This window comes from Paracoccus yibinensis, from assembly GCF_030846195.1.
Classification (GTDB): Bacteria; Pseudomonadota; Alphaproteobacteria; order Rhodobacterales; family Rhodobacteraceae; genus Paracoccus; species Paracoccus yibinensis.
Window position 1 is genome coordinate 112078 of the sequence record NZ_JAVCWH010000005.1, and the last position, 114390, is coordinate 226467.

Here is a 114390-nt window from a genome sequence, read left to right on the forward strand (position 1 = left end):
TCGACGCATCGTCACCAATGCCGTCTTGGCGCCGCGCCTGGCCGAAGCCGCCGCTGCCTCAAGACCTGCGTGACCGGCCCCAACAACAATCACGTCATATTGTTTCACGTGAAACACTCACTTTCCGATGCAGAAGGATGTGAAGATTACATCCAGATAGTCCTCTGCTCCGATTCTGCCAAGGAGGCGATCCAAAGACGAAGCAGTTCTCCGAATAGCTTCTGCGACAAGTTCTGGTGGTAGGTTATCAACCTCTGCAAGACCCTCGTACGCCTCCGACAAGGCTGTAAGTTGGCGCTGATGGCTGATCAAGGCCGCACTGGCTGCTCTGACGCTTAGGGTGTCAAAAACTTGATTGATTAATAGATCCAGCCCCTCAGAGGTCAAGGACGAGACTGGAAGACCTGCTGCCCGTTTATGCAAGTCCGATTTGGTGGCGACCAGTATATCCCCCTCCTGCCAAAGACTGTCGTCCTTTTTTCCTTCCGGGGAAAGGTGAAGACGCAGGTCAGCTCCGGCAGCCCGAGTTCGAGCGCGGTCTATTCCCAAGTTTTCGACAACGTCTTCCGAGGTACGAAGACCTGCGGTGTCCAGCAACGTGACAGCCAATCCCCGGATGTCCAAACGCAGTTCGATGATATCTCGAGTCGTTCCGGCAATATCTGATACCAAAGCCACTTCGCGACGCGCAATGCGGTTTATCAGACTCGATTTTCCTGCATTTGGGGGGCCAATGACTGCAACTTCAAATCCGTTGCGAATACGTTCGGCCGCAGCGTAACCGGCTATCTGTTCTTTCAGATCACGTCGCAGTTCTGCCAACAGTTCGAATACTTCACCCGGAACATCCTCTGGAACATCCTCATCCGCAAAGTCGACGCTGCTTTCCACAAGTGCGCCGGCGCGGATCAGAAGCGACCGCCAGTGGTCCGCTTTGCGAGCAAGTTCGCCGCTGCTCACTCGCAGGGCCAGACGCCGCTGTGCTTCCGTTTCGGCAGCCAGAAGATCGCCCAGGCCTTCGACTTCAGACAAGTCCATTCGCCCATTCAGGAAGGCACGACGGGTAAACTCTCCCGCTTCTGCAAGACGCAGGCTGCGGCTGGTCAATATCTGCCCCAAGCGGCGGACGATGACGGGGGCACCATGCAGATGGATTTCGGCCAGTTCCTCGCCGGTGAAGCTGTGGCCTTCTTCAAACCACATGACCAGGGCACGATCCAGTATTTCGTCCGTATCTCGGATTTCCCGAAGATAGGCATGGCGAGGCCGAGGCAATGCCCCTGCCAGATGCTCGGCCAGACGCCGCGCTCCTGCGCCGCTTATCCTGATAATGGAAACGCCACCCCGCCCGGGCGGGGTGGCTTCGGCATAGATCAAGTCCATTGCTGCCTCGTCAGGCGTTCATCGAATCGAAGAATTCGGAATTCGACTTGGTCTGTTTCAATTTCGAAATCAAGAATTCGATGGCATCGGTCGTGCCCATCGGGTTCAGGATACGACGCAACAGATAGGTCTTTTGCAGGTCCTTGGAGTCCACCAGCAATTCTTCCTTCCGCGTTCCCGACTTCAGAATGTCCATGGCCGGGAAGACGCGCTTGTCCGCCACCTTGCGGTCAAGCACGATCTCGCTGTTGCCGGTGCCCTTGAATTCCTCGAAAATCACCTCGTCCATACGCGAACCGGTATCAATCAAGGCGGTGGCGATGATGGTCAGCGATCCGCCTTCCTCGATATTCCGAGCCGCCCCAAAGAACCGTTTGGGCCGCTGCAAGGCGTTGGCATCGACGCCGCCGGTCAGCACCTTGCCTGAACTGGGTACAACAGTATTGAAAGCTCTACCAAGTCTTGTGATAGAATCCAGAAGAATCACAACATCTCGTTTGTGTTCCACCAGCCGTTTCGCTTTTTCGATAACCATTTCAGACACCGCGACGTGCCGGCTAGCCGGTTCGTCGAAGGTCGAGGAGATGACCTCGCCCTTGACCGACCGCTGCATGTCCGTCACTTCCTCGGGGCGTTCGTCGATCAGCAGAACGATCAGATAGCATTCCGGGTGATTGCGTTCGATCGAATGGGCGATGTTCTGCAACAGCACGGTCTTGCCCGTGCGCGGAGGCGCCACGATCAGCGACCGCTGACCCTTGCCGATCGGCGCCACCAGGTCGATGATCCTGGCAGAACGGTCCCGGATGGTCGGGTCCTCAATTTCCATCTTCAGCCGTTCATTCGGATAAAGTGGCGTCAGGTTGTCGAAGGCGACCTTGTGCCGGGCCTTTTCCGGGTCTTCGAAATTGATCCGCTCGACCTTGGTCAGCGCGAAATAGCGTTCGTTTTCACCCGGTGCGCGGATGACGCCTTCGACCGTGTCACCGGTGCGCAGAGAATGCTGCCGAATCATGTCAGGGCTGACATAGATGTCGTCAGGACCGGGCAGATAGTTGGCGGCGGTGGACCGCAGGAAGCCGAAGCCGTCCTGCACCACCTCCAGCACGCCATCGCCGCCGATGTCGAAGCCTTCCTCCGCATGTTCCTTGAGGATCGAGAACATCATTTCGCCCTTGCGCATGGTCGAGGCGTTCTCGATCTCCCACTCCTCGGCCAGGGACAGCAGTTCCGCCGGGCTCTTGGCCTTGAGTTCGGAGAGGTTCAGACGTTCTTCGGACATGATATCACCGCAATCGCGCGCAGCATCGCCGCGCGGTGGTCAAATTATGAATCGGGAATCCCCGTACCGGATGGCCGGGCTTGTCCGCGACATAGAGGGCAAAGCCCCCCGAGTCAATCTTTGCCCTAGAACTTGACGATCACCGACAGCACGATGACGATCATCAGCAGCGTCGGCACCTCGTTCATCATGCGATACCGCCGACCGGTCTGGCCCTGCCCCGCCAGCAGCCCGCGCCGCTGACCCGCGCACCACATGTGAAACCAGCTCATCCCCAGCACGGCCGCGGCCTTGGTCCAGGGCCACACCATCGACCAATCCACGATCCCCGGCGTCAGCACCAGGCAAACCCCGCTGATCCAGGTGGCAATCATCGCCGGATTCATGATCAGCCGCAGCAGCTTGTCCTCCATGATGACGAAGCTGCCGCCAGGCTCGGGCGCCTGCCCGCGTTCGGCGTGATAAACGAACAGCCGGGGGAGATAGAACAGGCCCGCCATCCAGGAAATCACGGCCATGACGTGAAACGCCTTGGCATAGGGATAGATCACAGAAAGCCCGTCCAGCATCGGCGTTTCTTCTTCTTAATATAGAAAGAAAGATAAAGGATGATGTTGATGTAGGGCCTGTGGACAGCAGGATAAAGCGGAAATCCCGTGATTTGCCCCCGGATCCTCCACCTGTGGATAAATCCGGGATGAAGGCCCCCTAGGGAAAAACAAATAAGCGAAATCAGAGGTATGTCATGTGGATAAGTCTGTGGAGATGCTTGGCGCGAAGCACTTCTCCACAGATCGGCCGGGAGCGATCGGGCAGTTGTCCACTTGGGGATGCAACGCCCTCGGGCCTGCCCCGTTCCTTGCCGGTTTTGGCGCATGGGCGCAAACCTATCGCCTGCCCCCATGATTCGACCCGATTCCCCCCGGTTCTTATCCACAAGCAGTCCTGCCACAGGGATCATGCCCTTACGGAATCGCGCTTTTTTTCGCTCTGCCCCCGGCTTAGGGTTGAAGCCCAAGCCAAGGGATGCCTGTGATGACCGACGACCAGCCAAGCCGCCCTGCCTTTGTTCCGCTTGCCGGGGTGATCGGGATGCCGATCGCCCATTCCCGATCCCCGCGTCTGCATGGCCATTGGCTGCGCCGATACGGCATTGCGGGCCATTACATCCCGATGCCCGTCATGCCAGAACACCTGGCCGAGGTGCTGCGCGCCCTGCCCCGGCTGGGCTTCGTGGGCATCAACGTGACCATTCCGCACAAGGAAGCGGCACTGACCCTGGCCGACGCCGTGACCGACCGCGCGGCGCTGATCGGGGCGGCGAATACGCTGATCTTCCGGTCCGACGGCAAGATCCACGCCGACAACACGGACGGTTACGGCTTCATTGCCAACCTGCGTCAGAACGCGCCCGATTGGCATCCCGATGACGGTCCCGCCGCGGTGATCGGCGCGGGCGGCGCGGCGCGGGCGGTGGTGGCCTCGCTTCTGGAGAGCGGCGTCAAGGAACTGCGTATCACCAACCGCACCCGGATCCGGTCCGAACAGATCAAGGCGGAATTCGGCGCCCGACTGATCGTCTATGACTGGGCGCAGGCCGGCAACATGCTGGACGGCGCGACCACCGTGGTCAATGCGACCTCCCTGGGGATGGAGGGCAAGCAGCCCTTGCGGGTGCCGCTGGATGCGCTGTCGCCCGCTGCCTTGGTCACGGATCTGGTCTATACGCCGCTGATGACGCCCTTCCTGCTGGACGCGCAGTCCCGCGGCTGCCGGGTGGTCGATGGGTTGGGGATGCTGCTGCATCAGGCGGCGCCGGGTTTCGAACGCTGGTTCGGTCGCCGCCCCGAGGTGGACGAGGAAACCCGCAGGGTCGTGCTGGAATGACCTTCCGGCTGGGCCTGACCGGCAGCATCGGCATGGGCAAGTCCACCACGGCGCAGATGTTTCGCGACATGGGCCATCCGGTCTGGGACGCCGACGAGGCCGTTCACCGTCTTTATGCGCCCGGCGGCGCGGCGGTGGATCCGGTGGCGGCGGTCTTTCCCGGTGCCTTGCGCGACGGCGGCATCGACCGTGACGCCTTGAAGGCCGCGATTGCCGGTGATCCCGCCGCCCTTGACCGGTTGTCGGCCATCGTCCATCCCATCGTGGCGGCCGACCGCGAGGCCTGTATCACCCGCCATCCCGATGCCCCGCTTGTCGTCCTGGATATTCCGCTGCTTTACGAAAACGGATATGAAACCCAGATGGACGGGGTGGCGGTCGTGTCGGCCGACGCGGAAACCCAGCGGCAGCGTGTCATGGCGCGGCCGGGCATGACTGCGGATCTGCTGGCCCTGATCCTGTCGCGCCAGATGCCCGATGCCCAGAAACGGGCGCGGGCGGACTGGATCATTCCGACGGACAGCATGGATGCCGCCCGCCGGGCCGTCGAAAACATCGTGAAGGAGATCGAAGCCCGTGCGTGAGATCGTGATGGACACCGAAACCACCGGCTTTGACGCGGACAAGGACGACCGCATCGTCGAGATCGGCGGGATCGAGCTGGTGAACCACCTGCCCACCGGGCGGACCTTTCATGTCTATATCAACCCCGAACGCCCCATGCCTAAGGATGCCTTCGAGGTGCATGGCCTGGGCGACGACTTCCTGCGCGACAAACCGAAATTCGCCGACATCGTCCAGGGCTTCGTCGATTTCATCGGCGACGATGCCCGGCTGGTGATCCACAACGCCAGCTTCGACATGAAATTCCTCAACGCGGAACTGCGCCGCCTGGGCCGTCCCGTCCTGCCCTGGTCGCGTGCCCTGGACACCCTGACCTTGGCGCGCGAGAAATTCCCCGGCGCCCCCGCATCGCTGGATGCGCTGTGCCGCCGCTTCGGCATCGACAATTCCAGCCGCCAAAGGCACGGGGCGCTGCTGGACAGCGAACTTCTGGCCGAAGTGTATCTGGAACTGATCGGCGGCAGGCAGCCCGACCTGGTGCTGGACCAGCCCGGGCGGGGCGGCGGCCCCGTGGCCGGTTCTCGGGACAGCGGCCCTCGTGCCCCGCGCCCCGCGCCCCTGCCGCCCCGCCTGACGCCGGAGGAAGCAGCCGCCCATGCCGAATTTGTCGCACGTCTGGGGGAAAGCGCGATCTGGGCGCGCTATGGCGGTTGACAGATTCCCTTGCCGGTGACGCCATGATCGGGGGCAGACCACAGGGGCAAAGGTGCCGATGCTGACCATGCTGCGCGAGATCTGGGCCTTCATGGCGGCGGTCATGGAGCGCATGGACAAGATTCACATGGGCCTGATCGCCGCGGGCGTGGCCTTCTACGCCATGTTCGCAGTCTTTCCGGGCCTTGCCGCCATCATCGCGCTGTGGAGCCTGTGGTTCGATCCGGGTGTCATCAACACCTATCTGGATGTGGCGCATGAATTCCTGCCCGACGGCGCGGCGGACCTGATCGACGCGCAGATCCTGTCGCTGACCGCGGCCGGCAAGACATCGGTCGGCTGGGCGTCCTTCGTGTCCTTTCTGGTGGCCACCATTGCCGCCCGCGCGGGGGTCGAGGCGGTGGTAGGTGGCCTGAACGCCGCCTATGGCGTGCGGTCCCATTCGACCGTCTTCAGCTTCATGCTGGCTTATGCACTGACGCTGGCCATCGTGGGAATTTCCCTGGCCGGTCTTGCCACCATCGTGCTGGTGCCGATCCTGCTGAATTTCCAGGTCTTCGAACAGGTGCGCGGCTGGCTGGTCGCAGGCCTGCCCTGGGGGGCGATGTTCATGCTGGTGATCCTGGGGATCGGGATCCTGTATCGCTATGGACCGAACGTGAAGACGCCGCGCACCCCGATCTTTACCTGGGGCGCGGTCTTTGCGGCCTTTCTGTGGGCGGCGGCGTCGGTGGCGTTCTCGGCCTATCTCAGCAGCTTCAACAGCTATAACCGCATCTACGGATCCATCGGCACGGTGGTGGCGCTGCTGATGTGGTTCTATCTGGCCGGGTTTTCCGTGCTGCTGGGCGCCCTGATCAATGTCGAGATCGCGCGCCGCCGCCGCGTCCGCGCCGCGCGCGAGGCCCGCGCGTCCCTGGTGGCGGATGTGAAAAAGGCGGCGGAATGACCCGCCGCCCCCAGGTTGCGCGGACGCCGCCTCAGGCCGCGTCCAATCCTTCGGTCGATGAGAAGAACATCGCCTGGCTGACGGCGGACCGGACCTGTTCCTCGGTATAGGGCTTGGAGATCAGGAAGGCGGGTTCGGGCCGCTCTCCGGTCAGAAGGCGTTCGGGGAAGGCGGTGATGAAGATCACTGGGATATCGCCCAGATCGCGCAGCAGTTCGTTCACCGCGTCGATGCCCGACGATCCGTCGGCCAGCTGGATATCGGCCAGGATCAGGTCGGGGCGGTTCTGGCCCGCCAGTTCGATGGCAGCCGTGTGGGTGCGGGCCACGCCCGTCACGTCATGGCCCATGGCCTGGACGATGCCCTTCAGGTCCATGGCGATGATCATCTCGTCCTCGATCACCATGACCTTGCCGCGCAGCGACGCGCTCATCTCGGAGAGGGCGATCTGGACCAGTTCCTCGGCCTCGGCCTGGTCGATCTGCATGACGCGGGCGATCTGGTCGGGGCGCAGTTCCTCGATCGTGCGCAGCAGCAGCGCCTCGCGCGAATTGGCGGTCAGGCCGCGCAGATGATCCTGCGCACGCGATTCACGCGCGGTGCGCTCTCCCTCGTCGATGGGCTGGCCCGAACTTTGCCAGATCGCATGGAAGGTACGGAACAGCCCGATGCGGATATCGTCTTCCCCGTCCAGGACGGACCGGTCTGACAGGATGGCCTCCAGCGTGGCTGCGGCATAATTGTCACCGGCACGCTGGCTTCCGGTCAGTGCACGCGCATAGCGCCGCAGATAGGGCAGCTCGCGTCCGATGGACTGGGCAAGATCGGCAGACGACATATTTCAAATCCTCGAATTCGGATATTGCGCGGAACCTATCCTAACCCCTACAGGTTGGATACCGTGCGCACAAGATTTCCGGGACTAACAAAGTAATGACATCGAAGCGAGATGATCGTCGCAAGGCGGCAGTCGAGAAACAGATCGACGAAAATCTTCGTCGCGCCTTTGAGCAGGATGCAACAGAGCAGGTTCCTGACCGCTTTCTTGCCCTTCTCGAACAACTGCGCGAGCAGAAGTGAGTTCCTTGCAATACGCGACGATATGCGACGGTGGACGGTGACAGAATGAAAACTCCCGCTGCGGGCGACCCGCGCGACCAACTGGTTGACCACCTGCCTGCCCTGCGCGCCTTTGCCTTGTCCTTGACGCGCGAAGGGGCTGCCGCGGACGATCTGGTCCAGGACACCATCGTCAAGGCCTGGACCAACATGGACAAGTTCCAGGCCGGCACCAATCTGCGGGCATGGCTGTTCACCATCCTGCGCAACACCTTCTATTCGGCCCGCCGCAAGACCAAACGCGAGGTCAGCGACACCGACGGCATCCACGCAGCGCGTCAGGCCACGCGGCCCGATCACGACGGGCGGCTGGCGCTGAAGGATTTCCGCATTGCGTTCCAGCAACTGCCGGACGAACAGCGCGAAGCGCTGATCCTGGTCGGCGCGTCGGGCTTTTCCTATGAGGAAGCGGCCGAGATGACGGGCGTGGCCATCGGCACCGTCAAGTCGCGGGCCAATCGCGGGCGGCGAAAGCTGGCGGAGCTGCTGCACATGGAAAGCGGTGAGGATCTGGACATGACCGATCAGGCAACACTGGCCGTGATGGCATCCAGCCACACCATCGCCCGATAGGGCGGGCCGGTGCTCCGGCGGATCAGCGACCGGCTGGATTTCACGCGCAAGCTGGGCTTCCGGCTGGGCGCCCTTCTGTCGGTGGCGATCCTTCCGCTGGGCCTGATCTCGCTAATCCAGAACTTCAACCTGGTCCGAGAGGCCGAGCGCGGGGTCGAACTGGCGCTGCTGGGCCGCACGTCCTCGGCCGCCGCAGGGGAACGGGCGTTGTTGCAAAGCGCGCTGGGTTCAGCCGACGCGCTTGGCCCTGCGGTGCTGGAATCGCTGGACCGTCCCCAGGTTTGCGCCGATCTGATGCGCAATTTCATCCAGCGCAGCGCGACCTATGTCTTTGCGGGCTTCGTGCCGCTGGACGGGCAGAGCACATGCAATTCGTCCGGGCAGGACGGACCGGTGGATTTCACCTCGTCCGAAGGCTTCCAGCGTTTCATGGCGGAACCGGGCACCTTGGTCACATCTGTCCAGAGGGGAGTCATCAACCGCCGGCCCCTGGTCTTGGTCATGCAGCCTCTGTATCGCGACAGTCAGATGCTGGGCTATATCGGCCTGTCGCTGACCACCGAATTGCTGCGGTCCACCCATAACATCACCTTCGGCACCGAAGGCGCACGCATCGTGACCTTCAACCATCGCGGGCAGATTCTGACATCGGATACGGATGCGCAGACCTCGACCCAGGACATCCTGCCGCAGAACGTCGATCTGATCAGCCTGCTCTCGCGGACGGAGACCAACTTCAAGGCGCGTGCCGGAAACGGGCAGATGCGCATGTTCACCGTGGTTCCCGCCGTTCCTGGCCTTGTCTATGCCTTGGGCAGCTGGTCGCCCAAGACCGCCAATGTCGGGATGTTCCAGTTGTCCCGGCTGGGGGCGGTCACGATCCCCATGGCCTTGTGGCTGGTGTCGCTGGCCGTGGCTTATTTCGCGGTCTTTCGCATGGTTCTGCGCCACATCACCGTGCTGCGCGGCCAGATGCGCCGTTTCGCCATCGGCAACCGCAGCGAACCGCCCCCCGTCCTGACCGACGCGCCGACCGAAATCTGCGACGTCAGCCAGACCTTTCACAACATGGCCCGCATCCTGATCCGGGACGAGGAACAGATGGAGGAAGCGGTTGCCGAAAAGACCGTCCTGCTGAAAGAGGTTCATCATCGGGTCAAGAACAACCTGCAACTGATCGCGTCCATCATCAACATGCAAAGCCGGGTGATCGACGATCCCGACGCCAAGCGCGTGCTGCGATCGGTCCAGGACCGCGTGGCCGCACTGGCGACGATCTATCGCAACCTGTATCAGGCCGAACACCTGGACGCGGTCGAGGCGGGGCGGCTGATCTGCGACATCGTCAACCAGATGGTCAGCGCCTCGGTCGGGCCGGGCAGCAACCTGCATGTAGAAACCCATATCGAAACGCTTGTCCTGCTGCCGGACCAGGCGGTTCCCCTGTCCCTGCTGGCAACCGAAGCCTTCACCAATGCCTTGAAATACGCAGGCGCGGCACCGGGTCGGGGAACGCCCTGGGTCAGGATCAGCCTGACGACGCCCAAGCCGGGGCTGGGCGTGCTGGAGATCGCCAATTCCATCGACGAAACCGACAAGTCGGGCGGCACCGGCCTGGGCAGCCAGCTGATCGAGGCTTTCACGACCCAGCTGGAAGGCCAGGCGACGTCCGGGTTGCAGGACGGCAGCTTTGTCCTGCGGCTGGAATTCGACGTCCAGACGGGCAATGTCACGCCCGAGGGGCGCAACGTGGTGCTGACCTCGGCCGCTCGGGCCGGGGCGCAGCACTGAATGCTTGCACGGGCAGGGCGGAAGATTATCTTGTCAGGCATGGATGCGCAGGACAGCTTCGATCTGACCACCGGCAGGGGATTGATGGCCTGTCCCCGCTGCGATGCCCTCCATGTGGAAGACGAACTGCAACCCGGCGAAACGGTGAACTGCATCCGCTGCGGCGGCGTGCTGGCCAAGCCGCGCGGCGGGGCCTTCACGCAACTGATCGCCCTGTCCTTCACCACGGTCGTCCTGATGATGGGGGCGATCTTCTTTCCGTTTCTGGAAATCTCGCGCATGGGGTTCGGAAACGCGACCTCGCTTTTCGGGGTGGGCATGGCCTTTGCCGATGGGGTGCTGCTGCCCCTGGTCCTGGCGGTGATGATGATGATCGTGGGTCTGCCGGTGCTGCGGGCCTTTCTGCTGGTCTATACGCTGGCGCCGCTGGCGCAGGGCCGCGCGCCCTATCGCCACGCGGCGCGGGCCTTTCGATGGTCCGAACTGTTGCGCCCCTGGTCGATGGCCGAGATCTTCGTGATCGGCACCGCCGTGGCCCTGGTCAAGGTGGCGGGACTTGCGACTGTCCATCTTGGCCCCGCCTTCTGGGCCTTCTGCGCCCTGATCCTGGTCAACCTCGCCTCGCGCGGCTTCATGTGCCAGACGACCATCTGGGACGCGATCGAGGATGCGGGCCTGCATACCGACGGGCGCGAGATGGTCCCGGGTCGCCTGTCGTGACCGAAGACGGTGCGCCCATCCTGACCGCGCATCGCGCAGGCCTGCTGGGCTGCCGGTCCTGCGGCCGCGTCTGGCCCGAGGATCAGGAAACCTGCGACCGTTGCGGCGCCGATCTGGTGCCGCCCGACCGGCGCGGCTTGCAGAAGGTCTGGGCATGGTGGGCCGCCGGGCTGATCATGTATGTCCCCGCGAACCTGTTCCCCATGATGCGCACCCAGACCTTTGCCGGGCTGCAGGGCAGTTCCGAGGCGACGATCCTGGAAGGCGTGGTCGAATTGATGCATTACGGCAATTACGACATCGCCATCATCGTCTTTGTCGCCTCGGTGATCGTGCCGGTCGCCAAGTTCCTGGCGATCGCCTGGCTTGCCACCGTGGCCGGCCGGCCTGCGACGGTGGAACAGGCCCATACCCGGCTGAAGATCTACGAGGTGGTGGAATTCATTGGCCGCTGGTCGATGATCGACGTCTTCGTGGTGGCGATCCTGTCGGCGCTTGTGCAGCTGGGCTTCGTCGCCTCGATCCATCCCGGCCCCGCCGCGGTGTCCTTCGCGCTGTCTGTTGCCTTCACCATGCTTTCCGCGCAAAGCTTTGATCCAAGACTGATCTGGCGCGGATTGCCGTTGCGAAGCCGGACAGGCACCGAGGGGCAGGACTGACACCGCAATGACCGACACGCCGCCGCCGCTGAAACCGGCAAGCCCCGTGCGCAAGACTGCCGCGCGCGCTGCCCAGGCCGGGATCAACGTGATCTGGCTTGTGCCCATCATTGCCCTGGTGGTGACCTTGGGCATCGCCTGGAACGCCTATTCCACCCGCGGCTCCGTGATCGAGGTCGAGTTCGCCGACGCAACCGGCGTCACGCCCGGCGAAACCACCCTGCGCTTCCGCGAGATCACCGTGGGCCAGGTGGAATCCGTCAGCTTCACCCCGGATCTGTCCCGCGTGGTGGTGGAAATCCGGGTGGACAAGGACATCGCCCCCTATATCGACAGCGATGCGTCCTTCTGGATCGTCCGTCCGCAGGTGACGGCCCAGGGCGTGACGCGCCTGGACACGGTCCTGACCGGTTCCTTCATCGAGGGATATTGGGACGCCAATGTCACGGAACCCCAGAACCATTTCGTCGGCCAGGACCGCCCGCCCCTGGTCCGCGAGGATGTTCCCGGCACGCTGGTCACACTGGCCATGGAAAACGCCGACGGCATCAGCGAAGGCGCGCCGGTCCTGTATCGCGGCGTCCAGGTGGGCCGGATGGAGAATATCCGCCTGGCCGATACCGAGGATCAGGTCATCGCCGACGCCTTCATCGAGGCGCCGCATGACAAGCGGCTGACGACCTCGACCGTGTTCTGGGACACCTCGGGCTTTTCGCTGTCGCTGGGCGCGTCGGGGGTCTCGTTCAACGTGAATTCCTTGTCCTCGGTCCTGCAGGGGGGCGTGGCCTTCGACACGCTGATCAGCGGCGGACGGCCCGTGGAGCCGGGCCATGTCTATGCCCTGCAGCCGGACGAGGATACCGCCCGAAACGACATCCTGGCCAGCGACAGCGGCGAACCGCTGCGCCTTGCCATGCTGATCGACGATTCCCTGCAAGGGTTGGCCAAGGGGGCCGATGTGCAGTTCCAGGGCCTGCGCGTGGGCCAGGTCACGGATCTGGCGGTGACGCAGGATGAACCGCGCGGGGAAATCCGGCAGGTCGTGACGATGGCGATTTCCCCGTCCCGGCTGGGGCTGCCCCAGGACGCCACGTCCGAAGACGCCCTTGCCTTCCTGGAACAGGCCGTGTCCCAAGGGCTTCGCGCGCGCGTGGCCAGTGCCGGGTTCCTGGGCACGTCGCTGATGGTGGAATTGGTGGAAATCCCCGGCGCCGAACCGGCCAGCATCAACACAAGCGCCCAGCCCAATCCCATCATCCCGTCCGTCCCTGGCGATCTGGACGACTTCAGCGCCAGTGCCCAGGGCTTCCTGTCCCGGATCGGCAACCTGCCGCTGGAAGAAGTGCTGCAATCGGCGACCGACATGATGAACAGCATCACCGCCATCGCCAGCTCGGAAGATACCCGCGCCATCCCCGAAAGCCTGCGGGAAACGCTGGACCAGACCCGCAGTGCGGCCACCGACATCGGCGGCATGGCCCGCGACCTGCGCGACAGCGGCACGGCCGAGAACCTCGCCCGCCTGGTCGATGAAGCCGCCGCCGCCGCCGAGGCCGTCAAGCTGGCCGCCGCCGACGTGCCGGACATGGTGGACCAGATCGACGCCGCCGCCACTGCGGTCGAGGAATTCGAATTCGCCGAGATCAGCGCCCAGGCCGAAGGGATCCTGGCCGACCTGCGCGCGATGCTGGGCAGCGAGGATGCCGAAGAACTGCCGCGCAACCTGTCCAATACGCTGGAGGCCGCGTCGGGCCTGTTGAACGACCTGCGTGACGGCGATGCGGCTGGCAGCCTGAACGACGCGCTCGACAGCGCCAGCACCGCGGCGGAGGAGATCGCCACCTCGGTCGAGCGCCTGCCGCAGCTGATCCAGCGGCTGGAAGCAACGGCGGCACGTGCGGATTCGGTCCTGGCGTCCTATGGCAGCCGTTCCGCCTTCAACACCGAGGCTGTCAACATGCTGCGCGAACTGCGCCGCGCGACCGAGGCATTCGGGTCCTTGGCCCGGATGATCGAACGCAACCCCCGCGCCTTCATTCTGGGACGATGACATGACCCTGCGCCTGCCCGTGACCCTTGCCTGCCTTGGCCTTCTGGGGCTGTCGGCCTGTTCCGACCCGGAAGATACCGCGCGCTACATCATCGACCCGCCGGTGACAGGCGAACAGGTGCCCAACCGGCTGGGCAGCGCGGAACTGAAGGATGTGTCCCTGCCCGAATACGCGTCCGGGCAAGAGGTCGCCTTCCAGACGGAAGACGGCGCCGTGCGGTCAAGCCCCGACAACCTGTGGGCCGACAATCCGCAGCGCGCCTTTACCCTGTCGCTGGCGCGCGCGATTTCGGACGCATCGGGCGCGACCGTGATCGGGGAGCCCTGGCCCCTGGCCGAACCTCCGCAGCGCGTGCTGGAGGTGCGGGTGGAACGCGCCCTGCCGCAGGCCAATGGCATCTATCGGCTGTCGGGGCGTTACTTCGTGGCGGATGAGGGCAGCGGGGCTGCAAATCATGCCCGCAGTTTCGACATCGCCGTGCCCCTGGGCGGGACCGGGCCGGGGGCCTCGGCTGCGGCGGCATCGTCGGCCATTGCGATCCTGGCCCGGCAGATCGCCACGCTGTCGGGACCCGGGCGCACCATCGCCACGACGGCGCCCGCCGATCCTTTCGCGCTGGATCCGCTGTTCTGAACCAAATTTGGCGGATGGACAAAAAACCATCCGCCAAACCACCCGCGACAGAAAACAGGGAACTGTCAAACAGAGGAACTTTGCGGGTTGTCCCGATCCCGGTAATCGCCAGGACGGGTGGCAGGATCGTCATGCAGGTTTGCCCGTCCCATGACGCGGACGATGACCGGCAGGACGAAGTGATCGAAACATCCACGATCGGGGGCGAAGGCACCGGGACGACCGACGCCTCCGCAATCCTCGCAATCCTCGATGCTGCCCCAGCAATTTGGGCAGGCACCCAGGGCGCAGGCCAGCATCTCGGCATGATCGACAAGAAGCTGGTTTTCCTGCTCGAGCCGGCGAAACGCGGCCCAGGTCGGACGGTCGGGTTCAGCGAGAGGAGCACTGAACCCTGACCGTCCCTGCATCTCCGCCAACAGGCTTTCGGGCGATTGGGCCGGCATATTCTGCACACCCCCCAGTCCATTGCCCAAGAGCTGAAGCGCGGCGATGACATTGCTGAAATTCGGAATTGTGTCACCCGGCATGTCCGTTTTCCCTCCTGCTGCTGCCAAGCGAGGCGTCACCCCGTGCGACCGATGAACGGTAACAATGGACTCACTCTCCACCGCGGGCGTGAAACGGGCGTGAATCGTTCAGGGGAAAACCGCGCGGAAAGCGTGAAATATGCCCGGGCGACGCCTAGAATTCGGGAAATCGCGTTGGGAAATCCAATACGGGCGTCGGCGCGGGGCGGGCGGACTGGTTTTCGGCCAGCTGGCGAATCGCCGCGCGGCTGCCCGGCCGCTGCCCGTCCGACAGTTGCCGGGCCAGCCAGCGGGCCAGTTGCGGGGCGGCCATCGACGTGCCCGAGGATATCTCGAAACTGCCGCTGTCGCGGCCCCGCAGGATCATGCCGGGGCTGTTGATCGCCCGATCGACAGGCACCAGGCAATCGCCCGGCTGGCCGTCGTTCAGCAGCGCGCTATAGGGTGTGGTGGTGCCCTCGTGCCGATGGATCGCCCCGCCCCGCAGCGGACGTTCGCCCGTGGCATAGGCGTTGACCGTGTCGGTGCGGATCACCGATGGATCGCCGCCGTTCTGCGCGTCGGTCAGGATCGGAAAGCCCGAGGGTTCATGGCTGCGATAGCCCGGGTCGTGGAACCAGCTTTGCCGGGCGCCCCGGCGGAATCCGCGGATCACCTCGTCGCGCTGCGCCGCCAGGTCATAGATCCCGCCGGGCGAGGCATCCGCGATCCGCACCCGCCATTCGCCCGGCGGGGCAAAAGCCTCTCCCAGGCGTTCGGGACAGGTCGGGACGGCGATCACGGTGATGCCGTCGCGCCACTGCCCGGCGCGCGTCTGATGCGGGGTGTAATAGGCCCGCGCCAAGGGCCGTCCGTCGGGACCGGACAGGACCGAATACTGCCAGGGCAGGGTAAAGGCGGTGGTGGCGGGGGCCAGTCCCGGCACCGTCAGAGTGATCTGCAGATCGCCGCGCGGGAAATGGGCGTGCGGCGGACCCCAGATTTCGATAGCGTTGATGGTGCTGTCGTCTGGCGGCAGGCGCCAGGCGACATCCTGGCCCGGTTTCAGCCGGGCGCGCAGCCGGTCCTGGCGATGATTGCCGACAGGCAGCACGAAGTGGATCGGACCCAGATCCGGGGCCGGGAAATCCGACACCGCGTCCATGAAGCGTTCCAGCGGGGTGGAACCGTCCCGCGGACCGGCGGTCAGGCCCAGGCTGATGTTGATGACGACCGGCAGGCGGACCGACCCCGGCGTCAGGTCGTGCCGCCTTTCGATGAAACGGCACAACCGCCGTGCCCGGTTGATGATGAACAGGATCCCCGCAAGGATCGGCACCGGCGCCAGAACGCCCATGGAATCCGCCGTGATCCGGGGCGGCAGGCAGACCGCGATCAGCGGATGGTTCCTGGCCCTGGGATCAGCTGGATCGAAACCCGCCGCCAAGGGCGCCACCGCCGCGCCATGCCCCGCCTCGAACGCGCCCGACGGGGTGGAGGACCGGGTCAGATCGACCGCGCCGGTCATGCGATAGATCGTCTCCTCGCCCGCGATGTCGCCTGATGCGGCGCGGGCCAGCAGGTCCGACAGTTCCGCCCCCCGCCATTCCGCCCCGGTCGGCAGGTCGTCCCCCGTTTCCGGCCGGAACCGCGCATCCTGCAGCCAGACCGAGGCCATGCGCGACAGGTTCCCCGGCAGGGTGAACCGCTGGTGGACGAAGGGGATGGCGTCGTCGATCACCCCGATGATGCAACCGGTCGCAGGATCGGGCAGGGCACCGTCCGACAGATAGGCAAGCGAGGGATCGTCCAGATCCCTGTTGTCTTCCTTGTCCCGAGGATCGGGGTTCCGGGCATCGGCCGACAGGACCCCAGCCGGATCCTCGAGGAAATCCTGGAAGGACGACAGGATGGCGAATGCCATGGCCATCATTCGAAGGTCCGCCGGACCAGATCGCGCAGCGCCCGTTCAAGCTGGCCCGGCAGGTCGGCGCCATCGTCGGGCCCATGGGGTTCGCGGGGCGGCGCGTCGCCCCGTTCGGCCCGCAGGTCATAGTAGTAATGCAGATAGGGCGACAGGCCGGCACGGAAGGTGTCATGCGCCGCCCGAGGTTCGGACCACCGGGCAGGGGGCGGATCGTCCTTCAGCTCCATCGGTTGCCCCATTCCTGTTGCGCGCGCTCGCACAGCGATCGCCACAACGGCGCCGGACGCGGCGCGGTCGCATCGTTCTTGAAGTCCGTCGCGGAATCCTGCCCTGTCACCATCCGGTCCAGAATGGCATAGTGGAAATCGCGCGGACCCGCCGCGTCGCGGAACTGGCGGCCATCGAATTCCGCCGATCCCACGTCCGTCTTCAGGCCCCGCGCCATCAGGTAACGCCCCAACTGGATGCCCAGCACCGCCCCGGCTGCGCTGTCCGCCGGGAAATGCACCCCTGCGACCGTCCGGTTGATGGCGATCCGGCAAGCCAGGCGATAGATCTGGCTGTCGGCCTTCACCGTTGCGGCGGGATTTTCCAGCAAGGCCAGCATGGTCGCCAGCGTGAAGATCTGGGTCGCGTGACCGCTGGGCAGGGACGGATGGGCCGGTTCGGGGATGATCGGCTGGATGCGGTCGCTGAACTGGTTGGGCCGAGGGCAGCCAAGCGCCAGCTTGACGCGCATCACCACGGGCGTGACCAGATCCAGCCCGACCTCCAGCATCTCGGCCAGGGCAGGGTTGCGGACGGGGTCGATGGGCAGGATGCTGGCCAGGAAGGGGATCAGGTATTGCTGCTGGACGGTGATTTCCGCCAACCGGTCGCCGCGCAATTCGGCATAGGCCGCCACCAGCGGGGCGGCCTGGCTGAAATCCGCGACATCGGGGCGCGCGATCCGGACCAGGGGCAGGTATTCCAGCGCCGCCCCCGTCTTGCGCCGCGACACGGTCATGGCCCGCGCCGTCTTTCCCGGCGGGTTGTCGTCCTCGGCCACGAAGGCCAGATCCTCCAGCAGTTCGGAGATCAGGACGGCGTTGCGGTATTCCCGCGCCAGGCGCGGCAGACGAGCCGCAAGATCCAGATGGCCCGCATGTGCAGGCGGTGGGTTGATCATTTCCGTGCCGACGATGGCATCGCGGGTCCGCATCAGGGCCGCGGACATCAAGGCGGCAGAACCCGGACCGCGGGTGCTTTCACCGTGTTCCCCATGTTCCCCGTGTTCGCCATGTTCGCCGTGCTGCAAGGACATGGTTCGACCTCGTTAACCCGAATGAATCCAAAACAATGTATCTTTGCCCTAGGGGAAAGCGTAACAACGAGTCAGGATTTCGCCTATAGCTTTTCTGTCCATGCTGCCGCTTACGCTTCGCCTGATGGGACCGGTCGAGCTGATCGGGCCGGGAAACCTGCGCCTGACTCCGCGCGGGATGCGGGCGCGTGGCGCGCTTGCGGTGATGGGAAGCGCGACATCCATGCGGATCCTGCGCGCGCGCTTGCAGGATCTGCTGTTCAGCACCCGAGAGCCGGAAAACGCCAATGCCAGCCTGCGCCAGGTGCTGCGAGAGATCCGCATCAGCCTGGGCGATGCGCGTGACGCCCTGCTCAGCGGGCCGGGCTGGGTTGGTCTGGACGGCGGGATCATCCGGCTGGACATGACTGCCCGGCCCGGTCCCGATGGGCAGATGCCGGAATTCGCGGCGGACCTGGATATTCCCGATCCCGAATTCGAAGACTGGCTGCGCGATGCGCGGATGCACGCGGAACAGGCGGTGACGCCCTCGGCCCTAAAGCCCTCTCTGCTGCCGGTTCTGCTCACGGCGGAACCAGTGGCAGGCAATACCGAAACCGGAGTGATCGCGGCGATAATCCTGGGCGAGGCCGCCGGCCGGGTCTGCGATCTGGTGCCCATGGTCGCCATGCCCGACCGCGCCGATCCGGGGCAATCGGCCATCGTCCTCTCTGCGGTGGCGAATCGTGTTGGCCAGGGGGTTCATCTGCTGGTCAAATTGACCCATCGACCCAGCAGCCGACTGTTTTGGTCGCACAAGTTCGTCCTGGACGCGGACAACCTGGCCGCCGCCATGAGCGATTGCACTGCCCAGGTTTGCGTCGGCGTGATGCGGGTCCTGGAGGCCGTACGCACCATCGACGCGGCGCTTGGCGTGTCCTTCGGCGATGTGTTCAGCTTCAACCATGCCCGGCTGGCCCGGGCCGAACAGGCTCTGGCGGGCATGGATGATGGGGTCAACGCATCCCTGACCATGGCGCTGCGGGCTTGGGTGCGCACCACGCAAGTCTTTGAACGCCTGGTCCCCGACCCCCAGGGCATCATCCAGGAGGCGCAGGAATTCGCCACCAGGGCGCGAGAAGCTGATCCTTACAGCGCCACTGCCCTGGGCGTGGCTTCCGTGGTCGAGGGGTATATGAAACACGGACAGGTCAGTTTTTGGCTGGCGCAGCAGGCAGTGCAAGCGGATGCGAAAAATCCCTTGGCCCGATATGCCTATTCGCGGGCGCTAACGGATCTTGGCCGCCACGAGGAAGCATATCGAGAGGCGCAGGCGGGCCTGGCCGAAGCACTGTCGGTCCTCAATCCAGCAACCTGGCAGATGCGCATGGGCATCGCCCTCACCCGCCTTGGCCGCTATGAAGAGGCCGAGCAGCGGTTCGACGCGGTCCAGCAATTCGCGCCGGAAAACCGCCCCTCGCTGCGGTTTCTGGCCGCGCTGCGCTATCACCGCCGGGACGAGGCTGGCGCCCTGTCCGCCCTGCAGGCCCTGCGCCGGGTCGAGCCGGGCTTTACGCTGGAGGCGATGCGCAGCGACGGCTATCCGGTCGCCACCCTGCGGCAGGGCGGGCTTCTGGGGGTCACGCGGTCGGGGCTGATCTAGGACCCCGGTCCTTCCTCGGCCAGGATCCTTTCCGCTTCCTCGACCATCGGATTCCAGTCGAAGCGGGCGACGATGATGCCGTGGTCGTTGTATCCCAGCCGTTTCCGCTGGCTTTCCGTCGCGGTCAGGTGGTCGTTCAGCACGCGCATCTCCCGAAACGACCAGGACCGGATCGACGAGTGGTCATAAAAGGAATCCGACACCATGATGTGATCCAGCGACTCCATCTGGTTCTGGAAGATATAGGTGTAATAGACGTGCCGGAAGGATCGAAGCTGTTGCAGCTTCTCGACCGTGTACAGCCCTGCATCCGACTTGCTGCCCGCCGTGCTTTTGGCAAAGAAGCGATAGCCCGGGTTGCCCGTCAGCAATTCCGTCGAGACCGAGGTGGTGGCGTCGTTCAGATCGCCCAGGACCACCACGGGCTTGTCGTTGCGGCGCATGGTGTCGTTCAGGATGGCGCGAAAGGCCCCGGCCTCGACCATGCGCCGGACATGCGACACCACGGTCTGCGCAATGAATTTGTGACGACGAAGCACCGGGTTGTCGTCGTCGCCCTGCAGCGCGGTCGGCCCCTTGGATTTCAGGTGGGCGACAAAGACGGTGATGTCGGGGGTTCCATCGGCCTTGTTCACCAGCACGCGCAGCAGCGGGCGCGAAAACCTGCGGATGGTGACGCTGACCGATTCCTCGGCATCGCGAGCCTCCTCCAGGTCGATGAAGCGGGCATCATCGGGCAAATCCGCGATCCATTCGGGCGGGCCTTGCAGCATCCCCTTGCGCACCGCAAGCGCCACCTGGATGCCCGGCGGATCGGTGGTGCGGGCCACCAGGTCATAGCGGCCGCGCAGCGCGGGGCGGTCGAAGATCTCGGCCAGGGCATCGGCGTTCCAGCATTCCTGAAAGCCGATGATGTCGGCGTCGATGTCGTCCAGGATGCGTTCGCTGAATGCGATTTTGGCGTCGTACTGGTCTTGGGTCCAGCCCGCGTCGTCATAGATTGGCTGGCCGGGCAGGTTGAGGTTCAACAGGTTGAAGTTGGCGATGCTGACGTCTTTGCGGGCCATCGGGATGCCTGTGAAAGCGAAGCCATGCCCGATCCTATCACGGAACCCGGATCATTCCCGCCGCTATCTGGGCATGCAGGCGCGGACCGGCCACGATCATCCCGTCCACCATGGCGCGCGCGCTGTTGAAGCGCATGGGACCGCCGTGGCGGTCGGTCGCCATCGCGCCCGCGCGCTGGGCGATCAGGCTGCCCGCGGCGATGTCCCATTCCCAGACATGGCGCACCGACAGGGCGGCATCGAAGCGCCCCTCGGCCACCAGGCACAGCCGCCAGGCCAGAGATGGGCGGAATTCGCGGCGAAAGGGCGGAGCCTTGCCATCCTTCCAATGCTCGGGCTCGGTCGCGGACTTGTAGGTCAGCACGCGCGCGCCCTGGATGCCTGCCTTGCTGGGTCGGATCGGCCGGCCGTTCAGCAGCGCCGGGCCGTCGGCATGGGCGGTGAAGGTCAGATCCATCGCGGGCAGATGGACCACTGCGGCCACGATCCGGTCCCCTTCGGCAATCGCCAGCGAATGCGCAAAGCCCGCCTGACCGGCGATAAAGGCGCGGGTGCCGTCGATGGGGTCGATGATGAAGCAATGCCGCGCATCCAGGCGGGATGCGTCGGCCTCGCTTTCCTCGGACAGCCAGCCATAGTCGGGCCGCGCCGTGGTCAGCATCTCGCGCAGGGTGTCGTTGACGGCCAGATCCGCCTCGGTCACGGGACCGGCGTCGCCGGGCTTGTCCCAGGCCTTAGGCTCGGCCTTCCAGAAGGACAGGGCGATCGGTCCTGCGGCCTGCGCGGCCTGCGCAAGCAGCGCCAGATCGTCCTCAGGCCCCGGCAACGGTCATCCCCCGGACCAGAATGCTGCCTGCCTCGATCCCCCGCCAGGGCAGGGCGTCATTCGCCGCCTCGATCGTCATCAGCATGTCGCGCAGATTGCCCGCGATGGTGCATTCGTTGACCGGCCAGGCGATGCGGCCCCCTTCCACCCAGAAGCCTGCGGCGCCCCGCGAATAATTCCCGGTGGTGCCATTGATCGAGGCACCCAGCATGGACGTGACGATCAGGCCCGTCCCCATATCCGCGATCAGGTCTTCGGGCGTGGCGGTGCCCGGCGTCAGGATCACGTTGCTGTTCGTGGGCGAGGGTGCCGACGACAGGCCCCGCGCAGCCGATGCCGTGCTGTCCATCCCCAGCTTGCGGGCGGTCGCCAGATCCAGTGTCCAGCCTTGCAGGACGCCGCCCTCCACGATTTTGCGGGCGCGGGTCGGCAAGCCCTCGGCGTCGAAGGGCCGGGACGAGGGATAGCGCGGGCGCAGCGGATCTTCGGTGAGGTCGAAACCTTCGGGCAACACCGGCTGGCCCAGATCCTTGCGCAGCCAGCTTGCGCCGCGCGCGACCGCCGTGCCGTTCACCGCAGACAGAAGATGGCCGATCAGCGACGAGGCGACGCGCCGGTCATAAAGGATCGGAAAGGCGCCGGTGGGCGGCTTCCTGGACCCTGCGCGGGCCAGCGTGCGTTCCGCCGCCAGGTGGCCGATGTCTTCGGGGGCGGGCAGATCCTCGGCCCAGACGCGCGATTCGCCGGCATAGTCGCGTTCCATCCCCAGCCCCTCGCCGGTGATGGCCACAGTGGATATCGCATGGGTCGTGCGACCATAGCCCCCCGAAAACCCGTTCGAGGCCGCAAGCCACAGGAATCGGCGGCTGAAGGATGCATTGGCCGATTCCACCTGGGAAATGCCCGGCATGTCGCGCGCCGCGGCTTCGGCCCGCAGGGCCAGGTCCTGCAGGTGGTCGGGCGAGGGATCCGGCCGGTCGTCGGCGATCTGCAATCCGGCCGCGTCGCGATGGCGGGCAAGCTGGTCGGGGTCGGCCAGGCCAAGGTTGTCATCGACCGGCGCCTCGCGCGCCATGGCGACGGCGCGTTCGGCCATCTCGGCGATGGTGGCCGGGCTGTGGCTTGATGCGGACACGCTGGCCTGCCGTCCGCCGATCAGAACGCGAAGGCCGATTTCCACGCCTTCCGCCCGGTCGGCATGTTCCAGGGCGCCGCCGCGCATGTCGATGCTGATGGACTGTCCGCTGGCGGTCAGCGCGTCGGCCTGGTCGGCCCCCGCCCGCCGCGCCGCATCCACCAGAGATTCAGCCAGCGACTGCAAATCCACGGGTGACATCGCGCCTCTCCTGTCCTGCGCATGGAAAAGGCCGGGACCATGGCCCCGGCCCCCGGCCCCGGGGCCTGCGTTTACTTGACCTGCTGGCCGTTGGCGAAGATCTGTCCGCCCTCGCGGAACTCGATCTCGGACGTCAGCCGGTCGGGATTGCCCTCGGCGGGCTTGGCGAACATTGCCAGCATCATGCGCATCCCCATCATCTGTTCCTGGGGCACAAGGCCCATGGCGACCAGCTTGTCCATCAATCCGTTGACGCCTTCGAAACTGCCGGTCAACTGGCCCACCGGTTCATTCGGATTGTCGCCGAATTCCAGGCTGCCGGTGATGTCGGCCGTGGCGCCCACGGCATCCAGGGCGATCCGGTTGACGTTCAGGGTCTTGGGCATGAACGGAGCCTCTGGCACCGCGTCGGTCTGGGGTTGCGCCTGGGCGGGATCGAACAGATCCTGCGACACCACCGCATCGCCCGACAGATCGACGGTCAGGCTGGCGGGGTCGCGGGGCAGCTGGCTGGTCGGGTCGAACAGGTTCCAGATCGCATCCCCGAAGGTCAGGTCTTCCAGGGCATAGACGAACTTGAAGGGCTGCGCGGCCTCTGCCTGCGACACTGGGATCAGCATTTCCGCACCGATGCGTTCGACGCCGTAGCTGATCGGGAAGGGCAGGGTGGCAAGGGTCATCTCGGCCGCCGCATCGGCGGTCGCCGCCTTGTAGCCCAGGCCCTGTTCCGACATCTGGAAGGCGATATCGGTGGCCCCGGTGGAAAAGCTGCCCTTGCCGGACTGGTCCTGCCCGTTTTCGTCCTTGCCCGTGACGTCGAAGCTGCCTTGCAGGGTTTCATAGGTCAGGGTCGTTTCCAGCACCAGCCCGGCGGCCAGGGCCTCGGCCAGCTGGGTGCCCAGGTCGAAGGACTGACCGGGGGTCTTTCCCGTGCCCTGGCTGGTCAGGTCGGTCAGCGCCACCTGGAAATCCACCGTGCCGCCGCCCACGCCGGCGTCGTCGGCAGGCATCTGGGCCTCGATCTGCATCGCCGCCTTGGCGGCCTTCATGTCGAAGGTCGTGTTCATGCCGCCATCCGCCGCCGCGACATTGCGCTGCGACCCGGCAAGGTCGGTGACGCTGCCGGTGACGGGGATCGTCACATCCTGTCCCGGCTCGGTCGGCAGGTCGAAATCGAATTCCAGCGTGGGATAGGTGAATTCGTACAGCATATCCTCGGGCATGCCGGACACGACCATTTCATTGCCCGGCATCCTGATCGTGCCGGTCATGGTCATCTCGACCATCTCGGGCGCCTCATCGGGTGCCGCGGGGTCGGCAGGGGCGTCGGCGCCCGCGTCGGGCGCGGCTTCGGTCGTTTCCTCTTCCTGGGGAACGGGCGCCATGAAGCTGCTGTCCACCGCTACATCGCCGTCGATCACAACGCGGACCCGCGCGTCGCCGGTTTCCTGGAAGGTCATCTTCGGAAGCGTGATCGTGCTGTTTCCGGTTTCGCCCGGCATCGAGAAGACGGCATCGGTGACGGTCAGCGTGTTGCCCGCGTCCTCGACGTCGCCGGTGACCTGATATCCGTATTCTGTGCCGTATTCCTGCAGGTTTTCCCAGACCTGCGCGGGTGTGACATCCGCCAGGACGGGTGCGGCGCCAAGGATCAGCGCAAGGGTGGAGGTTGCGGTGAAGCGGAACATGCCAAAGACCTTTCGGAGAACCTGAGCTTGTGGGATTTGTGGCACAGCGGCCCGTCCGCGCCAAGGGAGCAATCGCGTGATCCGTTTCGTGAACCAGGATGGCCTGGCCATCGTCACCCTCGACCGGCCCGGCAAGGCCAATTCGCTGACCGCAGGAATGCTGGCCGATCTGGTTGCGGCGTTCGACCGGATCGCGGCGGCCGGCGATGTCCGCGCCGTGGTGCTGACCGGGGCGGGCAAGATCTTTTCCGCCGGCGCCGATCTGGACGAGGCAAGGGCCGGGCTTGCGACATCGCCCGAATGGGAACGGGTGTCGGGACGTATCAGTGCCCTGCCCTGCCTGACGATCGCCGCGTTGAACGGCACGCTGGCGGGCGGGGCCTTCGGCATGGCGCTGGCCTGCGACCTGCGCATCGCCGTGCCGGACGCGCGGTTCTTCTATCCGGTGATGCGGCTGGGCTTCCTGCCCCAGCCGTCCGATCCCCTGCGTCTTGCGCGTCTGGTCGGGCCGGCGCGGGCCAAGATGATCCTGATGGCTGGCCAGCGGATCGGCGCGCCCGAGGCGCTGGCCTGGGGCCTGATCGACCGCATCGCGGAACCCGGCGCCCTGATGGACGCGGCCCGCGCCCTGGCCGCCGACGCCCTGGGCGCAGCGCCCGGCCATGTCGCGGCCATCAAGGCGATGATCTGACCTGAAGCGCCGCCGGGCCGTGACGGAACATTGTCCCGGCCTGCCCGTTTCCCCCGCGTCCCTTGTCCCAAGGCTGCGCTGCAGCCGCCTATCCTGTCCCTTTTTGCTGGCCGGGGCTTGCGGCCCGCCATCGCCCGGCGCATCTCAAGACCAAGTAGAATAAGGAGTTTTCGCCATGCGCAACCTGATCCTGACCGCCGCCCTGGCCCTGACGACCGCCCTGCCCGCCACGGCCGAGACGATCCGCGTCGGCATGTCGGGGGGCTATTTCCCCTTTACTTTCACCCGTGCCGACGAATTGCAGGGCTTCGAGGTGGATCTGATGAACGCCATCGGCGAGATCACCGGCGACGACATCGAATTCGTCACCATGTCCTTTTCCGGGCTGATCGGCGCGCTGGAATCGGGGCGCATCGACACGGTGGCCAACCAGATCACCATCACCCCCGAGCGCGAGGCGAAGTTCGCCTTTACCCAGCCCTATGTCTATGATGGCGCGCAGGTCGTGGTGAAGGCGGGCAACGAAGACGCCATCACCGGGCCGGAAAGCCTGTCGGGCAAGTCGGTGGCCGTGAACCTGGGATCGAATTTCGAGGAACTGCTGCGTGGCCTGCCCAATGCGTCGGAAATCGACATCCGCACCTATGAATCCAACATCGAACAGGATACCGCCCTTGGCCGGGTCGATGCCTTCGTGATGGACCGCGTGTCCTCGGCCCAGGTGATCAAGGAAAGTCCCCTGCCCCTGGCCCTTGCCGGTCAGCCCTTCAGCGAGATCCGCAACGCCCTGCCCTTCCGCAACGACGAAGCCGGACAGGCCCTGCGCGACAAGGTCGATGCGGCGATCACCACGCTGAAGGAAAACGGCCGACTGGCCGAGATTTCGCAGAAATGGCTGGACGCCGATGTCACGAAGCCCCTGGCCGACCCTGCTGAATGAGGCCGCTTGACACCGCCTACATGTGGGATCTGGTGCCGATCATCCTCGGCTATGTTCCCCTGACGCTGGGAATGGCGCTTGTCGCGATGGCGGCGGCGCTGGTGCTGGCAGCCGTCCTGGCGATCGTGCGCGTGCTGCGCATCCCGGTCGCCGACAGCCTTGTGGCAGTGTTCATCAGCTTCTTTCGTGGCACGCCTTTGCTGGTGCAGTTGTTCCTGTTCTATTACGGGCTGCCGCAATTGCTGCCTGCCCTGACCAATATCGACGGGATCACGGCAGCGGTGATCGGCCTGACGCTGCATTTCTCGGCCTATATGGCCGAAAGCATCCGCGGCGCGATTCTGGGCGTGGACCGCAGCCAGTGGGAGGCAGCAGCCTCGATCGGCATGACCCAAGGCCAGCTTCTGCGGCGGATCGTCCTGCCGCAGGCATCGCGCGTCGCGGCGCCCACGCTGATGAACTACTTCATCGACCTGATCAAAAGCACGTCCCTGGCCTTCACCCTGGGCGTGACCGAGATGATGGGCGCGGCGCAGAAGGAGGCGGCCGGCAGCTTTTTGTATCTGGAAGCCTTCCTGGTCGTCGCCGTGATCTACTGGATCATGGTCGAGGTCCTGTCGGTGGGTCAACGCTGGATGGAACGCCATCTGGGAAAGGCGGTGGCGCGGTGAAATGCGAGATCGACATTGCCGGGCTGACGAAGCGGTTCGGAACGAACACCGTTCTGGACGGCATCGACCTGTGCCTGAAACCGGGCGAGCGGGTGGCGATCATCGGCCCTTCGGGCACCGGCAAATCGACGCTGCTGCGATGCCTGAACTGGCTGGATGCGCCCGATGCCGGCCGGATCACGGTGGGCGATCTGTCGGTGGACGCGGCCCATGCCACGCGTGCGCAGATCCTGGCGCTGCGGCGGCGGACGGGGTTCGTGTTCCAGAACTATGCCCTGTTCGCCAACAAGACCGCCCGGCAGAACATCACCGAAGGGCTGACGACCGTGCGCGGCTGGTCCCAGGCCAAGGCCGCTGCCCGCGCGGACGAGATCCTGGCCCAGATCGGGCTGGCCGACCGGGGCGACAGCTATCCTTCGGCCATGTCGGGTGGGCAGCAACAGCGCGTGGGAATCGGCCGCGCGATGGCGCTGGATGCCGATCTTCTGCTGTTCGACGAACCGACCAGTGCGCTGGATCCCGAATGGGTGGGCGAAGTGCTGGATCTGATCCGCAGCATCGCCGATGGGCGCCAGACCATGCTGATCGTCACGCACGAAATGCAATTTGCCCGGGAAATCGCCGATAGAATCGTCTTCATGGATGGCGGGCGGATCGTCGAACAAGGCCCGCCCGCCCGGATTTTCGGCGATCCCCAGGATGATCGCACCCGCGCTTTCCTGCGCCGGGTCGGCTGAGAGAAGAAACATCTCTATTCGCCGAAGTATTTGAAAGCGTAAAACACGACTTTTGTGATAGATTATTGACAGTAGTCGTGGAGACCCGGTGATGGACGGATTTGCCCCCTGCATCGATCATGTCCGTGGACGGCGCAGCACTGGCCTTGCCCCGGTCGAGACAGCCTTGCGGCCCGCCCAGGCCAAGCAGGTCCTGGTCAAGCGATCGTTTCGTTCCCTGCCGTCTATCTGCGAGGACGAAGGAGTCAATCTTGGAAGCCTGGTGATCCCGGTCGTCCTGGCCTCCAACCTTGTCGTCTGGATCGCGGTTCTTGCGATGCTTTTCTAGCCTGGGCAGTCAGCGCAGCCCGGCGGTCTGATAATAGACATCCACGTCGCGCGCCGTGTCATAGCCGATGCCCGAGGCGATGATGCAGCTTGTATCGTCCCTGCGCGGCACGACCAGGGTCCAGGTGCCCATCTGATCGGACGCCCAAAGCTCGGTCGCGGCATGGCCGTCGCCCGGCACCGGGGCTTCGTTGAAATCCTGCTGCAAGGTCTGGTGGATTTCGGAATCGGTGGCGCAATAGGGCTGATCGCCCACGGCCATGTCGGACACGGGCAGATCCTGCGCCTGCTCCAGAAGGGTGGCGGTATCGACACCCGCCATGGCGGGCCAGGCCTGCACGGGCTGGTCCGGGCGCGTTGCAGAGGCGGCAGGCATGGCCAGAAGGGCCGCGACGCTGCCGGCCATCCCGAAGCGGGCGATGCGGATTGCGATGCGGGTCATGGTCGGGGCCTTTCATCCAGTGCGTGCTACAGGAAAACACGCCATCGGCGCCCGGGGTTCCCCCACCGGCCGCGACGCGGCGTTGCGCCGCCTTCGGAAACCGGGCAATTCTGGGGCGACTTGAAAGGCCAAGGCAATAGGAAGGACGAACCCCGAATGGCGACGCTTCTGGGCGATGTGGGGGGCACGAATGCCCGATTGGCGATTGCGCGGAATGGCAGCATCGACCGGGAAACGGTGACACGCTTTCGCGGCGACGATTATGCAAGCTTCGACGACGTGGTGCGCCAGTTCCTGCAGGAACAGGACCAGCCGCGCATCAGCGCCGTCTGCATTGCCGTGGCGGGTCCGGTCAGCAATGGCCACGCGCGGCTGACCAACCGGCCCTGGGACTTTTCCGAGGATCGGCTGGCACGGTTGACCGATGCGGATCAGGTTCGGCTGATCAACGACCTGACGGCGATGGGCTATGCCACGCCCGTCCTGTCGGGGGATGGCCTGGCCACCTTGCGCAGCGCGCCCGCCGGCCGGCCCCGCAACGGCCAGTCGCTGGTCGTGAACCTGGGCACCGGCTTCAACGTCTGCGCGGTTCGCAGCCTGCCCGGCGGCGCCATCGCCGCGCTCGAGGCCGAGGAAGGCCATACCAGCCTGCCCGCCAACATCTACCTTCGCCTGCTGGACGCCGTCGGCCCCGAGGCGATCAAGGGCTTCATCTCGACCGAGGAAGCCTTTGCGGGGCGCGGCCTGTCGCGCCTTCATGCCGCGCTGACAAACACAGCGCCCGTGCCGGGGGAACAGATCGACCGGGCGGCCGATGCGGGCGATCCGGTCGCCAATGCGACCTATGACCTGTTCACCGACTTGGTTGGCCTGCTGTGCCGGGAACTGGCGCTGCGCTTCATGCCGCTGGAAGGGATGTTCCTGGCGGGCAGCGTCGGGCGCAGCATCTCGGACCGGATGGATCGGTTCGAAACCTCGTTCCTGGCCGAGCCCTATATGCGCCATATCCCCGAAAACACGCCGATCTTCCTGATCCGCGACGACATGGCCGCGCTGCACGGCTGCCTGGCGGCGCTGGCCTGACGGCAACAGGCGGCAGAAACCCGTCCGCCGTCCCGGTTTCGGCCGATGAATCGCTTGGCTTCATCCGGCCGTCCTGTTCATATGGTCCAAAACCAAGAACAGGCAGGGCGCGGGACGATGCGGGCATATCTTCGGGCAGCATTGGTGGCATCCACGGTGATGGGCCTTGGCGGAATGGCCTGGGCGCAATCCGCGTCCTCGCCCTTTTCCGGCCTGTTCGGCGGGCGCGCCGACGAAGGCCCGGTCGATCTGCAATTCCGCGTTCAGGGGGCGGATGACCTGGACCGGCCGTTGCGCAACGCCTCGCTGATCGCGGGCGCGCTGTCCGAAGGCCGCACCACCGGGCAGGACGTCCTGGCCGCCGCGCGGGGCGATTATGCGCGGATCCTGGGCAATCTGTATGACCGGGGTTATTATTCGGCCATCATCAACATCACCCTGGACGGGGTCGAGGCGGCCGAGATCGCGCCCCTGGACGCGCCCGACATCGTGCGCCAGGTGGTCGTCAGCGTCCAGACCGGGCCCCGCTTCCGCTTTTCCCGCGCCGCCATCGCCCCGCTGGCGCCCCGCACCGACCTGCCCAAAGGATATCGCCAGGGCGAATTCGCGGGCACCGGCACGATCCGGGGCGCGGCCCGGGCGGGTGTCGAAGGCTGGCGCAACGTGGGCCATGCCAAGGCCGAGGTCGCGGGTCAGGAGATCACCGCCGACCACATCAATACCGTGGTGGACAGCCGGATCGGCCTTGCGCCCGGTCCCCGCGTCACCTTCGGCCAGTTGAACATGCGCGGCTATGACCGCATGGATCCGCGCCGGCTGCGCAAGATCGCGGGCCTGCCCGAAGGCGCGCGCTTCGATCCCGACACGGTCGAGGATGTCCGCAAGCGCCTGCGCAGGTCCGGTGTCTTTTCCGCCATCACCCTGGAAGAGGCCGAGACGCTGAACCCCGACGGCAGCATGGACATCAACCTGACCGTGGTGGAGCAAAAGCCCCGCCGCATCGGCGCGGGCTTCGAGATTTCCTCGACCGACGGGGCGATGGTGTCCGCCTACTGGATGCACCGCAACCTGCTGGGCGGCGGCGAACGGCTGCGGATCGAGGGCGAGGTCAAGGACATCGGATCCGACACCAGCGGCAAGGACGAACGGATCACCCTGCGCATCGACCGTCCGGCGACGATCACGCCCGATACCACCGCCTATGTCCTGACCAGCCTGGCGCGGATGCGAGAGGAGGATTACGACGAGGACACCGGCATCATCGGCCTTGGCTTCAACCAGATCTTCAGCGACCGCTTCACCTTCGACACGGCGATCCAGTATCAGTTCTCGCGCGTCTATGACGATCTGGGCGAGACGGACTTCAAGGTCCTGGCCCTGCCCACCAGTGTCATGTGGGACGCGCGCGACAACGAAAACAATGCCAAGCGCGGCTATTACCTGCACGGCGACGCCACGCCCTTCAAGGGTTTCGACGGCACAGACAGCGGCATCCGCCTGCTGGGCGAGGGTCGCGCCTTCTATTCCCTGGGGGCCGAGGATCGCGTGACCCTGGCAGGGCGCGCGCGCCTGGGCAGCGTGCTGGGCAGCGACATCGAGAACACGCCGCGCAACTATCTGTTCTTCTCGGGCGGGGGCGGCACCGTGCGGGGCCAGCCCTATCAGTCCTTGGGCGTCGAGGAGATCACAGGCCCCAACGGTCCCATCAAGACCGGCGGCATGAGCGTGGCGAACCTGTCGGCCGAACTGCGCTGGCAGGTCCGCGACCGCATCGGCGTCGTGGCATTCGCCGATTACGGCGAGGTCTGGGCGGAAGACGGCTGGAACGGCGACAGCGAATGGCACTCGGGCGCAGGGATCGGCGTTCGGTACGACACGCCCATCGGGCCGCTGCGTTTCGACGTGGCCGGACCGACCGGGGGGGACACCGGAGAGGGCGTGCAACTGTATCTTGGACTGGGGCAGGCTTTCTGATGCGCAAACTCTGGCTGATCGTCTTCGCGATCCTTTTCCCGCTGTCGGTGATGGCGCAAAGCGCGGCCGAGATTTCCCGGCAGGAAAGCGACGACAGGGGGTTCCTGACCCGGCTTCTGGAACGCAACCTGTCAAGCGCCGGCCGCGAGGTGGTGATCGACGGCTTTCAGGGCGCCCTGTCGTCCCGCGCGACCTTCGATCGCATCACCATCGCCGACGCCGAGGGCGTCTGGCTGACGCTGAACGACGGCGCGATCCAGTGGAACCGATCCGCCCTGCTGCGCGGCCGGATCGAGATCGCCGAACTGTCGGCCCGAGAGATCCTGCTGCCCCGCCTTCCCCAGGGCGAACAGCAGGCCGGGACCGTCACCGCCGAGGCGCGGGAATTTGAATTTGCCCTGCCCGAATTGCCCGTGGCCATCAACATCGAGCAGATTCGCGCCGAACGCGTCGAACTGGGCGAACCCGTGATCGGTCTTGCCGCCGCGGTTTCCGTGCAGGGCGGCCTCAGCCTGGAAGGGGGCGAAGGCCAGGCCAGGTTGACCATCCAGCGGTTGGACGGTCCGCGCGGCAACTTCAACCTGGACGCCGCCTTTTCGAACCAGACCCAGATCCTGCGCGTCGATCTGACCCTTGACGAGGCCGAGGACGGGCTGCTGGTCAACCTGATCGACCTTTACGACAAGCCCTCGGTCGTGGCCGAAATCAGCGGCGAGGGCCAGATTCGAGACTTCGGTGTGGACATCAAGCTGGCGACGGACGGGTTGCCGCGCGTGACGGGCCGGGTCAGCGCATCAGGCGGCCCGGACCAGGCGGGCAATCCCGGCACGAATTTCGCCCTGCAACTGGGCGGCGACGTGGCCTCCCTGCTGGCGCCGCAAAACCGCGCCTTCTTCGGCAACCAGGTCCAGCTTCGCGCCGAAGGCTGGCGGGGTCAGGACGGGCGGTTGCAAATCCCCACCCTGAACCTTGTGACCGAGGCGCTGTCGCTGGACGGATCGCTGGCCCTTAACGCCCAGGGCGCCCCCCAGAATGCCGAATTGCTGATCGCGCTGGGTTCGGACGCGGGGGCGGAACAGGTGCCGGTTCCCCTGCCCTTCGCGGGCGACGACTCGACCGTGGAATCGGGGCGGCTGGAGCTGCAATATGATGCGGCCGAAGGACAGGGCTGGACCTTGAGCGGACGCGTCGGCGCCCTGGACCTGGGCGAGGTGCGGCTGGGCGAATTGCAGCTGGACGGATCGGGTGCGGTGGTGCTGGATCAGGGCAGCCTCGAATCCCTGAACGGGGGCATCCGCTTCGCATCGCGGCAGATGGTCTTTGCCGATCCGGGCCTGGCCCAGGCCATCGGCCCGGAAATCACCGGCAGCACAAATTTCGACTTCACCCCCGGCAACGTGGTGGAATTCACCGATCTGACGGTCAGCGGTCCCGATTACGGCCTTGACGGTCTGGTCCTGCTGTCGGGCCTGCAAAGCGGCTTCGTGCTGTCCGTCGATGCGGATGCCCGATACGAGGATCTGTCCCGCCTTTCGGCCCTTGCCGGCCGGGACATACAGGGACGGGCGGATGCCAGCCTGCGCGGCTATTACCGCTTCCTGAACCGCAGCTTCGACATCGACGCCAGCGTGACCGGCACCGACATCGCGGTGGACCAGCCGCAGCTCGACCGGCTGCTGGAAGGCCGGTCCACCATTGCGCTGGATGCGCGGCGGGACGAAACCGGGATCGAGATCGACAATCTGTCCATCAACGCCCAGCGGCTGACCGCCCAGGCCCAGGGCTATGTCAACAGCCTGTCCAGCGACGTGACGGCGACGATTTCCATGCCGTCCCTTCAGGATGCCGATCCGAACTTCTCGGGCGCCTTGCAGGCCGAGGCGAAGCTGTCGGGCGCGTCCGGGTCGCGCCAGTTGACCGTCAGCGGCGAGGCCGAGGACCTGCGCATCGGCATCGAGGCCCTGGACAACGCGCTTGAAGGCCAGACCACCTTGACCGTGCTGGCCGCCGAAAAGCCCCAGGGCTACGAGGTCGAGGTGTTCCGCCTTGCCAACCCGCAGATCCGTGCCGAAGGCCGGGGCAGTTTCGCCGAAGGCGCGCTTGATGCCACCGTCGATCTGGCCGTGCCGGATCTGTCGGCCATCCGCGACGGCTGGACCGGCGGTTTCGATGCCACCGCGCGGCTGACCGAACAGGATGGCACACGGTTCATCGACATGACGGGATCGGGTCAGAACCTGTCCTTCGGCGTCCAGAACGCGGATGCGGCATTGACCGGAACGACCCGCCTGCGCGTCCAGGCCGAGGAACGCGACGGCACCGTCACCCTGCGCGACGTGCGGGTGGCCAACGACCAACTGAACGCCACTGCCGAAGGTGTCTATGGTCCCGGCGTCACCGATATTTCCGCCGATGTCGCCGTGTCATCGCTGGCGCCCTTCGGTCCCGGCTGGCGCGGCGCGCTGGATCTGACCGGCAGCTTCCGCGAGGCGGGCGACGGCGTCCGACGGCTCGAGGTATCGGGCACCGGGCGCGATCTGGCCTTTGGCCAGGCCCAGGTCGATGGCGCGCTGGCGGGCGAAACACGGCTGGCCGTCACCGGCACCGAACGAAACGGCATCTTCACCATCGAACAGGCGCAGATCGACAACCCGCGCCTGAACGCGACCGCCAGAGGCACGGTCGGCGGGGACCAAACCGACGTGACGGCGCGTGTGAATGCCCAGGATCTGCGCTTCCTGGGCAATGGCATCAGCGGCGCGCTGAATGCCGAGGGCCAGTTGGTCCAGCAGGGCGGGATCCGGCGCATCACCGTGACCGGGACCGCCAGCGGCCTGTCCCTGGGCCAGCCCCGGCTTGATCCGCTGCTGCGGGGCGAGACCAGCTTTGACGTCGCGGCCACGCAGTCGCAGGCGGGCCTGTCCTTCCAGCGGCTGAACGTGCAGAACCCCCAGCTGCGGATCCAGGCCCAGGGCGATACCGCCAGCGGCATGACCATCGACGCGCGGTTGAACGACCTGGGCCTGTTGCAGGCCGAATTCCCCGGCTCTGTCCAGGTCAACGGCACCATCCGAGAAAGCGGCGCGAATTTCGTGATGGATCTGTCCGCCACCGCGCCGGGCAACACGCAGATAGGGGTATCAGGCAGCGTGGCGCGTGACTTCTCGGTCCTGGACCTGTCGATCAACGGAACCAGCAACGCCTCCATTGCCAACAGTTTCCTCCGCACCCGCAGCATTGAAGGGCCCTTGTCCTTCGATCTGTCCGTCAACGGCCCGCCGTCCCTGCAATCCGTAAGCGGACAGGTGCGGCTGACCGACGGGCGGGTCGCCGATCCCGGCATCGGAATCCGGCTGGAAAACGTGAATGCCACCGCCAACCTGGCCGGGGGCAGGATCGCGCTGGATGCCTCTGCCGCCGTGGCGGCGGGCGGGCGTATCAGCGTGACCGGTTCCATCGACCTCGTCGCCGGAACGCTGGATCTGACGATCGTGCTGGACCAGGTCGTCGCGCGCGATCCGAACCTTTATGAAACCATCATCAGCGGCACCCTGCGCATGACGGGACGCAATGCCGAAGGCCCGCTGATTTCCGGCACCCTCAACCTGGGCGAGACCGAGATCCGCATCCCCTCGACCGGGCTTGGCGGGGCCAAGGCGATTCCCGACATCAACCATGTCGGCGACACGCGGCCCGTGCGCTCCACCCGTGCCAAGGCGGGGCTGGAACCCTATCCCAGCGAGGCCACGCGCGAGGCGGGGCTGGCCGGGCCGCCCTCGGTCCCGCCCTCGGCGCCGCCGCGCCTGGATCTGGTGATCAACGCGCCGAACCAGGTCTTCGTGCGCGGGCGAGGGGTCGATGCGGAACTGGGCGGGACGCTGCGGGTGCAGGGCACCACGCGCAACGCGATTCCCATCGGCTATCTGGAACTGATCCGGGGGCGGGTCGATCTGCTGGGCAGGCGGTTCGACCTGTCCGAGGGCCTGGTCGAACTGCAAGGCAGCCTGATCCCGGTGATCCGTCTGGTCGCGCAGACCGAACGCGACGGCATCACCACCCGCATCATCATCGACGGAGAGGTGCGCGACCCCGAGATCACCTTCGAATCCTCGCCCGAACTGCCCGAGGAGGAGGTGCTGTCCCAGCTTCTGTTCGGCCAGGGCCTGGACAATATCAGCCCCTTGCAGGCCGCCCAGCTTGCCAATGCGATTGCGGTCCTTGCGGGTCGCGGAGGCGAGGGGATCATCGGCAGCCTGCGCAACCAGGTGGGGCTGGACGATCTGGACCTGGCCACCGACGACGACGGGAATGTGCAGGTGCGCGCGGGCAAGTACCTGTCCGAAAACCTGTATACCGATGTCGCGGTGGGGGCGGACGGCAAAAGCACCTTGAACCTGAACCTGGACGTGACCGATTCGCTGACGGCGCGGGGATCGGTGGGAACCGAGGGCGACAGCACCTTGGGGATCTATTTCGAAAGGGATTACTGACGGCAGGCTTCCTTTCGGGCAGGGCAGGGTGACGTGACACCACGGGACAGATGACAGGCCGCCCCATGCAGCGCATCGGGCGGCCTGTTTCCCGTCTGGCAACCCTGTTCCAGGACCGGCCTGTGACGCTCGAACTCCAGGTCGGCGACATTTTGCCTTTTAGGAATTTCCATGCGGCCTTTTGGCAGTCCGCACTTTATGGTTGCGCTTGGTATCTTTCTTCATCCAAGGCGCGATCATGTCCTATGCCACCGCAAACGAACGCTATTTCGCCAGCCTGATCAACCATTCCCGCAAGGCCGAGGGGCTGGCGCCGCTTGCCCTGGAAAAGCGGTTGAACGATTCGGCCCAGGCGCACAGCCGGTGGATGCTGGACACGGATGTGTTTTCTCATACAGGGCAGGGCGGGTCTTCCTCGCGGCAGCGCATGGAAAAGGCCGGTTTCGACTTGGCGGGGCGGTGGATGACCGCGGAAAACATCGCCTATGTCAGCGTCCAGGGCGCAAGCGACCTGCAGGACGAAATCCGCCAACTGCATCGTAACCTGATGGAAAGCCCAGGCCACTATGCCAACATCATGGGCAATGCGGCCCATATCGGCATCGGGCTGGAGGTGGGGACCATCGCCGTCGGCGGCCGGAATTATCAGGTGCTGATGGCGACCCAGAACTTTGCCGATACGGATGGGCAGGTCCGGCTGGATGGCGGCACCTTCCTGCGCGTAGCCCCGCCCACGGCCAGCAGCGCGGTGCAATCGCGTTCCGACTGGCTGGAGGACTTTGGTGGCAAGGTGTTCCTGGCCGCCGGCAAGGGCACGGCGCTGAACGACGATTACCGGCTGACGGCCCGGCACGATGCCGTCCTTGCCGGGGCAGGGGATGACTGGGTCGCAGGGGGTGGCGGAAACGACCGGCTGCATGGCGAGCAGGGTTCCGACCGGTTGATCGGGGGCGCGGGGGCGGATGTCCTGAACGGCGGTCTTGGCAACGACATGCTGCAAGGCGGCAACGAGAATGACCAGCTGGCAGGGGAAGACGGGAATGACATGCTGTTCGGCGATGCAGGCCAGGACAAGCTGTGGGGCGCGGCCGGCTCTGATCGCCTGTTCGGGGGCGACGGTCTGGACCTGCTGTCCGGTCAGGCGGGCAATGACTGGCTGACCGGGGGCGCGCAGAACGACACCCTGTCGGGCGGCGATGGGAACGACACGCTGACAGGCGGGGCGGGCAACGACCTGCTGAACGGCGGGGCGGGGATCGACAGCTTCGTCTTTGCACAGGGCGGTGGCACCGATACCATCCAGGATTTCCAGCAGGGCGTGGACCGCCTGCTGATCGCCAAGGCCCTGCTGGACCAGGATCCGGCGGTTTTCATGCGCGACCACATGACGAAGACCGCCACAGGGGTGGTCATGGACCTGGGCGGCGGCCATCGCGTCGTTCTGGCGGGATCCGACCTGACGGTCGCCGGGGTGGCTGACGACATCTTCGGATACTGACGGCATTCAGGACGGTGAAGCTTCGTCCCTTCGCGTGAACATGGTTGCCGCAGCGTCAAGGACGCGCTAGGACCGCGCCAGCCATCATCATGCGAGGGCGCGCCACACGGTGCGCGGAGGAGCCGAGCTTGCTGGACGTGACGACCATCCGCGCCGAACTGGCGGCGCATTACGACCTGGAACCCTCGGTCGATCTGGCGCGCGAGATGGGCGCGATTCACGCGCGCATGGACCGGGTGATGCCCTTTCCCGACTGGGCGATCGCCGCGCCCTATGTGGCGGCGATCAACCGGCTCAAGGCGGAACGCGGCGCGGTGGTGCTGGCGCACAACTACATGACGCCCGACATTTATCACGGCATCGCCGACGTGGTGGGCGACAGCCTGCAACTGGCCGTCGAGGCGACGCGCGTGGACGCCGATATCATCGTGCAATGCGGCGTGCATTTCATGGCCGAGACCTCGAAGGTCCTGAACCCGGCCAAGACCGTGCTGATGCCGGACATGGAGGCCGGCTGTTCGCTGGCCGAAAGCATCACCGCCGAGGGGATCGGCCGAATGCGGGCAGAATACCCCGGCGCGCCGGTGGTGAGTTACGTCAACACCACGGCGGCGGTGAAGGCCGCGTCCGACATCTGCTGCACATCCTCGAACGCCGCGCAGATCGTGGCGGCGATGCCGGGCGACACGGTGATCATGACGCCCGACAAGTGGCTGGCGCAGAACGTCGCGAAACAGGTTCCGCAGAAGCGGATCGTCTGGTGGGACGGGGCCTGCATCGTCCACGAACGCTTCACGCCCCAGGATCTGCGCGAATTCCGGGGCTGGTATCCGGGGCTGAAGATCATCGCCCATCCCGAATGCCCCCCCGATGTGGTGGCAGAAGCCGACTTTGCCGGATCGACCGCCCATATCATCGACTGGGTGGGAAAGGAACGCCCAAGCCAGGCGATACTGGTCACCGAATGCTCGATGGCGTCGAACATCGCCGACGCCCACCCCGAGGTGGAGTTCCTGGGACCGTGCAACATGTGCCCCCACATGAAGAAGATCACCCTGGAAAAGGTGCTGTGGTCGCTGCACAGCATGACTGGCCAAGTCGAGGTGGACCCGAATGTCGCCGCCCCGGCCCGGCGGGCGGTGCAGCGGATGATCGACCTGTCCCGGTGGCTGGCGGCCTGAGGATGATCCAGACCGACCGCGTGGTGATCGTCGGCGCGGGTCTGGCCGCGCTTTACGCGGCCCTGGTGCTGGCGCCGCGCCCGGTCTTGATGATCTCGCCCGATCCCCTGGGCCAGGGGGCCAGTTCCGCCTGGGCGCAGGGGGGCGTGGCGGCGGCCATGGATCCGGGCGACAGTCCTGCACTGCACAGCGCCGACACGATGCGCGCGGGCGCGGGCATCGTCGATCCCGATGTCGCCCGGTTGGTCACGGACGAGGCGCGGGACCATATCCTGAACCTGACCCAAATGGGCACGCCTTTCGACCGGGATGCATCAGGCGGCTATGTCCTGTCCCGGGAAGCCGCGCACAGCCTGGCCCGCGTGGTCCGCGTCAAGGGCGACCAGGCAGGGGCCTGCATCATGCGCGCCCTGGTCGCCGCCGTGCGGGCGGTGCCTTCGGTCCAGGTGGTGGAAGGCTGGGTGGCGACCGGGCTGCTGCGGGACGGGGACCGTGTGTCGGGCGTCCGGCTGGCGCTGGCGTCGGGTTCGGATTCCATCGCGGTCGCCGCGCCTGCGGTACTGATCGCGGGCGGCGGGTCGGGCGGGCTTTATGCGGTCACGACCAATCCCTCTCGCATCCGGGGCGAAGCCTTGGGCATGGCCGCCCGCGCGGGCGCGGTGATCGCGGATGCCGAATTCGTGCAGTTCCACCCGACCGCCATTGCCTGTGGCGCCGATCCCGCGCCCTTGGCAACCGAGGCGCTGCGGGGCGAGGGCGCGTTTCTGGTCAATGCGGCGGGGGTCCGCTTCATGACGGCGCTGCACCCGGACGGGGAACTGGCGCCGCGCGATGTCGTGGCGCGCGGCGTTTATGCCGAAACCCGGGCGGGCCTCCGCCCTGCTCTGGACTGCCGGGGTCTTGGCGCGCGCATCCATGCGGACTTCCCCGCCGTGGCCGCAGCCTGCGCACAGGCCGGGATCGACCCGGCGCGCCAGCCGATCCCCGTGGCGGCGGCGGCGCATTACCACATGGGCGGAATCGCCACGGACGCCGACGGCCGCAGCAACCTTTCCGGCCTTTGGGCCTGCGGCGAGGCGGCCTCGACAGGATTGCACGGCGCGAACCGGCTGGCCTCGAACGGGCTGCTCGAGGCGCTGGTCTTCGCCCGCCGCGCGGCGCTGTCGATCGGACGCGACGGTCCGCCCGCCGTTCCGGTGGCCTTGCCCTGCCCGGCCGCCGCGCCCTTGCCTGACCCGATCCTGGTCGCGCGCCTGCGCCGGGCCATGACCGCCGGTGCCGGCGTGCTGCGCGACGCGCAGGGCCTGACCGACGCGTTGCGCACCATCGCCGCCATCGAGGCCGCGCAGCCCGACTGTCCCCGGCTTGCGAACATGACTGCCACCGCCACGTTGATCTGCGCCTCGGCCCTTGCCCGCCGCGAAAGCCGGGGGGCGCATTGCCGCACCGACTGTCCCGACCCGCTGCCTGTGGCGCGCCGCAGCCGCATGACCCTGGCGCAGGCCCTGGCCCTGCGTCCTGCCCCCCAGCCGGAGCCTTCATGATCCCGCCATTGCCCGACCTGATCCTGAAACCCCTGGTCCGCGCCGCCCTGATCGAGGATCTGGGCAGCCATGGCGACATCACCACCCGCACGGTGATCGCCCCCGACACCATCACAAGCGCCGCCATCCGCGCGCGTGACGCGGGCACCGTATCGGGAATGCAGCTTGCCGCTCTGGCCTTTCGCCTGATCGACCCAAGCCTGCGGTTCGAGGTTCTGGTTCCTGACGCCGCCCCCTTCGCCCCCGGCGACACCCTGGCCCGGATCACCGGGTGTGCCGCCGCGATCCTGTCGGCCGAACGCGTGGCGCTGAATTTCGCGGGCCGCCTGTCGGGCATCGCCACCCTGACCGCCGCCTTCGTGGCCGAAACGCGGGGAACATCCGCCCGCATCACCTGCACGCGCAAGACCACGCCCGGCCTGCGGCTGGTCGAGAAACAGGCCGTGCTGCATGGCGGAGGCTTCAATCACCGCGTCTCGTTGTCGGACGCGATCCTGATCAAGGACAACCATATCGCGGCGGGCGGCGGCATCCGTGCCGTCCTGCAAGCCGTCAAGGCCCGCGCGTCCCACATGATGCGGGTCGAGATCGAGGTGGACCGGCTGGACCAACTGGCCGAGGTTCTGGAGGAGGGGGGTGCGGATGTCGTGCTGCTGGACAACATGGACAGCGACACCCTGCGCCGGGCGGTCGCCATGGCCAAGGGCCGCGTGGTGCTCGAGGCGTCTGGCAACATGCGCCTGTCCCGCATCGCCGAGGTGGCGGCGACCGGCGTGGACTATATTTCGGTAGGCGCGCTGACCCATTCGGTGCCGGTCCTGGACCTGGGCCTGGATTTCTGACCACCGGGCGCCCAGCCGCTTTATCCGGCAAGCGCAAATAAAAATGCCCGCCGGAAAAACGGCGGGCATACTTGTCACTCTATTGCGGCACGGCAATCTCACTACGCGGCATTAACGACTGTTAACAAAGAAAGGTTCCTGGGCTTTTTCATTTTTTGGCCCGTCGTTCCGCGCGAGCCTTGGTTTTCACGACATGGGCAGGGGCGTCATGGTGCAGTCTGCCGAACTGCCCGGCGATAGAGGCGGCTGGCACGGCTTTTCGGATTGTTCCGCGGCCTTGCAGGCTGCCCAGAACGACAAAGGGATTGCCGGAACCAAATCAGCCTGATGAAGGCAAGCGGCGCCCGGGATACTTGAAGCCGCGCTTTGCCGAAGGCCCGGATGCCGACGGCCTGATGGACGTCGGCATCCGGCAAGACCCGCGGTCAGCCTTGCGACAGGATCGCCTCGACCACGCGGTCGGCGGCTTCCTCGGCTGTCAGGGCGACGGTGTTGACAACCAGTTCGGCCTGTTCGGGCGCCTCATAGGGGCTGTCGATGCCGGTGAAGTTCTTCAGCTGCCCAGACCGCGCCTTCTTGTAAAGCCCCTTCACGTCGCGCGCCTCGGCCACTTCCAGGGGCGTATCGACGTAAACCTCGATGAACTCGCCCGTGGCCATCATGTCGCGGACCATGCGCCGTTCGGCCCGGAAGGGCGAGATGAAGGCGGTCAGCACGATCAGGCCTGCGTCGGTCATCAGCCTGGCCACCTCGCCCACGCGGCGGACGTTTTCCACGCGGTCGGCATCGGTGAAGCCCAGGTCGCGGTTCAGCCCGTGGCGCACATTGTCCCCGTCCAGCAGGAAGGTGTGCTTGCCCATCGCGTGCAGCTTGCGTTCGACGATGTTGGCAATGGTCGATTTGCCCGAACCCGACAGGCCGGTGAACCACACGACGCGCGCGCGCTGGTTCTTCTGCGCGGCATGGGCCTCGCGGTTCACGTCGGTCGCCTGCCAGTGGATGTTCTGCGACCGGCGCAGCGCGAAATGCAGCATCCCGGCGGCGATGGTGGCGTTCGTCATCCGGTCGATCAGGATGAAGCCGCCCAGGTCGGGGTTGTCACCGTAGGCCTCGAACGGGACAGGCCGGTCGGTCGAGATGTTGACCACGCCGATGGCGTTCAGGCCCAGCGTCTTGCTGGCCAGATGCTCCATCGTGTTGACGTTCACCTCGTATTTCGGCTCGGTGATGGTGGCGCTGACAGTCTGGGTGCCGATCTTGAGCAGATAGGGGCGGCCCGGCAGCATTTCCTGTTCCGACATCCAGACCAGCGTCGCCTCGAACTGGTCTGCCACCTCGCAGGGGGCGTCGGCGCGCACGATCACGTCGCCGCGCGAACAGTCGATCTCATCGGCGAAGGTCAGGGTGACGGACTGGCCCGCGACGGCCTGGGTCAGGTCGCCGTCGAAGGTCACGATGGACTTGACGGTCGTGGTCTTGCCCGAGGGCAGCACGCGGATCGCGTCGCCCGGATGGACGGCGCCCGCGCTGATCTGGCCCGCGAAGCCACGGAAATCCAGGTGCGGGCGGTTCACCCATTGCACCGCCATGCGGAAGGGCGCGTCCTGCATCCGCGTGTCGCTGACCGGCGCGTCTTCCAGGTGGCCCAGCAGGGTCGGACCCTGATACCAGGGCATTTCCGGGCTTTTCGTGACGATGTTGTCGCCCTTCAGCCCGGAAATCGGGATCGGCAGGAAGCTGTCCATCCCGATCTGCTTGGCGAAATGCGAATAATCGGCGACGATCTCGTAGAACCGCTCGGCCGAGTAATCGACCAGGTCCATCTTGTTGACCGCCAGCACCACGTTGCGGATCCCCAGCAGGTTCACCAGATAGCTGTGGCGCCGCGTCTGGGTCAGCACGCCCTGGCGCGCATCGATCAGGATCACAGCCAGATCGGCAGTGGATGCGCCCGTGACCATGTTGCGGGTGTATTGCTCATGCCCCGGCGTGTCGGCCACGATGAACTTGCGCTTGTCGGTCGCGAAAAAGCGATAGGCCACGTCGATGGTGATGCCCTGTTCGCGTTCGGCGGCCAGGCCATCGACCAGCAGGGCGAAGTCGATCTCGCCGCCCTGGGTGCCCGACACCTTGCTGTCGGCCTCCAGGCTGGCCAGCTGATCCTCGAAGATCATCTTGCTGTCGTAAAGCAGGCGGCCGATCAGCGTGGACTTGCCGTCATCGACCGATCCGCAGGTGATGAAGCGCAGCATGGTCTTGTGCTGGTGCTTCAGCAGATAGGCGTCGATGTCCTGGGCGATCAGCGCATCGGTGACATAGACGGGATCCTGGGCGTGCGCGGTCATCAGAAATACCCCTCTTGCTTCTTCTTCTCCATGGAGGCGGCCTGATCCTTGTCGATGGCGCGGCCCTGGCGTTCGGACGTGGTGGTCAGCAGCATTTCCTGGATCACCTCGGGCAGGGTGCGGGCGTTCGATTCCACGGCGCCCGTTAGGGGATAGCATCCCAGCGTGCGGAAACGGACCGACCGCATCTGCGGAACCTCGCCGTCCTGCAACGGAAAGCGGTGGTCATCGACCATGATCAGCAACCCGTCGCGTTCGACCACGGGGCGTGGTTCGCTGAAATACAGCGGCACGATCTCAATCCCTTCCAGGTGGATGTACTGCCAGATGTCAAGCTCGGTCCAGTTCGACAGCGGGAAGACCCGGATCGATTCATCCTTGGCCTTGCGGGTGTTATACAGCTTCCACAACTCGGGCCGCTGGTTCTTCGGATCCCAGCGGTGGTTGGCCGAGCGGAACGAGAAGATGCGCTCCTTGGCACGCGACTTTTCCTCGTCGCGGCGCGCGCCGCCAAAAGCCACGTCGAAGTTGTACTTGGTCAGGGCCTGCTTCAGCCCCTCGGTCTTCCACATGTCGGTGTGCAGGGGACCGTGGTCGAAGGGGTTGATGCCCTGCGCCTTCGCCTCGGGGTTCTGGTGGACGATCAGGTCCATGCCCGCCTCCTTGGCGGCCCGGTCGCGCAATTCGTACATCGCCTGGAATTTCCAGGTCGTGTCCACATGCAGCAGCGGGAAGGGCGGCGGCGCGGGATAGAAGGCCTTGCGGGCCAGATGCAGCATGCAGGCGGAATCCTTGCCCACCGAATACAACATCACCGGATTCTCGGCATTGGCCACGACCTCTCGCAGGATGTGGATGCTTTCGGCTTCCAGCCGCTGCAAATGCGTCAGGGTCGCCGGGTTCATCGTGGTTTCGGCAAGGCTGTTCATGGGCATCGACTCTCGTTTCGTGATGCGGGCATCGTCGGTCGGGACGGCCCGCTATCCTTCAGCATCGGGCAAGTTGCAAGTTTGGAATACAGAAAAACCCAAGTTTCCTACAGTCCCGGTTCGTGCCGGAACACTATTCCGCCCCTGTCGCCAAAGCCAGACCATCGACCACGGCGGTGAATGCCTCGGATCGGTGCAGACATGCGCCGGGCATCATTCGCGCTGTCAGATTCGTGACCAGGTTCATCAGGCTTGACCCGCCCACCAGGACGATGTCGCCGATATCGCTGGCAAGGACACCTGCCCTTGCCAGCGTTTCGGTAACCGCCTGTTCCATTTCCGCACGATGGCCCTGCAAGGCCCGGTCAAGCGAGTCGCGGCAGATCGGCGCGGCCAGGCGCGGCTGGATGAAACCCATGCCGATCCGCGTGTCGTCCCCCCGGTTGGCGGCGATCTTGCCGCGTTCCACGGCAAAGGCCAGGTCGTGGCCCAATTCGTCGGTCAGCACCGTGACCAGCCTGTCCAGCCGTTCCGGTTCCACCGCAAGCCGTGCCATCCGTGCGGCCTGCCTGCGGTTTTCGGGCGTATAGACAAAGGGAATATGCGCCCAGGCCGCCAGATCGACATAGATCGCGTTGGGCACAGGCAGAAGGCCCGGACCCATGTCGCGGCGTAGTTGCGACCCATAGCCCAGCAGCGGCATCGCATGGGTCAGCGAGACCGCCCCGTCGAAATCCGTCCCACCCAGCCGGATGCCATGGCTGCCAAGGATCCTTACCCCGTCTTCTTCGGTCCGATAGACCGAGAAATCCGAGGTGCCGCCGCCGATGTCCACGATCAGCCCGGTCCGGTCCCTGGCGCCCATGCCGTGGCAGGCCAGGGCCGCGGCCTCGGGTTCGGGCATGAAGCGGATGTGATCGAAACCCGCCGCGCGATAACAGTCGCGAAGATCGGCCTCGGCCTGGGCGTCGCGGTCGGGGTCGGCGTGGAAGCGCACCGGGCGGCCCGACAGGACGCGGGTCTGCGGCTGGCCGGTCACGGCCTCGGCCCGTTGGCGCAGTTCGGTCAGGAAGGCCGCAATCACATCCGCAAGCGTCCGGCGGCGGCCGGCGATCAGCCGCGATTCCCCCAGCAGCGGCGTGCCCAGCACGCTTTTCAGCGCGCGCATGTAGCGTCCGTCCTGCCCGCCGGTCAGCGCCCGCTGCGCGGCATCGCCGATCCGCATCGCGCCGCCGCCCGCCGGAAAGAAGACCGCCGTGGGCAGCGTGTCCGACCCCGCCTCGGCCGGCAGGCGGCGCACCGCGCCGCGATCCAGGATCGCCACCGCCGTGTTCGAGGTTCCGAAGTCGATCGCAAGGGTCATGGCCAGCCTGGATTGAAAGGGCCTTGATTGAAAGGGCAGGGGGCTATCCCAAAGCGCCGGCCGCGGCAAGCCGGGCCGCGAATCCCGAAAGACGGGTTGACGCCACGATCAACAATGCAACAGTCATGGGGCAAGGCGGCAATCCCCGGAAGGCAGGCGCGACGGCATGATCGACCCACAGCAGGCAACGCCACGGCCCCAGGCGCCGGTGCCCGAGGATCCGGCCACGCTGCCCTTTCCGCTGATCAGCGACATATCCGCCGCGCGCTGGCTTCTGGTCTTCATCATCGCGGCGGCGGCCTATTTCTTTCACGGCTTCCTGGTGCCGGTGCTGGCCGCCACCATCATAACCTTTGCAAGCTGGTCCCTGTCGCGCAGCGTCCAGCGTGGGTTGGGGATCGACCGGACCACCACGGCCGCGCTGTTCGTGCTGGTGATCGTGCTGTTTCTGGTCGTGCCGATCACGATGGCGCTGCTTTACGCGTTCCGCGAATTGCAGCAGTGGATCTATTGGGTCTTCGAGGTCAACGCCAATGGCGCGCCCGCGCCGCTGTGGATGGTGGACCTGCCGCGGATCGGCGACTGGATCGACGAACAATGGTCGCGCCATATCGGCCGGCCGGGCGCCATCGCCGAACTGGTGCAGCTGACCAGCGGCGAAACCATCGCCTCGATCTATCGCAGCATCCTGGCCGCCGGGAACGTGGCCTTCCACCTGGCCCTGAACCTGCTGTTCATGCTGATCGCCCTGTTCATCTTCTATCGCGACGGCGACAAGATCGCGGGCCAGATCGACGTCATCGGCGCGCGCATCCTGCCCCGACGCTGGGAACGGCTGTCGCGCGTGGTGCCGCTGACGATCAGCGCCACCGTCACCGGCATGACCCTGATCGCCATGGGCGAGGGGGTGGTCCTGGGCATCGCCTACTGGATCGCGGGCGTGCCGTCCCCGGTGACGCTGGGCGTGATCACGGGGTTCATGGCGCTGATCCCCGGCGGCGCGCCCTTGTGCTTCACGCTGGTGTCGATCTATCTGGTGGCCAGCGGATCGGCCCTGGCGGGGGTGCTGCTGTTCGTCTGGGGGTCGGTGGAACTGTTCATCGTGGACAAGACCATCCGCCCCGTGCTGGTGGGCGGGCCGGTCAAGATGCCGTTCCTGCCGACGTTCTTCGGCCTGGTGGGGGGCGTGAAGACGATGGGCATCGTCGGCCTGTTCGTGGGCCCGGTGCTGATGGCCCTGCTGGTCGCGATCTGGCGCGAATGGCTGCGGGAAATCAGGACCCATCCGCAAAGGTCTTGATCGGCGGCGTCGCCTGAATATTATTCCGCGCCATGGCGTGTGCTGCGTGCGCCCAGGGAGGACCCTGAATACGGAGACTGGTCGCAACCGTTTCTGAGAAAGAGGGCTTTCATGGCAGGGCGTATTCAAAACACCATCCGCAAGTTTCTGGACAACGGGTCGTCGGGGGGGCTGCTTCTGATGGCTTCGGCCGCCCTGGCGCTTGTTGTCGCCAACTCTCCGCTGTCGGAGACCTATTTCCACACGCTTCACGCCTATGTCGGGCCGCTGTCTGTCGCCCACTGGATCAATGACGCGCTGATGGCGGTGTTCTTCCTGATGGTCGGGCTTGAGATCAAGCGGGAAATGGTGGACGGCCACCTGTCGTCCTGGCCGCGCCGGATCCTGCCGGGGGTCGCGGCGGCAGCAGGAATGGCCGTCCCCGCGCTGATCTATCTGTTCTTCACGGCAGGCACGGGAGCCACGCATGGTTGGGCCATTCCATCGGCGACCGACATTGCCTTCGCGCTGGGGGTGCTGTCGCTGCTGGGGCCGCGCGTGCCCACATCGCTCAAGGTGTTTCTGGCGGCCTTGGCGATCCTTGATGACCTGGGCGCGGTGATCGTGATCGGGCTGTTCTATACCGCCGACGTGTCGCCGATGTATCTGGGCCTTTCGGCAGTCGTGGTTGCGGCGCTGGCGGGATTGAACCTGTCCGGGGTCATGCGGCTGTCGCCCTATCTGGTGCTGGGCGTGGTCCTGTGGTTCTTCGTGCTGCAATCGGGCATCCACGCCACCATCGCGGGCGTGATGCTGGCGCTGACCATTCCGCTGAAGCGCACCCCCGCCACGCCCGAGGCGCGTGGGGCCGAAAGCCCGTTGCATCGTCTGGAACATGCGTTGATCGTGCCGGTGTCGTTCATCATCATCCCGATCTTCGGATTTGCCAATGCGGGCGTCAGCTTTGCCGGGCTGGGCATGGATGCGCTTCTGGCGCCCGTGACCCTGGGCGTTGCCGTCGGTCTGTCCCTTGGCAAGCTGGTCGGGATCTTCGGGGCCGTGGCGATCCTGGTCAAGCTGGACTGGGCCGACCTGCCGGTGGGCGCAAGCTGGATGCAGATGCTGGGCACGACGCTGCTGTGCGGGATCGGCTTCACCATGAGCCTGTTCATCTCGCTTCTGGCCTTCAACGAACCCTTGTTGCAGGACGAAGCCAAGATCGGCATCCTGATGGGATCGCTGGTGGCCGGCATCACGGGCTATCTGATCCTGCGCTTCGCCAAGCGCGAGGAACCGCGCCGGATGGCCGCGACCGGATGATCGGCCGGGCCGTTCACACCGGCCAGACCGCCAGGATCAGGGGCACCCCGGTCAGCACGACCAGGATCGACAGGGGAAGCCCCAGCCGGGGATAGTCGCTGAAGCGATATCCCCCCGGTCCCATCACCAGCGTGTTGCACTGATGCCCGATGGGCGTCAGGAAATCGCAGCCTGCGCCGACCGCAACGGCCATCAGGAACGCCTCGGGGGCATATTCCAGGGTATTCGCGAAGGTCACGGCGATGGGCGCCATCACCAGCACGGTCGCGGCATTGTTCAGGAACGGCGTCACCGCCATCGCCACGACCATGATCAGCGCGACCGCCCCCCAGACCGGCAGCCCGGTCGCCACGTCCGACAGCCAGGCGCCGATCAGATCGGTGCCGCCGGTCGTCTGCAGGGCGCTGCTGACGGGGATCAGCGCCCCCAGCATGATCAGCAGCGGCCATTCCACTGCCTCATAGGCGCCTTCCGGGCTGATCGCCCCGGTCACGATCATCAGCACCGCCGCGCCGAAAAAGGCGATGGCGACGGGCAGGATCCCGGCGGCGGTCAGGCCCATCGCAGCCCCCAGGATCAGGATCGGCATCAGTTCCTTGCGGACGCTGCCGATGCGCAGGCTTCGTTCCGCCAGGGGAAGCAGGCCCAGGCTGCGGATGCGTTCGGGCAGCAGTTCGACCGGCCCCTGCAACAGCAGCACGTCGCCTGCCTGAAGGCGGGTCTTCGACAGGCGTTCGGTCATGCGGTGACCCGAGCGCGACACGGCTAGCAGACTGATCCCCTGTTCGTCGAACAGCCGGATGCTGCCCACGCTTTTCCCCACCAGGCTGGAGGTCACGGCCGTCACCGCCTCGATCACGCCGATCTTGCCGGCGGGCAGTTCCAGCCGGGACGCCGTGTCATGGCGGGTCAGGGCCAGCCCGCCCTGGGCCACCGCGCGTTCCAACCCGTCCGGCTCGCCCCTGAGCAGCAGGATGTCGCCTTCCTCGATCACGGTGTCGAACAGCACCACCTTGCGCCGTTCGCCGCCCCGGATCAGGCCGGTCACGGTGATTTCCCCATCCGCCATGCCGATCAGCGCGCCGATGGTGCGGCCCGCCGCGGGGGATTTCTCGGGCACCGCCGCCTCGGTGTTGTAGTCGCTGATCTTGACCGCCTCGCCCAGGGATGCGGTGGCCCGGCGGTCCGACGGCAGCAGCCGCCAGGCCAGCATCAGGAAGGCCACCCCCACGGCGGACAGGCCCAGGCCCACGGGGGCGAAATCGAACATGCGGAACGGCTGGCCGGTCATTTCCTCGCGCACGCCCGACACGATGATGTTGGGCGAGGTGCCGACCAGCGTGATCAGCCCGCCCAGCAGCGATCCGAAGGACATCGGCATCAGGTAAAGTGACGGAGACTGCCCGGATTTCTTGGCCATCTTCAGCGCGGCGGGCATCATCATGGCCAGCGCCCCGATGTTCTTGACCAGCGACGACAGCAGCGTCACCGTGCCCACCAGCACCAGAAGCTGCGTCCCCATGGTCGTGAACTTGCGGACCAGCCACCGCAGCACGGCCTCGATGATGCCTGACCGCGACACGGCGGCGCTGACGACCAGGGCGCTGCCCACGATGATGACGATGTCGTCGGAAAAGCCGGTAAAGGCGTCGTCGGGCGCGACCGTTCCCGCCAGAAGCGATGCCAGCAGCGCCAGCATCGCCACCACGTCGTATCGGAGCCTGCCCCAGATGAACAACACCATCATCACGCCCACGATGGCAAAGGCAAGCATCTGCTGTATTGTCATGATTGATCCCGTCCGGCGCGCCCTGAGGGACGGCAGTTCCAGAACCGCCGCGCGGGGGGTTTGGTTGCCACGAAACACGTGGCTTGCAGCAAGATTTCCGTCAGCGGGATTTTCCGCCGGATGAAGGCGCCGCCCCAAGGCGGGCGGCGCATCCGGGTTCAGGCCACCAGCGGCTTGCCGTTCTGGTGGTGACGCACCGCCAGCTTGCGGCCCATGCGGCCCGAGGTCAGCAACCGGGCGGCAGGGCGCTCGGCGCCCTCGCGCAGTTCGGGAAAGATCGCGAAGATTTCCTCGCGCGCGGCGGGACCCACGGACTTCATGGCCTCGGCGCCGGGGTGCAGCGATTCCGTTTCCGCGCCGTTCGAGACGACGATCTGGTGGTCGTCGAACAGGAAATGGACATAGGTGACACCGTCCAGATCCTGTGCCAGGTCAATGCCGTCGATCTGGCACAGCTGCTTGGCCGCAACCAGCACCTCCTCGGCGCCGAACATCTTCTGCGCGATGCGCGACCGCACCAGGACGCGGTGCTGGGGCGAGACGACCAGATCCGCCCGGGGCAGGTCTGCGCCAAGCGCGCCCCTGGCGATGCGGACCGGGCGCAGATGCGGGGCCGCGTCCAGGTCGGCCGCATCCAGGCGGCGCTTGCCGATCCAGCGCACCGGCTGCGGCCCGTGGTCGCGCGTCAGAACCATATTGCCGATCCGCAGATCGCCGGCCGCGACCGGTCCATGCACCGTGTCGATCAGCACATCGGCCGCGAAGCAGATCACGTTGACCGTATCGCGGGTCAGGGCGCTGCCCCCCACGGCAGTGCCGCCGTTCTGGAGGCGAAGCGAAAAGTTCGCCCTGAAGCCGTTTGCGGTGGTGATGTCGTTCAACACACCGTCGGCCTGGTCGGCGCGCATCCAGCCCAGCGCAGTGGCATAGGGTTTCTGGCCCGCCGCGATCCTTGCCGCGTTGATCGTCGCCAGATTCGCATCGTTGTAGTAGCCCGACAGATCGACGAAATCGTTGTTGGCGGCATTTCCGTCATTGGCGTTGCCGCCCGCGGCAGTGCCGAAATCCGCGATCAGATCGCCGTTTCCGGCGATGAATCGGTCGAACCCCTCGCCGCCGGTCAGGGTATCGGCCTGGTTGTCGTCGGTGAAGGCGGCGCCGGACAGCGTGCCGCCCCCGATCACGTCATTGCCGGCACCCCCGTTGACCGTGTCGGTGCCCGCGCCGCCGGCCAGAAGGTCGGCACCGAAACCGCCCAGGACGGAATCATTGCCCAGGCCGCCGTCGATGGTATCGGCACCCCCCAGTGTATCCGTTCCCAGGGTGTCGTCGCCGTAAAGGACGTCGTTGCCGGCGTCGCCCAGGATCGAATCGGCGCCAGCTCCACCAAGGACGGTGTCGTTGCCGACGCCCGCGCGCACGACATCGTCGCCCGCGCCCCCGTCGATGGTGTCGGCGCCGCCCAGCGTATCCGTGCCCAGTGTGTCATCGCCGAACAGACGATCGTTGCCGTCGCCGCCCGACAGGGTGTCGGCCCCTGCGCCGCCGACCAGGCTGTCGGCATCGGCCCCGCCCAGCAGGACATCGGTTCCGGCGTCGCCCAGCAGGGTGTCAAGCCCTACCCCGCCGTCCAGCGTGTCGTTGCCGTCGCCGCCTTCCAGGCTGTCGTTGCCCGCCTCGCCCAGGATGGAATCGTTGCCCAGGCCCGACCGGACCGTGTCGTTGCCGGCCCCGGCGCGCACGATGTCGTTCAAGCCATCGGCACCGTCTATCACATCCGAGCCGTTGGCCACGGGTTCGACATAGGCGGCATTGATCAGGTCGTTGCCCGTCGTGCCCTCGACCACGCCGTTGTCAAAGCCGATCACCGTGCGGTCGGCCTGGAAATTCACATCCTCGAAATCGGTCGCCCCGCTCAGCCGGACGGTGGCGATCGGCTTGGCGGTCAGGGCCGGGTTGACGGTTGATCTGGGCGGGGCAAGGAACAGGTGTCCCCCGGTCGATTGCGCCACCGTCGCCGATGTGGTGGCGGTCGTGCCGTCGGCATAGGTGATCAGGACCGTATAGACCGCGCTTGCGTCATGGGTCAGGGTCTGGACGCCATTGCCGATATCCGTGCTGTATCGGTCGTTGATCACAAGGTTGTTGGTATCCAGCGCACCCGCGACGCCGCCCCGGTCGATGGTGGTGACCGAGGCCACCTTCTGGTAAAGCGGCGCACTGTTGCTGCCCCAGGTGGTGTTGTTCAGCAGCGACGCGCGTTCGGCATCCGAATTGCCTTCCTGATCGTCGATGAAGGTCGCGCTCTGGCCGAGGTAGATCCAGTTGAATGTGGTGGGCATCGAGGGGTCCTTTGTTCCCGAATGACAGACGCCTGAATGGTCGTGGCCGACATCTATCACGGGAAAAGGGCCGGTAGAAACGTCATCCTGCAGCGCGATGCAGATCTATCGGTCATATGGCATTCCGGTCATAATGTCTTGAGCGCGTGTGCCGGGCCGTCTGCGGTCTTGCCGTCCCTGCCACAGACCTTACCATGCGCGCCGCAAACGACCCGGCCGGGGGCCGCCCCACGGCCAAGGCGGCACGTCAAGGAGAGACGAGATGGATGACAAGACCCCAAGCGCGGGCGCGCTTTGCCCCATACAGGCGAGCGGCAACCGCAACACGCGCGCCAAGGCGCGGTCGAACCGCGAATGGTGGCCGGAACAGCTTAACCTGAAGATTCTGCACCAGAACAACGAACAGGCGAACCCGCTGGGCGCGGATTTCAACTATGCTGAGGCGTTCCGCAAGCTGGACCTGGACGCCGTCAAGGCCGACCTGCGCGCGCTGATGACCGACAGCCAGGACTGGTGGCCCGCCGACTGGGGGCATTACGGCCCGCTGTTCGTGCGCATGGCCTGGCACAGCGCCGGCACCTATCGCACCGCGGACGGACGCGGCGGCGCGCGGTCGGGGGCGCAGCGGTTTGCGCCGCTGAATTCCTGGCCAGACAACGTGAACCTGGACAAGGCCCGGCGTCTTCTGTGGCCGATCAAGAAGAAATACGGCAACGCCCTGTCCTGGGCCGATCTGCTGATCCTGACCGGCAACGTCGCGCTGGAATCGATGGGTTTCAAGCCCTTCGGCTTCGGCGGCGGGCGCCCCGATGTCTGGGAACCGGCCGAGGACATCTATTGGGGATCGGAAACGGAGTGGCTGGCGACCTCGGACAAGCCGAACAGCCGCTATTCGGGTGACCGCGAACTTGCAAGCCCGCTGGCCGCCGTGCAGATGGGCCTGATCTACGTGAACCCCGAAGGCCCGGACGGCAAGCCCGACCCGATCGCCGCCGCGCGCGACATCCGCGAAACCTTCAAGCGCATGGCCATGAACGACGAGGAAACCGTGGCCCTGATCGCGGGCGGCCACACCTTCGGCAAGACCCATGGCGCGGGCGAGGCATCCCATGTCGATGTGGATCCCGAAGGGTCCGCCATCGAATTGCAGGGCCTCGGCTGGACCAGCAAGTTCGGCAAGGGCCATGGCGCGGATACCATCTCGTCCGGGCTGGAGGTCGTCTGGACCCAGACCCCGACGCAATGGAGCATGGGGTTCTTCAAGAACCTGTTCGAATACGAATGGGAACTGACCAAGTCGCCCGCAGGCGCCTGGCAGTGGAAGCCCAAGGACGGCGCGGGTGAGGGCACGGTGCCCGACGCGCATGACCCGTCGAAGAAGATCGCCCCTGCGATGCTGACCACCGACCTGTCGCTGCGCGAGGATCCGATCTATCGCGAGATCTCGCTGCGCTTCCTGAACAACCCCGACCAGTTCGCCGACGCCTTTGCCCGCGCCTGGTTCAAGCTGACCCATCGCGACATGGGACCGAAGGTGCTGTACGAAGGCCCCGAGGTGCCGTCGGAAGACCTGATCTGGCAGGATCCGATCCCCGCGCCGCATCATCCGCTGATCGATGCCGCCGACGTGGCGGCGCTGAAGGAACAGGTGCTGGCCTCCGGCCTGACCGGGCCGGAACTGGTGGCGACGGCCTGGGCCTCGGCCTCGACCTTCCGCGGTTCGGACTATCGCGGCGGCGCCAATGGCGCGCGGATCCGCCTGGCACCCCAGAAGGACTGGGAGGCGAACCAGCCCGAGCAACTGGCCCGCGTCCTGTCGGTGCTGGAAGGCATCAAGGCCGATTTCGACGCCAAGGGCGCGAAGAAGGTGTCGCTGGCCGACCTGATCGTGCTGGGCGGCGATGCGGCGGTCGAAGCGGCGGCCCGGGCCGCGGGCTTTGATCTGCGGCTCGACTTCATCCCGGGCCGGGGCGACGCCACGCAGGACCAGACCGACGTGGAAAGCTTCGACTGGATGGAGCCTTTGGCCGATGGTTTCCGCAACTATCAGCGCCAGAAGTTCAACGTCCCGGCCGAGGAACTGCTGATCGACCGCGCCCAGCTTCTGACCCTGACCGCGCCCGAAATGACGGTGCTGGTCGGCGGCTTGCGCGCGCTGGATGCCAACTGGGACCATACCGACCACGGCGTGCTGACGGACCGTCCGGGGCAGCTGACGAATGACTTCTTCGTCAACCTCTTGTCGATGGACACGGTCTGGAAGGCGCAGAACGACGACCAGATGGTCTTCGACGGCACCGACCGCAGGACAGGCGCGCATCGCTGGACGGCGACGCGGGTGGACCTGATCTTCGGCTCGAACTCGCAACTGCGCGCCATCGCCGAGGTTTATGCCCAGGACGACTGCCAGCAGAAGTTCGTCCGCGACTTCGGCAAGGCCTGGTCCAAGGTGATGAACGCCGACCGCTTCGACGCGCGGCGGCAACTCGATCCGCAGTAATCGAATTGGAAAGCCGGGCGTGACAGCCCGGCTTTCCGTCACGCCATCCGGTGCCGCCCGATGGGCAGCATCATCGGCCGCCCCGAGGTGGGGTCGGGGATGATCCGGCTGTCCAGCCCGAAGACCGCGCGGACGGTATCGACCGTCAGCACGGCCTCGGGCGTGCCCTGCGCGTGCAGTCTGCCGCCTGCCATGGCGACCAGATGATCGGCATAGCGCGCGGCCAGGTTCAGGTCGTGCAGCACCATCACCACCGTCGTGCCGCGCCGGTGGTTCAGGTCGGTCAGCAGATCCAGCACCTCGACCTGATGGCTGATGTCCAGGAAGGTCGTGGGTTCGTCCAGCAGCAGCAGGTCGGTCTGCTGAGCCAGGGCCATGGCGATCCAGACCCGCTGGCGCTGCCCGCCCGACAATTCGTCCACCGCGCGTTCGGCCAGGTCGGTGGTCTTCGTGGCCTCCAGCGCGGCGGCCACAGCCTTATCGTCGGCGGGCGACCAGCGGGACAGGATGCCGTGATGGGGATGGCGGCCCCGGCTGACCAGGTCTGCCACGGTGATGCCTTCCGGCGCGACGGGCGATTGCGGCAGAAGGCCCATGACCTGCGCGACCCGCCGGGGCGGCATCCTGTGGATCGCCTTGCCGTCCAGAAGCACCTGGCCTGCGCGTGGGGTAAGCAGCCGCGACATGGACCGCAGCAGGGTCGATTTCCCGCAGGCATTGGCGCCGACGATGGCGGTGATCCGGCCCGGCAGCACGTCCAGATCCAGCCCGTGCAGGATCGTGCGGTCGCCGTAGCCTGCGACAAGGCCGTGGACGGAAAGGGAATGACGGCTCACAACGATCCTCCGGCGCGGTTCACGCGCACGATCAGGTAAATCAGATAGGGCGCCCCCAGGGCGCCGGTGACGACGCCAACGGGAAAGCGCGTGGGCAGCAGGAACTGGCCCACATAGTCGCCGACCAGGACCAGAAGCGCCCCCACAAGCGCCGCCGGGATCAGCACCGATCCGTTCGGCCCCAGGATCCGCGCGGCGATGGGTCCGGCCAGGAAGGCCACGAAGGCCACCGGCCCGGTCACGGCGGTGGCCACCGCGATCAGGCCCACGGCGGCCACGATCACCAGCAGGCGCGTCCGGGCCACGTTCGTGCCCAGGGCCGCGGCGGTGTCGTCGCCCAGGCGAAGCGCCTCGAGGTCGCGGACGCGGCTGACCAGCAGCCCGCCAAAGACCGCCAGCGACACCAGCAGGGGCAGGGCCTGGGACAGTTGCGCGCCGTTGACGCTGCCGGTCAGCCAGCGCATCGCCTCGGCCAGGTCCCACGAAGGCGCCCGCGACAGGGTATAGGCGATGAAGCTGTCCAGCATGGCCGATACGCCGATCCCCACCAGGATCAGCCGGGTGCCCGCAACGCCGCCCTGATGCGACAGGCCATGGATCAGGACCGCCACCGCAAGCCCGGCGATGACGGCAAAAACCGATAGCATCGGCCCGTCGATCCCCAGCACGACGATGCCGAACACCGCCGCGGCGCTGGCGCCCCGGCTGATACCGATGATGTCGGGGCTGGCCAGCGGATTGCGCAGCATGATCTGGAAGGCCGCACCCCCCAGCCCGAAGGACAGCCCCGCCAGCACCGACAACGCGGCGCGCGGCAGGCGCAACTGTCCCACGGTAAAGGACGCCCCTGGCACGTCATGCCCTGCCAGCACCCGCAGCACGTCGCCCGGCGGCACGAAGGACTGGCCCTGCATCAGCGTCAGCGCGAAACCCGCCAGCACCAGGATCAACAGGCCGCCGATGACCGTGACGCGGCGGCGGGCCCGGCGCAGGCGGCCGGTCTGGATCGACAGGGTGGCGGTCATAGGTCGCGCACCCTTGCGCGGCGCACGATCCAGATGAAGAAGGGCGCCCCGACGAAGGCGGTGACGATGCCCACGTCCAGTTCGGACGGGCGGGCGATCAGGCGCCCCGCAATGTCGGATGCGATCAGCAGGCAGGCCCCGATCAGGGCCGAGAAGGGCAGCAGCCAGCGGTGGTCCACGCCAACCAGCAGCCGGCCAAGATGCGGCACCACCAGGCCCACGAAGCCGATCGGCCCGCAGATCGCCGTCGTCGCCCCGCAGAGCAGGATCGCCCCAAGCGAAGCCAGGCCGCGTGCAACGGCCACGCGTTCGCCCAGGCCCGCCGCCATGTCGTCCCCCAGGGCCAGCAGGTTCAGCTTGCGCGCCGATATCAGGCAAAGGGCGAAACCCGCCGCCAGGAAGGGCAGCACATGGGCCATGCGCGCGAAGGTCGCGCCGCCCACCCCGCCGATCTGCCAGGCGTGCAGCCCGCCCGCGATGTCGCCTCGCGACAGCATCACCGCCGTGACCAGCGACACGAACGCAACCGAGGTGGCCATCCCCGCAAGCGCCAGCTTCAGCGGCGTCGGCCCGCCCCGTCCCAGCGATCCGATGGCATAGACGAAGACCGCCGTGGCCCCGGCCCCAAGGACCGCCACCCAGATATAGGCTTGGGCAGAGGCGATGCCGAACCATGCCACCCCCACCGCAACCGCCAGCGATGCGCCCAGGTTGACCCCCAGGATGCCGGGATCGGCCAAGGGATTGCGCGTCACCCCCTGCATGACGGCGCCTGCCACCCCCAATGCCGCACCCGCCAAGGCCGCCAGCACGGTGCGCGGAATGCGCGCCGCCACCGCCGTCTGGCCGATGCTGTCCGCCTGGCCCCGCAGTGCGGCGGCGATGTCGTCAAGCCCGACCTCGCGCGTGCCGATGGCTACCGATAGCGCGCACAGCACCCCCAGGGCCACAAGCATCGCGGCCAGCCACAGGGTCCGGGTGCCGCCAGGCCGCCAAGCCGGGCCGGAAATGGCGGAGTGGGCCGTCATGGGGATTTCTGCGCGGCCTCGGCCAGCATGGCGGCGTAATCTTCCAGGACATAGGGCAGCCCCAGCGGCGTCGGGTTCGCCGCATTGCCCAAGGGGTCATTCTTCAGCATGACCACGGCTTCGTGCGCGACGGTGGGCATATGCGCCATCAGCGGGTCGGCCCGCATCGCCGCCAGCAGGTCCGCCCCGCCATAGGTCACGAGGATGTCCACGTCGTCGAAGGCGTCGATCCGTTCCGCGCTGACGGATCCGAAGAACTGCCCCGGCTGTGTTGCCTGGATGACGCTTGCGGGCATGGCAAGGCCCAGATCCTGGAAGAACTTTACCCGCGTGTCATGGGCGGAATAGAAGTTCACGACCGACAGGTTGGTGCTGTCCAGATGCGTCACGAACATCGCCGTTTTTCCGTTCAGTTCAGGATGGCGGGCGACTGCGTCCGCGATGGCTGCTTCCATCCGGGCGATCAGGGCCTCGCCCTCGGCCGCCATTCCCATGCCGGCGCTGTTCATGCGGATCATCTGCCGCCATTCGGTCGTCCAGGCCCCGTCGGGATAGGCCACGACCGGCGCGATCCGGGACAGCGTGTCGTAATCGGCCCGGCTCAGGCCCGAATAGGCGGCCAGGATCACGTCGGGCCGGGTCGCCGCGACCGCCTCGAAGTCGATGCCGTCGCCTTCGTCGAACAGGACGGGGGGTTCGGCGCCCAGTTCGTCCAGCCTTTCGGCGACCCAGGGCAGCAGGCCGTCGCCATCGTCATCGCCGTAATTCGCCGCCGCCATGCCCACCGGCACGACGCCAAGCGCCAGCGGAACCTCGTGGTTGCCCGACGCGACCGTCGCCACGCGCTGCGGCTTGGCGGAGATGACGGTCGTTCCGAAGGCATGGGGAATGGTGACGGGAAATTCCTGCGCCAGGGCCATGCCTGCGCCGCCTATCCAGGCCAGAAGGACGGCAAGCGGACGAAGTCGGATCGACATGGGATCTCCTTCAGCGATAGGTGCGGATTGCCTGCGACCAGCCCCTGCCGTCAAGCGGCGGCAGGCCGTCAGGCGGCGGTTTCCCATGCTTTCTGACAAAAACCGTAGGAATCTACAAGACAAGGGCGGAAGGCCCGATTAAGACGCGCGGCAACGTGCCCATGCGATCCCCCCGGCCTGCCGGCGTGGGGGCTGCCGCATGGGCGCCTTTCCTGCCAGCCACCGGCATTCCCGGACGCCAGCAGCAACAACACTGACAATGCGGGACCTTGACCATGGCACATGACCTTTCATCCGGCGCCTGCCGGACCCTGACGGCCCTTCTGCTGGGCTGCACGGCGCTGATCGCATCCCCGGCCCTTGCCCAGGATACCGGCACCGGGACCGAGGAGTCCCCCTATCGCCTGTCGCCGATCCTGATCAATGCGGACGCCCAGGCCGATGACGACGCGAATTCGATCGTGGCCCAGGAACTGTGGGTCGGCGGCAAGGTGGCGACCAGCATCCTGGACACCCCGGCATCGGTGTCCGTCATCACCGAAAAGGAAGTCCGCGACCGCAATGCCGACACGCTGGAGGAAGTGCTGAGCTATTCGGCGGGCATCCATACCGATTACTATGGCACCGACGACCGCAACGACTATGTCCTGGTCCGCGGGTTCCAGGCGACCACCTATCGCGACGGCCTGACCCTTGGCTCCATGCGCAGCGTGCGCGAGGAACCCTATGCCTTCGAGCGGACCGAGGTGATCCGGGGCGGCAACTCGACCCTGTTCGGCACATCCGACCCGGGCGGCACGATCAACTTCGTGACCAAGCAGCCGCGCTTCGAACGGTTCGGCGAGGTTTACGGCTCCGTCGGCTCGCCCCGCAATGCGGAATACGGGTTCGATGCAGGCGACGTGCTGAACGCCGAAGGAACGCTGGCCTATCGCCTGACCGGCAAGGTCCAGGACGGCGAACGGGATTACGACCAATCCCGGAACGATTCGCGCTTTCTGATGGGCGGGTTGTCCTGGCAGCCTGGCGCCGCCACCACGCTGAGCGTGATCGCCGACTACCTGAAACGCGAGAACACCCCGAACAGCGGCGGCTATCCGCTGGACCGCGAATACGACCGCAGCGATTTCTTCGGTGAGCCGGATTTCAACTATCAGAACGTCGAACGCGCCAGCATCACCGGCCTTTTGGAACATGACTTCGAAAACGGCCTGAACCTGCGCGCGAACCTGCGCTACAGCGACCTGAAAAGCGACTTCGGCTATGTCTATCTGTCGGACAGCCCGGCGCGGGTCGGCACGGTCGTGGACCGCTGGTATTTCGGGGGCGACAACACCGCCGAGGAGCTGATCGGCAATGTCATCCTGCAATACGACCGCAGCCTTGAACGCTTCGACAGCAGCACCGTGGCCGGGATCGAGTTCCGCGACGCATCCACCACCAGCGCGCCGTTCTTCGGGGCCTATACCCCGATCGACATCGCCAATCCGGTCTATTCGGGGGCGCCGGGCGAACTGGCCGCGCCTTATGAGTTGCGCGACAACGAATACAGCACCCAGTCACTGTTCGTGCAGCAGAACCTGTCCTTCGACGATCGCTTCATCGCGACCCTGGGCCTGCGCCACGACCGGCTGGACATCGAGGAAACGCTGAACGGCGTGCGGTCCGCCGATGATTTCGCGGAAACCTCGGTCCGGGGGGCGCTGACCTGGAAGATCAACAGCGAGATTTCGGCCTATGCCAGCTATGTCGAATCCGTCGCCCCTCCGGGCATCGGCGTCGAACCCGAACGGGGCGAGCAATACGAACTGGGCATGAAATACCAGCCTGCCGGAACGAACGCGCTGATCTCGGCCTCGGTCTATGATCTGCGCAAGAACAACGTCACCGTGGCCGTGGTCCAGCCCGACGGCAACATCACCCGCGAACTGGTGGGCGAACAGCGCGCGCGCGGGTTCGACCTGGAAGGCAAGGCGGAACTGGCCGGCAATGTCGATGTGATCGCGTCCTATTCCTATATGGAATCCAAGGTGCTGCGGTCGGGCCCGATCCGGGGCGTGGACGTGGAAGGAAACGAGTTCAGCGACGTGCCGAACCACATGGCGTCGCTGTGGGTGAACTATACCCTGCCGGGCACCCAGACGCGCGGCGACATGACCTTCGGCCTGGGCGCGCGCTATGTCGGGTCGTATTACTTCGCGATCTCGAACGATACGGGCAAGGCAGAGTCCTCGATCACGCTGGACGCGGCCTTCAATTATCAGGTGCAGGACAACACCAACCTGGCCGTCAATGTCAGCAACCTGCTGGACGAACAGCATGTCGTGGGGCGCGGCACGGCGGATTACTACAATCCAGGGCGTGCCGTCGCCGTGACCCTGCGCCACAGCTTCTAGGGCGCGCTAACCTGCCAGCCGCATCCGCCGCCACGCGGCGGGTGTTTCCCCCGCGACCTGCCGGAAGGCGCGCGTCAGGTGCGCCTGATCGGAAAAGCCCAGTTGCGCCGCGACCTCGGCCACGGTCAGGCTGCTGTCCGCCAGCAGGCGCTGCGCCCGGGCGATCCGCTGGCCCAGTTGCCATTGTAGCGGCGTCTGACCCGTGGTCTGCTTGAAGACCGCCGCGAACCAGCTTTCCGACAATCCCACGGCCGCCGCCATGTCCGCCACCGTCATGCGCCGGTCGGGACGCGCCTCCAGCGCCGCCGTCAGCCTGCGCATCTGCGCGGGCGTCAGACCGCCCGAAGCCCGGTCGTTGCCACCCGCCGGAATGTCCAGAAGCCCCGTCGCGATGCTGCCCACCAGGCTTTCGGCAAAGGCCGCATGGCGGCTGGGGCGGGTCACCTCTTCCACCAGAAGCCCGGCCAGCGTGTCCAGGGCCGGGGCGTCCTGCACCTCGGCCGGGCGGCGCAGGACGGACAGGGCATCCGACGCGCCCAGCGACGGCGACAGGAACCGCAGCAGGCGGTCATGGTGGATATGCAGGTCAAGATGCGCGAACCGATGGCTGGCGGTGAAGCCGGACCATAACGGCTGGCCCGCCGGAACATAGATTGCGCGCAGCATCGGTCGACCCTGGGCCGGGACCGTGCCGTCGCGTTCCGAGATCAGGATATGGGCCGACACGTCGTTCAGAAACAACACGATGCGCGGGTCGGGTGACAGGTAATAGCCCTTGGCGCCCGCCTGCCCCTCGGCCTGCCAGAAGACGCCGGCCATGCCATCCAGCGCGCGCCAGCGGACCGGCACGGTCGCCCGGATCCCTTCGGTCCGGCAGGTCATCCTGTGCAGATAGCTCATGCGGGCGGCCGGTTTCCATATTGTTGACTAAATTTGTTCCGTATAAGAAAAGCCCATCCATGGAAAGGTCTGCTTCATGTCTCAACTGCGCAGCCACCGCAATTTCGGCACCATCCCCCGCGCATCCGGCGCAGCCGCGGCCGCGCTGAAGGCCCGCGCCGCCGCCTGGGAGGTGCCGCTGGTCGAAACGCCCGAGGCGCTGAGCATGTTCGTCTGGGGCTGCGAATTGCGGCTGGTGCCTGGCGGGGACGATCTGCGCGTCGAACTCAGCGCGCCCGAAAAGCGGCTGATCGGTTCGCTTCAGGACAGCGCCACCGAACTGTTCGCCGAAGCCGGGCTGGAGGTCGCCTGGGACCGCGTGGATACGGGCGCGCTGGCGCCGGGGCTGTCGCTGATGCGCGTGCGATCGGTGACGAGGCGGACGCCTGGCTTCATCCGGGTGCGGATTGCCGGACCGGATGCGGCACGGTTCGGCATGGGCAGCCTGCATTTCCGCCTGCTGTTGCCGCCCAGGGGCCGTGCGGCGGTCTGGCCGCGCATCGGCGCATCAGGCCGGACAGAATGGCCCGACGGGCCGGATGCGCTGCATCGGCCGGTCTATACCGTGGCAGACCAGCGGGAGGACTGGCTGGATTTCGACATCTTCCGCCATGCGGGCAGCCCGACCTGCGACTGGGCGCTGTCCGGGCCGGAGGGGGCCGAGGTCGGCATCATCGGCCCCGGAGGCGGCTGGTGCCCCGAGGCGGACCGCCTGCAGCTGTTCGGGGACGAGACCGCGCTGCCTGCCATCGCGCGGATGCTGGACCTGGCGCGGGGCGCGGCGACGGCCCATATCCGCGCCGCCTATCCCGACCTTGGCCCGCTGGCGGCCGACCCGCGCGTCACGCGCTGCGACGACCTTCTGACGGCCCTGGCTTCGGCCGACCTGGGGCAGGGTGATTTTGTCTGGTTCGCCGCCGAGGCCGGGCAGGCCCGCCAGGCCCGCCAGCACCTTCTGGCGCGCGGGATCGACCGCAAGGCCTTCACCGCCGCCGCCTATTGGGGTTAGGGCATCCGGGGGGCAAGGGTAGGGTGGGGTTTGCCCCACCGCGCCCACAAAGGTGGGGTGAAACCCCACCCTACGGGACCGATCCCGGCATTTCCTGTCTTGTCGGTCGATCGGGATCCCGGACTGAATGCTGGCCTTCAGGCCGCCAGCGCCGCATAGATGCCGCCCCTGGCGATCAGGTCGGCATGGCTGCCGATTTCGGCGATCCGGCCCGCCTGCATGACGACGATGCGGTCGGCGTTGCGGATCGTGCCCAGGCGATGCGCGATCACTAGGGTCGTGCGCCCCACCGCAAGCGCATCCAGCGCCGTCTGGATTTCCCGTTCCGTCTGGCTGTCGAGCGCGCTTGTCGCCTCGTCCAGGATCAGGATCGGGGGGTTCTTCAGAAAGGCGCGGGCGATGGCCACGCGCTGCTTCTGCCCGCCCGACAGCATCACCCCGCGCTCGCCCACGACGGTGTCCAGCCCGTCGGGCAGGTTGTCGATCATCTGGGTCAGCTGGGCCTGTGCGGCGGCCTGGCGGATTTCGTCATCCGTGGCGCCCAGGCGGCCATAGCCGATGTTCTCGCGCAGTGTGCCGCCGAACAGGAACACGTCCTGGCTGACCAGCCCGATCTGACGGCGCAGGCTGTTCAGCCGCATGTCGGCAAGCGCCAGCCCGTCCACCGTGATACGGCCCTGCGTCGGTTCATAGAAGCGGGGCAGCAGCGCCAGCAGCGTGGTCTTTCCCGCGCCCGACGGGCCGACAAAGGCCACGGTTTTGCCCGCGCGGACGGTCAGGTCGATGCAGTCCAGGATGGTGCGGCCTTCCTCATAGGCGAAGCCGACGTTTTCAAACCGGATGTCGCCGCGCAGGGCCGGGGCCTCGATGGCGCCCGGGGCATCGGCGATCTCGGGATCGGTCGCCAGCAGTTCCTGATAGCGGCGGAACCCGGCTATGCCGCGGGGATAGGTTTCGATCACGGCGGCGATCTTTTCCAACGGGCGATAGAAGACGCCGACCAGCAACAGGAAGCCCACGAAGCCGCCGGTGGTCAGGTCGCCCGACAGCACGAAGCCCGCGCCCACCACCATGACGACCACCTGCACCAGCCGCAGGCCCATGTATTGCAGGGCGTTGGACGCGGCCATGACCCTGTATGCGTCCAGCTTGGCCTGGCGGTAACGGGCATTGTCGGCGGCGAACAGGTGGTTTTCATGCGCCTCGTTGCCGAAGGCCTGGACCACGCGGACGCCGCCAAGCGCCTCCTCCAGCCGGACGTTGAAATCGCCCACGCGGGAATAGATGGCGCGCCAGGTTTGCGTCATGCGCCCGCCATAGACGATCACGATGGCCAGCATCGCCGGCACGATCAGCGCCACGATCACCGCAAGCTGCGGGTTGACCCAAAACATCAGCGCGAAGGCGCCCACGAAGGTCATGATGGCGATGAAGGCATCCTCGGGGCCGTGATGGGCAACCTCGCCGATCTCCTCCAGGTCGCGGGTCACGCGGGCGACCAGCTTGCCGGTCCGCGCGCGGTCATACCAGCGCCAGGACAGCCGCGTCAGGTGGTCGAAGGCGCGGGCGCGCATTTCCGTCTCGATGTTGATGCCCAGCTTGTGGCCCCAATAGATCACCACCGTCAGCAGGCCCGCGTTGACGGCATAAAGCACCAGCAAGCCAATGGCGGCGGCGACCGTCAGCGTCCAGTCGCCTTGGGGCAGCAGGTGGTCGATGAAGGCCGTGACGGCCAGCGGAAAGGCCAGTTCCAGAAGGCCCGACAGCACCGCGCAGCCGAAATCCAGCCAGAACAACCCCATGAACGGGCGGTAATAGGAAAAGAACTGGCGCAGCATCGGTTGTTTCCTTCAGGCGGGGATGGCCACCGGGCTGCCATCCGGGCGTGTCAGCACCTGCATGGGCAGGCCATAGATCCGTTCCAGCACCGCAGGTTGCATCAGGTCGGCGGGGCCGCCCTGCAAGGCCAGCCAGCCCCCCTTCAGCGCGACCACATGGTCGCAGAACCGGGCGGCCATGTTGACCTCGTGCAGGACGATCACGGCGCTGCGGCCCGCCTCATGGCACATGCGGCGGACAAGCGCCAGAACCTCGACCTGGTGAGCGATGTCCAGCGCGCTGATGGGTTCGTCCAGCAGCAGGGTTCCTGCCTGCTGGGCGACCGTCATGGCCAGCCAGGCACGCTGGCGTTCGCCGCCCGAAAGGGTATCGACCAGGCGGCCCGCGAAGAGGGAAACGCCGCATTCCTCCATCGCGCGGGCGACGGTGGCGTGGTCGTCGGGACCGAAGCGGCCAAGCGCGCCGTGCCAGGGGTATCGGCCAAGCGCCACCAGTTCGCGCACCGTCATGCCCTCGGCGGCGGGGGGGTGCTGGGGCAGGAAGGCCAGGCGTCGGGCGTAGTCTCGCGCGCGCCAATCGGACAGGGCGCGGTTCTCGAAGGCGACGCTGCCGCTGGCCGGGATCTGGCGGGCCAGCACCTTCAGCAGCGTCGATTTGCCCGATCCGTTGTGGCCGATCAGGGCGATCATCTGGCCCGGCGGCAGGTCCAGCGTCAGCCCGTGCAGCAACCGGCGACCGGGGACATCGACCGTCAGATCGGTGATGGAAAAAAGGTTCATCGCTGCGGTCTCATCATCAGCCAGATCAGCCAGGGCGCCCCGATCAGCGAGGCGAACAGCCCCAGTGGCAGTTCGTAGGGAAAGCCCGCCATCCGCGCCCCGAAATCGGCAGCCAGCATCAACCCCGCCCCGATCAGCGCGGCACCCGTGACGTGATCGCCGGGGCGGGCAAGGCCCAGGCGGCGGGCCATGTGCGGGGCCATCAGGCCCACGAAGGACAAGGGTCCGACCAGCACGGTCGCCGCCCCCGTCGCCACCCCGGCCAGGGCGATCAGCGCCATCCGCGCCAGCCGCAGGGGCAGGCCAAGCCCGCCCGCGACCCCTGCGCCCAAGGGCAGCACCGCCAGCCAGCGCCGCGCGGTCAACGCGCCAGCCCAAAGCGTTGCCGCCACCGCCGCCAGGGCCAGCGCCCCCGGCATCGTCACCGCCGAGGACGAGCCTGAAAGCCAGGCGAGGATCTGGAAGGACCGGGTATCCCCCACGGCCATCGCTGCCGACAGCACCCCCGAGGCCAGCGCCGAGACCGCGATCCCCGCCAGCAGCACCCGTTCGGCGGGCATGTCGCGGCGGCTGACGAAGGCTGCGACCAGCACCAAGGCCACCGCTCCGCCGGCCATCGATCCCGCCGTCAGCGCAACGGCGGTCGGCGCCGCGGCCAGATAGACCACGCCAGCATAGCCCATGGCCGCGCCGCCCGAGACGCCCAGCACCTCGGGCGAGGCGAGCGGGTTCGCCGTCAGCCGTTGCAGGATCGCGCCCGCGATCGCCAGTGCCGCGCCTGCCGAACAGGCGGCGATCAGGCGCGGCAAGCGCATCGGCAGGAAGGCCGCGAAGCTTTCGGCGTCCAGCACCGCCCATCCGCCCGGCACCCGTCCGATCCAGACCAGCACGAGGGCCGTCACCACCAGGGCCACCGCCAGTCCGATCAGCAAGGGCGCAGGGTGGTCACGGCGCGGCGCGGGGCCTTCGGCGCGCTCGGTCCCCGGCGGGGTCGAACCGCGCAGGCGGGGCAGCAGCCAGATCAGCAGCGGCCCACCGATCAACCCCGTCAACGCGCCGGTCGGAAACATCTCTCCCACGCGGTCGGCTGTCAGCAGCACCAGCCCGTCGCAGACCGACAGGATCAGCGCGCCGATCAGCGGGGACAAGGTCAGCAGGCGGGGGATCGAGACCGCGCCCAGGGTGCGCGCCAAGGCAGGCGCGGCAAGGCCCACGAAGGCGATCAGCCCCAGTTCGGCGGACACAGCGGCGGCCAGGATCACCGCCACGCCGACGGCGAGAAGGCGCACCGTGGCCACATTCACGCCCAGGCCCTGCGCGCCCTGGATGCCCAGCGACAGCACGCGCAAGGGGCGCGCCAGAAGGGCCGCCGCTACCATCCCGAAGGCCAGCACCGCCGCCAGCGCCCGCACCCCCGACCAGTCCTGCTGGACCAGCGAACCGCCGTTCCAGATCACCAGCGACAGCAGGTATTCGCCCTGCGCCAGCGTCATGGCCGTGGCCGCCGCGCCGGCGGTCATCCCTGCCAGCATTCCCGCGATCACCATCGTCACCGGCGCGAAGGCCCGCCGCGCGCCGATCAGCAGGACCAACCCGGCGGCCATTCCCGCACCCGCCATGGCAACCGGCCAGCGCCCCCCCTCCAACAGGGAGGGGGCCATGATCGTGGCCGTTACCAGCGCCAGTTGCGCACCGGCCGAGATTCCCAGCGTGGTCGGGTCGGCCACGGGATTGCGCAGGACGACCTGCAGGATTGCGCCCGACAGGCCCAGAACCGCGCCCGCCAGCAGGGCGACGATCCCGCGCGGCATCAGCCCGAAGCCCAGCAGGATCTGCGGAATGTCCATCCGTGCCGGATCCAGCGGCCAGGCAGGCCATTGGGCCAGGGGCAGCAGATGCAACGCCGCCCACAGCCACAGGGCTGCTGCCAGCAGGGCAAGGGGCAGCAGCCGCGCGGTCATGCGATGGCCTCTGGTCCCGTCTCGAAGGCCTGCGCCAGCAGCGTGGCAAAGCGCAGCGCGGCGGGGACGGCGCCAAAGGCATTGGTGTCGGGCAACAGATAGGTCCGCCCCTGGGCCACCGGGGGCAGGGCGCGCCACAGGATGCTGCGCGACAGCGCGCGGTCGGCGGCGGGGGGCAAGGCGCCGACATTGACCAGCCGAGCATCGGCCATGTCCGCAAGACGTTCCAGCGGAACCGGGGCAAGAAAGCTGAAGGCGGTGTCACCCGCCCAGGCGTTGCGCAGACCCAGCCTGTCCAGCGTGCTGCCAAACAGGCTGTCGAAACCGAAGACCCGCATGTGCCGCGCATCGCCGATGCTGACAAGGGCCACCGGCCTGTCGCGGAACGGCGCCAGCCGGGCCGCAAGACTGTCCAGTGTTGTCTCGGTCGCCGCCCTGGCACGCGCGCCTGCCGCCGGATCGCCGATGGCATCGGCTAAGGCGATCAGGGCGGCAAGCGCCTTGGGCAGGGGCGGTTCGGCAGGCACGAAGAAGGGCAGCGACAGGACCGGGGCGATCTGGCGCAGCCGGTCCTGATAATGGGTGTAATAGGGCGATGACAGGATCAAATCCGGCCGGACCAGTTGCAGCAGCTCGAAGTTCGGGGCGCCGCGCAGGCCCAGGTCGGTGACATCCGGGGGGATCGTGGGCGTGATCACATCCTGGCGGAAGCGGACCAGTTCGGCGGCGGCAATGGGCATGTGGCCGATGGCTGTCGCCGTTTCCAGCATCGCCCAGTCGATGGCTGCAAGACGTGGCGCAGGAGGGGCGGCCCGCAAAGGCAAGCCCGCCGCCAGGAATGCCCCGGCGGCGGTCAGGATCGCACGACGCGAGGGCATGATGCCCCCGCCCGTCACCATGTGTACTTGACCGTCGCCGACAGGGTGCGGCCCTCGCCGAAGAAGCAGCCGAAACTGGAACAGCTTGCGACATAGGCCTTGTCGGTCAGGTTGGACACGTTCAGCGCGGCCTCGACATTGCCGCGGGTATAGCTGGCGCCCAGATCCACCAGGGTCTGGCTGTCCAGATCCAGGGTATTGGCCTCATCCCCGAAGTGTTCGCCCACATGGCGAATGCCGCCGCCCGCGCGAATGCCGTTGCCGAAGTCGCGCATCACCCACAGGCTTGCCAGATGCTTGGGCGCGTTGGGCAGGGCATTGCCCTCGTCTTCGCCTTCAAGCTGTTCGGTATCGTTATAAGCATAGGAGGCCTGCACGTCCCAGCCATCCGCGACGGTAGCGATGGCCGACAGTTCCAGCCCGCGCGACTTCGCCTCGCCGATCTGGCGCAGGCCGCTGCGGGTTTCGCCGTCGATCTGCTCGGACACCGGGCGGGTCAGGTTGGTCTGGCGCAGATCGTAGATGGCAGCAGTGAACAGCCCCTCGAAGGCGGTGGGGCTGTATTTCAGGCCCACTTCCCACTGCTTGCCTTCGGTCGGTTGCAGGGCCGCGCCCTCGATGTCGGTGCCCGGCAGCGGCTCGAACGAGGTCGAATAGCTGGCATAGGGCAGAAGCCCGTTGGCGAAGGCATAGCCCAGGCCCAGCCGTCCCGTCACCTGGCTGTCGTCAAAGCCTGAATCCGCGCCATAGGATAGGCCGTCCTGTTCCGCCCGGTCATAGCGGATGCCGGCCGATCCGCGCCAGTTGCCCAGGGACACCTCGTCCTGGGCGTAAAGGCCGATCTGCTTGAAGGTGATGTCGCGCCCGCCCCGGAAGCCGTCCAGCGTGACCGCATCGGGGTTATAGACCGGGTTCGACGGATCCAGCGGCGCCGCCGTGCCGAAGATGGTGAAGTCTTCCGAATCGTATTTCTGCACGTCCAGCCCAAGCAGCACCTGGTGCGTCGCCGCACCCGTCACGATCTCGCCCGACAGGCGGGTGTCGGCGCTTATGGTCTGGCTGTCCTCGCTCTGGCGGATGGTGGTGCGGTCGAAGGTGCCGTCCGCGTTCAGCGGACAGAAGAAGGCGCAGGAGGTTGCGTCGTAGTTCCAGTCGAAATCCTCATAGCGCACGCCCTGTGACAGGGTCCAGCCGTTCGCCAGCTCGTGGCTGACCTCGACCCCCAGGGTGAACAGCTTGCGGTCGCTGTCATCGAAATCCGGTTCGCCCGCGTTCAGGTCGCGCAGGTCGTCCAGGTCGCCCGATTGCGTCAGCGCATAGGGCACGCCCACCGGCGTGATGGGGGAATCCTTTGTATAGGACGACAGGAAGTCGATGGTCGTCGCCTCGTCCGGGGTCCAGCGGACCGCGCCTGCCAGATAGCCGCGCGTGTTGTCCAGGTCATCGACCTGGGTGCGGATGTCGCGGCCCGTCCCGGTCAGGCGCCATGACAGGTCCGCGTCGGGGGCACGGTTCACGTCGAAGAACAGCTGCTTGCCTTCGTCGCTGTCGAGGCCCAGCCCGATCTCGCCGAAATCGGTGGACTGGGCGCGCTTCTGGACCTGGTTGATGATCCCTGCAGGCGAGCCGGAACCATAAAGCGAGGACGACGGTCCGCGCAGAACCTCGACCTGCTGCATCCCGTAGATCTCGTAATCGACGGCGCCGAACAGGCGGCCTTGGCGCAGTCCGTTCACATATTGCGCGCGTTCCCCGGGAAAGCCCCGCAGGGTCGGGTTGTTGAAGCGCGGGTCGTTGCCGAAGGGCTGGCCCAGCACGCCGGCGGAATAGTTCAGCGCCTCGCCCAGGTTCTCGGAACCTTGCTCGGTGATCTGCTCCTCGGTCACGACGCTGATGGATTGCTGCGCCTCGCTGATCGGCACCGACGACTTCGTGGCCTGCGCGCCATTGGCGAAATAGCCCGCGACGTCATCCACGGTCAGGGTGATGTCGCCCAGGACAAAGACCGAGTCGTCGGCAGGGGTGGCGGCATCCTGCGCCAAGGCGGGACAGGCCAAGGGCAAGCGCGCTGACGCTGGCCAGGAAAAGGGAACCGGACATAGGGAACCTGCTGGAAGCCGCTGGGCAATTGTTGGACGGGCAAGCATTCACCCGATCCTGAGCCTCGCGTCAAGGATTCCCGACTAAATTTATCTGTCTTTAACCCTGCTGTGGCATGTCCATGCCTTGCAACGCACGGGGCCGTGGACCGCCGGTGGCCCAGTCCAGCAGCTCGGCGGTATGGACGACCGGAACGCCGGTGCCCGATCCGATCTGCATCATGCAGCCGATGTTCCCGGCGCTGATGACCTGGGGCATGGTCGCCTCCAGCGTGGCGACCTTGCGCGCCTTCAGTTCCGCGCTGATGGCCGGCTGCATCAGGTTATAGGTGCCCGCCGATCCGCAGCAGATATGACTGTCCTTCGGCTCCAGCACGATGAATCCGGCATCGGCCAGCAACTCCTTGGGCGTGGCCTTGATCTGCTGGCCGTGCTGCAGCGAACAGGCGGCATGATAGCCGACGCGCAGCGGGGGGGCATGTGTCGCGTCCGACAGGCCCAGATCGGCCATGACCTCTGTGATGTCGCGGGCCAGACCGGCCACGCGCGCGGCGTCAGCTTCCAGCGGGTCGCCCGCGAACATGTGGCCGTAATCCTTGACCGTGGTCCCGCAGCCCGAGGTATTGATGACCACGGCGTCCAGTCCCTCGCCGTCCACTTCGGCCATGACCGCACGGATGTTGGCCGCGGCCATCGCGTGGCTTTCGTCGGTGCGGCCCATGTGATGGGTCAGCGCGCCGCAGCAGCCCATCCCCTTGGAGATCACCACTTCGCAGCCGTGGCGGCGCAGCAGGCGGATGGTGGCGTCGTTGATGTCGGTGTTCAGCGCCCTTTGCGCGCAGCCCACCAGCAGCGCCACCCGCTTGCGGCGCGGGCCTTGGGCGGCGAAGACCTGCGGGCGGTCGTTCAGGCTGGGCGGCGGGATGTCGCGCGGCGCCATGTCCAGCATCGCGCGCAGCCGGGGATCGGGCATCAGCTTGCGAAGCGGACGGCCCAGTTTCGCGCCACGCAGCGCCAGCCGGAAGCGTCCGGGATAGGGCAGGATCTTCGCCAGCATCCAGCGCAGCAGCCGGTCGGGCAGGGGGCGGCGATAGTTGGCCTCGATATATTCCCGCGCGTGATCGACCAGGTGCATGTAATGCACGCCCGACGGGCAGGTGGTCATGCAGGACAGGCAGGACAGGCAGCGGTCGATATGCTGGACGGTCTTCGCGTCCGGCACGCGGTTGTTTTCCAGCATGTCCTTGATCAGATAGATCCGCCCCCGCGGGCTGTCCAACTCGTCGCCCAAGACCTTGTAGGTCGGGCAGGTCGCGGTGCAGAACCCGCAATGGACGCAGGTCCGCAGGATCTCGTTCGAGCGCGCGGTCAGCGGATCGGCCAGTTGCTGGGCGGTAAAGGTCGTTTGCATCGGTCAGGCGTCCATCAGGCCGGGGTTGAGGATGCCCGCCGGGTCGAAGCTGCGGCGCAGCCCGTCCTGCAGCCGCGCGACGGCCGGGGCCAGCGGCGGGAAGGCCGGCCCTTCCGCGCCTGCGCGGCGAACCAGCGTGGCATGGGCGGAGAGGGCACGCGGGTTGCCGGGTCCGCGATACCAGATCAGGCCTCCGCCCCAGTCCAGCGAACAGTCCCCGCCCAGGGCCCGCAGGCCGTTGCAGAGGCCGGGCGCATCGGTGGGCTTGCACAGAATCCGCCACAGCGGGCCGCCGCCTGCGAAATGCGCCACGTCGCGGATGGCTTGCCAGGGGGCATCGTCCAAAACCTCGGGGCGGTGATCCGCCAGCAGCGCCAGAAGCCGGTCGCGGCGATAGGCAAGCTGGCCCTCCAGGCCCTCGATCCGCAGGTAGGCCGTGCCCTCGACATGGACCGCGCCCGATACCTCGAAAGGTGTGGACAAGGCGGCCGTGAAGATGCGCAGCGCCGTCGCTTCGTCGGTGCCGGGAAAGGCCAGCGTCGTGCGGGCGGGCAGCAGCGGCAGGGTCTTCAACACCACCTCGGTCAGCACGGCCAGGGTGCCGTGCGATCCGGCCAGCAGCTTGGACAGGTCCAGCCCGGTGACGTTCTTCATTACCCGCCCGCCGTTCTTCAGCACGCGGCCCCGCCCGTCCACGAAGCGCACCCCCAGCAGATGATCCCGGCAGGCCCCCGCCAGCAAACGGCGCGGGCCGCTGGCATTGGCGGCGACCATGCCGCCCAGGGTGGGCGTGCCGTTCCCGCCCAGCACGCCGCGCATGTCAGGCGGCTCGAAGGCCAGGGCCTGTCCTTCGGCAGCCAGCATCCGTTCGATTTCCGGCAGGGGCGTGCCGGGGCGGGCGATCAGCGTCATCTCGCCCGGCGAATAGGTGACGACACCGGACAGGCGTGACAGGGTCAGGGTTTCGCCGGGGGCGCGGTTTTCCACCCGCGTGCCGCCGCCCGCGATGCGCAGGGGAGTGCGGCGGGCGTGGCAGTCGGCCAGGATCTCCGCGACCTCGGCCTCGGTCGCGGGGGCAAGATCAAGGGCTACACTCATTCCGCAGCCCTCGCCCGATGCGTGGCGCTGGCGTCCAGCGGAAAGACCTTGGCGGGGTTCAGCAGCCATTGCGGGTCGAACACGTCCTTCACCTGCATCTGGATCGCCAAGTCGCCCGGCGCATACTGGTCCGACATCAGGTCGCGCTTTTCCACGCCCACCCCATGTTCGCCGGTCAGGCAGCCGCCCACCTCGACACACAAGCGCAGGATGTCGGCGCCAAAGGCCTCGGCGCGCGCCAGATCGCCCGGCTTGTTGGCGTCAAACAGGATCAGCGGGTGCATGTTGCCGTCGCCCGCATGGAAGACATTCGCGACCTCCAGCCCGTGTTGGCGCGACAGCTCGCCGATCCGGCGCAGGGTATGGGGCAACTGGCCCACCGGCACGGTGCCGTCCAGGCAGATATAGTCGCCCAACCGTCCCATCGCGCCAAAGGCCGACTTGCGGCCCTTCCAGATCGCCAGGGCCTCGTCGGCATTGCGGCTTTCGCGGAACTCGACCGGGTTCAGGGCCTCCGCAATGGCGCGGATGCGGGCGATCTGGTCGTCGATCTCGGCCTTGGATCCCTCGACCTCGACGATCAGGACGGCGGGGCAATCGGGGTATCCGGCCTTGGCGAAGGCCTCGACAGCGCGCAGGCAGGGTTCGTCCATGTATTCGATGGCGACCGGCAGCACGCCCGACCGAATGATGTTGGCCACGCATTCGCCCGCGACCTCGGGGGAATCGAAGCCGATCAGCACCGGCCGCGCGCCTTCCGGGCGGGGCAGGATGCGCAAGGTGGCCTCGGTCACGATGCCAAGCTGGCCCTCGGACCCGCAGAGGACGCCCAGCAGGTCCAGGCCCGCCGGGCCCAGTTCCGGCCCGCCCAGTTCCACGACCTCTCCGCTGGTCAGGACCACGGTCGCGCCCAGAAGGTTGTTGGTCGTGACGCCGTATTTCAGGCAATGCGCCCCGCCCGAGTTCATCGCGATATTGCCCGCGATGGTGCAGGCCAGTTGCGAAGACGGGTCGGGTGCGTAGAAGAAGCCGTGGGGCTCCAGCTCCGCGCTGACCGACAGGTTGGTGACCCCGGTCTGAACGCGGATGAAGCGGTTGTCGGTGTCGATCTCCAGCACGTCGCGCAGGCGCATGGTGCCCAGGATCACGCAATCGGCCGTGGGCAGCGCGCCGCCTGCCAGGGATGTCCCCGCCCCGCGCGGCACCACCGGCACGCCCATGTCGCCGCAGACCTTCATCACCGCCGCAACCTCGGCCGTCGTGCGCGGCAGGACCACGGCCAGCGGTGGGCAACGGTATGCCGTCAGCGCATCGCATTCATAGGCGCGGGTTTCCTGGGGATCGTCGATCACCGCATCGGGCGGAAGAACCGCACGCAGGGCGGCGACGATCTGCGGACCGCGCGCAATCACCCCCGCATCGGGTGTCGGCATGGCGATGGACATGGCTTTGCCTCCGGTGTTCAGGCTTTGGTAAAATAAATTGACCAAGCATGTCAATTGCGATGAAATGGGCGCGACGCTAGGGTTCGTGCCATGAGCGACTTTTCCATCCGCCCCGAACGCGCGGCCGAGGCCGTGGCGCGGCACATCGAGACGCTGATCCTCGAGGGATCGCTGGCCCCCGACGAAGGGCTTTTGCCAGAGCGCGACTTGGCGGCGCGGCTGAACGTGTCGCGCCCGACGCTGCGGGACGGGCTGAAGATCCTGCAGGATCGCGGGCTGCTGACCGGCGAAAAGGGGCGGGGGCTGCGGGTGGCGTCCCTGGGCAGGGGGGCGATCACCGATCCGCTGATTGCGCTGCTGGCCGACCATCCCGAGGTCGAGGATGATTACCTGGATTTCCGCGACGTTGTGGAAAGCCATGCGGCCGGACTGGCCGCGCTGCGGGCCACGGAACTGGACCGCAACCGCATCGCCGCCGCCCTGGACGCGATCGAAGCCGCCCATGTCGCCGCCCTTCCCGCAGACGAGGCCGAGGCCGACGCCGCCTTGCATCAGGCCATCTATGAGGCGAGCCACAACCTTGTCCTGCTTCAGATCATGCGGGCGCTGTCGGGCAACCTGCGCAGCAATGTCGCGCGGAACCGTGGGCGGATGTTTACACTGCCCCGGATCCGCGACCATCTGCGCGACCAGCATCGCGCCATCGGATCCGCGATCCTGTCGGGGGATCCCGATGCCGCCCGGACTGCGGCCCATGCGCATCTGGCCTATGTCCGCAAGGCCGCCCGCGACATCGCCGAATCGCAGGCCCATGACGAAACCGCCCGCCGCCGCCAGTCCGGCGGGGGGCTGGGACAGCGGCGCTGATGACGGACCCCGCCGCTTTCCTGCGCCGCCTGTTCGACCGCGCCGTCCAGGCCGCCGATCCCATGCGGATGCTGGCGGCCCATCTGCCGCCCAAGCCGCCCGGCCGGGTGGTCGTTGTCGGTGCGGGCAAGGCCAGCGCGCGGATGGCCGAGGCGGTCGAGGCCGCCTGGGGACCGTGCGAGGGGCTGGTCATCACCCGCCATGGCCATGCCCGCCCCTGCCGCGGGATCGAGATTGCCCTTGCCGCCCATCCCGTCCCCGACGAGGCAGGGACCCAGGCCACACTGCGGATGCTGTCGCTGCTGGACGGCCTGGGACAGGATGATTTCGTGCTGGCGCTGATCTCGGGCGGGGCCTCGGCGCTGCTTTGCGCCCCGGCCGAGGGCGTGACCTTGGCAGAAAAGCAGGCCGTGAATGCTGCATTGTTGGCGTCGGGCGCGCCGATCGGGGCCATGAACACGGTGCGCAAGCACCTGTCCCGCGTGAAGGGCGGACAGCTGGCCGCCGCCGCATGGCCTGCGCGGATGCTGACGCTGATGATCTCGGACGTGCCGGGCGACGATCCGGGGGTGATCGGATCGGGTCCGACGGTGGGCGACCCGTCCACCCCCGGGGACGCCCGCGCGGTGCTGGATCGCTGGGGGATCGCGCAGTCCCCAGGCCTGGCCCGCGTCCTGCAACAGGGCAGCGGCGTGGTCCCGCCGGGCGATCCGCGCCTGTCGCGGGTGGAAAACCGCATCATCGCGGCCCCCGCGCAATCGCTGCAGGCAGCCGCCGACCTGGCCCGCGACCTGGGCTGCGCGGTCGAAATCCTGGGCGATTCGCTGGAAGGCGAAGCGAGGGATGTAGCGGCGGACCATGCCCGGCTTGCCCTGGCAAGACAGGCCGCGCGCCGGCCAGGCGATTCGCCCCTGGTGATCCTCTCGGGGGGGGAACTGACCGTGACCCGCCGGGGCGACGGCGTGGGCGGGCCGAATGCCGAATATTGCCTGGCCCTGGCCCTGGCCCTTGACGGTGCCCCGAATCTTCATGCGCTTGCCTGCGACACCGATGGCGTGGATGGCGCGGCCGAGGTCGCGGGCGCGGTGATTTCGCCCGAAACCCTGGCGGCGATTGCCCCCGGCCAGGCAAGGCTTGCCCTGGAACGGAACGATGCGCATGGGTTTTTCGCGGCCCTGGGCGCGCAGGTGGTGACCGGACCCACCTTGACCAATGTGAACGATTTCAGGGCCATTCTGATATTGTGACAAATGCGACAGGCATTCCTGCGCAAGTTTCTTGCACAGTTGCGTTTTGATAAGAGAAATGTCGGCTGGTTGACACTTTGTCGCAGACAATAGGGCTATCAGTCTAAGGGCGCAGTCGTGGTGCGCTGCAAAATTCTGGTTGAGTGCGAGTTCGGCTATCCCGTTGCATCATGTTGATGCGATGTCCCCTGGGGCCGGGATAGCCATTTTTCCGTTTCATTCATGGTCCACTCTGGTTTACTGGCGTCCAGCCCCGTTGCCGATGGACCTGTGCCGCGATGATTGATCCGCATGATTTCGCCCATCTGTTCCAGGCCCCGATCCTGAAAGGTTTGACGCGGGACCAGAAATACGCGCTGCTGTCGGCCTGCACATCGCGCCTGGTGAGGGCCTCGACCCATATCCTGCGCCAGGGCGAGACGACCACCGGCAGCTATTTCATCGCCTCGGGCCGGGTGGAGGTCTGCTATATCGACAGTTCGGGCAATCAGGTGATCGTCCACATCGCCACCGCAGGAGAGATGCTGGGCGAGGTCGAGGCCCTGTCGGGGCGGCCCTGCGCGGCCAGCTGCATCACCCTGACCGACACGACGGTGCTGTTCTGTCCCGCCAGGGCGCTTTACACCCATGTCCCGCCGCAGATCCTGATCCCCAACCTGTGCACGCTGCTGCACGACCGGCTGATGCGGGAAAACCGCAACCGCACGGCGGATCACTATTATACCGCCGATCAGCGGATGCGGCTTTATCTGCGCCAACTGACCGGCGATTCGGACGATGCCGTGCGCATCAGCCAGTCGCAGCTTGGCGTGGTCATCGGCTGTTCGCGCCAGACCGTCAACAAGATGCTGGGCGAACTGCGCGACGCAGGCATCATCGAACTGGGCCGCAGCGCCGTCCGCGTCCTGGACCGGACGCGGCTGGCGGACGGGGCGCCGGCGATCGAATAGTCAGCGCAGGTCGGCGATGACCCGGCCGTCATTGGGCAGGCTGCCGGGCGGGACCACCTCGACCGAACCCTTGAGCCGCGTGATCTCGGCCAGCTTTTCCGCCAGGGCGGCGGCGGCGCTGCTGTCGGCATGTTCGGCCAGCAGATGCATCCGGTCCTGTTCGCCCGCGCGGGTGATTTCCAGCCGCAGCCGCCCGCAGCCTGCGATGGCGCGGCCGATGGCGGCGATCTGTTCGGGGCGCACGAACATGCCCTTGACCTTGGCGGCCTGGTCGGCGCGGCCCATCCAGCCCTTGATGCGGCGCGCGCCGGTCGCGCCGGGGATGATGGCCGACATGTCGCCCGTGGCAAAGCGCAGCAGCGGATAGTCGGCGTCCAGCCGCGTCACCACGATCTCGCCCACCTCTCCGTCGGAGACCGGATCGCCGGTGCCGGGGCGGACGATTTCGACGATCACCCCGTCGTTCAGCACCATGCCCGGCCCGCCGTCCTCGTATGCGACGATCCCCAGGTCCGCGGTGCCATAGCACTGGCTGACCGCCACGCCGCGCGACGAAAGCTCGGCCCGCAGGCTGTCGGGCAGGGCCGCGCCCGTGACCATGCCCACCTGAAGGCAGGAACGGTCCAGGCCGACCTCGTCGGCCTTGTCCAGGATGATCTTGAGGAAGTCCGGCACGCCCACATAGACGCGCGGGCGGTATTGCCCGATGGCCACCAGCTGGTCGGTGGTATTGCCCGGCCCTGCGGGGATGACCGGGCAGCCCAGGGCCTCGGCCCCCGCCTCGAAGATGAAGGCGGCGGGCGTCAGGTGATAGGAAAAGGTGTTGAGGATCACGTCGCCCCCCTGCACCCCGGCGGCGGTCAGGGCAGCCGCCGATCCCCACCAGTCGCGTCCCCGCCCCTCGGGGTCGAAGATCGGGCCGGGCGAGACGAACAGCCGCCGCAGCCCGGACACCGGCCCGCCGTTCAGGCCGCCAAAGGGCGCGTCCTTCGCCTGCATCGCGGCCAGGTCCGACTTGCGCAGCACCGGCAGGCGCGCAAGTTCGGCCAGCCTGTCCAGCGGCGTTGCGGGCAAGTCCGCCCAGAACGCCTGCGTGTCGCGCATCCGCGCCAGTTGCACGTTCAGGCGGGCAAGCGCGGTCCCCTCGCGCGTGTCGCGGGCGTGGTCAAGATCGACGGTCATGGGCTTTCCTCAGGCCAGCCAGCGTTTGCGCCGGCGATAGTGTTTGACGTTGCGGTAATCGGTATGTTCCGCCCCGCCCAGATAGAAGTCCTGCACGTCGGGGTTGGATTTCAGCACATCCGCCGCCCCTGACATCACGACCTGCCCTTGTTCGATCAGATAGGCGCGGGAAACGATGTCCAGCGTGGCCGCCGCGTTCTGTTCGACCAGCAGCACCGACAGCCCTTCGCGGGCGTTGATTTCGCCGATGATGCCGAAGATTTCCTGCACCAGCAGGGGCGACAGGCCCAGCGAGGGTTCGTCCAGCATGATGAGCTTGGGTTCGGTCATCAGCGCCCGGCCGATGGCCAGCATCTGCTGTTCGCCCCCCGACAGATAGCCTGCCTTGGACTTGATGCGTTCCTTCAGCCGCGGGAAATAGGCATAGACCTGTTCGCGCAACTCGTTGAAGCGCGCCACGCTGCGGCCGCGATAGGCGGCCACCAGGTTTTCGTCCGGGGTCAGGTGGCCGAAGATGCGCCGGCCTTCCAGCACATGCACCAGCCCGCCGGCCACGCGTTCGGGCGCCCCCATGTTCAGGATCGACCGGTCGCCGAAGCGGATCTCTCCGCGCGTGACCAGCCCACGCTCGGGGCCAAGCAGCCCCGAGATGGATTTCAGCGTCGTCGATTTGCCCGCGCCGTTCGATCCCAGCAGGGCGACCATCTCGCCCTCGCCAACCTCAAGCGAGACGCCCTTGATGGCAAGGAAGACCTTGTCATAGATCACCTCGACGTTTTCCAGAACAAGCGCGGGCATGGCGTCAGTGCTCGGCTGCGTATTTGGCGGCCGATTCCTCGATCACCTGACGGATCAGTTCGGGATAGGACGCCTTCCATTCGCTGACCGGCACCCATTTCTCACCGTCCCATTCCGACACCCGGCCCGCGCCGCCGCCCTGGTGATCCTCGGCGGTATAGGTGACGGGCGGCATCAGCCCTTCGGCGTCAAAGCCCGCGATCTTTTCGAAGCCCGCCTTCAGCGTCTCGCCCGTCAGGGGCTGGCCTTCCTCCAGGCCAAGGCGCGCGGCCTCGACCGCGACGGCCATGGTGGCGACGCCCAGGTTGTAATAGCTGTTGCCGACATTGGCCTGGTCGCCCGAACCCTTGCCCGCGTCGATGACCTTTTCCTGGATGCGCTGGATGATCGGATGGTCGGTGCCCGAGGCCGTCGCCTCGAACCGCTTCACGCCCTTCATCTGCGGGCCCACGTTGGCGGCGTCGGTTTCGGCCAGCCAGATCACCGAATGGATCTGTTCGGGGCGGATGCCGTTCTGGATGGCGGTGCGGACCGACACGGCCTGCCCGCCGCCCGCGCCCCAGATCAGGACGTAATCGGGGCGGTAGCGCCGGACCTCGGACCAGGCTGCGGACTGTTCGTTGCCAGGGCTGGCATAGGGGAAGGCCTGGAATTCGAACCCTTCCTGTTTGGACAGGGCTTCCAGGATCGGACCGGGTTCGCGGCCGAAGGGGCTGTCGATATGGACGATGGCGATCTTCTTGCCTTCCAGCCCGCCGGTTTCCTTCATGTGTTCGATCAGGGCGGCGGCCTGCGCCCAATAGGTCGGCAGCATCGGGAAGACATAGGGGAAGACCGTGCCGTCGGACGCGTCGCCACGCCCATGGGCGGGGGTGATGACCACGTTCTTGTCGGCCTGCGCCTGATCCAGGATCGCGGCGGACACTGGCGTGGACAGGAAGTCGAACAGGATCGCGCCTTCTTCCTTGGCGCGGTTATAGGCCTCGATCCCCCGCTGTGGCTGGTTGCCGGTGTCGCGCACGATGGCGGTGACGGTGTTGCCGTCGCCCAGGGTGCCTTCGGCGTTCACAAGGGCCAGGTAATCCTGCTGGCCCTGGTTGTACTGCCCAGTCACGAAGGTATAGACCGCCGTGAAATCCTGAAGCAGGCCGAACTTAACGTCTTCGGCGGCCACGGGGGCGGACAGCCCGGCCACCAGGGCCGTCGTCAGCGCCAGCTTGCGCAGAAAGGTCATGTGTTTTCCTCCCATGTTATGCGTTCCCCCTCCCAAGGGTCAGCTTCTGGCGTGGCGGAAGGGCCAGACCAGGAAATACTTGCGGATGTTGTCATAGATTTTCGCCAGGCCCAGCGGCTCCAGCAGCAGGAAGCCGATGATCATGGCACCATAGATCATCAGGGGCAGGTGCGACAGGAAGTTCTGGCTGACCGGCACCCAGCCCGATGCGGCAAGGCCCGACACCAGGTTGGTCAGGAAGATCGGCGCCAGCAGCACGAAGCCCGCGCCCAGCCAGGATCCGATCACCGACCCCAGGCCGCCCACCAGCACCATGGCGACCAACTGGATGGACACGTTGAAGCCGAACTGTTCCGGCGTTACCGCGCGATAGAAGCAGAAGGCCAGGATCGCGCCCGTCACGCCGCCCATGAACGAGGACGTGAAGAAGGCCATCAGCTTGGTCCTGAACGGATCGACTCCGATCACGGCGGCGGCGAAGTCCTTGTCGCGGATGGCGACCAGGGCGCGGCCGAAGGACGTGCGCTTGACGTTCATGAAGAACACCGTCAGCAGCACCGCCCAACCCAGGGCCAGCCAGTAACGCGAGGCGAGGCTTTCGATGGGCAGGAACAGGAAGCTGACTTCCGGCGTGCGCAGGGTGGCGTGGGCGCCCCCGGAAATCGCAGGCACGTTCACCACGACCCAATCGACCAGATATTGCATCGCCAGTGTGGCCATCACCAGGTAAAGCCCCTTGACCCGCAGCGCGGCGCCCCCGAAGACCGCGCCGATCACGGCCGAGATCAGCCCGGACAGCAGCAGCGCGATTTCGAACGGGATGCCCGCCCGGACCAGGTGGATTGAGGCATAGGCCCCGATCGCCATCACTGCGGCAAAGCCGAAGTGCAGCTGCCCCGCCAGCCCCATCAGCAGCGTTAAGGACAGCGCGGCGGCCGACCAGATCACCCAGGGCAGGACATAACTGCCAAGATACAGCGGCGAGACATAGAGCGGCGCGAGCAGCGCCAGGATCAGAAGCCCGATCACCAGCCAGCGATCCGTGGGAATCTTCCACAGCTTGCGGTCGGCCTGGTAGCTGGTGTGATAGGTGCCCGAGAGACGATAGAACATGGCTCAGATCCTCTCGATGTCTTCGCGGCCGAATATGCCGAAGGGGCGGACCATGATGGTCAGCAGGATGATAAGCGAGGTCACGACATCGCGCGTCGATCCACCCGCCACGCTGTCCAGGTATCCCGGAATGACGGTGCCCAGGACGCCCACCAGGATGCCGCCTACCAGGACCCCGGGCACCGAATCGACGCCGCCCAGGATCACCACGGCGACCGCCGGGAACAGCAGCGCGGAGAGCGTCCAGTCCACCCCTTGCGACGATCCCCACAGCGCGCCCGCGACCACGGCGGCGATGCCCGCCAGGCCCCAGGAAATGCCGATCGCGCGTTCCACGGAAATGCCCACGGCCCAGCTGGACACATGATCGTCCGACACCGCGCGCAGCTTGGTGCCCGTCCGGGTGCGGAAGAACAGAAGCGAGGCACCGACCAGAGCCAAGGCCACGATGCCGCCGTAAAGCGAGGTGCGGTTGATGAAGACGTCGCCGATGATGATCGGGGCAAAGTCGATCCCCAGGTCGATAGGCTTCGGCGTCGATCCCAGGATGCCCGGCACCATGCCGCGCAGCAGGATCTCAAGCCCCAGTGTCAGCATCACGACCATGATGACCGGCTGGCCGACCATGCGGCGCAGCAGCAGGCGTTCCACGACAAGGCCGAAGCCGAACATGATCGCGGCGGCGATGGGGATGGCGATCCAGACATTCAGGCCCCAAGCCATGACCAGCCAGACGGCATAGCCCGCCGTCATCACCAGGGCGCCCTGCGCCAGGTTCGGCACGCCCGCCGACTTGTAGATCAGCACGAAGCCCAGGGCGACCAGCGAATACATCAGCCCGGTGAGGGCGCCGGAAATCAGCAGTTCCAGGAAATAAGCCATCACGCGGCCCCCTTCACGTCGGACAGCCGCAGCACCCGGTCCAGCGACCCGGTCTGGCCGTTTTCATAGGTGATCTTCGCCTTGAAGTCGATCTGGTCGTCACCCCGGTTCAGCGCCTCGATGATCGGGCCGTACCGGTCGTCGATCACGTTGCGCTTCAGCTTGCGGGTCCGGGTGACCTCTCCGTCGTCGGGGTCGAATTCCTTGTGCAGGTTCACGAAACGGTCGATGGACAGCCCGTGCGGCAGATGTGCGTTCACCGCCGCGATCTCTCCGCGGATCAGGTCATAGATGCGCGGCTGCTGGGACAGTTCGGCATAGGAGGTATAGGACACGCCATGTTCCTGCGCCCATTGCCCGACCGCCTGGAAGTCGATGCAGACGATCGCCACCAGCATGTCGCGGCCTTGGCCGATCACCGCGGCGTCCTTGATATAGGCCGAGAATTTCAGCCGGTTTTCGATATAGGTGGCGATAAAGCGGGTGCCGTCGCGCTTTTCCACAACCTCGGACACCCGGCCCAGCACGACCAACTGACCGTCGGGTTCGATCTGGCCCGCGTCGCCCGTGTGCAGCCAGCCGTCCTGCAAGGCCTCGGCACTGGCCTTGGGGTTCTGGAAATAGCCGTCGAAGATGTTGTCGCCGCGCAGCAGGATTTCGCCATGCTCGTCGATCTTCATCTCGACGCCGGGGAATGGGCGGCCAACCGTGGTCAGCGAGATGTCCTCGGGCTTTTGCGCCACGGCCAGGGCGCAGTTTTCCGTCTGGCCATAGAATTGGCGCAGGTTCAGGCCGATGGCGCGGAACCACAGGAACACGTCTTCGCCGATGGCCTCTCCGGCGGTATAGGCGCGCTTCACGCGGCCCAGGCCAAGCTGGTCGCGGATCGGGCCATAGATCAGCCATTCGCCCAGGAACCGCGTCAATCCACCGCCCACGGGCTTGCCGTCCAGGCGTGCCCGTTCGGCCTCCATCGCGCGGGGCATGAAGTAATCGTAAAGCCGCCGCTTGATTCCGGTGGTTTCCGCGATCCCCACCTGCACGCGGGTCAGCATGGCCGACCACGCGCGGGGGGACGCGAAATACAGCGTCGGCGCCATTTCCCGAAGGTCGTGCAGGGCAGTTTCGTTCGCCTCGGGGATGTTGACGGTAAAGCGCAACTCCATCGCCGCGCCGACAGAAAAGATGAAGTCGCCCACCCAGGCCATCGGCAGATAGGCCATGTGGACCTCGCCCTGCTGGAAGTATCCGGCGGCGGCGGCGTTGCGGACGCCGGACAGGACATGGCCGTGCTTCAGCGGGATGCCCTTCGGCGCGCCGGTGGTGCCGGACGAATGCATCAGCACCACGGTGTCGTGAATGGTCGGGCGCGCGATCAGCGCCTTGGCCAGGGTCGGATCGGCCTTGAGCCGCGCCGCGCCCTCGGCCCGGATCGCGTCAAAGCCCGCCACGCCTTCGGGTTCCTGCCCGGCCAGCCCGCGCGGGTCGTCATAGATCACCAGGTCCAGATGCGTCCAGCGGCCCTTGGCCTCCAGCATCTTGTCGACCTGTTCCTGGTCCTCGGCGACCGCCACGCGGATGTCCTCGCGCTCCATCTGCGCGGCCAGTTCCTCGGTCGGTGCATCGGCATAGGCGGGGGACGGGATCGCCCGCAGGCAGGCCGCGCCCAGCATCGCGAAATAAAGGTTGGGGCGGTTGTCGCCGATCACCATGACCACATCGCCCGGCTTCACGCCACGCGCTTCAAGGCCTGCGGCGAATTCAACCACGGCGCGCAGGTAATCGGCCCAGGTGTATTCCTGCCAGATGCCGTGGTCGCGTTCGCGCATGGCGACCTGGTTCGGAACCTCGGCCGCGTTCCGGGCCAGGCGGGCCAGGATCGTGTCGTCCTGGCGCCAGTTCGGATGCAGCGCCTGGGCCTGCGCGATGTTCACCGGATCATGCTGCATGGCGGGGCTTTCCGATATAGGCCTCGACCACCCGGGGATCTGCAATCGCCTCGCGCGCGGGGCCCTGGGCAATTTCCTGGCCGTTGTTCAGCACCAGCACCCGGTCGCAGAGCGCGGTCACGACATCCATGTGGTGTTCGATGATCAGGACCGTCAGGCCCAGGGCTTCCTGCGCGTCCAGGATGAAGCGGACCATGTATTCCTTTTCCTCCTGGTTCATCCCGGCCATCGGCTCGTCCAGGACCAGAACCTTGGGTTCGGCACACAGCGCACGGGCCAGTTCGACCCGTTTCTGCAGGCCCAGCGGGATCACGTCGACATGTTCGTCGCGCGCGGGCGCCAGTTGCAGCAGGTCAATCACCTCCTCGACATGGCGGCGATGGGCGACCTCTTCCTTCTGCGCCCACCAGGGATAGAAGAAGGACGCCAGCGGGTTGGGCTTCATGAAGATGTGCCGGCCCATCAGGATGTTGTCGAGGACCGACATCCCGTGGAACAGCGCGACGTTCTGGAAGGTCCGCGCCACGCCCATCCCGGCGATGCGAAATGGCTTCAGCCCGTTGATCTGCTGGCCGTCCAGCGTGATGCGGCCTTCCTGCGGCGGATAGAAGCCGGTGATGGCGTTGACCAGCGTGGTCTTGCCCGACCCGTTCGGGCCGACCAGGCCGAAAATCTCGCCGCGATTGACAGCGACCGAGACGTTCTTCAGCGCAACAACCCCGCCAAAGCGGCGGGTGATGTTGTCGCATACCAGCATGTGATCGCCGCTCATGCGGACAAACGTCCGTTCAGTCCGCGCATAGCCTGTCCTCCCAAACAGTCTTGCTGGCCGGTTCCTCCTCCGACCACGGAATAAGGAAAGGCTAGCATCGGATATGTTTTTCGGTAAACCGAAAAGAATGGCAAAGTTGTTTCGGGATTTCTGAAATGCATCCGAATCTGGTCGATCATCTGCGCGCTTTTTGCGCCATTGCCGACACGGGCAGCCTGACGGCGGCGGCCAGGGAATTGCGGCGGCCGATCTCCTCGGTCAGCTATTCGCTGGCGCAGCTGGAAAGCCAGTGCGGCTTTCCCCTGCTGGGGCGCGGCACCAGCCGGGCAGACCTGACCGAACGCGGCCGCGTCCTGCTGGCCGAGGCGCGCAGCGTCGTCGAACGCGCCCGCAGCTTCACCACCCATGCGCAATCCCTGGAGAAGGGAGAGGAAACGCGCCTGCGCGTGCTGATCGACGTGCTGTTTCCGCGCGCCGACCTGAACCGGGCGCTGCGGGCCTTTGCAGACGACCACCCCCATGCGCGGTTCCAGTTCTTCAATTCATCGCTGGCGACGCTGTGGGACGACCTGCGGGACGGCAATTTCGATTTTGCCCTGACCTTGGCCGCCGCGATCCCTTCGGACATTGCCGCCCGCCATCTGGGAACCGAGACCCTGGGTCCGGTCTGCGCGGCAGGGCATCGGCTGGCCGGATTGCCGCAGCCCCTGGCCATGCGCGCCTTCGACCGGGAACGGCAGATCTATTACGTGGGATCCCCGCAGATCGACATGGAACGGGTGGGGCGGCTGTTTTCGACCGATGTCTGGACGGTGAACGACGTCGAATCGATCAAGTCGATGGTCGCGGCGGGCCTTGGCTGGTGCTTTTCCGCCAGCGGCACCTTCGCCCCCGAGATCGCGCGGGGCGAGGTCGTGCCGCTGGTCTGCGAGGACATGCAGTTCCACCCGGTCCGCACCGTGGTCATGGCCTGGCCCGCGCATCGCCGGCCAGGCCCCCTGGGGCGGCACATGGTGCAGACCCTGGCCGATCAGTTCGGCCAGGCAGAGGCCGTCAGGCCAGCAACCCGGTAAAGCGCAGCATCGCCTTGAGGCTGTCGATGGGCTGCGAGGGTTGGAACAGGTGCGGCGACCAGCGGTGCCCGCCGATCTTCGCGTTCCAGTATGAACCGGCGTCGTTGATCACCAGCCCGGCCAGCGTGTTGGCGACCAGATGGCTGCCCAGGGCGCCCAGATGGTTGCCGCCGACCAGTTCCGCCTCTCGCAGCACATAGAACCACAGGGGCGTTGCCGCATCGAGGCCCGGTCCAACCAGGAAATCGCATCCTTCGGACACCTGTTCGGGGGTCAGCACCGGGATCGGGCGGTAAAGGCCGGTCGCGTTGATCGCCTCGATCAGCCCTTGGGCCGACGGCATGTTCAGCCGGTAGCCGCGCCGCAGGTTGCGGCTGGCCAGGCGCTTCATCACCGCGGGATTGGCGGGCTGGTTGATCATGTCGTCCAGCGGCGGGGCCAGATGCGTGTCGATCTTGCGCGCCGAGCGCAGCGGGGTTTCGGCATGGACGAAGCGGTCCCATTCGATGACCCAGTTGCCGGGAAGGGACGTCTTGGGATCGGCGGTCAGGGGCGAGGGCATCTTGCCGCTGCCGGTGAATTCGAACAGTTGCACGAAGCTGGCGAAGGGCAGGATCTGCGTGGATCCCGCCACCGCCCGCCCGAAGAAGCGGTTGTGGTCATAGCCGCCGCGCACCATGGAATGCCCGAAGCGGAAGCCTGCCACCGAAAACTCCAGCGGCATGGGCATCCTGGCCGGGTCGGAGGGCGGGTTGGCCGCCAGGAACTCGGCATAAAGGGGCGCGCCGGTTGCCAGAACCTCGTCCACCACGTCGTTCGCACAGATCGCGGGCAGGAAGCTGTTGAGGACCAGCCACTGGTAATGGAAGCGGGTCAGGCGGCGGGCACCTTCGAAATCGTTGCCAAGGTCCACCAGGCGGTTGTGCAGGCGCAGGAAGGCCACATGCAGTTGCGCCACCAGCAGGTTTTCGTCGTTGCGCCCGTCGCCGATGATCGCCCGGGTGCGGATCGGGCCGTCGTCATCGACGAAGTTGGCGCGCAACTCCGGGGGCAGGGCGTTCAGCTCGGCCTCGGTGATGTCGCCCCGGTCCATCAGGAAGCCAAGCCGCAACAGGTCGGCGGCAGGATCGGCGGGCAGGGGCGGGCGCCCGTCGCCGGAATCGGCGGTCACGCCAAGGCGCATCTTGTCGGTGAAGGTCGGGTGGCGCATCAGACCGGCCAGCTTCAGGGCAAAGGCCCCCTGGCCGGGGGAATCGCCATACAGGCTGTCCAGGGCCAGCGTCCCTTCGCGCAGGTTGTCCAGGCCCTGTTCGACCTGCACCCGGTCCATGGGGGCGATGTCGCCTGCGATCTCGGACAGGCCCGCGACCTCGCGGTCGGTGTTTGCGGTGATGTCGTGGTCGATGAACTGACCGAAATAGGTGAAGATCGGCGCGACCGAGGCATTGCCCGGTCCGGTTGTCTCGGTGGCCATGCTGTCGGCAAGCTGGTCCAGCGCGGCCAGCGTGGCGGGGCCTGCGGGCAGCCCCGGCGCATCGCGGAACAGATAGCGGAAGGCGCCGGGCGCGGTGGACATGGCCCGCAGGCTGCCCGCTTCCGGGCCAAGGTCGGCCGCGCCGTCCACGACGGCGGACAGGGGCTTCACATCGAGGCGTTCCAGTTGGGCGGCGGGATTTTCCAGGACCGCCGTTCCCCCGGTCGGGGCGGCATCAATGGCGGGCTGCGGAACGGCGGTATCCTGGACGATCCGCGTTCCGTGGCTGAGAGAAAACAGCATCTTGAACTCCAGGCAATCGTGATCACACCGGCGCAAGAGGGTCTTGCGCCGAACAGGGAAGGGCCGCAGTGCTGCGGTCTGGCGGGATATTCCGGGCCGTCTTTTTCAGACCGGAAAAGCGATTCCCATTTAAATTAATAACATTAAATAAAATGATAATCCATAGATAATAAAGTAGAATATACCGGATAAATCTCCGATATATTCTTTTCTCTTATTCAGGCAATTTCAAATAGTTCTATTCGGCAGGCGCTTCAGGACTGCGTGCCGCCCCGTCCTCCCGCCGCAGGGCGGGCAGGCCGACGCCGGTGGCATCGAAGCCCCCGTCCACGGCCAAGGTCTGCCCGCTGATGAAGCTGGCCTTGTCCGAACACAGGAAGACGATGGCCTCGGCGATCTCGCGCGCCTCGCCATAACGATTCAGCGGGATCGCGTCGTAATAGGCGCTGATGATTTCCGGCGCGTGGACGGCCATGGCAAGCTTGGTCCTGACCGGGCCGGGGGCCACGCAATTGACGCGGATGCCCTGTTCGCCCAGTTCCGCCGCGAACTGCTTGGTCAGGTGGATGACGGCGGCCTTCGACGTGCCATAGGCTACCCGCAGCGTGGATGCCCGCAGCCCGGAAATCGAGGCGATGTTGACGATGGCCCCCCTGGTTTTCGCCAGTTCCGGGGTGGCGGCCTGGGTGCACAGGAACACGCCGTCCAGGTTCGTCGCCATCACCTCGCGCCATTGTTCGAAATTGGTCTGGTGGGCGCGGGAAAACAGCGCCACGCCTGCGTTGTTGACCAGGGCATCGACGCGGCCAAACCGGCTGACCACGGTGCGGATCACGCCGTCCACGGCCTGGGGGTCGGAAATGTCGGCCTCGACGGGCAGGACGTTTTCGATGTGATCACAGGCGCGGTGCAGTTCCTCGGTGTCGCGGTCCACCACGGCGACGCGCCAGCCCTGTTCCAGGAAGATCTCGGTCGCGGCAAGGCCGATGCCCCGCGCACCCCCGGTCACGATGGCAACCTTTGCGTCCTGCGTCATTCTTTGGTCCTTTCGATCAGCAGTTCCAGCGTCACGCCGACCGGGTTTGCCCCGCGCTCCAGCGTGCCGCGCATGATGGTGCCCGCAATGTCCACGACCTCGATGGGGATGGTGGCGCGGCCATGGGCCAGGGTGGCGCCATCCAGCCGCAACTCGGTGGCGTGGCAGTCCAGGCGGCGGCCGTCGGCAAAGCGCACATGGTCAATGCTGCCGACGCCGTGCAGGCGGGCCTTGGCGATGCCGTGGCGGGCGGCGAGGGTTTCGATGGCCGTGATCACATCCTCTCCGGGCCGGATCCGGGCCAGCAGGCCTGTGCCCGCGCCGTTCCCTTGCGGGGTGAACAGGGTGAAGGCGGTTTCCGCGTCAGACAGCGCCTCGAACCAGGCATCCGGGGCGCCGAGGCCGTGGACGGGGGCATCTTCCGCCAGGACGCTGTCGAAAGGCAGCAGATGGCCCATCGTTCCCGCCCATGTACCGTGGCAATGCAGGAAGGGCGCGCCGTCCTTCCAGCCGACCGTGGCCGTCGCGCGCCGGATCGTGACCGGCCCGTCCGGCGCGTGGGTGGCCGAATACCAGGCCGCATGGATGCCGTCGGTCGAGGGCGCGGGCAGGACAAAGCGCAGGGGATCGCAGGTCACGCCGTCCAGCCAGACCAAGCCGCCCTTGCAGCCGTGCCGCGCAAACAGATCGCCGACCGCCGCCATCACCGTCTGCCCCGCAGGCAGCACCCCGGCGATGGGCCGCAGGGCGGCGCGCACCGCCGCCGCCCGCTCCGCCGCGCGCGGGCCGGGATGGATCATCCGTTGCTTCATGCGATCATGCCGCGGGCTTCCAGCTCCTCGCGGATCATCTTCTTGGTGATCTTGCCATAGGCCGATTTGGGCAGGGCATCCCAGAACAGGAACCGCTTGGGCATCTTGTAGCGCGACAGCTTCCCATCCAGGAAGGCGGCCAGGTCTTCCTCGGCCACCGGGGCATTGGCCACGCAGACCGCCCAGCCGATCTCGCCCCACAGGGGGTCGGGGACGCCCAGCACAGCCACTTCGTTGATGGCGGGGTGGGTGAGGATCTTCTCCTCGATCTCGCGCGGATAGACGTTGGATCCGCCCGAGATGAACATGTCCGACTGCCGCCCGGTGATATAGACGAAGCCCTGTTCGTCCATGTGCCCCAGGTCGCCCGTGCGGAACCAGCCGTTGCGGAAGGATTTGGCGTTGGCTTCCGGGTTCCGGTAATAGCCCGCGAAGACGGCAGGGCCGATGCAGCAGATCTCGCCGGTTTCGCCCGGCGCGACCTCATGGCCCTGGTCGTCCTGGATCTGGATCTCGATCCCCGTGCGGGCATAACCGCAGGTGCCGATGTGGGCCTGCGGGCCGTCCTCGGCCTGGTGCAGGTGGGCGGGCAGGACGGTGATGTTGCCGGTGACCTCGCCCAGGCCGAAATACTGGACCAGCACCGGACCCAGCGTTTGCAGCGCCTTCTGCTGGTCCACCCGATACATCGGTGCGCCTGCATAGATGACATAGCGCAGCGACGACGTGTCGGCCTGCGCCGTCGAGGGATGTTCCACCAGCAGCTTCAGGATCGTCGGCACCGTGAACATGGTGGACACGCGCCAGTCCCGCACCAGATCCCACACCTGGGCCACATCGAACCGTTCGGTGGGCAGCAGGATCGTCTTCACCCCCCGCGCCACCTGGGTCAGCTGATGCACCCCCGCGCCATGCGAGAGCGGCGCCACCACCAGCGAGGCATCATCCCCCGTCAGCCCCGGCATCAAATCGGCCAGGTGGTTCGTCACCACGAAGGCCATCTGGCCGTGGGTCAGGACCGAGGCCTTGGGCCGCCCCGTCGTGCCCGAGGTGAAGAAGAACCAGCAGGGATCGTCGCGGTCCACCGCCGCCACCTGCGGTCGTTCCCCCATGTAGTCGGCGGTGATCGCAGTCACGTCCGGCCCGAAATCGGCCGTTCCAAAGGCCAGTGTCGTCACCCCGCAGGCCGCCGCGTGATCCGGGAAGCTGGCGTTGCAGAACATCAGCGACGCCCCCGAGGCCTGGGTCAGATAGGCCACCTCATCCGGCGTCTGGCGGAAATTGGCGGGCACCCAGACCCCGCCCGCGCGCCAGACCGCGAACATCGCCTGCATCATCTCCATGCAGTTCTGCGACTGGCACATCACCCGGTCGCCCTTCTGCAACCCGAAGCGGGTCTGCAAGGCATGGGCCAGCGCATCGGTGCGGGCGTTCCAGTCCGCCCAGGTCCAGCGGGCCGCGCCCATGACCAGGGCCACGCCCTCGGGGTCGCGGCGCGACGCCTGCGCCAAAAAGGTCGCCAGGTTCATCACGCGGGTGGACACCGGGGCCAGCCCGCCGGCGGGGTCCGTCATTTCTGACGCTCCAGGATGGAACAGTAGTTCGCGACGGCCGTGCCGCCCATGTTGAAGACGCCTGCCAGTTCGGCGCCCGGCACCTGCATCGCGCCCGCATCCCCGGTCAGCTGCATTGCGGCCATGACGTGCTGCGACACGCCCGTCGCGCCGATGGGATGGCCACGCGACTTGAGCCCGCCCGAGGGGTTCACGGGCAGCGCGCCGTCCATGCGCGTCGTGCCCTCGCGGATCACGCGCCAGCCTTGGCCGCGCGGGGCAAGGCCCATGGCCTCGTATTCGATCATCTCGGCGGTGGTGAAGCAGTCGTGGGTTTCCACCAGCGACAGGTCGGTGATGGCCAGCCCCGCCTGATCCAGCGCGGACCGCCAGACGCGATGCGCGCCCGCGAATTCGGTGGGGTCGCGGCGCGACAGGGCGAGCATGTCGCCCGCCTGGGCGCGGGCGCGGAAGCGGATGGCCCGGGTCAGGGTCTCGGCCACCTCGGGCGCGGCCAGCACGATCGCCGCCGCGCCGTCGGACACCAGCGAGCAATCCGTGCGCCGCAGCGGTCCCGCGACCAGCGGGTTCTTGTCCGAGGGTGTGTTGCAGAAGGCCAGATCAAACGCCTTCTGCATATGGGCGTAAGGGTTGCGCGTGCCGTTGTCGTGGTTCTTGGCGGCGATCATCGCCAGTTCCTCGGACCGGTCGCCGTTCTGCTGGAAATAGCTGTCGGTGATCCGCCCGAAGACGCCCGCGAAGCCGCCGGGGGTGTCGCCTTCCTCGGCCACGAAGCTGGCCGACAGCAGCACCCCGCCCACATCGGCAATGGGGATCGCGGTCATCTTCTCGGCCCCGATCACCAGGGCCACCTTGCCGCGACCGGAAGCGATGAAGTCGGCTGCGGCATAAAGCGCCGCAGACCCGGTGGCGCAGGCGTTTTCCGTGCGCATGAAGGGCACGCCCGCCAGTTCCGGGCTGCCCATCGCCACAAGCGCGCCTTGGAAGTCCTGCCGCTGGAAGCCGTTGTTGTAGACGCCGGTGAAGATGCCATCCACGGCATCGGGCGTGATGCCGGCATGGTCCAGCGCGGGCAGCGCGACCTCGGCCATCAGGGCCATGGTGTCGGGCGCCTCGGACTTGCCGAACTTGCTGTGCGCCCAGCCGACGATCAGGGGGTCTGTCATGCGGTATTCCTTTCAAGTTCGGCAAGGCTGGCAGCGATTGCCGCCGCCTCGCGGTGCAGCGCGGCGGCCAGGTCGGCCTGCCGCGCCGGGGTCATGCGGTTTTCGATGGCGGCGATGGACAACGCGCCCGCCGGCCGCCCGTCGGGCCAGAGTATCGCAACACCCAGGCCCCAGGAACCCGCCACGACGCGACCGGGGTTCAGCGCATGGCCATGGGCGCGGGCATGGGCCAGATCCTCCACCAGGCCCGGCATCAGGTCGCCCACCAGGGGCGCAACCCGGGCTAGCAGGGCGTCAGCCTCGGGCGCGGGCAGGGCGGCCAGGATTGCAAGCGCCCCTGCGCCGACGCCCGCCGGCTTGCGGTCGCCGCGCATCAGGGCATGGGTGCGGACGGGAAAATCACCCTCGATCCGTTCGAGGCACAGGGTGTGGTCGTCCTGCGGCACGGTCAGCAGCACCGTGTCGCCGGTTTCCCGTGCCAGCTTGATCATGCCCTCGCGGGCGTGGTGCAGGATGCCGTGGCGTTCCGCCGCAAAGCCCGCCAGCAGATAGGTTTCAGGGCCAAGGTAATAGCGGCGCGTCGCGCGGTCCTGTTCGACCATCCGCGCCGCGCCAAGCGCCAGCAGCAGCCGCCGCACCGTGGGCCGCGCCAGCCCCGAAGCGGCGGCAAGCTGCGCCAGCCCCAGGCCCTGCGCGCCGCCCCGCCCGACCAGCGACAGAAGCGACAGCGCACGCGCCACCGCCTGCGTGCCGCCGGTGTCAGAAGGGGCGGCGCCGTCCTTCATCAGGCCAGCGTCCGCCCGATGGCGGCTTCTAGGATGGACCAGGCCTCGTCGCCATAGGTCTTTTTCCATTCGGCATAGAATCCCGCCTCGCGCAGCTTGTCCTCGAAGGCTTTCGGGTCGGCGTCGTTGAAGACGAAGCCGTTGGCTTCCAGTTCACCGCGCAGCGAACCGTTCATCTGGGCGATGTCCTCGCGCTGTTTCAGGGCGGCGGCGTTGAAGTTGTCGGCCACGGCCTGCTGCACGTCCTCGGGCAGGGCGTTCCACGCCCGGCGGTTGCCCAGCATCCAGAAGCCGTCCCACATGTGGTTGGTCATGGAGCAGTATTTCTGCACCTCCCACAATTTCGCGACCTTCATGATCGCCAGCGGGTTTTCCTGCCCGTCCACGATGCCGGTCTGAAGGGCGGTATAGACCTCGGCGAAGTTGATCGACGCGGGCGCGGAGCCGAAGGCCGTGAAGAGCGAAGTCCAGAGCGGCGAGACCGGCACGCGGATCTTGAAGCCCTCCAGGTCGGCAGGCGTGGCGATCGGTTTCGTGGAGGAGGTGATCTGGCGGAAGCCGTTGTCCCAGATCTTCTCCATCACCACCAGGCCCGCGCCTTCGATCTGGCCACGCTCATAGGCGCCCAGTTCGCCATCCATGGCCTTCCAGACCGTGTCGTAATCCGGGAAGGCGAAGCCCACGCCGTTGATCGAGGCGTTGGGGACCAGGGTGGACAGGATGATCGGCGACAGCTGGAAGAATTCCACTCCGCCCGACCGCAACTGGCCCAGCACGTCGGTATCCGCGCCCAGCTGGTTCGAGGGGAAGATCTGCAGGTCGAAGCGCCCGCCCGTGGCTTCCAGGATCGCCTTCTGCGCCTCGGCCAGGCGGACGTTGCTGGGATGGTCCAGCGGCTGGTTGTTCGCCACCTTGTAGCTGAATTCGGCGGCCATCGCCGGGCGGACCCGGATGAACGGCGTGGCAAGCGCGCCAGCGGCGGCGCCCAGCAGGATGGTGCGGCGGGTGATCGTCATGAAACTCCTCCTCCCTGAGGTTATCAGAAACGGTTACAGCAATGCGGTCGAGAACCAGGGCACGGCGGCGATGGCCAGAAGCCCCACCATCAGCGCGGCCAGATAGGGCCAGATCTTCGCCATGACCTGTTCGGCGGGCACGTTGGCGATCTTGCAGGCGATATAGAAGCCGATGCCGATGGGCGGGGCCATCAGCCCGATGTTCATCGCGGTGACGATTACCATGGCATAGTGGATGTCATGGATGCCCAGGCCCCGCGCGATGGGGAACATGATCGGCGCCAGCAGCACGATGGCGGGCAGGCCTTCCAGCACGCAGCCCAGCACCAGGAAGATCGCGATGGAGGCCAGCATGAAGACCAGCCAGCCGCCCGGCAGGCCGGTCACAAGCGTCATCAGGTCGCGCGCGAAGCCCGATTGCGTCAGTGCCCAGGCCATTGCGGATGCCGCCCCCAGGATCAGCAGGATCGCGCCCGACATGGCGGCGGTTTCCACCAGCATCCCGCCCACGCGGCGCAAGGGGATGCCGCCGTAAAGCACCGCGCCGATGATGAAGGCGTAGAGCGTGGCGATGGTGCTGACCTCGGTCGCGGTGGCGACGCCGCCGCCGACCAGGCTGCGGATCATGAAGGGCAGCACCAGGGCGGGGGCGGCGATCAGGGCGGTCTTGCCGATGAGGTTCAGCGGCGCGCGGCGCACGCCCTCCATCCGCTCGCCCCTCGCCTTCCAGCGGGCGAGGATCGCCAGCACCACTAGCAGCACCATGGCGATGGCGAAGCCGCTGGTGAACAGCCCGGCAATGGACACGCCCGCGACCGAGCCCAGCACGATCAGGACGATTGAGGGCGGCACGGTATCCGCCATGGCCGCACCCGTCGCCAGCAGGGCGGTCATCTCGGGCGCGGAATGGCCCCGGCGGCGCATCTCGGGGAACAGCGCGGGCGCGACGGTCGCCATGTCCGAAACCTTGGACCCGGAGATGCCCGAGACGAGGAACATGGATCCCAGCAGCACATAGCTCATCCCCGCCTTCACATGCCCGAACAGGGACGCCAGGAAGCCCACGATGGCGCGACCCATGCCGGTCGCGTCCAGGATGCAGCCCAGCAGCACGAAGACCGGGACCGACAGCAGGATCAGCGACGACATGCCTTCGTCGATGCGGCCCATCATCACGAAGACGGGCGCGTTGGTGGCGAAGGTCAGATAGCCCAGCGTGGCAAGCGCGAAACAGAAGGCGATGGGCACGCCGATGATCAGCAGGAAACCCGCGAACAGGCCCAGGAACAGCGGCAGGTTCCAGTTGCCCAAGGCAAGGATGCCCGGCTTGGCGAACCACAGGGCCGCCACCAGCAGCCCGGCCACGGCCAGCGTCCCCCCGATCACGCCCCATTCGCGCGTGCGGACCACCGACAGGATCATCAGAGCCGCCATCAGCCCGATGCCTGCGGGCAGGGCGGATGCCCGCCAGGACATCGGCAGTTGCAGCGCGGGCGAGGTGACGAAGGATTCCTCATAGGCGTATTCGACGGCCACCGGGAACAACCGGACCAGCAGCACGCAGACCAGAACGCTGCCCGCGACCTCGGCCACGCGGGCCAGCCGGTCGGGCAGCAGCGGCAGGAACACGGTCAGACGCATGTGCTCGTGCCGGTCCACAGCCAGGGCGGCGCCCAGCATCGCCATCCAGATGAAGCTGATCGACGCAATCTCGTCCCCCCAGATCAGCGGCTTGGCCAGGACATAGCGGAAGAAGACATTGGCCAGGACGGTGACGATCATCACCACCAGCAGGGCGGCGGCCGCGATCTCGACCGGGCGCATCCAGCGTTCCGCGCGCTTCGGCTCGGACAGCGCCTCGATCCCGCCCAAGGCCAGTTCGGCGTCCTGCGCCTCGGTATGGTGCATCCTTCGTCCCCCGCTTCGGGCAACGGCCTCCCCGCCGCTTCCTGCGTCCATCAGGTGGACGCTGGATTGCCCCTTGGGCAACAGGGATAAAAGGAATTCTTCCGGTCAGGCAACAGGAAATTCCTCAACGGCGGGAAAAACGCTGCCTGCCGTTCCACAATGCGGACGGGCAGGGATTTTTGCATTCCGTGCATTGCGTTCCCAGGCCGCAGCCGTCAAACGGAAAAGCGACCCAAGGGAGAGAGACAGATGACACAGCGACCCGACATCCCCGAGGCCCAGCCGAAATGGAGCCTGATCGGCCCCGGCCTTGTCGTGGCGGCGACCGGCGTCGGCGCGGCGGATCTGATCGCCACCACCGTGGCGGGCAGCAAATACGGCTATGCGCTGCTGTGGGCGGTGGTCGCGGGCTGCATCATGAAGGTCATCCTGGTCGAGGGCGCGGGCCGGTATAGCCTGGCCACCGGCAACACCATCTTCGAGGGCTGGTCCAGCCTCGGCCGTTGGACGCACTGGTATTTCGGTCCCTATATCGTGATCTGGGGCTTCGTCTATGGCGCGGCCGCCATGGCCGGGACGGGGCTTGCGCTTTATTCGCTGCTGCCCTTCGGCAGCGTGGCAGTCTGGGGGATCGTATCCGGCCTGTTGGGCCTGGGGCTGGTCTGGTCGGGCCGATATGACCTGTTCGAGAAGGTCCTGACGGCGATGGTGATCCTGATGTTCGTCACCATGCTGCTGGCCGCCGCCCTGACCCTGCCCAACCTGGGCGAGATCGCGGCGGGCCTGGTGCCGGTCATTCCCGAGGGCGCGATGATCAACGTGCTGTCCGTTGCGGGCGGCGTCGGCGGCACGATCACGCTGGCGGCCTATGGCTATTGGCTGCGGGAAAAGGGCTGGAACACGCCGCGCTTCATGCGGGTGATGCGGCTGGACAACGGCATCGCCTATCTGGTTACCGGCCTGTTCGTGATCGCCACGCTGATCGTCGGGGCCGAGCTTCTGTACTCCGCACAGATCGCCATCGGCAGCGGCGACCAGGGCATGGTGGACCTGGCGGGCGTTCTGGCGGAACGCTATGGCGCCTGGATGGGCAAGCTGTTCCTGGTGGGTTTCTGGGCGGCGTCGATGTCGTCGCTGGTCGGTGTCTGGAACGGCGTCAGCCTGATGTTCGCCGATTTCTTCGGCCATGTGCAGGGCAAGCCGCATGACCATCCCGACCGGCTGTCGGGCGGGCGCTATTACAAGTTCTATATCTTCTGGCTGACCTTCCCGCCGATGGTCATGTTGTTCCTGGGCCAGCCGGTCTATCTGATCCTGGCTTACGGCGTGCTGGGCGCGCTGTTCATGCCCTTCATGGCGATCACGCTGCTGTGGATCCTGAATACCGCACGCACGCCTGCCGAATGGCGCAACGGGCTGCTGGTCAACATCATGATGGGTCTTTGCGCGCTGACCTTCGCGGCCTTGGCCATAGACCAGCTGCGCGGCGCAATCATGCGGGTGCTGTAAGGGCGACCGGCCCGGATCGGCGTCATTCGATCCGGGCCAGGGCGGCGCCGAAACCCAGCACTTCGCCTGCCTTGGCAGTCTGCGACAGGCAGCCCGCGCGATGCGCCTCGACGCGGGTTTCCATCTTCATCGCTTCCATCACCGCGATCACCTGGCCCGCCTCGACCTGTGCGCCGTCTTCGACCTGCCAGGCGGTCAGGGTGCCGGGAACGGGTGCGGTCACGGTGGCGTCGTCGGCCTCGGGCGCGGTGGCGGGCGCGGCGGCGGCGGGGGCCATCGCCATCAGGTTTGCGGGCAGGCCCAGTTCGTGGCGTTTGCCGTCGATCTCGATGGCGACGCGCAGCAGGGGCGCGCCGCCCGCCCGGGCCACGCGGGCATGGGGGGCCGCCGCCGCCGTCAGCCGGTCGGCGAAGTCGGTCTCGATCCAGCGGGTGTGGACGCCGAAGCTGCCATCCTCGGCCCGGAACTCGGGCTGTTCCAGGACCGCGCGGTGGAAGGGCAGGACGCTTGCCACGCCGTCGATGCGGAACTCGGCCAAGGCGCGGCGGGCGCGGGCGATGGCCTCAGCGCGGGTGCTGCCGGTGACGATCAGCTTGGCCATCATCGAATCGAAGCTGCCGGGGATCACCGAGCCCGCAACCACGCCGCTGTCCAGGCGAATGCCGGGGCCAGACGGCGCGTCGAAGACGTCGATCGGACCGGGCGTGGGCAGGAAGCCGCGGCCCACGTCTTCGGCATTGATGCGGAATTCGATGGAATGGCCGCGCGGGGCGGGCACGCCGTCGTCGGCCAGCTTCGCGCCACGGGCGACCGCGATCATGCCGCGCACCAGGTCGATGCCGGTGGTTTCCTCGGTCACCGGGTGTTCGACCTGAAGGCGGGTGTTCACCTCGAGGAACGAGATCGTGCCGTTCGCGGACAGCAGGTATTCCACCGTTCCCGCGCCGCTGTAGCCCGCATGGGCGCAGATCGCGCGGGCGCTGTCGTGAATGCGGTCGCGCTGTTCGTCGGTCAGGAAGGGGGCGGGGGCTTCCTCGACCAGCTTCTGGTTGCGGCGTTGCAGGGAGCAATCCCGCGTGCCGATCACCTTGACGGTGCCGTGTTTGTCGGCCAGCACCTGGGCCTCGATATGGCGGGGGCGGTCCAGGAACTGCTCGATGAAGCATTCGCCGCGGCCGAAGGCGGTCAGCGCCTCGCGGGTGGCGGACTGGAACAGCTCCTCGACCTCCTCCAGCCGCCAGGCGACCTTCATGCCGCGACCGCCGCCGCCGAAGGCCGCCTTGATGGCGATGGGCAGGCCGTGCGCCTTGGCGAAGGCGAGGGCGTCGGCGGGGGTTTCGACCGGGCCGGGGGTGCCCGCGACCAGGGGGGCACCGACGGCTTCGGCGATGCGGCGGGCCTCGATCTTGTCGCCCAGGGCGGTGATGACGGCGGGGTCGGGACCGATCCAGATCAGGCCCGCATCCTGCACGGCCTGGGCGAAGCCCGCGTTTTCGGACAGGAAGCCATAGCCGGGGTGGATGGCATCCGCGCCTGCGCGCCGGGCAATGGCGATGATCTTGCCGCCGTCCAGATAGGTTTCGGCAGGGCTGATCCCGCCAAGCGCGAAGGCCTGGTCGGCCATGGCCACGAAGGGCGCGTCGCGGTCGGCATCGGCATAGACGGCCACCGTTTCGATACCTTCATCGCGGCAGGCGCGGATGATGCGGACGGCGATTTCCCCGCGATTGGCGATCAGCAAGCGGCGCAGGGGCAGGGTCGGGCCGGTGGCGAAAAGGGTCATGGCTGCACCTTTATGTCGTGGAAGGGGGCGGCGGCGGTGAAGCGGATGCGCGCGCCGGGCGGGATCTGGCCTGCCAGATCAAGCGCGGACGGCAGCAGGGTCGCGATCACCGGATAGCCGCCGGTCAGGGGGTGGTCGGCCAGGAACAGCACCGGCTGGCCAGAATGGGGGATCTGGATGGCGCCGGTCTCGGTGCCTTCCGAAGGCAGTTCGCGCGTGTCGTCGCGCGTGACCGGGGCGCCTTCAAGGCGAATGCCCACGCGGGAAGATTGCGGGGTGACCAGCCAGTCCTGGGACAGGAAGTGCTGGATCATCTGGTCCGAGAACCAGTCGGCGCGGGGGCCGAGCGTCACGGGCAGTTCGACGGTGTCGCCCGGCTTGGGCAGCGCGGGCTGATCCTCGGGCGCAGAGATGGCGGTAGCGGGGTTGTTCGCGGCGTAAAGGCGCGCGCCACTGGTCAGCGGGTCAGGCCCGACGAAGGCCAGCGTGTCGGTGGCCGCCGATCCCAGCACTGGGGCCACGTCAAAGCCGCCGCGCAGGGCCAGATAGCTGCGCATCCCGGCGGCGGGGGGCGGGATCATGGCTTCGTCGCCTGCATCCAGCGCGAAGGCCGTGGGCATGGGATGCCCGGCCACCGTGGCCTGCGCCGCGCCGGTCAGGGCCAGCGTCACCGGCTGGTCCGCCCGCAGCCGAACGGGGCCAAGGGTGATTTCCAGAACCGGCGCACCGGAGGGATTGCCGACGGCGCGATTGGCCCGGCGCATCGCGCCCATGTCCAGTGCGCCCGAGGCCGATACCCCCTGCCCGCCCTGGCCCGGACGGCCCTCGTCCTGGAAGACGATGGGAAAGGCGGTCTGCACCACCGTCAGCGCCGGTTGCCCCTGGGGTTCCGGGATCGCGGCCGAGGGATGAACGTCAGCCACGCCCTCGACAAAGCGCGCCCGCACGCCGGGGCGCAGCAGGGCGGGCGGGTCGCGGGACAGATCCCACATCGGCACGCGGGTCGTGCCGATCAGCTGCCAGCCGCCCGGCGTGTCCTGCGGATAGATGCCGCAGAAGCGCGCCGCCAACGCCACCGATCCCGCCGGGATCCGCGTGCGCGGCGCGGGGCGGCGGGGCAGGTCGAAGCGCGGGTCGTCGCCGGTCATATAGGCGAAACCGGGCGCGAAGCCGCAGAAGGCCACCTGCCAGGTGGCGGCCTGATGGGCGGCAATGACCTCGGCCACGGTCAGGTTCATGTGGCGGGCGACGTCGTCCAGATCGGCGCCGTCATAGGTCATCGGGATCTCGACCGTCTCGACCGTGCCCTCAGGACGCACCGTGCCGGGCGCGGGTTGGCGGGCCTGGATCGCCGCCGCAAGCGTCCCGTCCGCGGCAAAGCCCGGCCCCATGCGGACCATCAGGGTGCGGGCGGCGGGGATGATTTCCGCCACCCCGTCGATGGGGCTGTCCAGCAGCGCGTCGAACAGCGCCAGCGTCTGGTCCAGGTCGGCCAGTTCCACCAGCAGCGTGCGCGGCCCGACGGGAAGAAAGCGCATCGTCACACCTGCCACTGGCTGTCGGGAATGTCGGTGATGAACATGTGCCCCGGCGCATGGGTGATGGCGAAGGGCGGCCTGGACGCCATGACGGCGGCCTGCGGCGTCACCCCGCAGGCCCAGAAGACCGGCAACTCGCCCGCGCGGATCTCGACGGGATCACCGAAATCCGGGCGCGACAGGTCGGCGATGCCAAGCGCCTCGGGCGCGCCGACATGGACCGGGGCCCCGTGGACCGCCGGGAAGCGGCCCGAGATCATCGCGGCATCCGCCACCCGGTCCGCCGGGATGGGGCGCATCGACACGACCATCGGCCCGTGCAGGCGTCCCGCCGGGCGGCAGGCGCGGTTGGTCAGGAACATCGGCACGTTGCACCCTTCGGCGATATGGCGCACCTCGATCCCGCCGGCCTGCAAGGGCGTCTCGAAGGTGAAGGAACAGCCGATCAGGAAGCTGACCAGATCGGGATGCTCGGCCCAGGCGTCCGTCGCGTCCGCGACCTCATCCGTCAGCACGCCGTCGCGCCAGATGCGATAGAGCGGGATGTCGGTGCGCAGGTCCGCGCCAGGCGCAAGCGCGGTCTCGAAACTGCCGGGGTCGGTCACGTCCAGCACGGGGCAGGGCTTGGGGTTGCGCTGCGCGAACAGCAGGAAATCCCAGGCCCAGTCGCGGGGCAGAGAGATCATGTTGCACTGGGTAAAGCCTGGCGCCATGCCGGCGGTCGGGGCAATCGTGCCGCGGCAGGCCAGCCGGGCGGCACGGGCGGTCTCCACGTCGGGACGCATCAGGCAGCCCTCGCGAAGGGGGCGACCGTGACGCCGCCCGCGACCAGTTCCTCGCGGATGCGGCGGGCCATCTCCACCGCGCCGGCGCTGTCGCCATGCACGCAGATGCTTTGCGCTTCCAGCTGCAGGGTGGATCCGTCGATGGCCTCGATCACGCCTTCGGTGGCAAGCCGCAGCATCCGGGCAGCCACGGCATCGGCGTCATGCAGCACCGCGCCCTTCTCGCGGCGCGACACAAGCTGGCCCTCGGGCGTATAGGCCCTGTCGCCGAATGCTTCGGCCACGGTGGCAAGTCCGGCATCCGCCGCGCGGGACAGGATTTGCGTCCCCGCCAGGCCCATCAGCACCAGCGAGGGGTCGATTTCCTTGATGGCGGCAATCACCGCATCGGCCTGCCGCGCATCGTTTGCGATGGTGTTGTAGAGGGCGCCGTGCGGTTTCACATACGTCACCCGCGTCCCGGCGGCGCGGGCGATCCCCTGCAGCGCGCCGATCTGGTAGATGACGTCGGCGGTCAGTTCCGCCGATGTCACGTCCATGGGGCGGCGGCCGAAGCCCACGCGGTCGGGGTATGACACATGCGCCCCCACCGCCACGCCGCGGGCGGCCGCGCCATCGACGGTCGCGCGGATGCTCAGCGGATCGCCCGCATGAAAGCCGCAAGCGACATTGGCGGAACTGACGATGCCCAGCATGGCTTCGTCGTCGCCCATGGCCCAGGCGCCATAGCCCTCGCCCAGGTCGCTGTTCAGGTCGATGGTGCGGGTCATCCGTTTCCTCCGTTACATGCCCAGGAAGGCGAAGATCGGGCCGATGGACTTGTAGCCCATGTACCAGGTCAGGGCGCAGACGATGGCGCTGAGGATCAGCAGCGGACGGTTGTAGCGGTGCCCGCCCATCAGGTCCGACCGCGCAAAGCCGACATAGGTGAAGATCGTCAGGCCGATGGGCAGGATCAAGCCGTTGAAGCCGCCGACAAAGACCAGCAGCGCGGCGGGTGCCGTGCCGATGGCCACGAAGACCGCCAGAGAGACGCCGATGAAGACCACGGTGGCGATGTTGCGGCTGCGCTCGGTCATGGTCATGAAGGCCACCAGGAAGCTGACCGAGGTATAGGCCGCCCCGATGACCGAGGTGATGGCCGCGGCCCACAGGACCACGCCGAAGATCCGCATGCCCCAGTCGCCAAGCGCGAAGGCAAAGGCTTGGCCTGCGGGATTCGCCGCCTGGCTGGACAAATCCAGCGTCACGCCCGAGGCAACGACACCCAGGATCGCCAGGAACAGCACGAAGCGCATCACGCCCGTGACCGCGATCCCGGTCAGCGAGGCGCGGGTGACGGCGGCCAGGTTCTGTTCGCCCACAAGGCCCTTGTCCAGCAGCCGGTGCGCGCCGGAATAGGTGATATAGCCGCCGACCGTGCCGCCGACGATGGTGGTGATGGTCGGAAAGTCGATCACGTCCGGGAACACGGTCTGGCGCAGCGCCTCGCCCACCGGCGGGTTCGAGGTGACGGCGACGATCAGCGTCATCAGGATCATCAGGATGCCCAGGCCGATGATCGACCGGTCCAGCAGCAGCCCCGCGCGTTTTGACAGGAAGACGCCGATGGCCAGCAAGGCGGAGATGGCGCCACCAATCTTCGGGTCAAGGCCGAACATGGCGTTCATCCCCAGGCCTGCGCCCGCGATGTTGCCCACGTTGAAGGCCAGCCCGCCGACCATCACCAGCACCGCCAGCAGATAGCCCGCGCCGGGGATGGCGGCATTGGCAGTCTCGGACGCATTGCGCCCGGTCAGGGCGGTGATGCGCCAGATGTTCAGCTGCACCACGAAGTCGATCAGGATCGAGGCCAGGATCGCGAAGGCGAAGGCTGCGCCCAAGGTGGCGGTGAAGGTCGCGGTCTGGGTAATGAAGCCCGGCCCGATGGCCGAGGTCGCCATCAGGAAGATCGCCGCCAGGAACCCGCCCCGCAGGGTGGCATTGGCGGCCGAGGGAACGGCTGTTGCACTCATCAGTCATGCTCCTGCTGCAAGGGAGAGTATCGATTTGGGAATAAGGCCAGCGTGACGGCCAAGAGAGGTTCTGTCAACGATTATGTGACATATTGATATAAATTGTTGAACAAAAATATTGTAAGAATGAGCAAAGCGCGAAAGATCAGGCAGCGAAAATGGCATCTTGTTGCAGTGGTTCGCCAATTCTGATGGGCGATTCGCTTGCCTTGGCCGACGGGGCGGACCATTCTGCAGCAGTCAGAAAAGGGGGCAGGACATGACCATCGACCCGCCGGGTCTGGCCGAGGAAACGGCCTCGCGCCTGCGAAATGCCATCATCGGAGGTGCCTTGCCGCCGGGTCAGCGGTTGTCGGAAACCCGTCTGGCTGCCGACCTTGGCGTGTCCCGCAACACCCTGCGCGAGGTGTTCAGACTGCTGACCCGAGAAGGGCTGCTGAGGCACGAACCGAACCGCGGGGTCTTCGTGGCCGTGCCTTCGATGGCAAGCATCGTCGACATCTATCGCGTCCGCCGCCTGATCGAGGTTCCAGCCCTGGCCCATGCCTGGCCCCGCCACGCGGCGGTGGCACGGATGCAGGCGGCGGTGGATGCGGCCCGTGCCGCGCGCCAGGCGCAGGACTGGCGCAGCGTGGGCAGCGCCAACATGGAATTTCACGCAGCCATCGTGGCCCTGACCGACAGCGCGCGCTTGCAGGCCTTCTTTGCCCAGGTTGTCGCGGAATTGCGGCTGGCCTTCGGGTTGCTGGACAGCCCCGAACGGCTGCACGAACCCTATATCGACCGCAATGGCGAAATTCTGGATCTGCTGGCGGCTGGACAGCAGGCCAGGGCGGCAGAGGTTCTGGCGGCGTATCTGGACAATTCGGAACGGGTGGTCCTGGAAGCCTTTGCCCGGCTGGGCTGACGGCCTAACCTGCGGCGTTCGCCAGCAGGGGCTGGCCCCCCGCCTGCGCAGGACCGGCGGCGTCGGGCAGGCGGAACCGGACCATCTGCCGGCCGGCGGGCAGCTTCGCCACCGCCCATCCCAGCAACTGCCCCTGCGGTCCGACCATCAGCCCGCTGTCGCGCAGCCCTTCGCCGGGCTGGATCAGCCGGGCGGCAAGGGCCTCGACACCCGGTCCGGCCTCGGCATGGGCGTTCCAGCAGGCCATCGCATTGCCCAAGCTGTCGGCGCCGGGCCACAGGTCGCGATAGGCCCGATTGGACATGACCACCTGCCCGCCCGGGGCAAAGACCGCCACGGCCTCGCCGATATTGTCCAGGATGCCATGACCCAGCGTCAGCTCGGCGCGGAACTTGCGGGTCAGGGTCATTTCCGATGTAATGTCCTCGAACAGGAAGGCCACGGCGCCGTCGGGATGGGGGCGGCCGGTGACGCGATAGGTCTGGCCGCCGGGCAGGGACCATTCCTCGACATGGTGGCCGGTGGCCGCAGAGCTTTCCAGATTGCTCATCTGCTGGCGCCAGCTGCGGAAATCCTTCGGCTCGGGCACCATCCGCAGTTCGCGCAGCTTGTCCAGAAGATCGAACAGCGTTGGCCGCGCGGTCAGGAAGCCGGTGGGCAGGTTCGTCAGGTCGATCAATGCGGGGTTGAACAGTTGCAGATGCCGCTGCCGGTCGAAGATCGCCAGGCCGATGGGCAGGTCGGCGAATGTCTTGGTCAGGGTCTGGACAAATTCGCGCAAGGACCGTTCGGCCCGCACGGCGGCATCGGCGGGAAGGGCGAACATCATCACCTGGTCGCCGATCTGGTGGCTGTGGCAGTCATACCAGAACACCGTGCCGTTCTGCGTCAGCGACGCGCGGCGCGTCCGCGTTCCCGCGCCCGGAACGGGGCGCGGCGAATCCAGCAGGCGCGGCAGCGGCCAGCCGATGGGTTCGTCGGCCTGCGCCTCGGCCTTGCGAAGATAGGCGGCGTTGGCCCAGGTCACGCGATCCTCGGCGTCCTGGCGCCAGACCAGCATGGGCGTCTGGTCCAGGGACCGGCGCAGCAGATCCAGTTCCTCCTCCATCGCCTGCTGGGACATCGAATCGACGACGATGCCCGCATATTCGGCCTGTGGGTCGGTCAGGGTGATCCGCAGCAGGTCCGAATCGACCTGTTCGGCCAGCAGCCGCAGGGCGGCGCTGCCGGTGCCGGATTGACCCAGGCATTCGAACCGTCCCGTCCGGTCGATGCGCGACATCCCTTCGATCGCGTCGGGAAAGCGCGGGCCGATCCATTGCAGCAGCCGCGTCCATTCGCCTTCGGGGGCGGAAATGCGGTCCAGCAGGGCGCGGGCAGGGGGCGTCGCGTCGATCAGAACCTGGTTGCGGAACAGCAGCACCATCGGCTTGAGGCTGCCGTCCACGCCTTGCGGCAGGCGCGGCCCGCGCCGTCCGGGACCGCGATCCCACCAGCGGATCAGCCCCACCGCCAGAAGGACCGAGACGGTGCCCGTCAGGACCGCCAGCAAGACCAGGCCGATACCGTGAAGAGACATCCCAAGCTCCTTCGCATTTGGACAACCATAGCGAGAGCAGGCTTAACGAACAGTTAAAACCTTAGAAACGGTGTTCGGGATTGGCGCCCAGTGGCGCCCGCGCGTCAGTGGCGATCCGGTCCAGCGGCCAGCGGACGGTCACGACCGCGCCCGGCCCGCCATTGTCAAAGCCCAGCCGCGCGCCCGACCGTTCCAGCAGGGTCTTGGCGATGAACAGCCCCAGACCCATGCCGTCATAGCCGGCGCGTTGCGCGCCGCCGCGCTTGCTGGTCAGGTAGGGATCACCGATCCGCGCCAGAAGGGCGGGGGGATAGCCGGGGCCGTCGTCGCGAATCGATACCGTCAGCCATCCCTGGTCGACCTGCGCCTCGATCACGACCCGGCTGGCCGCGAAATCGACGGCATTCTGGATCAGGTTGCGCAGCGCGTGGATGATGGCGGGATCGCGGCGGATATCGGGACCCTCCGCACGGATCTCGACCACGGGGCCGCGCCCGGCATGGGGTTCGGCCGCATCCTCCAGCACCGCGCGCAGGGGGGCCATGCGCAGGTGCAGGTCGTCCTTGCCCGCCCGGCCCATGCTGCGCAGGATGTCCGCGCAACGCACCGCCGAATCGCGCAGGGCCATGGCATCGGCCTGCAATTCCGGGCGGTCGTCCAGTTCGTCCGCCAGTTCCGCCGCGATCAGCTTGATGGTGGCAAGGGGGGTGCCCATCTCGTGCGCGGCGGCCGCGACCACCCCTCCCAGGTGCTGCAGCCGTTGTTCGCGCGCCAGCGCCATCTGGGTCGCGAACAGCGCGTTCGAGGTCGCCTGCAATTCGGCCGTGACCCGGTGCGCGTATCCCGCAAAGAACACCACGCCGATCATCAGCGCCGCCCAGTGCCCCAGCGTCAGGACCGGCGCCAGCACCAGTTGCCGGCCCGTGCTGTCGTGCAGCGGCAGTCCAAACAGCGAGACAAGCGAGATCAGGATCATCGTCGCGGCACCAAGGGCAACCGTCTGCCGGGCATCCAGCGATGTCGCGGCCACCGTCACCGGCGCCAGGACCAGCAACGCGAAGGGATTGGCCAGCCCCCCGGTCAGCGCCATCAGGGCGGAAATCTGGATCACGTCGAAGGTCAGATGCACCACCGCCATCCGGGCCGAGTTGCGGCGCGAAGGACCCAGGCCCTGCCACAGGTTCATGGCGATGGCCGCCGCGATCAGCGCCAGGACCGGCATGACCGGAAAGGCGATGCCCATCAGTTTGGCGACCACCACGGCGGCCAGCTGGCCCGCGATGGCGAACCACCGCAACAGGACCAGCGTGCGCAGCCGGATCGGCTCGGCCGGGGTGGCGGGGGAAAGGAAAGGATCGGACATGGCCACCAGGGTGCGACGATGCGGACCTTGATACGCGGGGGCAGATGGGCGATCAATGCGCCGCCTTGCCGCAACGAAGGAGTTCGATCATGGCCGACCGCAAGATCCTGCTGATTGGAAGCGTGGCTGCCCTGGCCTTGCTGGGGGTGGGCGGCGCCTGGCTGGCGGCACGTCAGGCCGGCGATCCGTTCACCGAATGCCAGGGCAGCGCCGTCGCGGGCGGCATGGACAGCTTCGGCACCGATTTCACCCTGACCCGTCAGGACGGGCAGCGCGTCACGGCCGACCAGGTTTTCACCAAGCCCTCGCTGCTTTATTTCGGCTATACCTTCTGTCCCGATGTCTGCCCCATGGACAGCGCCCGCAACGCCGAGGCTGCGACCTTGTTGCAGGAACAGGGAAAGGACGTGCAAACCGTCTTTGTCACCGTGGATCCCCGCCGCGACACGCCCGAGGTGGTGGCCGATTTCACCAGCCTGTTTTCCGACGACATGATCGGCCTTACCGGATCCGAGGAAGAGATCGCCGCCGTCAACAAGGGCTGGCGAAATTATTACAAGGCCAATGACGAGGAAGACCAGGAGTATTATCTGGTCGATCACATGACCAATACCTATCTGGTCATGCCCGGCAACCGGACCGTGGCCTTTTTCGGACGCGACACCCCGCCCGAGGTGATGGCCGAACGCGTGGGATGTTTCGTGGATGCCCTTGGCTGAGAAGTGATTGCCCCCGTCCCATCCTTGCGGCAGTGTTGCTGTTTACCGAAGGTGGGATACGCGCGTCATGGAAGACGAAACCCTTTCCCGAATGAATCCGGGACCCGATCCGTCGCTGCTGCTGGTTGACGATGATGAAATCTTTGTGACCCGGTTGGCCCGCGCGATGGAAAAGCGCGGTTTTGCCGCCCGCACTGCCATCAGCGTGGCCGACGCGCTGTCCATCATCCGCGAGGCCCCGCCCGCCTATGCCGTCGTCGATCTGCGGCTGGAGGACGGAAACGGCCTGGACGTGGTCGAGGCGCTGCGCGAGCTTCGGGACGATGCACGCATCATCGTGCTGACCGGCTATGGCGCCATCGCCACCGCCGTTGCTGCCGTAAAGATGGGCGCAACCGACTATCTGGCGAAGCCGGCGGACGCCAATGACGTAACGTCCGCGTTACTGTCCAGCAAGGAATCCCTTCCCCCGCCGCCCGACAACCCGATGTCCGCGGACCGGGTCAGATGGGAACATATTCAGCGGGTTTACGAGCAGTGCGACCGCAATGTCAGTGAAACCGCACGGCGGCTGCATATGCATCGCCGCACGCTTCAGCGCATTCTCGCCAAAAGAGGGCCGCGTTAACATATTCATGCCATCTTGTAATTGGGATCGTCTTGTATCAAATTGCTAATTAGCAATTCAATGTGGATACAAACGAAATGAACTTCGACCTCGACAAGATGACGCTGAAAGAACTGCGTGATCTTCGGGCAAAATTGGACCGGGCGATTAATTCCTATGAGGACCGGAAGCGGCGCGAAGCCTTGGCTGCGATCGAGGAAGCGGCGCGCGAACATGGCTTCAATCTGACCGACCTGACCGGTGCCAAGCCGCGCAGGTCGGGTTCCGTCCCCCCCAAATATGCAAATCCCGATGATCCGACGATGACCTGGACCGGACGAGGCCGCAAGCCTCGCTGGGTTCAGGAAAACCTGGAAGGCGGCAAGCAGTTGGACGATCTGCTGATCTGACCGCGTTTTTATGGAAAGGCCGTCCGCAGGGGCGGCCTTTTTTTGTCAGACCGCGCCGTCCGGGCCATGCATCAGCATCTCAAAGCGATCCAGAAAGGCTGCGCGCACCTGGGCGGGCGGCCTTAATTCAATATGCAATACGGACAAAATGGCGTCGTTCTGCAAGGGAAATAGGCCCCTTGCTTCGGACTCCGTGAATCCGGCGATTTGGACGGCTTCCAGCCGGGCTGAAATACGGTCTGCGCCCTTGATTTTCGACTTGATCGCCGCTGGTAAAACAGCAGGCAGCCCGAAACGAAGATGAATCGCGGCGGACAGGCGTTCGTCCATGCGGCCATATTCCGAACCAAGCGCCGCCTTGACCGGGGAAATCATGTCGCCGATCACGTATTCCGGCGCATCATGCAAAAGCGCGGCAAGCCGCCAGCGGACCTCGATGCCGGGATGAAGGCGCGTCAGGATGTCTTCCACCAAGAGCGAATGCTCGGCCACGGAATAGGGCCAGTCGCCGTGGGTCTGTCCGTTCCACCGGGCCACGAAGGCCAGGCCGTGCGCGATGTCGGTGATCTCGATGTCAAGCGGCGTCGGATCCAGCAGATCCAGACGCCGGCCCGACAGCATCCGCTGCCAGGCGCGGCGCTGTCGGGGGGCCATGACGGGTCAGGACAGGCGCTGGTCCGCGGGTGCGCCCGCCTGCTGGGCCTGCGCGCGCCGCGCCAGTTCCTGGCGATAGAGCGCCACGAAATCCACCGGATCCATGTTGAAGGGCGGGAAGCCCCCGTCGCGCGTCACGTCCGCGATGATGCGCCGCACGAAGGGGAACAGCATTCGCGGGCATTCGATCATCAGGAAGGCATGCAGTTGTTCTTCCGGCACCCCCTCGATCATGAACACCCCGCCGTAATCCAGTTCCGCCAGGAACAGGGTCGAATTGTCGCCCTTGTTGGTCGAGGTGACGCGGAACTTTGAAATCACCTCATATTGATGGTCGCCCGCGCGCTTGCGGGCATCCAGGCTGACCTGAACGGTGATCTCGGGCTGCACCTCCCCCTGCGGGGCGCCCTTGGTGGCGACGGCGTTTTCGAAGGAGAGGTCGCGGATATACTGCGCCAGGATCTGCATCCGCACCTGCGGGGCTGCGGTCGGGGCTGCGGGCGCCGTGCCGTTGGGGGTGGTTTCGTCGGCCATGGGTTTTCCCTTGTCGGATCATCGTTGCGCCCGGTTCTAGCAGGCGCGGGCCGGTGCCTCAATGGCGTGTCCAGCCGGAATTGCCGCGCCGTCCGGGATCGTCCTCCAGATCCTCGGGCAGGTCCAGCGGCGGGCGGGCATCGCGCGAGGGGGGCGCTTCCTCGACCACATAATCCGCGTCGATCACCCCGTCTGCATAGGGGGGGCGATAGGTTTCCCGCCGGGACACATGCACGGCCTGGACGCGCATCCGGCGCGCGGCCCGCCGCATGATCAGGTCGCGCACCGGCGGGATCAGCAGCAGCAGCGCGAGGATGTCGGTCAGAAAGCCCGGCACGATCAGCAGCGCGCCCGCCAGGATCTGCATCATGCCATGGGCCAGCGGCCGGGACGGATCGCGCAATTCGGCCAGGCTGCGCTGCGCCTGAAGCCAGGCATGCGTCCCTTGCGAACGGATCACCGCCACGCCCAGAACCGCGGCCAGGACCACCAGCCCCAGCGTGGCCCAGACCCCGATCAGCCCGCCGACCTGGATGAACAGCGCGATCTCGACGATCGGCAGCACGATGAACAGCCACAACAGCCGCATGGGGATTCCCTCCTTGCGGGCCAGGGGATAACTGGACTTGCCCCGGCCCAATCCCTACATAATGGCGCAGATCGCAGATACCAGCCAAGTCGGATAAGAGGCCAATCGCATGAACAACCCGCTGTTGCAGTTGCTTGTCCTGGCCGGGATCGCGATTTTCCTGATCCTGCGTCTGCGCAATGTCCTTGGGACGCGCGACGGATACGAGCCTCCGCAGGTCGAGGCCCCGAACACCCCCCGCCCGCGCTTCGACGTGATCGAGGGCACGGCCGAGGAGGCCGATCACGACATCCTTGACCATGCCGAAGCCGGCAGCCCGACCGCCCAGGCCCTGGCCGCGATGAAGGCGGCCGAGCCGTCCTTTGGCGTGATGGATTTCCTCAACGGCGCGAAATCGGCCTATGAGATGATCCTGATGGCCTTCGAGCGGGGCGATCTGTCCGACGTGCGGGCCTTTCTGTCCGAGCCGGTGGCGCAGGCTTTCCAGTCGGTGATCGACGCACGTGCCGCAAGCGGCCATACGGTCACGGCGCAGTATATCGGCACCCGCGAAACTGCCCTGGCGGGCGCCGAATTCGACCCGTCCACCGGCATGGCCGAGGTTTCGGTCCGCTTCGTAGGCGAGCTGATCGCGGCCACTCGCGACGCGGCAGGCAATGTGGTCGAGGGCGATCCCAAGGCGGCGCGCAAGCAGCGCGACACCTGGACCTTTGCGCGGCGCATGGGCCAGGACGATCCGAACTGGCAGCTGGTCGCGACCAGCTGATGGCCCGCCGGCAAGGTCGGCAGGGCGGCCTGACCCCCGAGGACAGGGACCTGTGGGCGCGTGTCACCCGAAGCGCCGTGCCCCTGCACCCCGAGCGGCCCAAGACCGCCGATTCCGAGATGCGCCCGGCGCCCAAGCCCGCCGTGCTGCGGGCGGCTCTGCCGGATTTCCGGATCGGCCAGATGGTCCCGTCGCGGCCCGTTTCCGTGGCCCATTCCCCCACTCCGGCGCAGCGCCTGTCCCAGCAGCCGCTGCGCATGGATCCCAAGACCCACCGGCGCATGGCCCAGGGCAAGCTGGTGCCCGAGGCCCGGCTGGATCTGCATGGGATGACGCTGGCTGCCGCGCATCCCGAACTGATCGGCTTCATCCTGTCCAGCCACGCCCAGGGGCGGCGGCTGGTGCTGGTCATCACCGGAAAGGGCAAGGGGGATCACGGTCCCCTGCCCACGCGACCGGGCGCGCTGCGCCATCAGGTGCCGCATTGGCTGCACATGCCGCCACTTGCGCCCGTGGTCCAGCAGGTCACGGCGGCGCATTACCGTCACGGCGGCGAAGGCGCCTATTACGTTTATCTGCGGCGTCGGTCGTAGGGTGGGGCGTCGTAGGGTGGGTTCCACCCCACCGATCCCCGGTAAAGGTGGGGTGGAACCCCACCCTACGGAATGCACCGCCTTCGATCTGGAAGATCCTAGAGCGCGGGGGACAGCACCACCTGCACCGCCTGTTCGACCCGGCTGACCGCGCCGCCGATCAGCCCGGGGGCCACGCCGCCCTGGTCGGGCAGGATCCGGTCCAGGTCGCGCATCCGTGTCAGGATACGCTGCAAGGCCGGCGAATCGGCCACGTTGAAATGGCCATAGCCGGTGTTGAAGGCCCCGGTATCCACCACGATCACATCCAGATCGGCCACCGGCTGCGCATCGGGGATATTGCCCAGCCGCAGCGGCTCGTCCGAGATCAGCGCCGCCAGTTGCAACGCCCGGTCCTGGGGCGAGGTGAGGATGACAAAGGGCCGGGGCAGCGGCCCGATGGCGCGGACCTGCGACCGGAACAGCCGCAGGTCCAGGTCAGGCGACATCAAAATCACGCCGTCGATGCGGTCGATCAGGTCGCGCCGCCCCGACAGGGCCATCTGTCGCAACCCCTCCATCAGCAGCTGGCTGCCCATGGAATGCGCCATCAGCACGATCTTGCCCCGGCCCCTGGCCTGCACCAGCAGCTGTATCGTCTGCACCAGCCCGTCGCGGGAATACAGCGCGCCGTCCCGATCGCCCGAATAGGCATAAGGTTTCATCCGCGACGGCCAGGAAAAATGCGCGTGAACGCCCGGCAGGCGCAGGTCATGGGCCAGTTGGGCGGTGCGATAGACGCCTTCGGCGAAGCTGTAGTTGTATCCGTGAATGAACAGGATGATGTCACGATCCTCCGGCGCGCGGCGGGCCAGGTCGGCTTCGATGGCGCGGCGGAAGGCATCGGCGCCCCCCAGCCGCCCGCCGCCGCTGACCAGGAATTGCGTGCCTGGATCCCCGCCGGGCCGGGGATAGGCCAGATCTCCGGGCGCTCGTTCGGGGGGAACCGAAACGTCGATGCGCGAGAACCACGGCTGCGGCATATGCTGCCCGTCCAGGCTGCGCTGGGATGCGATCCAGACGGTTTCAAGGATCGAGGGCCGGTATCCTTCGGGCGCCATGACCAGGGCGCCGCGCGGGGCGCAGGCGGTCAGGACCAGCACAAGGCACAAAAGAAAACGCCGCAAGCGTCACCTTCACGGAAACGATTGCGGCAAACCTGTCAGAGAAATCGGCCTCAGACCAGTCCCAGGATCATGCGGGACCGCCATAATTCGCCTTCGGTCCCA

The 114390-nt window shown here is 66.6% G+C and carries 99 protein-coding genes (2 of these 99 cut by a window edge); 40 read left to right on the forward strand and 59 right to left on the reverse strand.

Going from position 1 to position 114390, the window contains the following annotated elements:
* The 4 genes from mnmG to RAH32_RS12720 form a co-directional block, all read right to left on the reverse strand.
* Positions 1 to 108, reverse strand: partial view of a tRNA uridine-5-carboxymethylaminomethyl(34) synthesis enzyme MnmG gene (gene mnmG / locus RAH32_RS12705; protein WP_306608309.1) — the 5' end (the start) only. It extends 1752 nt beyond the left edge of the window; the window shows 108 of its 1860 coding nt (coding positions 1–108); the start codon lies at positions 106 to 108; its stop codon lies off the left edge, out of view.
* A gap of 9 nt (positions 109 to 117) precedes the next feature.
* Positions 118 to 1383: a tRNA uridine-5-carboxymethylaminomethyl(34) synthesis GTPase MnmE gene (gene mnmE, locus RAH32_RS12710; RefSeq protein ID WP_306608310.1), complete on the reverse strand. Its 1266-nt coding sequence runs from the start codon at positions 1381 to 1383 to the stop codon at positions 118 to 120.
* Positions 1384 to 1393: 10 nt separating this feature from the next.
* Positions 1394 to 2665 carry a transcription termination factor Rho gene (rho, locus tag RAH32_RS12715; protein ID WP_306608311.1) on the reverse strand — a complete coding sequence of 424 codons (1272 nt, stop codon included), beginning with the start codon at positions 2663 to 2665 and terminating at the stop codon, positions 1394 to 1396.
* Positions 2666 to 2790: 125 nt separating this feature from the next.
* Positions 2791 to 3234 carry a CopD family protein gene (locus tag RAH32_RS12720; protein WP_306608312.1) on the reverse strand — a complete coding sequence of 148 codons (444 nt, stop codon included), beginning with the start codon at positions 3232 to 3234 and terminating at the stop codon, positions 2791 to 2793.
* Positions 3235 to 3700: 466 nt separating this feature from the next.
* Between RAH32_RS12720 and RAH32_RS12725 the strand changes: the two genes are divergently transcribed.
* Genes RAH32_RS12725 through RAH32_RS12740 form a run of 4 tightly spaced genes read left to right on the forward strand, consistent with a single transcriptional unit; the run spans position 3701 to position 6779 of the window.
* Positions 3701 to 4552, forward strand: a complete 852-nt coding sequence (locus tag RAH32_RS12725; protein WP_306608313.1) for a shikimate dehydrogenase — start codon at positions 3701 to 3703, stop codon at positions 4550 to 4552.
* The gene (gene coaE, locus RAH32_RS12730) at positions 4549 to 5136 is read left to right on the forward strand and encodes a dephospho-CoA kinase (RefSeq protein ID WP_306608314.1); all 588 of its coding nucleotides are present in this window, start codon (positions 4549 to 4551) and stop codon (positions 5134 to 5136) included. The genes RAH32_RS12725 and coaE overlap by 4 nt, the downstream gene beginning before the upstream one ends.
* On the forward strand, positions 5129 to 5830 hold the full coding sequence (dnaQ, locus tag RAH32_RS12735; RefSeq protein ID WP_306608315.1) for a DNA polymerase III subunit epsilon: 702 nt from the start codon (positions 5129 to 5131) through the stop codon (positions 5828 to 5830). The genes coaE and dnaQ overlap by 8 nt, the downstream gene beginning before the upstream one ends.
* Before the next feature lie 58 nt (positions 5831 to 5888).
* On the forward strand, positions 5889 to 6779 hold the full coding sequence (locus RAH32_RS12740; protein ID WP_306608487.1) for a YihY/virulence factor BrkB family protein: 891 nt from the start codon (positions 5889 to 5891) through the stop codon (positions 6777 to 6779).
* Positions 6780 to 6810: 31 nt separating this feature from the next.
* On the opposite strand, the gene RAH32_RS12745 is transcribed toward RAH32_RS12740, so the two are convergent.
* Positions 6811 to 7617 (reverse strand): response regulator, encoded by an 807-nt coding sequence (locus tag RAH32_RS12745; protein WP_103172093.1) that lies wholly within the window; start codon positions 7615 to 7617, stop codon positions 6811 to 6813.
* A gap of 95 nt (positions 7618 to 7712) precedes the next feature.
* Between RAH32_RS12745 and RAH32_RS12750 the strand changes: the two genes are divergently transcribed.
* The 7 genes from RAH32_RS12750 to RAH32_RS12780 are packed head-to-tail and all read left to right on the forward strand — an operon-like array spanning position 7713 to position 14325.
* A complete protein-coding gene (locus RAH32_RS12750; protein ID WP_103172092.1) occupies positions 7713 to 7859 on the forward strand; it encodes a NepR family anti-sigma factor in 147 nt (48 codons plus the stop codon).
* A gap of 45 nt (positions 7860 to 7904) precedes the next feature.
* On the forward strand, positions 7905 to 8471 hold the full coding sequence (locus tag RAH32_RS12755; protein WP_306608316.1) for an RNA polymerase sigma factor: 567 nt from the start codon (positions 7905 to 7907) through the stop codon (positions 8469 to 8471).
* 9 nt (positions 8472 to 8480) lie between these two features.
* A complete protein-coding gene (locus tag RAH32_RS12760) occupies positions 8481 to 10262 on the forward strand; it encodes a sensor histidine kinase (RefSeq protein ID WP_306608317.1) in 1782 nt (593 codons plus the stop codon).
* A gap of 39 nt (positions 10263 to 10301) precedes the next feature.
* Positions 10302 to 10982: a paraquat-inducible protein A gene (locus RAH32_RS12765; RefSeq protein WP_306608488.1), complete on the forward strand. Its 681-nt coding sequence runs from the start codon at positions 10302 to 10304 to the stop codon at positions 10980 to 10982.
* A complete protein-coding gene (locus RAH32_RS12770) occupies positions 10979 to 11641 on the forward strand; it encodes a paraquat-inducible protein A (RefSeq protein ID WP_306608318.1) in 663 nt (220 codons plus the stop codon). The genes RAH32_RS12765 and RAH32_RS12770 overlap by 4 nt, the downstream gene beginning before the upstream one ends.
* A gap of 7 nt (positions 11642 to 11648) precedes the next feature.
* A complete protein-coding gene (locus RAH32_RS12775) occupies positions 11649 to 13691 on the forward strand; it encodes a PqiB family protein (RefSeq protein WP_306608319.1) in 2043 nt (680 codons plus the stop codon).
* Between the two features lies 1 nt (position 13692).
* Positions 13693 to 14325: a PqiC family protein gene (locus RAH32_RS12780; protein ID WP_306608320.1), complete on the forward strand. Its 633-nt coding sequence runs from the start codon at positions 13693 to 13695 to the stop codon at positions 14323 to 14325.
* A gap of 65 nt (positions 14326 to 14390) precedes the next feature.
* On the opposite strand, the gene RAH32_RS12785 is transcribed toward RAH32_RS12780, so the two are convergent.
* The 4 genes from RAH32_RS12785 to RAH32_RS12800 form a co-directional block, all read right to left on the reverse strand.
* A complete protein-coding gene (locus RAH32_RS12785) occupies positions 14391 to 14855 on the reverse strand; it encodes a hypothetical protein (protein ID WP_306608321.1) in 465 nt (154 codons plus the stop codon).
* A gap of 154 nt (positions 14856 to 15009) precedes the next feature.
* Positions 15010 to 16758 carry a S8/S53 family peptidase gene (locus RAH32_RS12790; protein ID WP_306608322.1) on the reverse strand — a complete coding sequence of 583 codons (1749 nt, stop codon included), beginning with the start codon at positions 16756 to 16758 and terminating at the stop codon, positions 15010 to 15012.
* 5 nt (positions 16759 to 16763) lie between these two features.
* Positions 16764 to 16988 carry a hypothetical protein gene (locus RAH32_RS12795; RefSeq protein WP_306608323.1) on the reverse strand — a complete coding sequence of 75 codons (225 nt, stop codon included), beginning with the start codon at positions 16986 to 16988 and terminating at the stop codon, positions 16764 to 16766.
* The gene (locus RAH32_RS12800; RefSeq protein ID WP_306608324.1) at positions 16979 to 18064 is read right to left on the reverse strand and encodes a phosphatase PAP2 family protein; all 1086 of its coding nucleotides are present in this window, start codon (positions 18062 to 18064) and stop codon (positions 16979 to 16981) included. The genes RAH32_RS12795 and RAH32_RS12800 overlap by 10 nt, the downstream gene beginning before the upstream one ends.
* Positions 18065 to 18164: 100 nt before the next feature.
* Between RAH32_RS12800 and RAH32_RS12805 the strand changes: the two genes are divergently transcribed.
* On the forward strand, positions 18165 to 19706 hold the full coding sequence (locus tag RAH32_RS12805) for an AfsR/SARP family transcriptional regulator (protein WP_306608325.1): 1542 nt from the start codon (positions 18165 to 18167) through the stop codon (positions 19704 to 19706).
* Here RAH32_RS12805 and RAH32_RS12810 read toward each other — a convergent pair.
* The 4 genes from RAH32_RS12810 to RAH32_RS12825 all read right to left on the reverse strand — a co-directional run bounded on the left by RAH32_RS12810 (position 19703) and on the right by RAH32_RS12825 (position 24623).
* Entirely contained in the window at positions 19703 to 20773 is a 1071-nt protein-coding gene (locus tag RAH32_RS12810) for an endonuclease/exonuclease/phosphatase family protein (protein WP_306608326.1), read from the reverse strand. The two genes, RAH32_RS12805 and RAH32_RS12810, sit on opposite strands and share 4 nt — an antisense overlap.
* 37 nt (positions 20774 to 20810) lie before the next feature.
* Positions 20811 to 21599, reverse strand: a complete 789-nt coding sequence (locus RAH32_RS12815; RefSeq protein WP_306608327.1) for an inositol monophosphatase family protein — start codon at positions 21597 to 21599, stop codon at positions 20811 to 20813.
* Entirely contained in the window at positions 21586 to 22935 is a 1350-nt protein-coding gene (locus RAH32_RS12820; RefSeq protein WP_306608328.1) for a TldD/PmbA family protein, read from the reverse strand. The genes RAH32_RS12815 and RAH32_RS12820 overlap by 14 nt, the downstream gene beginning before the upstream one ends.
* 71 nt (positions 22936 to 23006) lie before the next feature.
* Positions 23007 to 24623 (reverse strand): DUF2125 domain-containing protein, encoded by a 1617-nt coding sequence (locus RAH32_RS12825; protein WP_306608329.1) that lies wholly within the window; start codon positions 24621 to 24623, stop codon positions 23007 to 23009.
* Between the two features lie 76 nt (positions 24624 to 24699).
* On the opposite strand from RAH32_RS12825, the gene RAH32_RS12830 reads away from it, so the two are divergent.
* The 5 genes from RAH32_RS12830 to RAH32_RS12850 all read left to right on the forward strand — a co-directional run bounded on the left by RAH32_RS12830 (position 24700) and on the right by RAH32_RS12850 (position 27990).
* Positions 24700 to 25314, forward strand: a complete 615-nt coding sequence (locus RAH32_RS12830; RefSeq protein ID WP_306608330.1) for an enoyl-CoA hydratase/isomerase family protein — start codon at positions 24700 to 24702, stop codon at positions 25312 to 25314.
* 175 nt (positions 25315 to 25489) lie between these two features.
* Positions 25490 to 26254 carry an amino acid ABC transporter substrate-binding protein gene (locus RAH32_RS12835; RefSeq protein WP_306608331.1) on the forward strand — a complete coding sequence of 255 codons (765 nt, stop codon included), beginning with the start codon at positions 25490 to 25492 and terminating at the stop codon, positions 26252 to 26254.
* Positions 26251 to 26925, forward strand: coding sequence for an amino acid ABC transporter permease (locus RAH32_RS12840; protein WP_306608332.1), 675 nt, complete (start codon positions 26251 to 26253; stop codon positions 26923 to 26925). The genes RAH32_RS12835 and RAH32_RS12840 overlap by 4 nt, the downstream gene beginning before the upstream one ends.
* Entirely contained in the window at positions 26922 to 27662 is a 741-nt protein-coding gene (locus RAH32_RS12845; protein WP_306608333.1) for an amino acid ABC transporter ATP-binding protein, read from the forward strand. The genes RAH32_RS12840 and RAH32_RS12845 overlap by 4 nt, the downstream gene beginning before the upstream one ends.
* 91 nt (positions 27663 to 27753) lie before the next feature.
* On the forward strand, positions 27754 to 27990 hold the full coding sequence (locus RAH32_RS12850) for a hypothetical protein (RefSeq protein ID WP_306608334.1): 237 nt from the start codon (positions 27754 to 27756) through the stop codon (positions 27988 to 27990).
* Between the two features lie 9 nt (positions 27991 to 27999).
* Here RAH32_RS12850 and RAH32_RS12855 read toward each other — a convergent pair whose 3' ends face one another.
* On the reverse strand, positions 28000 to 28431 hold the full coding sequence (locus tag RAH32_RS12855) for a hypothetical protein (protein WP_306608335.1): 432 nt from the start codon (positions 28429 to 28431) through the stop codon (positions 28000 to 28002).
* A 156-nt stretch (positions 28432 to 28587) separates the two neighbouring features.
* On the opposite strand from RAH32_RS12855, the gene RAH32_RS12860 reads away from it, so the two are divergent.
* The 7 genes from RAH32_RS12860 to nadC all read left to right on the forward strand — a co-directional run bounded on the left by RAH32_RS12860 (position 28588) and on the right by nadC (position 41043).
* Positions 28588 to 29514 carry a glucokinase gene (locus tag RAH32_RS12860; protein WP_306608336.1) on the forward strand — a complete coding sequence of 309 codons (927 nt, stop codon included), beginning with the start codon at positions 28588 to 28590 and terminating at the stop codon, positions 29512 to 29514.
* Between the two features lie 117 nt (positions 29515 to 29631).
* On the forward strand, positions 29632 to 31488 hold the full coding sequence (locus tag RAH32_RS12865) for an autotransporter assembly complex protein TamA (RefSeq protein ID WP_306608337.1): 1857 nt from the start codon (positions 29632 to 29634) through the stop codon (positions 31486 to 31488).
* A complete protein-coding gene (locus RAH32_RS12870) occupies positions 31488 to 35978 on the forward strand; it encodes a translocation/assembly module TamB domain-containing protein (protein ID WP_306608338.1) in 4491 nt (1496 codons plus the stop codon). The genes RAH32_RS12865 and RAH32_RS12870 overlap by 1 nt, the downstream gene beginning before the upstream one ends.
* Positions 35979 to 36216: 238 nt before the next feature.
* Positions 36217 to 37476: a CAP domain-containing protein gene (locus tag RAH32_RS12875; RefSeq protein WP_306608339.1), complete on the forward strand. Its 1260-nt coding sequence runs from the start codon at positions 36217 to 36219 to the stop codon at positions 37474 to 37476.
* A gap of 128 nt (positions 37477 to 37604) precedes the next feature.
* Entirely contained in the window at positions 37605 to 38657 is a 1053-nt protein-coding gene (nadA, locus tag RAH32_RS12880; protein ID WP_306608340.1) for a quinolinate synthase NadA, read from the forward strand.
* 2 nt (positions 38658 to 38659) lie between these two features.
* The gene (locus RAH32_RS12885; protein ID WP_306608341.1) at positions 38660 to 40201 is read left to right on the forward strand and encodes an L-aspartate oxidase; all 1542 of its coding nucleotides are present in this window, start codon (positions 38660 to 38662) and stop codon (positions 40199 to 40201) included.
* Positions 40198 to 41043, forward strand: coding sequence for a carboxylating nicotinate-nucleotide diphosphorylase (nadC, locus tag RAH32_RS12890; protein WP_306608342.1), 846 nt, complete (start codon positions 40198 to 40200; stop codon positions 41041 to 41043). The genes RAH32_RS12885 and nadC overlap by 4 nt, the downstream gene beginning before the upstream one ends.
* 425 nt (positions 41044 to 41468) lie before the next feature.
* Here the strand turns inward: nadC and cysN are convergent, their stop codons facing one another.
* The 3 genes from cysN to RAH32_RS12905 all read right to left on the reverse strand — a co-directional run bounded on the left by cysN (position 41469) and on the right by RAH32_RS12905 (position 45680).
* Positions 41469 to 43388 (reverse strand): sulfate adenylyltransferase subunit CysN, encoded by a 1920-nt coding sequence (gene cysN, locus RAH32_RS12895; protein ID WP_306608343.1) that lies wholly within the window; start codon positions 43386 to 43388, stop codon positions 41469 to 41471.
* On the reverse strand, positions 43388 to 44323 hold the full coding sequence (gene cysD, locus RAH32_RS12900; protein WP_425589727.1) for a sulfate adenylyltransferase subunit CysD: 936 nt from the start codon (positions 44321 to 44323) through the stop codon (positions 43388 to 43390). The genes cysN and cysD overlap by 1 nt, the downstream gene beginning before the upstream one ends.
* Before the next feature lie 127 nt (positions 44324 to 44450).
* Positions 44451 to 45680 (reverse strand): Hsp70 family protein, encoded by a 1230-nt coding sequence (locus RAH32_RS12905; RefSeq protein ID WP_306608344.1) that lies wholly within the window; start codon positions 45678 to 45680, stop codon positions 44451 to 44453.
* A gap of 166 nt (positions 45681 to 45846) precedes the next feature.
* On the opposite strand from RAH32_RS12905, the gene RAH32_RS12910 reads away from it, so the two are divergent.
* Together RAH32_RS12910 and nhaA are read left to right on the forward strand one after the other, a co-directional pair.
* The gene (locus RAH32_RS12910) at positions 45847 to 46980 is read left to right on the forward strand and encodes an AI-2E family transporter (RefSeq protein WP_306608345.1); all 1134 of its coding nucleotides are present in this window, start codon (positions 45847 to 45849) and stop codon (positions 46978 to 46980) included.
* Positions 46981 to 47091: 111 nt separating this feature from the next.
* Positions 47092 to 48279, forward strand: a complete 1188-nt coding sequence (nhaA, locus tag RAH32_RS12915) for a Na+/H+ antiporter NhaA (RefSeq protein ID WP_306608346.1) — start codon at positions 47092 to 47094, stop codon at positions 48277 to 48279.
* Positions 48280 to 48292: 13 nt separating this feature from the next.
* Here the strand turns inward: nhaA and RAH32_RS12920 are convergent, their stop codons facing one another.
* Together RAH32_RS12920 and RAH32_RS12925 are read right to left on the reverse strand one after the other, a co-directional pair.
* Complete coding sequence (locus RAH32_RS12920) at positions 48293 to 50068, reverse strand: SLC13 family permease (protein ID WP_306608347.1); 1776 nt, start codon at positions 50066 to 50068, stop codon at positions 48293 to 48295.
* 158 nt (positions 50069 to 50226) lie between these two features.
* The gene (locus tag RAH32_RS12925) at positions 50227 to 52410 is read right to left on the reverse strand and encodes a Hint domain-containing protein (RefSeq protein WP_306608348.1); all 2184 of its coding nucleotides are present in this window, start codon (positions 52408 to 52410) and stop codon (positions 50227 to 50229) included.
* A gap of 262 nt (positions 52411 to 52672) precedes the next feature.
* Between RAH32_RS12925 and katG the strand changes: the two genes are divergently transcribed.
* Complete coding sequence (katG, locus tag RAH32_RS12930; RefSeq protein WP_306608349.1) at positions 52673 to 54910, forward strand: catalase/peroxidase HPI; 2238 nt, start codon at positions 52673 to 52675, stop codon at positions 54908 to 54910.
* 38 nt (positions 54911 to 54948) lie between these two features.
* Here katG and RAH32_RS12935 read toward each other — a convergent pair whose 3' ends face one another.
* From RAH32_RS12935 to RAH32_RS12950, 4 genes are read right to left on the reverse strand one after another with little or no spacing between them, the layout of a single operon-like run.
* Positions 54949 to 55746, reverse strand: coding sequence for an ABC transporter ATP-binding protein (locus RAH32_RS12935; protein ID WP_306608350.1), 798 nt, complete (start codon positions 55744 to 55746; stop codon positions 54949 to 54951).
* Positions 55743 to 56771 (reverse strand): FecCD family ABC transporter permease, encoded by a 1029-nt coding sequence (locus tag RAH32_RS12940; protein WP_306608351.1) that lies wholly within the window; start codon positions 56769 to 56771, stop codon positions 55743 to 55745. Before RAH32_RS12940 ends, RAH32_RS12935 begins: the two co-directional genes overlap by 4 nt.
* Complete coding sequence (locus tag RAH32_RS12945; protein ID WP_306608352.1) at positions 56768 to 57799, reverse strand: FecCD family ABC transporter permease; 1032 nt, start codon at positions 57797 to 57799, stop codon at positions 56768 to 56770. The genes RAH32_RS12940 and RAH32_RS12945 overlap by 4 nt, the downstream gene beginning before the upstream one ends.
* On the reverse strand, positions 57796 to 58776 hold the full coding sequence (locus RAH32_RS12950; protein WP_306608353.1) for an iron-siderophore ABC transporter substrate-binding protein: 981 nt from the start codon (positions 58774 to 58776) through the stop codon (positions 57796 to 57798). Before RAH32_RS12950 ends, RAH32_RS12945 begins: the two co-directional genes overlap by 4 nt.
* Before the next feature lie 275 nt (positions 58777 to 59051).
* On the opposite strand from RAH32_RS12950, the gene RAH32_RS12955 reads away from it, so the two are divergent.
* The gene (locus RAH32_RS12955; RefSeq protein WP_306608354.1) at positions 59052 to 61172 is read left to right on the forward strand and encodes a TonB-dependent siderophore receptor; all 2121 of its coding nucleotides are present in this window, start codon (positions 59052 to 59054) and stop codon (positions 61170 to 61172) included.
* 6 nt (positions 61173 to 61178) lie between these two features.
* Here the strand turns inward: RAH32_RS12955 and RAH32_RS12960 are convergent, their stop codons facing one another.
* Positions 61179 to 62072 carry a helix-turn-helix domain-containing protein gene (locus RAH32_RS12960; RefSeq protein WP_306608355.1) on the reverse strand — a complete coding sequence of 298 codons (894 nt, stop codon included), beginning with the start codon at positions 62070 to 62072 and terminating at the stop codon, positions 61179 to 61181.
* Between the two features lie 76 nt (positions 62073 to 62148).
* On the opposite strand from RAH32_RS12960, the gene RAH32_RS12965 reads away from it, so the two are divergent.
* A complete protein-coding gene (locus RAH32_RS12965) occupies positions 62149 to 63120 on the forward strand; it encodes a siderophore-interacting protein (protein ID WP_306608356.1) in 972 nt (323 codons plus the stop codon).
* Positions 63121 to 63257: 137 nt separating this feature from the next.
* Here the strand turns inward: RAH32_RS12965 and RAH32_RS12970 are convergent, their stop codons facing one another.
* From RAH32_RS12970 to RAH32_RS13005, 8 genes are all read right to left on the reverse strand, one after another.
* Entirely contained in the window at positions 63258 to 64958 is a 1701-nt protein-coding gene (locus RAH32_RS12970; protein ID WP_306608357.1) for an ABC transporter ATP-binding protein, read from the reverse strand.
* A gap of 12 nt (positions 64959 to 64970) precedes the next feature.
* Positions 64971 to 65738: an ABC transporter ATP-binding protein gene (locus RAH32_RS12975; RefSeq protein WP_306608358.1), complete on the reverse strand. Its 768-nt coding sequence runs from the start codon at positions 65736 to 65738 to the stop codon at positions 64971 to 64973.
* Complete coding sequence (gene fhuB, locus RAH32_RS12980; RefSeq protein ID WP_306608359.1) at positions 65735 to 67699, reverse strand: Fe(3+)-hydroxamate ABC transporter permease FhuB; 1965 nt, start codon at positions 67697 to 67699, stop codon at positions 65735 to 65737. Before fhuB ends, RAH32_RS12975 begins: the two co-directional genes overlap by 4 nt.
* Entirely contained in the window at positions 67696 to 68595 is a 900-nt protein-coding gene (locus RAH32_RS12985; RefSeq protein ID WP_306608490.1) for an ABC transporter substrate-binding protein, read from the reverse strand. The genes fhuB and RAH32_RS12985 overlap by 4 nt, the downstream gene beginning before the upstream one ends.
* Positions 68592 to 70619 carry a TonB-dependent receptor gene (locus RAH32_RS12990; protein WP_306608360.1) on the reverse strand — a complete coding sequence of 676 codons (2028 nt, stop codon included), beginning with the start codon at positions 70617 to 70619 and terminating at the stop codon, positions 68592 to 68594. The genes RAH32_RS12985 and RAH32_RS12990 overlap by 4 nt, the downstream gene beginning before the upstream one ends.
* Before the next feature lie 157 nt (positions 70620 to 70776).
* A complete protein-coding gene (gene glcF / locus RAH32_RS12995; RefSeq protein WP_306608361.1) occupies positions 70777 to 72087 on the reverse strand; it encodes a glycolate oxidase subunit GlcF in 1311 nt (436 codons plus the stop codon).
* A 3-nt stretch (positions 72088 to 72090) separates the two neighbouring features.
* Positions 72091 to 73185: an FAD-binding protein gene (locus RAH32_RS13000; RefSeq protein WP_306608362.1), complete on the reverse strand. Its 1095-nt coding sequence runs from the start codon at positions 73183 to 73185 to the stop codon at positions 72091 to 72093.
* On the reverse strand, positions 73182 to 74624 hold the full coding sequence (locus tag RAH32_RS13005) for an FAD-linked oxidase C-terminal domain-containing protein (protein ID WP_306608491.1): 1443 nt from the start codon (positions 74622 to 74624) through the stop codon (positions 73182 to 73184). The genes RAH32_RS13000 and RAH32_RS13005 overlap by 4 nt, the downstream gene beginning before the upstream one ends.
* A gap of 96 nt (positions 74625 to 74720) precedes the next feature.
* Here RAH32_RS13005 and RAH32_RS13010 point away from each other — a divergent pair, with 96 nt between their 5' ends.
* The 3 genes from RAH32_RS13010 (at position 74721) to RAH32_RS13020 (ending at position 77694) form a co-directional block, all read left to right on the forward strand.
* Positions 74721 to 75497, forward strand: coding sequence for an FCD domain-containing protein (locus RAH32_RS13010; protein WP_306608363.1), 777 nt, complete (start codon positions 74721 to 74723; stop codon positions 75495 to 75497).
* On the forward strand, positions 75497 to 76744 hold the full coding sequence (locus RAH32_RS13015) for a glycerate kinase type-2 family protein (protein ID WP_306608364.1): 1248 nt from the start codon (positions 75497 to 75499) through the stop codon (positions 76742 to 76744). Before RAH32_RS13010 ends, RAH32_RS13015 begins: the two co-directional genes overlap by 1 nt.
* Positions 76745 to 77022: 278 nt before the next feature.
* Positions 77023 to 77694, forward strand: a complete 672-nt coding sequence (locus RAH32_RS13020; RefSeq protein ID WP_306608365.1) for a Crp/Fnr family transcriptional regulator — start codon at positions 77023 to 77025, stop codon at positions 77692 to 77694.
* On the opposite strand, the gene RAH32_RS13025 is transcribed toward RAH32_RS13020, so the two are convergent.
* The 7 genes from RAH32_RS13025 to RAH32_RS13055 are packed head-to-tail and all read right to left on the reverse strand — an operon-like array spanning position 77695 to position 85624.
* The gene (locus tag RAH32_RS13025) at positions 77695 to 78876 is read right to left on the reverse strand and encodes a phenylacetate--CoA ligase family protein (RefSeq protein ID WP_306608366.1); all 1182 of its coding nucleotides are present in this window, start codon (positions 78874 to 78876) and stop codon (positions 77695 to 77697) included.
* 9 nt (positions 78877 to 78885) lie between these two features.
* Positions 78886 to 79674 (reverse strand): ABC transporter ATP-binding protein, encoded by a 789-nt coding sequence (locus tag RAH32_RS13030; RefSeq protein WP_306608367.1) that lies wholly within the window; start codon positions 79672 to 79674, stop codon positions 78886 to 78888.
* Between the two features lie 4 nt (positions 79675 to 79678).
* On the reverse strand, positions 79679 to 80908 hold the full coding sequence (locus RAH32_RS13035; RefSeq protein ID WP_306608368.1) for an ABC transporter substrate-binding protein: 1230 nt from the start codon (positions 80906 to 80908) through the stop codon (positions 79679 to 79681).
* Positions 80909 to 80947: 39 nt separating this feature from the next.
* Entirely contained in the window at positions 80948 to 82021 is a 1074-nt protein-coding gene (locus RAH32_RS13040) for a branched-chain amino acid ABC transporter permease (RefSeq protein WP_306608369.1), read from the reverse strand.
* A gap of 3 nt (positions 82022 to 82024) precedes the next feature.
* On the reverse strand, positions 82025 to 82903 hold the full coding sequence (locus RAH32_RS13045) for a branched-chain amino acid ABC transporter permease (protein WP_306608370.1): 879 nt from the start codon (positions 82901 to 82903) through the stop codon (positions 82025 to 82027).
* Positions 82903 to 84852 carry an AMP-dependent synthetase/ligase gene (locus RAH32_RS13050; protein ID WP_306608371.1) on the reverse strand — a complete coding sequence of 650 codons (1950 nt, stop codon included), beginning with the start codon at positions 84850 to 84852 and terminating at the stop codon, positions 82903 to 82905. The genes RAH32_RS13045 and RAH32_RS13050 overlap by 1 nt, the downstream gene beginning before the upstream one ends.
* On the reverse strand, positions 84842 to 85624 hold the full coding sequence (locus RAH32_RS13055) for an ABC transporter ATP-binding protein (RefSeq protein ID WP_306608372.1): 783 nt from the start codon (positions 85622 to 85624) through the stop codon (positions 84842 to 84844). The genes RAH32_RS13050 and RAH32_RS13055 overlap by 11 nt, the downstream gene beginning before the upstream one ends.
* 155 nt (positions 85625 to 85779) lie before the next feature.
* Here RAH32_RS13055 and RAH32_RS13060 point away from each other — a divergent pair, with 155 nt between their 5' ends.
* Positions 85780 to 86697: a LysR family transcriptional regulator gene (locus RAH32_RS13060; protein WP_306608373.1), complete on the forward strand. Its 918-nt coding sequence runs from the start codon at positions 85780 to 85782 to the stop codon at positions 86695 to 86697.
* On the opposite strand, the gene RAH32_RS13065 is transcribed toward RAH32_RS13060, so the two are convergent.
* The 8 genes from RAH32_RS13065 to RAH32_RS13100 all read right to left on the reverse strand — a co-directional run bounded on the left by RAH32_RS13065 (position 86678) and on the right by RAH32_RS13100 (position 96771).
* Entirely contained in the window at positions 86678 to 88474 is a 1797-nt protein-coding gene (locus RAH32_RS13065; RefSeq protein ID WP_306608374.1) for a peroxidase family protein, read from the reverse strand. The two genes, RAH32_RS13060 and RAH32_RS13065, sit on opposite strands and share 20 nt — an antisense overlap.
* 238 nt (positions 88475 to 88712) lie before the next feature.
* Positions 88713 to 89510 (reverse strand): SDR family NAD(P)-dependent oxidoreductase, encoded by a 798-nt coding sequence (locus RAH32_RS13070; RefSeq protein WP_306608375.1) that lies wholly within the window; start codon positions 89508 to 89510, stop codon positions 88713 to 88715.
* A complete protein-coding gene (locus RAH32_RS13075; protein WP_306608376.1) occupies positions 89507 to 90322 on the reverse strand; it encodes a PCC domain-containing protein in 816 nt (271 codons plus the stop codon). The genes RAH32_RS13070 and RAH32_RS13075 overlap by 4 nt, the downstream gene beginning before the upstream one ends.
* Positions 90319 to 91896, reverse strand: a complete 1578-nt coding sequence (locus tag RAH32_RS13080) for an acyl-CoA synthetase (protein WP_306608377.1) — start codon at positions 91894 to 91896, stop codon at positions 90319 to 90321. Before RAH32_RS13080 ends, RAH32_RS13075 begins: the two co-directional genes overlap by 4 nt.
* A complete protein-coding gene (locus RAH32_RS13085) occupies positions 91893 to 93062 on the reverse strand; it encodes an acetyl-CoA acetyltransferase (RefSeq protein WP_306608378.1) in 1170 nt (389 codons plus the stop codon). Before RAH32_RS13085 ends, RAH32_RS13080 begins: the two co-directional genes overlap by 4 nt.
* Positions 93059 to 93847 (reverse strand): IclR family transcriptional regulator, encoded by a 789-nt coding sequence (locus tag RAH32_RS13090; RefSeq protein WP_306608379.1) that lies wholly within the window; start codon positions 93845 to 93847, stop codon positions 93059 to 93061. Before RAH32_RS13090 ends, RAH32_RS13085 begins: the two co-directional genes overlap by 4 nt.
* Positions 93847 to 94863: a TRAP transporter substrate-binding protein gene (locus RAH32_RS13095; protein WP_306608380.1), complete on the reverse strand. Its 1017-nt coding sequence runs from the start codon at positions 94861 to 94863 to the stop codon at positions 93847 to 93849. Before RAH32_RS13095 ends, RAH32_RS13090 begins: the two co-directional genes overlap by 1 nt.
* 33 nt (positions 94864 to 94896) lie before the next feature.
* Positions 94897 to 96771, reverse strand: a complete 1875-nt coding sequence (locus RAH32_RS13100; RefSeq protein ID WP_306608381.1) for a TRAP transporter large permease — start codon at positions 96769 to 96771, stop codon at positions 94897 to 94899.
* A gap of 249 nt (positions 96772 to 97020) precedes the next feature.
* Here RAH32_RS13100 and RAH32_RS13105 point away from each other — a divergent pair, with 249 nt between their 5' ends.
* Positions 97021 to 98280, forward strand: a complete 1260-nt coding sequence (locus RAH32_RS13105; protein WP_306608382.1) for an Nramp family divalent metal transporter — start codon at positions 97021 to 97023, stop codon at positions 98278 to 98280.
* Positions 98281 to 98302: 22 nt separating this feature from the next.
* On the opposite strand, the gene RAH32_RS13110 is transcribed toward RAH32_RS13105, so the two are convergent.
* The 5 genes from RAH32_RS13110 to RAH32_RS13130 are packed head-to-tail and all read right to left on the reverse strand — an operon-like array spanning position 98303 to position 104401.
* Positions 98303 to 100063, reverse strand: a complete 1761-nt coding sequence (locus tag RAH32_RS13110; protein ID WP_306608383.1) for an acetyl/propionyl/methylcrotonyl-CoA carboxylase subunit alpha — start codon at positions 100061 to 100063, stop codon at positions 98303 to 98305.
* Positions 100060 to 101601, reverse strand: coding sequence for a 5-oxoprolinase subunit B/C family protein (locus RAH32_RS13115; RefSeq protein ID WP_306608384.1), 1542 nt, complete (start codon positions 101599 to 101601; stop codon positions 100060 to 100062). Before RAH32_RS13115 ends, RAH32_RS13110 begins: the two co-directional genes overlap by 4 nt.
* A gap of 2 nt (positions 101602 to 101603) precedes the next feature.
* Positions 101604 to 102386, reverse strand: a complete 783-nt coding sequence (locus RAH32_RS13120; RefSeq protein WP_306608385.1) for a putative hydro-lyase — start codon at positions 102384 to 102386, stop codon at positions 101604 to 101606.
* Positions 102386 to 103156: a LamB/YcsF family protein gene (locus RAH32_RS13125; RefSeq protein WP_306608386.1), complete on the reverse strand. Its 771-nt coding sequence runs from the start codon at positions 103154 to 103156 to the stop codon at positions 102386 to 102388. Before RAH32_RS13125 ends, RAH32_RS13120 begins: the two co-directional genes overlap by 1 nt.
* A 12-nt stretch (positions 103157 to 103168) precedes the next feature.
* Positions 103169 to 104401 (reverse strand): NRAMP family divalent metal transporter, encoded by a 1233-nt coding sequence (locus tag RAH32_RS13130; RefSeq protein ID WP_306608387.1) that lies wholly within the window; start codon positions 104399 to 104401, stop codon positions 103169 to 103171.
* A 259-nt stretch (positions 104402 to 104660) separates the two neighbouring features.
* Between RAH32_RS13130 and RAH32_RS13135 the strand changes: the two genes are divergently transcribed.
* On the forward strand, positions 104661 to 105308 hold the full coding sequence (locus tag RAH32_RS13135; protein ID WP_306608388.1) for a GntR family transcriptional regulator: 648 nt from the start codon (positions 104661 to 104663) through the stop codon (positions 105306 to 105308).
* 4 nt (positions 105309 to 105312) lie between these two features.
* Here RAH32_RS13135 and RAH32_RS13140 read toward each other — a convergent pair whose 3' ends face one another.
* Positions 105313 to 106887 (reverse strand): PAS-domain containing protein, encoded by a 1575-nt coding sequence (locus RAH32_RS13140; protein ID WP_306608389.1) that lies wholly within the window; start codon positions 106885 to 106887, stop codon positions 105313 to 105315.
* A gap of 61 nt (positions 106888 to 106948) precedes the next feature.
* Positions 106949 to 108250, reverse strand: coding sequence for an ActS/PrrB/RegB family redox-sensitive histidine kinase (locus RAH32_RS13145; protein WP_306608390.1), 1302 nt, complete (start codon positions 108248 to 108250; stop codon positions 106949 to 106951).
* An 89-nt stretch (positions 108251 to 108339) separates the two neighbouring features.
* Between RAH32_RS13145 and RAH32_RS13150 the strand changes: the two genes are divergently transcribed.
* The 3 genes from RAH32_RS13150 (at position 108340) to RAH32_RS13160 (ending at position 109986) form a co-directional block, all read left to right on the forward strand.
* Positions 108340 to 108969 carry an SCO family protein gene (locus RAH32_RS13150; protein WP_306608391.1) on the forward strand — a complete coding sequence of 210 codons (630 nt, stop codon included), beginning with the start codon at positions 108340 to 108342 and terminating at the stop codon, positions 108967 to 108969.
* A 67-nt stretch (positions 108970 to 109036) separates the two neighbouring features.
* Positions 109037 to 109597: an ActR/PrrA/RegA family redox response regulator transcription factor gene (locus RAH32_RS13155; protein WP_306608392.1), complete on the forward strand. Its 561-nt coding sequence runs from the start codon at positions 109037 to 109039 to the stop codon at positions 109595 to 109597.
* A 77-nt stretch (positions 109598 to 109674) separates the two neighbouring features.
* On the forward strand, positions 109675 to 109986 hold the full coding sequence (locus RAH32_RS13160) for an H-NS histone family protein (protein ID WP_306608393.1): 312 nt from the start codon (positions 109675 to 109677) through the stop codon (positions 109984 to 109986).
* Between the two features lie 45 nt (positions 109987 to 110031).
* On the opposite strand, the gene RAH32_RS13165 is transcribed toward RAH32_RS13160, so the two are convergent.
* Genes RAH32_RS13165 through RAH32_RS13175 form a run of 3 tightly spaced genes read right to left on the reverse strand, consistent with a single transcriptional unit; the run spans position 110032 to position 111763 of the window.
* Positions 110032 to 110640 carry an HD domain-containing protein gene (locus RAH32_RS13165; RefSeq protein WP_306608394.1) on the reverse strand — a complete coding sequence of 203 codons (609 nt, stop codon included), beginning with the start codon at positions 110638 to 110640 and terminating at the stop codon, positions 110032 to 110034.
* 6 nt (positions 110641 to 110646) lie between these two features.
* Positions 110647 to 111174, reverse strand: coding sequence for a protein-export chaperone SecB (gene secB, locus RAH32_RS13170; RefSeq protein WP_306608395.1), 528 nt, complete (start codon positions 111172 to 111174; stop codon positions 110647 to 110649).
* Between the two features lie 58 nt (positions 111175 to 111232).
* Positions 111233 to 111763, reverse strand: a complete 531-nt coding sequence (locus RAH32_RS13175; protein WP_306608396.1) for an FxsA family protein — start codon at positions 111761 to 111763, stop codon at positions 111233 to 111235.
* A gap of 109 nt (positions 111764 to 111872) precedes the next feature.
* Here RAH32_RS13175 and RAH32_RS13180 point away from each other — a divergent pair, with 109 nt between their 5' ends.
* Together RAH32_RS13180 and RAH32_RS13185 are read left to right on the forward strand one after the other, a co-directional pair.
* Complete coding sequence (locus RAH32_RS13180; RefSeq protein WP_306608397.1) at positions 111873 to 112529, forward strand: Tim44/TimA family putative adaptor protein; 657 nt, start codon at positions 111873 to 111875, stop codon at positions 112527 to 112529.
* Positions 112529 to 113122, forward strand: a complete 594-nt coding sequence (locus RAH32_RS13185; protein ID WP_306608398.1) for a Smr/MutS family protein — start codon at positions 112529 to 112531, stop codon at positions 113120 to 113122. The genes RAH32_RS13180 and RAH32_RS13185 overlap by 1 nt, the downstream gene beginning before the upstream one ends.
* Before the next feature lie 98 nt (positions 113123 to 113220).
* Here the strand turns inward: RAH32_RS13185 and RAH32_RS13190 are convergent, their stop codons facing one another.
* Together RAH32_RS13190 and RAH32_RS13195 are read right to left on the reverse strand one after the other, a co-directional pair.
* On the reverse strand, positions 113221 to 114288 hold the full coding sequence (locus tag RAH32_RS13190; protein ID WP_306608399.1) for an alpha/beta hydrolase: 1068 nt from the start codon (positions 114286 to 114288) through the stop codon (positions 113221 to 113223).
* A gap of 67 nt (positions 114289 to 114355) precedes the next feature.
* Positions 114356 to 114390: the 3' end of a PLD nuclease N-terminal domain-containing protein gene (locus tag RAH32_RS13195; RefSeq protein ID WP_306608400.1), read on the reverse strand. It continues 151 nt past the right edge of the window; 35 of the gene's 186 nt are visible here — the last part of the coding sequence; the start codon falls outside the window, past its right edge — the gene reads right to left on this strand; it ends in the stop codon at positions 114356 to 114358.

Coding starts and splice junctions, on each gene's coding strand:
- RAH32_RS12905 (WP_306608344.1), bottom strand. CDS start 45,680: ATGACCCTTGCGATCGACTTCGGAACCTCGAACACGGCGGTGGCGATC.
- RAH32_RS13095 (WP_306608380.1), bottom strand. CDS start 94,863: ATGACGATCACCCGCCGCACCATCCTGCTGGGCGCCGCCGCTGGCGCG.
- RAH32_RS12975 (WP_306608358.1), bottom strand. CDS start 65,738: ATGAACCTTTTTTCCATCACCGATCTGACGGTCGATGTCCCCGGTCGC.
- coaE (WP_306608314.1), top strand. CDS start 4,549: ATGACCTTCCGGCTGGGCCTGACCGGCAGCATCGGCATGGGCAAGTCC.
- RAH32_RS13015 (WP_306608364.1), top strand. CDS start 75,497: ATGACGGACCCCGCCGCTTTCCTGCGCCGCCTGTTCGACCGCGCCGTC.
- RAH32_RS12970 (WP_306608357.1), bottom strand. CDS start 64,958: ATGCTGCGCCAGTTCTTTTCCTATTACCGCCCGTTCATGGGGTTGTTC.
- RAH32_RS12785 (WP_306608321.1), bottom strand. CDS start 14,855: ATGCCGGGTGACACAATTCCGAATTTCAGCAATGTCATCGCCGCGCTT.
- RAH32_RS13135 (WP_306608388.1), top strand. CDS start 104,661: ATGACCATCGACCCGCCGGGTCTGGCCGAGGAAACGGCCTCGCGCCTG.
- RAH32_RS13110 (WP_306608383.1), bottom strand. CDS start 100,063: ATGACCCTTTTCGCCACCGGCCCGACCCTGCCCCTGCGCCGCTTGCTG.
- RAH32_RS13150 (WP_306608391.1), top strand. CDS start 108,340: ATGGCCGACCGCAAGATCCTGCTGATTGGAAGCGTGGCTGCCCTGGCC.
- RAH32_RS12820 (WP_306608328.1), bottom strand. CDS start 22,935: ATGTCACCCGTGGATTTGCAGTCGCTGGCTGAATCTCTGGTGGATGCG.
- RAH32_RS13065 (WP_306608374.1), bottom strand. CDS start 88,474: ATGCTGTTTTCTCTCAGCCACGGAACGCGGATCGTCCAGGATACCGCC.
- RAH32_RS12925 (WP_306608348.1), bottom strand. CDS start 52,410: ATGCCCACCACATTCAACTGGATCTACCTCGGCCAGAGCGCGACCTTC.
- nhaA (WP_306608346.1), top strand. CDS start 47,092: ATGGCAGGGCGTATTCAAAACACCATCCGCAAGTTTCTGGACAACGGG.
- RAH32_RS13120 (WP_306608385.1), bottom strand. CDS start 102,386: ATGCGTCCCGACGTGGAGACCGCCCGTGCCGCCCGGCTGGCCTGCCGC.
- cysD (WP_425589727.1), bottom strand. CDS start 44,323: ATGCCCATGAACAGCCTTGCCGAAACCACGATGAACCCGGCGACCCTG.
- RAH32_RS13105 (WP_306608382.1), top strand. CDS start 97,021: ATGACACAGCGACCCGACATCCCCGAGGCCCAGCCGAAATGGAGCCTG.
- RAH32_RS13040 (WP_306608369.1), bottom strand. CDS start 82,021: ATGTTCTATCGTCTCTCGGGCACCTATCACACCAGCTACCAGGCCGAC.
- RAH32_RS13030 (WP_306608367.1), bottom strand. CDS start 79,674: ATGCCCGCGCTTGTTCTGGAAAACGTCGAGGTGATCTATGACAAGGTC.
- RAH32_RS12860 (WP_306608336.1), top strand. CDS start 28,588: ATGGCGACGCTTCTGGGCGATGTGGGGGGCACGAATGCCCGATTGGCG.
- RAH32_RS12965 (WP_306608356.1), top strand. CDS start 62,149: ATGTCTCAACTGCGCAGCCACCGCAATTTCGGCACCATCCCCCGCGCA.
- RAH32_RS13035 (WP_306608368.1), bottom strand. CDS start 80,908: ATGACCTTTCTGCGCAAGCTGGCGCTGACGACGGCCCTGGTGGCCGGG.
- RAH32_RS13085 (WP_306608378.1), bottom strand. CDS start 93,062: ATGACAGACCCCCTGATCGTCGGCTGGGCGCACAGCAAGTTCGGCAAG.
- RAH32_RS12725 (WP_306608313.1), top strand. CDS start 3,701: ATGACCGACGACCAGCCAAGCCGCCCTGCCTTTGTTCCGCTTGCCGGG.
- RAH32_RS13010 (WP_306608363.1), top strand. CDS start 74,721: ATGAGCGACTTTTCCATCCGCCCCGAACGCGCGGCCGAGGCCGTGGCG.
- secB (WP_306608395.1), bottom strand. CDS start 111,174: ATGGCCGACGAAACCACCCCCAACGGCACGGCGCCCGCAGCCCCGACC.
- RAH32_RS13075 (WP_306608376.1), bottom strand. CDS start 90,322: ATGAAGCAACGGATGATCCATCCCGGCCCGCGCGCGGCGGAGCGGGCG.
- RAH32_RS12825 (WP_306608329.1), bottom strand. CDS start 24,623: ATGTTCCGCTTCACCGCAACCTCCACCCTTGCGCTGATCCTTGGCGCC.
- RAH32_RS13155 (WP_306608392.1), top strand. CDS start 109,037: ATGGAAGACGAAACCCTTTCCCGAATGAATCCGGGACCCGATCCGTCG.
- RAH32_RS12800 (WP_306608324.1), bottom strand. CDS start 18,064: ATGTCCTTGCAGCACGGCGAACATGGCGAACACGGGGAACATGGGGAA.
- RAH32_RS13045 (WP_306608370.1), bottom strand. CDS start 82,903: ATGGCTTATTTCCTGGAACTGCTGATTTCCGGCGCCCTCACCGGGCTG.
- RAH32_RS13125 (WP_306608386.1), bottom strand. CDS start 103,156: ATGACCCGCACCATCGACCTGAACAGCGACCTGGGCGAGGGCTATGGC.
- RAH32_RS12840 (WP_306608332.1), top strand. CDS start 26,251: ATGAGGCCGCTTGACACCGCCTACATGTGGGATCTGGTGCCGATCATC.
- RAH32_RS13160 (WP_306608393.1), top strand. CDS start 109,675: ATGAACTTCGACCTCGACAAGATGACGCTGAAAGAACTGCGTGATCTT.
- RAH32_RS13180 (WP_306608397.1), top strand. CDS start 111,873: ATGAACAACCCGCTGTTGCAGTTGCTTGTCCTGGCCGGGATCGCGATT.
- RAH32_RS12960 (WP_306608355.1), bottom strand. CDS start 62,072: ATGAGCTATCTGCACAGGATGACCTGCCGGACCGAAGGGATCCGGGCG.
- RAH32_RS12810 (WP_306608326.1), bottom strand. CDS start 20,773: ATGGCCCGCAAAGACGTCAGCATCGCCAACTTCAACCTGTTGAACCTC.
- RAH32_RS12745 (WP_103172093.1), bottom strand. CDS start 7,617: ATGTCGTCTGCCGATCTTGCCCAGTCCATCGGACGCGAGCTGCCCTAT.
- RAH32_RS12835 (WP_306608331.1), top strand. CDS start 25,490: ATGCGCAACCTGATCCTGACCGCCGCCCTGGCCCTGACGACCGCCCTG.
- RAH32_RS13185 (WP_306608398.1), top strand. CDS start 112,529: ATGGCCCGCCGGCAAGGTCGGCAGGGCGGCCTGACCCCCGAGGACAGG.
- RAH32_RS13130 (WP_306608387.1), bottom strand. CDS start 104,401: ATGAGTGCAACAGCCGTTCCCTCGGCCGCCAATGCCACCCTGCGGGGC.
- RAH32_RS12750 (WP_103172092.1), top strand. CDS start 7,713: ATGACATCGAAGCGAGATGATCGTCGCAAGGCGGCAGTCGAGAAACAG.
- RAH32_RS12945 (WP_306608352.1), bottom strand. CDS start 57,799: ATGACGGCCCACTCCGCCATTTCCGGCCCGGCTTGGCGGCCTGGCGGC.
- RAH32_RS13165 (WP_306608394.1), bottom strand. CDS start 110,640: ATGGCCCCCCGACAGCGCCGCGCCTGGCAGCGGATGCTGTCGGGCCGG.
- RAH32_RS12910 (WP_306608345.1), top strand. CDS start 45,847: ATGATCGACCCACAGCAGGCAACGCCACGGCCCCAGGCGCCGGTGCCC.
- RAH32_RS12780 (WP_306608320.1), top strand. CDS start 13,693: ATGACCCTGCGCCTGCCCGTGACCCTTGCCTGCCTTGGCCTTCTGGGG.
- RAH32_RS12740 (WP_306608487.1), top strand. CDS start 5,889: ATGCTGACCATGCTGCGCGAGATCTGGGCCTTCATGGCGGCGGTCATG.
- RAH32_RS12765 (WP_306608488.1), top strand. CDS start 10,302: ATGGATGCGCAGGACAGCTTCGATCTGACCACCGGCAGGGGATTGATG.
- RAH32_RS13025 (WP_306608366.1), bottom strand. CDS start 78,876: ATGACCGTCGATCTTGACCACGCCCGCGACACGCGCGAGGGGACCGCG.
- RAH32_RS12940 (WP_306608351.1), bottom strand. CDS start 56,771: ATGACCGCCACCCTGTCGATCCAGACCGGCCGCCTGCGCCGGGCCCGC.
- RAH32_RS13000 (WP_306608362.1), bottom strand. CDS start 73,185: ATGAGTGTAGCCCTTGATCTTGCCCCCGCGACCGAGGCCGAGGTCGCG.
- mnmE (WP_306608310.1), bottom strand. CDS start 1,383: ATGGACTTGATCTATGCCGAAGCCACCCCGCCCGGGCGGGGTGGCGTT.
- glcF (WP_306608361.1), bottom strand. CDS start 72,087: ATGCAAACGACCTTTACCGCCCAGCAACTGGCCGATCCGCTGACCGCG.
- rho (WP_306608311.1), bottom strand. CDS start 2,665: ATGTCCGAAGAACGTCTGAACCTCTCCGAACTCAAGGCCAAGAGCCCG.
- RAH32_RS13050 (WP_306608371.1), bottom strand. CDS start 84,852: ATGCAGCATGATCCGGTGAACATCGCGCAGGCCCAGGCGCTGCATCCG.
- RAH32_RS12870 (WP_306608338.1), top strand. CDS start 31,488: ATGCGCAAACTCTGGCTGATCGTCTTCGCGATCCTTTTCCCGCTGTCG.
- cysN (WP_306608343.1), bottom strand. CDS start 43,388: ATGACCGCGCACGCCCAGGATCCCGTCTATGTCACCGATGCGCTGATC.
- RAH32_RS13140 (WP_306608389.1), bottom strand. CDS start 106,887: ATGTCTCTTCACGGTATCGGCCTGGTCTTGCTGGCGGTCCTGACGGGC.
- RAH32_RS13145 (WP_306608390.1), bottom strand. CDS start 108,250: ATGTCCGATCCTTTCCTTTCCCCCGCCACCCCGGCCGAGCCGATCCGG.
- nadC (WP_306608342.1), top strand. CDS start 40,198: ATGATCCCGCCATTGCCCGACCTGATCCTGAAACCCCTGGTCCGCGCC.
- RAH32_RS13020 (WP_306608365.1), top strand. CDS start 77,023: ATGATTGATCCGCATGATTTCGCCCATCTGTTCCAGGCCCCGATCCTG.
- RAH32_RS13115 (WP_306608384.1), bottom strand. CDS start 101,601: ATGCGCTTTCTTCCCGTCGGGCCGCGCACGCTGCTGGTGGAACTGGCC.
- RAH32_RS13060 (WP_306608373.1), top strand. CDS start 85,780: ATGCATCCGAATCTGGTCGATCATCTGCGCGCTTTTTGCGCCATTGCC.
- RAH32_RS12795 (WP_306608323.1), bottom strand. CDS start 16,988: ATGGAGCTGAAGGACGATCCGCCCCCTGCCCGGTGGTCCGAACCTCGG.
- RAH32_RS12875 (WP_306608339.1), top strand. CDS start 36,217: ATGTCCTATGCCACCGCAAACGAACGCTATTTCGCCAGCCTGATCAAC.
- RAH32_RS12775 (WP_306608319.1), top strand. CDS start 11,649: ATGACCGACACGCCGCCGCCGCTGAAACCGGCAAGCCCCGTGCGCAAG.
- RAH32_RS13070 (WP_306608375.1), bottom strand. CDS start 89,510: ATGACGCAGGACGCAAAGGTTGCCATCGTGACCGGGGGTGCGCGGGGC.
- RAH32_RS12755 (WP_306608316.1), top strand. CDS start 7,905: ATGAAAACTCCCGCTGCGGGCGACCCGCGCGACCAACTGGTTGACCAC.
- RAH32_RS12885 (WP_306608341.1), top strand. CDS start 38,660: ATGATCCAGACCGACCGCGTGGTGATCGTCGGCGCGGGTCTGGCCGCG.
- RAH32_RS13175 (WP_306608396.1), bottom strand. CDS start 111,763: ATGCGGCTGTTGTGGCTGTTCATCGTGCTGCCGATCGTCGAGATCGCG.
- RAH32_RS12920 (WP_306608347.1), bottom strand. CDS start 50,068: ATGACAATACAGCAGATGCTTGCCTTTGCCATCGTGGGCGTGATGATG.
- fhuB (WP_306608359.1), bottom strand. CDS start 67,699: ATGACCGCGCGGCTGCTGCCCCTTGCCCTGCTGGCAGCAGCCCTGTGG.
- RAH32_RS12720 (WP_306608312.1), bottom strand. CDS start 3,234: ATGCTGGACGGGCTTTCTGTGATCTATCCCTATGCCAAGGCGTTTCAC.
- RAH32_RS12790 (WP_306608322.1), bottom strand. CDS start 16,758: ATGGCATTCGCCATCCTGTCGTCCTTCCAGGATTTCCTCGAGGATCCG.
- RAH32_RS12855 (WP_306608335.1), bottom strand. CDS start 28,431: ATGACCCGCATCGCAATCCGCATCGCCCGCTTCGGGATGGCCGGCAGC.
- RAH32_RS12865 (WP_306608337.1), top strand. CDS start 29,632: ATGCGGGCATATCTTCGGGCAGCATTGGTGGCATCCACGGTGATGGGC.
- RAH32_RS13100 (WP_306608381.1), bottom strand. CDS start 96,771: ATGCACCATACCGAGGCGCAGGACGCCGAACTGGCCTTGGGCGGGATC.
- RAH32_RS13055 (WP_306608372.1), bottom strand. CDS start 85,624: ATGAGCGGCGATCACATGCTGGTATGCGACAACATCACCCGCCGCTTT.
- RAH32_RS12955 (WP_306608354.1), top strand. CDS start 59,052: ATGGCACATGACCTTTCATCCGGCGCCTGCCGGACCCTGACGGCCCTT.
- RAH32_RS13080 (WP_306608377.1), bottom strand. CDS start 91,896: ATGACGGACCCCGCCGGCGGGCTGGCCCCGGTGTCCACCCGCGTGATG.
- katG (WP_306608349.1), top strand. CDS start 52,673: ATGGATGACAAGACCCCAAGCGCGGGCGCGCTTTGCCCCATACAGGCG.
- RAH32_RS12950 (WP_306608353.1), bottom strand. CDS start 58,776: ATGTCGATCCGACTTCGTCCGCTTGCCGTCCTTCTGGCCTGGATAGGC.
- RAH32_RS13090 (WP_306608379.1), bottom strand. CDS start 93,847: ATGAAGGACGGCGCCGCCCCTTCTGACACCGGCGGCACGCAGGCGGTG.
- RAH32_RS12850 (WP_306608334.1), top strand. CDS start 27,754: ATGGACGGATTTGCCCCCTGCATCGATCATGTCCGTGGACGGCGCAGC.
- RAH32_RS12805 (WP_306608325.1), top strand. CDS start 18,165: ATGCTGCCGCTTACGCTTCGCCTGATGGGACCGGTCGAGCTGATCGGG.